Source organism: Dyella sp. C9 (genome assembly GCF_003332825.1).
Lineage (GTDB): Bacteria > Pseudomonadota > Gammaproteobacteria > Xanthomonadales > Rhodanobacteraceae > Dyella.
In genome coordinates, this window is sequence record NZ_QIRF01000013.1 from 1 (window position 1) to 115,343 (window position 115,343).

Genomic DNA, 115,343 nt, shown 5'->3' on the forward strand with positions numbered 1-115,343 from the left:
CAGCGTTGGAACATTTCGTTCCGAGTGAGCCGCTCATCTTACATCATCTTTCCAGTCCGTCAACACCTTCAGCGAAGAATTTTTGCTGTCGTTGTTGCCGTCCGGAGGGCGATGCCAGCGGCGGGAGGCGAATAATAGGGAGCCCCCCACCCTTTGACAAGCAATTTCTGAAATTTTTTTTCGTGTTTCGCGTAAGACGTTGTTCTCACGCGAAACTCTTTTTGTTTTTTGTTCGCGACAACGGTGCGTCGTCGCGAAAAGCTCAGCCTTGCTTCAACAACACGCGGGCGAAGTTGCGCTTGCCGACCTGCAGAACTGCCTCAAATCCAGCCGAAAACACCCGTTGCGCGTCTTCGACGACTTCGCCGTCGATGCGCACGGCGCGTTCCTTGAGTTTGCGATTGGCTTCGGAGTTGCTCGCGGTGATGCCCGCTGCGGTAAGCAATGCAGGCAAACGCAGACCTTCGGCAGGCACCGCGATTTCGGTGAGCGGCAACAGGCTGGTGTCTCCTTCGCCACGAACCACAGCATGCCAGCCCGCAATGGCCTGCTCCGCGGCGGCGGCATCGTGGAAGCGCGTGGCCAGTTCGCGCGCGAGCTTGAGCTTGGCGTCGCGCGGATTGAGTGCGCCGTCCGCCACTTCCTGCTTCATGCGAGCAATGTCCTCCAGCGAGGTCTCGAAACTGAGCAGCTCGAACCAGCGCCACATGAGGTCGTCGCCGATCTTCAGGGTCTTGGTGACGATGTCGATGGCCGGCTCATTGATGCCTATGTAGTTGCCCAGCGACTTGGACATCTTGTTGACGCCGTCCAGGCCCTCGAGCAGCGGCATGGTCAACACGATCTGCGGCGCCTGGCCGTGGTGCTCCTGCAGGGCACGGCCCATCAGCAGGTTGAACTTCTGGTCGGTGCCGCCCAGCTCAACGTCGCACTTGAGTGCGACGGAGTCGTAGCCCTGCACCAGCGGATAGAGGAATTCGTGGATGGCGATGGGCTGCTGGCCGGCGAAGCGCTTGGAGAAGTCGTCGCGCTCGAGCATGCGCGCCACGGTGTGCTGGGCGGCGAGCTTGATCATGTCGGCGGCGCTCATCTGACCGAACCACTCGGAATTGAAGCGCAGCTCGGTGCGCTCCTTGTCCAGCACCTTATAGACCTGCTCGGCATAGGTCTCGGCGTTGGCCAGCACGTCTTCGCGCGAGAGTGGCTTGCGCGTGACGTTCTTGCCGGTCGGGTCCCCGATCATGCCGGTGAAGTCGCCGATGAGGAAAATCACCTGGTGCCCCAGGTCCTGGAACTGGCGCATCTTGTTGAGCAGCACGGTGTGGCCCAGGTGCAGGTCCGGCGCGGTCGGGTCAAAACCGGCCTTGATGCGCAGCGGGCGGCCGAGCTTCAGGCGCTCGACCAGCTCTTCCTGCTTGATGATTTCGTCGGCGCCTCGCGCGATGGTGGCCAGCGCCTGATCGAGCTCGTTCATGTATTCCTCAAATTTTCGTTGTTTGCACCCCACCGGAAATCATAGCTTCCCGGGCGATTCCGTTAATTGTGTGTTAATCAAAAAGAACGCGCAACCCATTGATGGAAAAGGCGTTGACGCCCTTTGCACAGGGCCGCTATGGTACGCGGCAATTAGAAATTTGGTACCTGGGGAACACCGGGCATGGGTGAGAGAAACGAGACCGCGCGTTCAGCGCGCAAACTGGCCATGCGCCGCAGGGCGCAGCAGCGTCACTCTCACTTTTACGAACGTTGCGCCCATTGGTCCTTTGGTTGCCATGGTGACGCAGAACCGATCCGCTGGCACCGCGAACGCTGGATGCTGGCAGGCACCGCGCTTCTTATCACCGCCGTTTCCGGCTTCCTGATTCCCGCGTGGGCCAGCGCGATGCGCCCGGATACCACGTCCACCGCCCACGCCGTGCTGCCGCTGGCCTTGCCCAAGGCCGCGCCCGAAGCCACCCGCGCGCCGACCGTGGAAGACTGGCATATCGTGCAGGTGCAACCGGGCCAGACGCTGTCCGACCTGTTCCAGAGCCAGGGCCTGAGCCTCACCGATGTACAGCACGTGGTGGACCAGTCCGGTGACGCGAAGTCGCTGCACCATATCAGCCCGGGCCAGGAGTTCGACTTCCTGCTCGACAGCGACGGCAGCCTCAAGGGCATCCGCTTCGACAAGGACGAGGCGAACCGCACCACCATGCGCTTCGACGGTGACAAGGCCACGGTGACCGCCGAGGCGCGCGAGGTCGACCACCGCGAGCACGTCGCGCACGGCACCATCGACAGCTCGCTGTTCGCCGCCGGCGCCAAGGCGGGCATGAGCAACGCGATGGTGCTCAAGCTGGCCGAACTCTTCAAATACGACATCGACTTCGTGCAGGACCTGCGCGAGGGCGACAGCTTCACGGTCATCTACGACGACGTATACCGCGACGGCGCCTACCTCCACGAAGGCGACATCGTGGCGGCGGAGTTCGTGAACCAGGGCGAGCGCTACACCGCCTACCGCTTCAAGAAGGACGACGGCAGCTACGGCTGGTTCAGCGAGGACGGCCGCCCGATCCAGAAGTCGTTCCTGCGCATCCCGGTCGACTTCACCCGTATCTCCTCGCAGTTCAGCGCCGCGCGCATGCACCCGATCCTGGGCCTGATGCGTGCGCACAAGGGCGTGGACTACGCGGCGCCCACCGGCACGCCGATCCACGCCGCGGGCGATGGCGTGATCAAGTTCAAGGGCTGGATGAACGGCTACGGCAACTTCGTGGTCATCCAGCACAACGGCTCCATCAGCACGGCATATGGCCACATGTCGCGCTTTGGCGATGAGAAGGTAGGCCAGCGCGTGAGCCAGGGCTCGGTGATCGGCTATGTCGGCATGACCGGCCTCGCCACCGGCCCGCACCTGCATTACGAATTCCGTGTCAACGACGTGCAGCGCGATCCGCAGACGGTCACCCTGCCCAAGCCTGAGCCGCTGCCCGCGGCGCAGCTGGCCAAGTTCCGGAGCCAGGTGGTGCAGCCGCAGCTGGCCCGCCTCAAGACGCTGGACGCCAACATCAAGCTGGCCAAGGCCAGCGGTACCAAACGCAACGACGACTGATCACCTGTGAATGACGCCTCGGCGCTTTACCTCGGCCTGATTTCAGGCACCAGCGCCGACGGCATCGATGCCGCCCTGGTGCGCTTCGAGCATGACCGGCCACAGCTGGTCGACGCCCTTACCCACCCCTGGCCCGACGCCTTGCGCGCACGCATCCTCGCCGTGGCGCAGGATGAAGAGCGCCTGGACCTCGACGCCTACGGGCGCCTGGACGTGGCGATCGGGCAGTGCTTTGCCGACGCGGCGCAGGCCTTGCTCACGCGCAACGAGGGGCGACGCGCTTCCGTGCGGGCGATCGGCTCGCACGGCCAGACGCTGCGGCATCGCCCGACCGGCGAGCAACCCTTCACCCTGCAGGTGGGCGACCCTTCGGTGATCGCCGAGCGCTGCGGCATCGACGTGGTGGCCGATTTCCGCCGTGCCGACGTGGCCGCCGGCGGACAGGGCGCGCCGCTGTTGCCTGCCGTGCACGCCATGCTGCTGGGCCGACCGGGTCACACCCGGGTGGTGCTCAACCTGGGCGGCATCGCCAACATCACCGTGCTGGGTGCTGATGGCCGGGTGTTCGGCTTCGATACCGGCCCCGCCAATGGACTGATGGATGCGTGGCACCTGCGCCATCGCGGCAGCGCTTTCGACGCCGATGGCGCCTTTGCCGCCTCGGGCCAGGTGGATCCGGCCCTGCTGGAGGCCATGCTGGCCGATCCGTATTTCGCGCTGCCACCGCCCAAGAGCACGGGCCGCGAGCACTTCCACCTGGCCTGGCTGGAATCGCATCTGCGCATCGCATCGCTGGCGCCCTCCGATGTGCAGGCCACCCTGCTCGAACTGTCGGCGCGCAGCGTGGCCGAGGCCATCGTGCGCCATGCCGCGGACACCGTGGACGTGCTGGCCTGTGGCGGCGGCGTGCACAACGGCCTGCTGATGCGACGCCTCGGCGAGCTGCTGGCGCCGCGCGCGGTGATCAGCACCGCGAGCCAAGGCGTAGACCCGGATTACCTGGAAGCCTCGGCATTTGCCTGGCTGGCCCGCCAACGGCTGCTCGGGCTGCCGGGCAACCTGCCGGCGGTCACCGGTGCGCGCGGGCCGCGCGTACTCGGCGCGGTCTACCCCGCACCCTATCGCTGATCAGCTCTGGTCGTCGCCCAGTACGCGGGGGCGAACCTTGGCCAGATCGGACGACGGCGCGCGGGAAAGCGCCTGCACGGCTTCCTGGAAAGCGGCTTTTTCCTTGGCGTCCCACTGGCCACCCAGGGTGGTCAGGTCGCCCGGATCGAGCATGGTCTCGGCAAACAGGTTGGGCGAGGCCATGCCCAGCCCATGCCGCAGTGCATGCAGCACCACGTCATTGATCGACCACTGCCGCTCCTTGGCCAGCGCCTTGATGCGCTCGGCCATGAGACTGTCGATATGGCGTATGACGAGGTCCGGCACGGACGCTCCCTCCCACAATCATAAGCCCCCTGTAAGAACCATCTTGGCACAGCGCCGAGGCCGGAAGTATCGACCTCTTGGCTGATTCTCACGCAGGGCTCACCCTGCCGGGGTGCCTTGGTCCTCCGGGCGATCCCGGCCGAAACGCGGCCACAGCGCGGCGAACAGCAGCATCGCGGGGATCATCGAGACGACGGTGATGGCGAAGTAGCCGCCGTAGCCCATCACGGCGACCAGGCCACCGGCGAAGAAACCCAGCACCTTGCCCGGCATGTTCACCAGCGAGCTGAGCAGCGCGTATTGGGTGGCCGTGTGCTGGCGGTTCACCAGCAGGGAGAGGAAGGCCACGGTCGGCGGGCCCAGCAGGCCTTCGGCGAAGTTCTGGCCGGAGATCGCCAACGTCAGCAGGGCCAGATTCCCGTGGTTGCCGAGCAGCAGCAGGTACAGCAGGTTGCTGCAGCCTTCGAGCACGATGCACACGCCCAGGGTGCGCCACGCGCCCCAGCGCGCCACCGCCGCGCCGCCGACGAAGGCGCCCGCGATGCCGACCCAGACACCGTAGATCTTGGTGACCGCGCCGATCTCGGTCTTGCTGAAGCCCATGTCGCGCATGAACGGGTTGAAGATGGTGCCGATGGACTGTTCCGGCAGCTTGAACAGCAGGATGAACAGCAAAGTAAGCCCGGCGAGGGCCCAGCCGTAGCGGCGGAAGAAGTCGGTGAACGGGTCGATCACGCTCTCGCGCATCGCCATGCGCCAGCTCGGCGGCGTGGAGCGCACGATGTCGGGTTCTCGCATGACGAACGTGGTGACGATCGGCACCACCATCGCCACCGCCATCAGCAGGTAGATCCAGGTCCAGGCGACGTGATCGGCCAGGATCAACGCGACCGCGCCAGCCAGCAGCAGGCCCAGGCGATAACCGAGTGCGTAGGTCGCCACCAGCGCGCCCTGCGCGGAGGGCGGCGCGATCTCGATGCGGTAAGCGTCGATCGCGATGTCCTGGGTCGCGCCCATGAACGCGACCAGCAAGGTCGCGAACACGAAGGGCTGCAGCTGGCGTGGGGTGAGCAGCGCCATCAGCACCAGTCCGCAGATCACGCCGAATTGGGCGAACAACAGCCAGCCGCGACGCTGCCCCAGTCGCTTGAACAACGGCAGGCGCCAATGGTCGAGCAAGGGTGCCCACAGGAACTTCAGCGCGTAGCTCATGCCGGCGCTGGCGATCATGGTGACATCCTTCAGCGCGATGCCGTCCTCCTTCAGCCACAGCGAGAGCGTGACTGACACCAGCAGGAACGGCAGCCCGGAGGAAAACCCGAGCAGGCACATGGTCCACGCCGCCGGCTCGGTGAACGCACGCCAGACCGACGGCTTGCGCACTGCCGGTACGCCCGCCTCAGTCGGCATAGTCGACCGTGTACGGCGCGTGGTCGGAGAAGCGCTCGTCGCGGTAGACCGAACAACGCTTGAGGCGATCGCGCAGGCCCGGGGTCACGATCTGGTAGTCGATGCGCCAACCCACGTCGTTGGCCCGCGCGTTGCCGCGGTTGGACCACCACGTGTAGTCCTGGCCCTTGGGGTGCAGCGTGCGATAGCTGTCCACCCAGCCGTGCTTGTCGACCAGGTCGTTGAGCCAGGCGCGCTCCTCCGGCAGGCAACCGGAGTTCTTCTGGTTGGAGCGCCAGTTCTTGATGTCCAGCTCGCTGCGCACGATGTTCCAGTCACCGCACAGCACGTAGTCGCGGCCGCTCTTCATCCATTCGGCGAAGATCGGCGCGATCCAGTCCATCACCTTGAACTTGAACTGCTGGCGCTCTTCGCCGGAGGAACCCGAGGGCACGTACAGCGAAACCACGCTGAGCTTGCCGAAGCGGGCCTCGATGTAGCGGCCCTCGTTGTCGAACGCATCCCAGCCCAGGTCGGTCAGCACTTCGTCGGGCTCGCGCTTGGCGTAGATCGCCACGCCGCTGTAGCCCTTCTTGCTGCTGGCGTCCCGGTAAAAGCAGTGCGCGCCATCCGGGCGGAACATCGGATCGGTGAGCTGGTCCTCCTGCGCCTTGGTTTCCTGCAGGCAGACCACGTCGGCCTTCTGGTGACGCAGCCATTCGAACACGCCCTTGGTGGCGGCCGAACGGATACCGTTGGCGTTGAGGCTGATGATGCGCATGAGGAGCGTGCCCTGGCTTCCGATGGATGCGCCATCATAGCAACCATGGCTGAGACCCCCGATATCCGCGTTGCACCCGTAGAGGCGTCTTTCAGGGATGCCTTGCTGGCCTTGAGCGTGCACGACGAGCAGTACGCCTTCGTTGGCCGCATCGCCGTATCACTGGTGGATGCGGAAAGCTGCGCGGGCAGCGAACCCATGGCCATCCTCTGCGATGGCGAGCCGATGGGCTTCTATCGCATAGAGCGGCACGCCAACACCCTTGCCGAGGTCGAGTTCGCTCGCCCCACGCTGGGCCTGCGCTCGTTCTTCATCGACACGCGATGGCAAGGCCGTGGCCTGGGCACGCGTGCGCTGGAGGCCGCCATGCACGACATGGCGCATCGCTACCCATGGGCGAAGGACGTGGCGCTTACGGTGAACCTGCGCAATGCGCCGGGCCTCGCGCTCTATCGGCGCGCGGGCTTCCAGGAGACCGGGGGGCTGTACCATGGCGGGCGTTCCGGGCCACAGTACCTCATGCTGCGCGCCCTCCCCCGCTCGAATCCGACCTAGAGAAAGCAGCCGTGCACGACTACCAGCGCGATTTCATCGAACTCACCCTGCAGCGCGGCGTGCTGCGTTTTGGCGACTTCACGCTCAAGTCCGGGCGACAGAGCCCGTACTTCTTCAACATGGGCCGCATCGACTCCGGCGCCGCGCTGGCCCAGCTGGGCCGCGCCTATGCCGCCGCCGTGGTCAACTCCGGCATCGAGGTCGACATGCTGTTCGGCCCGGCCTACAAGGGCATTGCCCTTGCCGCGGCCACCGCCATCGCGCTCGCCGACCAGCATGGCCGCGATCTTCCGTGGGCCTATAACCGCAAGGAAGCCAAGGATCACGGCGAAGGCGGCGTGCTGGTGGGCGCACCGCTGAAGGGGCGCGTGTTGATCGTGGACGACGTGATGACTGCCGGCACCGCGGTGCGCGAGTCGCTCGCGCTGATCCGCGCACAGGGCGCCACCCCCGCCGGCGTGCTGATCGCGCTCGATCGCCAGGAGCGTGGCCAGGGCGACCTGTCTGCCGCGCAGGAAGTCACGGCGGAGTTCGGCATTCCAGTGATCGCGATCACCAGCCTGGGCGACGTGCTGTCCTATGCCGGCGAACGGCCCGAACTGGCCGCCGAGCACGCGCGGCTGCTCGCGTACCGCCAGCAATACGGCGTAAATACCTGATCCGGCAGCGTTAGCCAAACCCATCACAGTGCGTGCCGATGACCTCGTGGCGAGATCGCGGTTGTCATCGGCTCGACGGCTATACTCCGCCGACAAGGGGGAAGTCATGCGTAAAACAGTTTTCGTCATCGCGATGCTCGCGCTGACCGCCGGTGCACACGCGCAGGCACAGAAGGCCAGCAGCTACCGGTATCGATGGAAGGATGCCACCGGCCTGCCGCACTACAGCGACAGCCTGACCAGCGATGCACTGAAGTACGGCTACGACCTGGTCAACGACCGCGGCCTGGTGGTGCAGCACGTGGACCGCCAGCTCAGCCCGGAGGAGCGCGCTGCCGCGCAAAAGGTGGCCGACCAGCAGGCAGCGGAGGCGCACGCCGCACAGGAACGCGCGCGCAACGACGCGCAGATGTTGGCGGCCTACCCCACCGAGGATGCCTACAAGACCATCCAGCAGCAGAACCTCGACACCATCGACCAGCAGATCAACACCACCCGCATCAACCTGAAGAGCCAGGAAAAGGCGTTGACCGACCTGCTGACCCGCGCCGGTGACCTCGAGCGCGCCAAGCAGCCGGTACCCAAGCCGCTCAACGACAGCATCGCCAAGCAGCGCAACGTAGTGGCCCGCCAGCGCGACGTGCTGGACCACCAGCAGAGCGAACGCGACGCGGCCGTGCAGAAGAACGCCCAGGACCTGGCCCACTATCGCGAGCTGAAGGCTGCGCAAGCCAAACAACAGCCGGGCCAGTGAGGCCGTGGCCCCGGCTGCCGCCGGGGCCGGCCATGATCAGAACGGCAGCTTCAGCGAAGCATCCACCGCCAGCAGCTGCTGGCGGAACACTTGCTCGATGCGCTTGAGCGCGGTCTCGTTGTCCGCGTCGAAACGCAGCACCAGCGTCGGCGTGGTGTTGGACGCGCGCACCAGGCCCCATCCATCCGACCAGTCGGCACGCACGCCGTCGATGGTGGTGAGCGTGGCATCGCCGAAGCTGGCCTTCTCGCGGAACTTCTCCATGAAGCGGTAGTGCGCGCCCTCGGCCATCGCCACTTTCAGCTCGGGCGTGGAAACGCCCTTCGGGCAGGTGGCGAAGATTTCGTCGGGCGTACGCTCTTCCAGGTCGCCGGCCAGGATTTCCATCAGGCGCGCCGCGGCATAGATGCCATCGTCAAAGCCGTACCAGCGCTCCTGGAAGAAGAAGTGGCCGCTCATCTCACCGGCCAGTTCCGCACCGGTTTCGCGCATGCGCGCCTTGATCAGCGAATGGCCGGTGCGCCACATCTGCGGACTGCCGCCAGCGTCAAGGATGGTGCCCTTCAGGTGGCCGGTGCACTTCACGTCATAGATGATGGTGGCGCCCGGCTGGCGCGACAGCACGTCGCGGGCAAACAGCATCAGCACGCGATCGGGGTAAATGATCTCGCCGTCCCGCGTCACCACGCCGAGCCGGTCGCCATCGCCGTCGAAGGCCAGGCCAAGGTCGGCACCGGTCTGCTTCACGGCGAAGATCAGGTCTTCCAGGTTGTGCGGGTCCGACGGGTCGGGATGGTGGTTGGGGAACGTGCCATCCACCTCGCAATACAGCGGAATCACCTCGCAACCGATGCCCTCCAGCACCTGTGGCGCCACCTCGCCCGGGATGCCATTGCCGCAATCGACCACCACCTTGAGACGCCGCTCGGCCTGCACATCGGACGTGATGCGATCGATGTAGTCGGGCACCACGTCCAGATGACGCAAGTTGCCCTTGCCGTCGCGCTCCAGGCGACCCGAGACGATGCGCTGGTACAGGTCCTGGATGGCGCCTTCGGCCAGCGTCTCGCCCCCCACCACGATCTTGAAGCCGTTGTACTCCGGGGGATTGTGGCTGCCGGTGACCGACACGCCACAACCCGTGTTGAAGCGATAGGCCGCGTAATAGAGCACGGGAGTGGGCACGGCGCCGATGTCGATCACGTCGATGCCGGCCTCACGCAGGCCATCGGACAGCGCGCCCGCAAGCTCGGGACCGGACAGGCGGCCATCGCGGCCCACCACGATCTCGGGCAGGCCACGTTCACGCATCAGCGAACCGATCGCCTGGCCGAGCAGGCGGGCCACGTCCTTGGTCAACGAGCTGCCCACCACGCCGCGCACGTCGTAGGCACGGAACATGGAGGGATCGACGCTGACTGGCTTTGGCGCAGCTGGCGCGGGCGCCGCAGCCGGTGCGGCCAGGCGCGGCGGCGCAGTGGCCTTCGGCGTCGCCGGTGGCTCATCGAGCAGGTCGGAAAGCATCTCGCCGTCGTCCCTGGTGGCACGAGCGCTACGTGGATGCATGCGCAACCAGAACAGGTACAGGCCCGCACCGAGGGAGATCACCCCCAGCAGCGCCGCCAGCGGCCACACGCGGGGCAGCACGATGAAGGCTTCCGGCAAGGCCGCGCCCACGCTGAGCGTGGTGCCATCAATGGGCTGGCCGGCGCCGGCTTCGCTCACGGCCGAACGTGGACCGATCGCGAGCAGGCGAAGGTCACCACGGTCGTCCCCCTGGCGCAGTTCCAGGCGGCCGCCTTCGGGAGAGGCCGCCTCGAAGCTTTGTTCCACCGGCCCAAACGGCAAGGCGGTCCACACCCAGGCCAGCGGATGGGTCGCCGGCCCGACCGGCGTCACCACGCCCAACACGCGTCCGCCTGCGGCAGGTACGGTCTGTGCCAGTGGCTTGCCGTCGGCGGTCTGGGCCGCCAGCAGCTGCGCCGCCTTGCCGTAGCCGAAGCTGCGGTAGTTGGCGTGGATGACTTCGTCGAGACCGCCACTGTAGACGTCCACCGCCTGCGCGGATGGAATGCGTTGACGCAGCAACGCGGCCGCCTGTGCCGGATCGGCGGCGAACGTGGCTGGATCCAGCCCGGCCACCGCCTTGTCCACCGACTCACGCTGGGTGGCGATTTCGACGGCAAGCGTCTTGGCCACCTTGCGTTGTGCCGCGTGCACGCGTTCCACCACGCTGCCTTCGTCGGCGATCACCCAGCTCTGCCACAGGCAGAACAGGCCCACGAGCACCAGCAAGGTGCCCGCCGCCAGCGGCAACAGGCGCCGCCAGTCCATCGTTGCCATGGACGATCGTCCGCCCAAGCTGATCTTCGCCATGCCCTGTCCCCAAGCAGGTTGTCAGGCCACGCGCGGACACGGGCAAGCCGGTGCCCGTGCGGCGAGCCTAGTTGACCCCGGTCGAACCGAACCCGCCCTCGCCCCTCTGCGACGGCGCGAACTCCTGTACCACTTTCAGTCGCGCCTGCGCTACCGGCACCAGCAGCAGCTGGGCGATGCGATCGCCCACGCCAATGGTGTACGGCTGCGCGCCGCGGTTCCAGCACGAAATCATCAGCGGGCCCTGGTAGTCCGCGTCGATCACGCCGACCAGGTTGCCCATCACCAGGCCATGCTTATGGCCAAGGCCCGAACGCGGCACGATCAGTGCGCACCAGCCCGGGTCGCCAATATGGATGGCCATGCCGCTGGGCACCAGCGCGCTTTCGCCCGGCTGCAGGGTCAGCGGCGCCTCGATGGCAGCGCGCAGGTCCATGCCGGCGCTGCCGGCGGTAGCCGGCTGCGGCAGCTCGATGGTGTCTCCCAGGCGCGGGTCGAGGATCTTCAGTTCGACATCGATCATCCGCGCACCGCCCGATACCGCTCGGCGACCTGCGCGACCAGCTGATGGGCCAGCTCCGTCTTGGACGCGCGCGCGAGCTCGGCGGCGCCATCGGGCCAGTAAAGAGTAAGAGCGTTGTCGGCGGCCTCGAAACCGAGGCCACCACCCACCTGGTTGGCGGCAATCATGTCCAATCCCTTGCGCTTGAGTTTGTCTCGCGCATAACGCTCTACATCATGCGTTTCTGCGGCGAATCCGACCAAGAAGGGGCGCACGGTTTGCGCAGCCAGCGTGGCCAGGATGTCGGGGTTTTCTGCGAGGCGCAGCTCCAGCGGTGCGCCATCGTGTTTCTTGAGCTTGTGGTCGGCCACCTCGGAGGGGCGGTAGTCGCCCACCGCCGCCGCGGCGATATAGATGTCGGCCCCGGCGGTGGCGTCGACCACCGCGTCGCGCATCTGCGCCGCGCTGCGCACATCCACGCGGCGGCGGATGCCCGGCGGCGTGGGCAGGCTCACCGGACCGGCCACCAGCGTGACCTCGGCGCCGGCCTGCGCGGCCGCCTCGGCCACGGCGAAGCCCATGCGCCCCGAACTGCGGTTGCCGATGAAGCGCACCGGGTCGATGTCCTCGTAGGTCGGCCCGGCACTGATCACCACCTTCAGGCCGCGCAGCAACGGCTGGCCGAACGAGGCGACGATGGCCTCGCGCAGTTCCATGGGCTCGAGCATGCGGCCCGAACCGATGTCACCGCAGGCCTGGTCGCCCGAGGCCGGACCCAGCAAGTGCACGCCGCGCTGGCGCAGCGTGTCGATGTTGGCCTGCACCGCCGGGTGCGCCCACATCTGCTGGTTCATGGCCGGCGCCACGTAGACCGGCGCCGCGCTGGCCAGGCACACCGTGGTGAGCAGGTCGTTGGCAAAGCCATGGGCCAGGCGGGCGATCAGGTCGGCGCTGGCCGGGGCGATCAGGATGCGCTCGGCCCAACGGGCCAGCTCGATATGCCCCATGGCCGCTTCGGCTTCCGCATCCCACAGGCTCATGCGCACCGGCTGGCCGGACAGGGCCTGGAACGTGGTGGCGCTGACGAAATGGGTGGCGCCCTCGGTCATCACCACGCGCACCTCGGCACTGAGGTCGCGCAGGCGGCGGACCAGCTCGCAGGACTTGTAGGCGGCGATGCCGCCGGACACGCCCAGCAGGATGCGGCGTTGGGCAAGACTCATGGTGTGGGCCTGACAAACCGTTTGGCGGCGTAGCTTACCGGAATCGTCAGGTTGACTCGGTAAAGCGGGAAGGTCGCGCAAGCGGCTGACCCTCTCCCCAACCCCTCTCCCGAGGGGAGAGGGGTCATGGTCTTCACCGCGTCACGCCAGCACGCGGGGACGGAGGATGTCCTCCAGCCCGATGCGTCGCAACAGTTCCGCCCGCACGCGATCGGCCACGCCGTTGACGATCTCCGCGCCATCCTGCGAGGGATCGACATGCACGCGGAACGGACGCTTGCCGAACGGCGTATCGACGACGGTCACGATGGCGGCGGCGACGGCTTGAGGATCGGCATCGTCCGGTTCCAGGGCAGCCAGCCCCTTGAAGGCCACCTCGCCGAAGTCCGCCGTCGGGCCCTCGGCGTAGGCCTTTGCCACTGCCTCGTCGGCCGGCGCGCCGGCATGGGCAAAATGATTGGTGCCCTGGGTGAAGGCGCCGGGCACGATGATCGAGCTCTCGATGCCCCAGCGCGCCAGCTCGCCGGCATAGCTCACCGCCAGGGCATCCATGCCGGCCTTGGCCGCGAAATACGGCGACAGGTAGGGCGGCGTACCGCCACGCGTGCTGCTGGAAGACACCCACACCAGCAGTCCCCTGCCCTGCTTGCGCAGCTGCGGCAGCGCGGCGCGATTCACGCGCTGGGTGCTGAGCACGTTGACGTCGTAGAGCGCGGCGAACTGATCGGGGGTGAAGGCTTCGGCCGGTCCGTAGGACATGTGCCCCGCGTTGTGCACAACCACGTCGAGGTGGCCCTGCTCGGCGATGATCCGCGCGATGGCGGCGTCGACCGAGGCTTGCGACGCCACGTCCATCTCGATGGCGTGCAGCTCCACACCGTGGTCGTTGGCGTACTGCTGCATCTCGACGACGCGGGGCGCGTTGCGTCCAGCCGTTTCGCGCATGCCCGCGTAGACCGTGTGGCCCGCCTGGGCCAGCGCGTGCGCCGTCATCAGGCCGAAGCCGCTGGATGCACCAGTAATCACGATGATGTGTTTCATGGGGAATCTCCGGGAAAGGCGCGGCCGCCGAGGGCGGCGCGCGGGAACGGGAAAGGAACGGGGCGATTCAGACCATGCCGCCGTTGGCGCGCAGCACCTGGCCGTTCACCCAGCCACCGTCCGGACCGGCAAGGAATGACACGACGTTGGCGATGTCACCGGGTTGGCCGAGCCGTTCGAGCGGCGCCATCTTCGCCATGTGGTCGATCAGCTCGGGCGTCTTGCCCTTGAGGAACAGCTCGGTGGCGGTCGGGCCGGGCGCCACGGCATTGACCGTGATCGAACGGCCGCGCAGTTCCTTCGCCATGATGTGGGTCATCGCTTCCACGCCCGCCTTGGTGGCCGCGTAGATACCGTAGGTGGGCAGCAACGTGCCGACGATGCTGGTGGAGAAATTGATGATGCGGCCTCCGGAGCGCAGGCGGCGGCCCGCCTCGCGCAACGTATTGAAGGTGCCCTTGAGATTGATGGCGATGGTGCGGTCGAACAGCTCGTCGTCCGCATCGGCCAGTGGCGAGAGCTGCAGGATGCCGGCGTTGTTGACCAGCACGTCGACACCACCGAAAGCCGTTTCCGCCGCGTCGAACATGCGGCGCACCGCGGCCGGATCGGCCACATCGGCCTGGGCGGTCAGCGCGCGGCCGCCGGCCGCCTCGATCTTGCGCGCCAGCGCCTCGGCAGAGGCCGCATCACCGGCGTAGTTGATGACCACGGTAAAACCATCGCGGGCGAGACGTTCGGCTACGGCGGCACCGATGCCGCGGGACGCACCGGTGACCAGGGCAACGTTGGAAACTTGGGCAGACATGGGAGGCATCCTCAGGTTGAACCGGCCCATTGCCGGTGTGGCGAAAGGATGGTCTTTTGCTCCCGACGGATAATCTGCTGAAATCCGCCAACATCATTCGGATAACGGGAACAATGTCATGGACAAGTTCGATGCCATGCGCCTGTTTACCCGCATCGTGGAGCGGCGCAGCTTCACCCTGGCCGCCCAGGACCTGGAACTGCCCCGCTCCACCGTGACCGAAGTGGTGAAGCGGCTGGAGTCGCGACTGGGCGTGCGCCTGCTGGAGCGCACCACCCGCCAGGTCCGTCCCACCCTCGATGGCGAGGCCTACTACCAACGCTGCCTGGCCATCCTCGCCGAGGTCGAGGAGGCCGAGGCCGCGTTCTCCGGCGCCCGGCCCGGCGGCCTGTTGCGGGTGGACGTGCATGGCACGCTGGCGCGCCATTTCATGCTGCCTGGCCTGCCGGGGTTCCTCGAACGCTACCCTCGCATCCAGCTGCGCATCGGCGAAGGCGACCGCTTCGTCGATCTGGTCCGCGAGGGCGTCGACTGCGTGCTGCGGGTCGGCCGGCCCACCGACAGCAGCATGATCGGCCGCCAGATCGCGCTGCTGGAGGAAGGCACTTACGCCAGCCCCGGCTATCTGGAGCGCCACGGCTCGCCGGCCTCGCCAGATGCGCTGGAGGCCCATGCCATGGTCGGCTTCGTCTCGTCCGCATCCGGAGCGGTGATCCCGCTGGAATTCCAGATGGGCGGCACGCTCAGGCAGGTCACGCTGCCTCACGCGGTGAGCGTGGCGGGCGCCGAGATGTACGTCTCCCTCGCACGGCAAGGACTGGGGCTCATCCAGGTGCCGCGCTATCGGGTGCAGGACGACCTCGCCGGCGGTCGGCTGGTCGAAGTGCTGGTCGACCACCCTCCGTTGCCGTCGCCGGTGTACGTGCTCTACCCGCAGAACCGCCAGCTTTCGCCGCGCGTGCGGGTATTCATCGACTGGATCGCATCGGAATTCGCCACGCGACTTCCCGCCCAACCCTGAGCGGGTCGCCGCCCACCCGCCTCTAGCCTATGGGCCGACGGCATTTGCCGTAATCATCCGATGGGCAGCGACCCATCGCGCCGTCAGCCTGTGACGCATGAGCATTCGCGAATGGCCGGAACGGGAACGTCCCCGGGAAAAACTGCTGGCACGCGGCTGCGGCGCGCTGTCGGACGCCGAACTGATCGCCGTGCTGTTGGGTAGCGGCTTGCCGGGCAAGGACGCCATCGCCCTGGGCCGTGACTTGCTCGCCACCGGCGGCCGCCTGGGTACGTTGCTGGGCGACCCCCACGGCGCCGCACTACGCCTGCGCGGCATCGGACCGGCCAAGCGCGCCCGCCTGATGGCCGCCTTGGAACTCGCCCGCCGCTCCCTCGCTGAACAACTGGCGGATCGCCCCTTGCTGGGCAACCCGCGCGACAGCGGCGATTACCTCAGCGCCCAGCTGCGCCACCTGCCCTACGAGGTCTTTGGTTGCCTGTTCCTGGACAACCGCCACCGCGTGCTGGCCTTCGAGGAGCTGTTCCGCGGCACCATCGACGGCGCCAGCGTTCATCCACGCGAAGTGGTGCGGGCCTGTCTCCGGCATAACGCTTCCGCTGTCATCCTCGCCCACAACCACCCCTCGGGCGTGGCCGAGCCCAGCCAGGCCGACCGCGCCATTACCCGCGAACTGCGCGAGGCGCTGCAACTGGGGGGGGTAAGGGTGCTGGACCACCTGGTGATCGGCTGCGGCGCGCCGGTGTCGATGGCGGCACTGGGCATGCTGGGAAGGCGACGGACCCCGAAAAAAACAACGGCGCGGGGGGAGATCCGCGCCGTTTGGCCGTTTTTGTGGGGAGAGAGGAGATGGACGGCGGTCTCCCCGCCTCCGTCGGCGGGGAGGTGCCGGGGAGACGGGGCGCAGTGTGGCGGTGCCGCATGACAGGGGCATGACGTGGCGAGGTCATTACCGATAGGAATCGCCCCGCCGCGCCGATCCACGACTTATGCACATTCGGCCTGAGACGCCACTTTCCGTCGACTTGCTGCCCACACCCTCAAGTATGATTTTCAATGCATTGATTTACATTGATATTTTTCATGACACAACGATTTCCGCCGGGAAAACCATACGACAGCCGCCAGGGACCTCGTTATTCCCCACAGACTTATCCACAGACTTCTCCCCCGCAGCGCAGCAGCGTCGCCAAGCCGCGCCGCATCCGGCTTGCACGGCCCCGGTCTGATAGGATTGCGGGTTCCATCGTCGCCCGACCAACGCCGTGAAAGAACAGCTGCGTGAACTGCTGCTGCAGGCCATTCGTACCCTGCAGAACGACTCCATCCTGCCTGCCGACCTCGAAGTGCCGAACTTCGTGATCGAGCGCGCCCGCAACCGCGACCACGGCGACTTCGCCGCCAACACGGCCATGCTGCTGGCCAAGCCGGCCCGCGCCAAGCCGCGCGAACTGGCCGAGAAGCTGGTGGCTGCGCTGCCCGCCAATACGCTGGTGGGCAAGGTGGACATCGCCGGTCCCGGCTTCATCAACTTCTTCCTGGCGCCGGGCGCGTACCACGACGAAGTGCGCCGCATCATGGCCGAGGGCGATGCCTACGGTCGCGGCACCAGCGGCAAGGGCGTGACCGCCGGTGTGGAATTCGTCTCGGCCAACCCGACCGGCCCGCTGCACGTGGGCCACGGCCGCAACGCAGTGCTGGGCGACTGCCTGGCGCGCCTGCTCGACGCCGCCGGCTGGAAGATCAAGCGCGAGTTCTATTACAACGACGCCGGCGTGCAGATCCACAACCTGGCCATCTCGGTGCAGGCGCGCGCACGCGGCCTGGGCCCGGCGGACGCCGGCTGGCCGGAAGACGGCTACCGCGGCGACTACATCGCCGACGTGGCCCAGTCCTACCTCAATGGCGACAGCGTCGAGGTGGAAGGCCACGTGGTGACCGGCGCCAAGGACCCGGACGACCTGGACGCGATCCGCCACTTCGCCGTGGCCTACCTGCGCCGCGAGCAGGACCTGGACCTGAAGGCTTTCGGCGTCGGCTTCGACACCTATTTCCTGGAATCCTCGCTGTACACCGACGGCAAGGTGGAAGAGACCGTGCGCGAGCTGGTTGCCCACGGCCACACCTATGAAGAAGGCGGCGCACTGTGGCTGCGCACCACCGACTTCGGTGACGACAAGGACCGCGTGATGCGCAAGTCCGACGGCAGCTACACCTACTTCGTGCCGGACGTGGCCTACCACCTGTCCAAGTGGCAGCGCGGCTACGTGAACGCGGTGACCGTGCTCGGCTCGGACCACCACGGCTCGCTGGCCCGCGTGAAGGCCGGCCTGCAGGCGCTGGATACCGGCATCCCGAAGGGCTGGCCGAACTACGTGCTGTACCAGATGGTGACGGTGATGCGCGGCGGCGAGGAAGTGAAGCTGTCCAAGCGCGCCGGTAGCTATCTCACCCTGCGTGACCTGATCGAGGAAGCCGGCCGCGACGCGACCCGCTACTTCCTGATCGCCCGCAAGGCCGATTCGCAGCTGGTATTCGACATCGACCTGGCGCGCTCGCAGAGCAACGACAACCCGGTCTACTACATCCAGTACGCCCATGCCCGCGTGTGCAGCGTGCTGCGGCAGGCCGGCGAGAAAGGGTTCACCTTTGATCTGCACAATGGACTGGCGCAGCTGGCGCGCCTGGACAACGAACACGAGCAGATCCTGTTGACCGAGCTGTCCAAGTATCCCGAGCTGGTCGAGACCGCCGCAGCGAACCTGGAGCCGCACCTGGTCGCCACCTGGCTGCGCGAGCTGGCGAACGCCTTCCATACCTACTACAACTCGCATCAGTTCCTGGTAGACGATGCGAACCTGCGCGACGCCCGCCTGGCCTTGATCGTGGCGACGCGCCAGGTCCTGAAGAACGGTCTTGATTTGCTGGGCCTCAGCGCCCCGGAGAGCATGTAAATGGCAGCACGCAAGGGCAAGGGCCGGCAGGCCGTCCGCAACAACAGCGGTGGCATGCCGGGTTGGGGCTGGGCCGTCATCGGCATCCTGATCGGCGCCGTGCTGATGTTCGCCGCGCGCAGCCACCTGCCGATGGCCCCGCGCCCCAACGACGGCCCGCAGCCCAATGCGCAGGCCACCGCCCAGCGCGGCAGCGATGCCGGTGCCGCAGGCAACGAGTCGACCTCGGCCACCGACAGCAGCGCCGCGGCGCCGAAGAAGCCGCAGTACGACTTCTACTCGGTGCTGTCGGAAAAGGAAGTACGCATCCCCGATGCGGTGATCAGCGCGCAGGCCAAGGCCGAGCAGCAGCAGAAGCAGCAGGCGGCCCAGCAGGCCGCGCAGGCTGCAGCGCAGCAGCAGGCCCAGGTGGCGGCGCAGAAGCCGGCACCGGGCCCCGCCGCGGTGAGCGAGGCGATCACGCCTGCCCCCGAGTCGGCGGTGCATGCGCAGGCTCCGGCGACCCCGGCGGCCGCCAGCCCTGCCGGTGGCGGCTACCTGCTGCAGGTCGGTGCGTTCCCCAGCCCGGCCGATGCCGAAACGCTCAAGGCCAAGCTCGCCATGCAGGGTTTCGTGGCCAATGTGGCGCCGGTCAGCGTGAACGGCCAGACCTATAACCGCGTGCGCCTGGGTCCGTTCCACTCGGCCACCGAACTGGAATCGGCCAAGCAGCGCCTGGCGTCGGCGGGCATCAACGCGATTGCGCTGAAGGAAGGCAAGTAAGCCTGGCCGTACGGGTCGCAAAAAGGCCGCGCCATGCGCGGCCTTTTTTATGTCTCGCGAACGAACGCCCGATCCCCGCCGGAGCGCACCCCTGAATCGAGTTCAGGGCAGGCTCTGTGCGCGAAAACCCTGCGAAGCACAACGCCAAGGGGCGAAGGACGAGCAGCGAGGGCGTTGACTCCTTAACCCTTGCGCTTGAGACGGATCAGGCCCGAGATGTCGTCGTCGCCATAGCCCTGGCTCATCAGCTCGGCGTAGTCGGCCAGCGAGCGCTCGATGACGTTGCGGCTGGTGCCGGCACCTTCGGCAATGCGGCGCACGATGCCCAGGTCCTTGTGCAGCAAGCCCAGCTTGAAGCCCACGCTGAACTCGTTGCGCAGCATGGTCGCGCCACGCTTTTCCAGGAACCAGTTGCCGGCCGCGCCCGCGCCGAGCGTGGGAATCAGGCGTTCCGGGTCCAGCCCCAGTGCCTCGGCCAGCGCGAGGCCTTCGCACACGCCCTGCGCGATACCGGCGACCAGGATCTGATTCACCGCCTTGGTGGCCTGCCCTGCGCCGACATCACCCAGGTGCGTGATGCGCAGTGCATAGGCTTCCAGCACTGGACGCGCACGCTCGAGCACGGCGGCGTCGCCACCCACCATGACCGACAGCTTCCCGTTCTTCGCACCTTCGACGCCGCCCGACACCGGCGCGTCGAGGAAGCTGGCGCCCGCTGCCGCCAGCCTCGCCGCCGCCTGCTTGGCGGTATCCGGCGCGACGGTGGAGTGATCGATCACGATGGTACCGGCCTTGAGGTGCGGCACCAGCGCGTCGACCACGCCCAGCACGTCGGCATCGGCGGTGACGCACAAGGCGATCACATCGCACTGCGCGGCGATCTCGGCCAACGAAGGCGCGGACACGCCCAGTTCCTTCGCCACCGCGTCGGCATTGGCCTGGGTGCGGCTGGACACGGCGTGGAGCAGGCCGTGGGCTTTCAGATGGCCGGCCATCGGCGTGCCCATGGCGCCGAGTCCGATGAATGCTGCCTTGAGGCTCATGGTGTTTCCTGGTGGGTCAATCTTCGCAGTGTACGTCGTGGGTCACGAACGGGTGCTCCGCATCGGGCTTGGTGAACCACTGTGGCTCACGCAGCGTGCAGCGCATGTCGTCCATGCCGCTTTCCCAGTGCTGGTGCATGCTGTCGAGGCTGAACTCGTAGTCCTTGTAGTGCCCTTCGTACGGCTTGTTGCGGTAGATCAGGTGGAACAGGTTGACCAGCGCGCCGCTGGCGTAGATCTCCGCCTGGCGATAGGCCTTGCGGCTGCGTTGGTCTTCCGGCACCAGCGCCATCAGGTCGTGCAGCACGCGCTGCTGGCGCTGGCGCATGGCCATGTACTCGGTGATCAGGCGCGTGCGGCTGGAATACTGGATGTCCTTGGCACGCGAGGTGACCTCGGCCAGGTCACGCGGCACCTCGCCACGCGCGCTCCACAGGTCGACCTGGAAGACCAGGGCGTCACGGCTGCTGCTTTCGTACAGCACCTTGTACAGCGGCGTGTTGGAAACCATGCCGCCGTCCCAGTAGAACTCGCCGTCGATCTCGGTGGCGGGAAACCCGGGCGGCAGCGAGCCCGACGCCATGAAGTGCTCCACCCGCAGTTCGCCCTCGGTGTTGTCGAAGTAGGCGAAGTTGCCGGTGCGGATGTTCACCGCGCCCACCGATACGCGCATCGCGGTCTTGTGGTTGATGCGGTCGAAATCCACCAGCCGCTCCAGCGTCTGCCGCAACGGCGAGGTGTCGTACCAGCTGGCCGTGGTCGGCGACGCGCGCCACGGCCACAACGGAAACGGACGCGGCACGAAGAATCCGGGCTGGCCCTCGACCAGGGCACGCAGGGCGGCCCAGCCGCTCATGCCGTTCTGCCACGGCAGTTCCCACGCACCGGGGTCGAGCGGCACCGCTGGCCACATCGGCAACAGTGGGGGGCGGCAGATGGTTTGCCAGAATTCGCGCAGCCGCTCCACCCGATGCTTGGGTGGATTGCCGGCAATGATCGCGGCGTTGAGCGCGCCGATGGAGATGCCGGCCACCCAGTTGGGCCGGATGCCGACACCATCCAGTGCCTCGTACACGCCGGCCTGGTAAGCGCCCAACGCACCGCCGCCCTGGAGCACCAGGGCCACGGTACGGTAGTCGCGCTTCACCGCCGCAGCCAGCGTGTCGGCGGTGGGAAGATCGTGTGCGACCGCCATGACGCTTACTGCATGTACCAGCCGTGGCTGACCACGATCGACTGGCCGGTGAGCGCCGCCGACGGGAAGGCGGCGAGGTACAAGGCGGTCTGCGCGATATCCTCCACGGTGGTGAACACGCCGTCGACGGTGTCCTTGAGCATGACGTTCTTGATCACGTCGGCCTCGCTGATGCCCAGCTCCTTGGCCTGCTCGGGAATCTGCTTTTCCACCAGCGGCGTGCGCACGAAGCCCGGGCAGATCACGTGCGAACGCACGTTGTGGGCCGCACCTTCCTTCGCCAGCGTGCGTGCCAGGCCCAGCAGGCCGTGCTTGGCGGTGACATAGGCGGACTTGAGCTTGGACGCCTCGTGCGAGTGCACCGAACCCATGTAGATCACGATGCCGCCGCGGTCGCCCTTGTACATGTGCTTGAGCGCGGCCTTGGTGGTGAGGAAGCCGCCATCGAGATGGATGGCCAGCATCTTCTTCCAGTCGGCGAAGGCAAACTGCTCGATCGGGTTGATGATCTGCACGCCGGCATTGGAAATGAGGATGTCCAGGTGACCGAACTCGGCGACCACCTTGTCGGTGCCGGCGTTCACCGCATCTTCGTTGGTGACGTCCATGGCGATGCCGATGGCCTTGCCGCCCGCCGCGTTGATCTCGGCGGCCGTGGCGTCCGCCGCCTGCTGGTTGATGTCGGCAATGGCCACCGCCGCGCCGTTCTTCGCATACAACTCGGCAATCGCCTTGCCCAGGCCGCTGGCCGCGCCAGTGATGAGTGCCACCTTGCCGTCGAGACTTGCCATAACCACTCCTGTCGATGGGGAACGGGGAAAGCAGAAACGGAATCAGGTTGTGGACTGTGTTGCCTGTCCGTCCAGACGAAACAGACTGGCACAGCCATGTGGCGCGCATCCATGCGACGAATGGACAGCTTGAACGGCGCCCTTCCCTGCTCGTCATTCCTGCGAAGGCAGGAGTGCTTTACAACAGCGAAGCTGGTCATCCAGTGACTTCATGCGCCTGAAAGTCGCTGGATCCCTGCCTTCGCAGGGATGACGGATAGGAAGCGCCTCGCGTCCGAATCGCTCAGTGCGCACCCTCGGACAGATAGGTATAGCCAGTCAAACCTTCGTTCAACGTGACGAACAACTGCTCGGCCGCCTCGCCCTGCAAGCCCGCCGCGGCAATACGCTCGCGGTAGCTGCGACGCAGTGCCTCGAGGTCGTAACCGACGTAGTCGAGCATCAGGTCGGTGGTGTCGCCACGGCGCTTGTGCGCGAAAACATACGAATCGCCATCGACGCGCACGTTCACCGCATCGGTATCACCGAACAGGTTGTGGATGTCGCCCAGCGTTTCCTGGTACGCACCCACCATGAAGATGCCCAGACGATAGCTCTCGTCGTCCTTCAGCGCGTGCAGCGGCAGGCTCACGTCCACACCTTCGGCGTCGACGTAGTCGTCGATGCGTCCGTCCGAATCGCAGGTGAGGTCGACGATCACGCCGCGGCGGGTGGGTTCCTCGTCCAGGCGCGCGATCGGCGCGATCGGGAAGATCTGGTCGATCGCCCAGATGTCCGGCACCGACTCGAACACCGAGAAGTTGACGAAGTACTTGTCCACCAGCTTCTCGTCCAGCTCGTCCAAGGCCTGGCGATGCGAGCGCTCGGCGGGAAGCAGGCGGGTGCGCACCGCGTTGGCAATGGCGTAGTACATGTCGTCCAGGCGCGCGCGGTCCTCCAGGCTGAGCTGGCCCAGCGCGTACAGCGTCTGGCCTTCGGCGAGGTGGTGCTGGGCCTCGTGGAACAGCTCCAGCGCCGGACGCTGGTCGAGTTCGTCCCAGGTTTCGCGCAGGCGACGCAGCACGGCCGGCTCGTGTTCGTGGGCCGACGGGATGTTGCCCTCGGGCACCGGTTCCACCTCGGTAACGTTCACCACCATCACCGCGTGGTGCGCGGTCATCGCGCGGCCGGCCTCGGTGATGATGTGCGGCGCCGGCAGGTTGGCTTCGGCCACCGCTTCGGCCAGCGACTGCACGATGGTGGCCGCGTACTGTTCGATCGAATAGTTGATGGAGTTGTGGCTGCGCGAGCGCGAGCCTTCGTAGTCCACGCCCAGGCCACCGCCGACGTCGACGATGTCCAGCGGCACGCCCATGCGCTTGAGTTCCACGAAGTAACGCGTGGCCTCGCGCATGCCGTTGGCGATGTCGCGCACGTTGGAGATCTGCGAGCCCATGTGGAAGTGCTGCAGCTTCAGCGTGTGCTTGAGGCCGGCCTGCTCCAGGCGTTCCACCAGGGTCAGCACCTGGCTGGGCGAGAGGCCGAACTTGCCCTTGTCGCCGCCGGTGTTCTGCCACTTGCCCGCGCCGATGGAAGCCAGGCGCACGCGCACGCCAAGCAACGGCTCGACATGGAGCGCCTTGGCCTCGGTGAACACGTGGTCCAGCTCCGAGAGCTTCTCGATCACGATATGCACGCGCAGGCCGAGCTTGAGGCCGATCAGCGCCAGGCGGATGTACTCGCGGTCCTTGTAGCCGTTGCAGATCACGATGCTGCCCGGCCGCGCCATGGCCAGCACCGCCATCAGCTCGGGCTTGGAGCCGGCTTCGAGGCCGAAACCATGCTCGCCCGCGGCCACCAGCTCGCCGGCCACGCCGCGCTGCTGGTTGACCTTGATCGGATAGACGGCCGTATAGCCGCCTGCGTAGCTCCACTCGCCGATGGCCTTGGCGAAGGCGTCCTGCAGGCGCTTCAAACGATCGGCGAGGATGTCCGGAAAGCGCACCAGCAACGGCAGGCGCAGGCCTTCGGCGCGGGCGCGATCGACGATGACCGGCAGCGACAGGGCCGGGCCGTTGGCGCCCTTGGGGCGCATCACCATATGGCCGGCGTCGTTGACGTCGACGTAGCCGTCGCTCCAATGCGGAACGGCGTAGGTATGGCGGGCAGCGTCGATGTTCCAGTGCTTCGACATGGAGGGCTCCTTTTAAAGCGGGCGTGTTACACCCTGTACATGTCGTCGCAGCGGCGAGCCTTGACGAAAGCAAAGTCAGCCGGCCGGAAGCCTCGCACGCCGCGGGGCCGGGCTGACTCGGGCGGCCCGCAAGCGGCTTGGCGCGGCGGTCCGGACGGCTATTGTAACGGCCTCTTGTGACAATGTGCCCACGGCGGGGCCGCCCTGGACGGGACGGCGGCGCCGGTTCGGCTACAATTCGCGCTCTTTGCACCCATCTATATCGTCAGGAACGTCCCCATGTCGCAGCATCCCAGCTGGTTCACCGAAGCCCACCAGGCCTCCGGCTCCTCCATCGGTTATCGCGTCGAGAAGCTGCTGCACGCCGAGAAAACGCCGTTCCAGACCATCGAGATCTACCAGACCACCGATTGGGGCAACCTGATGGTGATCGACGGCTGCGTGATGCTGACCAGCCGCGACAACTTCCTGTACCACGAGATGATGACCCACCCGGCGCTGTTCACCCATGCGCGCGCCAAGCGCGTGGTGATCATCGGCGGCGGCGACTGTGGCACGCTGCGTGAAGTGCTCAAGCACGAGGAAGTGGAGCACGCCGTGCAGGTGGAGATCGACGAGCGCGTCACCCGCCTGGCCGAGCAGTACTTCCCCGAGCTGTGCGACTCCAACAACGACCCGCGCGCCGAGCTGCTGTTCATCGACGGCATCAAGTACATGGCCGAGGCCGAGCCGGAATCGCTGGACCTGATCATCGTCGACTCGACCGACCCGGTCGGCCCGGCCGAAGGCCTGTTCAACGCCGCCTTCTACGCCAGCTGCTACAAGGCCCTGCGCCACGGCGGCATCCTGGTGCAGCAGTCGGAGTCGCCGATTGCCCACCTGGAACTGATCAAGTCCATGCGCTCGGCCATGCGCACCGCCGGCTTCAGCGCGGTGAAGACCCTGCCGTTCCCGCAGCCGTGCTACCCCACCGGCTGGTGGAGCTGCACCATGGTGCGCAAGGGCGGCGACCTGACCGGTTTCCGCGAACGCGGCGCGCTGAGCAAGAACTTCCCCACCCGCTACTACAACGCCGACATCCACAAGGCGGCGCTGGCCCAGCCGGAATTCATGCGCGAAGCGCTGGGCGAGTAAGCGCTGGGTCGGGAGGCGGGTAACGGGGGCGCAAGGCCCCCGGCTCGCCGACAGGCCAAGAGGGGTTGGTCCCGGCGCCTGCGAGCGCCGCGGCCAGCCCCGTTTCGTTGGAGCCTGGGGCTGGCGCCGGGGCACTGGTGTTGGCGCCCCCCACATTCCATCCCCCACCCCCGGTTTCAGAACAACGTCTGGCGGGCCTTCGGCAGCAGCACCAGCACCAGCGTGGCGAACGGGCCAAAGAACACCGACAACAGGAACCACAACAGGCCGCTGCGGTTCTTGCCCTGGGCCAGCCCGGCGTTGATCAGCGCCAGTGTTCCCCAGCCCACGAACCAGGGCGCCGCGCGTCCGTCGGCCAACATCGAAATCTCATTCACTAGCGTTCTCCTGTGCTGCGCAGGATGTCGAGCCATCCCGGGGCGTCGCGAAGCGGCCATGCTAGCAAGCCAGGACGCGTTGTCCCGCTCGCCGCTTCCCGCGGATCAGGCGAGCTTAATGCGAGAGCAGTATGCTGACCGCTTCGTTTTTCACAAGGAATGACCCATGCGTGGACGGCACTTGCTGACGCTCGGATTGGTTCTTGCCGCACTTACCGCTCCGGTGGTTGCCGCCAACAAGCCCCCCGCCGCTCCCGTGGACAAGCAGGCCGCCGCCCGCCGGCAGGCCTTGCTGGCCTACCAGAAGGACCTGGTCAGCGTGATCGCCCCGCAGGCCGAGCCGATCCCCTTGCTGGGTGGCGCCCTGCTGGCCCGTCCGCTCAACAACCTGCCTGATTTCAATAGTTTCCATAGCCTGATCCACCGGGCCGCGGCAGCTCCCGGGGCCGGGCCGGAGGTGAGCTGGATCCAGCTCACCGACTGTGACGCCAAGGCGAGCGCCTGCCCGAACACCGACGCCATGAACCGGCTGCTGACCCAGGCCCCTGACAATGCCGCGGTATGGCTGCTCAAGCTCGGCCAGGACGACCGTGACGGCAAGGCCGACGCCATGCGCGAGGACCTGGCCAAGGCCGCCGGCGCCAAGATCTATGACGACTACACCGGCGCCAGCCTGAAGGCGCTGGCCACCACCGTGATCATGCTGCCGCCGCCACCCGCCACGGTGAACCCGCTGTCGGCCAACGGTGGCGCCGGCGTGCAGCTGATGATGGTGTTCGGCCTGGCCGAGACCCAGCCGCAACCGGCGCTGCAGGCCACCGCGCGCCTGTGCGAGGAAGGTGCCGGCGACGCCGCGCTGAAGGCCGACTGCCTCAAGTTGGGCAAGGTGCTGGAGTGGAGCTCCAGCCCGCTGTCGCGCTCGCTGGGCCTGCACCTGCGCGAAGTACTGGCCGACGACCCGGCCCAGCAGGAGGACGCCCGCCGCGCCCGCCGCAATCTGGTGTGGCAGGTGCAGAACTTCTCGGAGCTGTCGCAGCGTGCCCAGGGCGATGCCTCGCTGGCGCAGCACCTGCTGGTGCTGGCCCGCTCCGGCGGCACCCAGATGAGCCTGATGCTCACTGCGCTGCACGACTACCAGATCAGCGTCGACGCGCCAGACGACTGGCAGCCCGCCAAGGCCGGCTGAGCCGGCCGCTTGCCCCCCGGCCCCGGCCATCGTGTAGGCTGAGGCCCGGCTTGGACACTGGGGCGGCATCATGCTGACGGTACTGGTAGCAAGCAGCAAAGGCGGTTGTGGCAAGAGCACGCTGGTGACCCAGCTGGCTTCGCACTGGGCCCAGGATGGCAAGCACACGGCCATCGTCGATGCCGACCGCCAGCAGTCCGGCTACCGCTGGGCCAGCCGCCGCCCCGACACCGTACCCGGCGTGCTCGCCATTGAGGGCGGACGCAAATCCCTGGAAAAACTCCCCGAAGACACCCAGCGCGTACTGGTCGACACCCCGGCCGGTTCGCAGGAGCGCGACCTCGAGCCTTATCTGGAGAAGGCCGACGTGCTGCTGGTGCCGGTGCTGCCGTCAACCTTCGACCTCGATGCCACGTTCGACTTCCTGGACCACCTCAAGCAGATCGGGCGCATCAAGCGCGGCAAGCTTCCGGTGGGCCTGGTCGGCAACCGCCTCAAGCCCTGGACCAACGCCAGCCAGGACGCGATGGCGCAGCTGGCCGAGGGCGCGCCCTTTCCGCTGGTGGCACAACTGCGTGACAGCCAGGCCTATGTGCTGCTGACCGCACTCGGCAAGGGCATTTTTGACTACGCTTCGGAGAACGTCCGGAGCCACCAGGAGGACTGGAAGCACCTCCTGCGCTGGATCAAGCGCCAGCACTGAGCGCCCATTTCACGGCCTCAGCACGACCTTGGAGTTGGAGTAGAGCCATGCACGAACTCATCCTGTTGCGTCATGCGGAGGCCCAGCCGGCCACGTCGGGTAGCCACGACCAGAAGCGGCGCCTTAGCGGGCGCGGCGAGCAGGAGGCGAAGGCCGCCGGCAAATGGCTGGTTTCGCACGGCGTGAAGCCCGACCGGGTGCTGTGTTCCCCGTCCGAGCGCACGCGCAGCACCGCCGAGCTGGCGCTGGCCGCATTCAAGCACGCGCCCAGCCTGGAGTTTTCCGACGACATCTACGAAGCCACGCCGGGCGAGCTGCTGGCCCTGCTCGACCAGCATGGCGATGCCGGTACGGTCATGTTGGTCGGCCACAATCCAGGCATCGAACGACTGGTGGCGCTGCTGGTGGAAGGACGCTCGGACGAATTTCGCGGCATGCCGCCGGCCGGACTGGCCGTGCTGCACCTGGCCGGTGCCCTGGAGCCGGGCAACGCACGATTGGATGCCTTCTGGTCCCCATGATCTGGCAGATCGCCAGCTGCGTGGGTCTCCTGCTGCTGGCCATCCTGCCTGCGCGCGCCGCCGATTACCGCATTGACCCGGCGCGCTCGCATGCCGACTTCGGCGTGCGCCTGTTGTGGCTCAGCCAGATCGCCGGACGCTTCCAGGAAATCGACGGCGACGTCACCCTGAGCGCCCTGCACGATACTGCCGTGGTGGATGCGCATATCACCGTGGATAGCGTGCACATGGACTCGGACCGCATCCGCCGCTGGGTGCTGGCACCGGAGTTCTTCGACGTCTCGCACTATCCTTCGATCCACTTCGTGTCCGCACCCATCGCGCTGGCGATGCTGGAAAAGGGCGGCAGCCTGGATGGCACGCTGACCCTGCGGGGCATCACGCGGCCGGCGCATTTCCAACTGTTGCCGTCGCACTGCCCGCTGGAATCGCCGCAGCAATGCGTGATCGCCGTGCACGGCACCATCCAGCGCAGCGACTTCGGCATGAGCGGGCACCGGGCCGCCGTGTCCGACAAGGTGGAACTGGGCATGCTGATCAGCCTCGATTACGCCAAGCGCTGAGGCCACCCCGTATCATCGGCGGATGCGCCAGCGCGGGATCGCCCTTCTCCTTCTGCTCGTTGCGATCCTGGTCTCGTCGGGATGCAGCGTGTCGCCTTCACGCGTCCGGCGCGCCGACGCGGTGGTGGCCGCCGGTGCTTCGCACGAGCTGAGCTGCGCGCGCAGCGACCACTGCGCGATCGACTCGCCGCTGCTCGATGCGGCCAACCAGGCCATGGCCGATTCCACTGAGCAGGATCCGGTGCACGTGGTCACCCTGCTCAACGACAGCGAAGCGGCGATGGTGGCGCGCATCAACCTCATCCGCGCCGCGCAGCACAGCATCGACGTGCAGACCTACATCTGGGACCAGGACGACACCGGCCAGCTGGTACTGAGCGAACTGCTGAAGGCGGCACGACGCGGCGTGAAGGTGCGCATCCTCGCCGACCAGCTGTTCTCGTTCGGCGACCCGGTGCTGCTGGAGCGCCTGGCCACCGCGCACGAGAACCTCGAGGTACGCCTGTACAACCCCACCTTCCACGAGGCGCAGACTTCGGTGGTGGAGTTCAGCGCCAGCATCGTGTGCTGCTTCATGAAGTTCAACCAGCGCATGCACAACAAGCTGCTGCTGGTGGACGACACCATCGGCATCACCGGCGGCCGCAACTACCAGGACCGCTACTTCGACTGGGACAACGATTTCGACTACGTGGACCGCGACGTGATGGTCGGCGGTCCGGCGGCGCACGCCATGGCGTCCAGCTTCGAGACGTTCTGGAACCACAAGCGCTCGGTGCCGCTGACCCACCTGCGCGACGTCAATCGTCACCTGCTCGACGCCGACGTGCCGACGCCGCTGCCGGCACCGCACTACGCGCATCCGCAGCGCGTGGCCCGCGTGCTGGAGGAAGCCGAGGACAGCGACTGGCTGGACGACGCCCTGGTCAGCGAGACGCTGCGCACGGGCAAGGTCGATTTCTTCAGCGACCTGCCCGCCAAGACCGAGCAGCCTCAGGAACGCGACGCACGCGAGTTCACCGCCCACGTGATGCGCATGGTCGGCGCCGCCCAGCACGAGGTGGTGCTGCAGACGCCCTACCTGGTGCTCAGCAAGCGTGCCCAGTCCATCTTCGAGCGCCTGCACCAGGGCCAGACACCGCCGCGCATCATCGTTTCGACCAACTCGCTGGCCTCCACCGACGCGTTCGCGGTGTATGCGCTGTCGTACAAGCACCGCAAGCGCTACCTCAAGGACTACGGCTTCGAGATCTACGAGCTCAAGCCCCGCGCGGCCGACCCGGCCGAAGACAATGCCGAGGCGGCGCTCGACGAGGGACCGGTGCCGCCCAGCGCGGACGGCCACGAGGCGCGGCGACGCATCGGCACCGAGCGCGGGCTGCTGGGCAGCCGTGGCGAGGCCCGGCGCAACCGCCCGGCGCCGCTGACCACCCCAGGCCGGCGTTTTGGCCTGCATGCCAAGTCCATCGTGGTGGACGATGACTTCGCCATGGTCGGCTCGCACAACTTCGACCCACGCTCCGACCACTACAACACCGAGGCCGGCGTGATCGTCTACGATGCCCGCTTCGCCAACGAGCTGCGCGAAAGCATCCTGCGCGATACCCTGCCGGAGAACGCCTGGGTGGTGGCGCCCCGTCAGCAAAGCAGCCTGAGCCTGGCGATCGGCGACTTCTCGGCCAGCCTGCCGATCTTCGACCTGTGGCCCTACCGCTACGCCACCAGCTACGACCTCAAGGCCGGCTGTACCCCGATGCGCCCCAGCGATCCGGCGTTCTTCAGCTGCTACACGCCGGTAGGCGACTTCCCCGAAGTGGCGGTCTCGTCCAAGCTGATCTACACCCGCCTGATCACCGCCTTCGGCGCCGGCGTAAAAGGCATTCTGTAAGAGCGCACCCTGTGCGCGATCACACCGCCACCACCTCGCAGCGGGGCCGTCGCGCACAGGGTGCGCTCCTACGGAAAGGACGAGGGAAGCTCAGGGCGGACCGGCCACCGGCGCGGTGTCCGCCTCGAAGCGCATCAGCAGCTCGCCGGTCAACCCGGCGGGATGATCCGCCGGCACGGCGAAGCGCCAGTGCTGCACGGTGCGCAGGGCGCGCTGGTCCAGCGCCTCGTGGCCGCTGCCCTCGGCCACCTCGGCGCGGGTGACCCCACCGTTGCCATCGATCGCCAGGCGCAGGCGCACCTGCCCATCGACCAGGGGCTCGCGCTTCCACAGCGAGGCCGCCAGCGGTGGCATCTCCAGCGGGGTGAGCATGGGCAGACCCTGGGCGACAGCGCCAGGCTGTGCCGGCGGACCGGCACGTACGGCCGCCATCGGCTCATGGGACGGCCGGGGACGGCGCCGCAAGACGGCACGGATGCGATCCACATGGGCCGACGCCTGGCCGGCTGGGGGGCCGGCCCAGTGGCCGGTGAGGCCGCTCAGCCAGGCGGTACCGGCCACACCCACCGCCAGCGCCAACAGGCTCAAGCCGGTGGTGGTACGCAGGCGAAGCATGGGACTCGGGCGCGACGCGCAGGCGCCGCTTAGCGTTCCAGGATGGCGGTGACGCCCATGCCGCCCGCGGTGCAGATCGATATCAGGCCGCGGCCCGAGCCCTTCTCTTCGAGCAGCTTGGCCAGCGTGGCGACAACGCGCGCGCCGGTGGCCGCAAACGGGTGGCCGGCCGCGAGGCTGGAGCCATGCACGTTGAGCTTGGCCGGATCGATACTGCCCAGCGGCTGGTCCAGCCCCAGGCGGTGCTTGCAATAGTCCGCGCTTTCCCACGCCCGCAGGGTGCACAACACCTGGGCGGCGAACGCCTCGTGGATCTCGTAGAAATCGAAATCCTGCAGGCTCAGGCCATGGCGCGCCAGCATGCGTGGCACGGCCACGGTCGGGGCCATCAGCAGGCCCTCACCGTGCACGAAGTCCACCGCGGCCACTTCGGCGTCGCGGAACCAGGCTTGCACCTTGAGGCCGCGCTGGGCAGCCCATTCCTCGGTGCCGAGCAGCACTGCGGCGGCGCCATCGGACAGACCGGTGGAATTGCCGGCAGTCAGCGTGCCGTGGCCGGAAGTCTTGTCGAAGGCGGGCTTCAGCGAGCCGAGCTTCTCCATGGTGCTGTCCGGGCGCAGGAAGCCGTCGCGCTTGAGGCCACGGAACGGCACCACCAGGCCCTCGAAGAAGCCAGCTTCATAGGCAGCCGCCAGCTTGTGGTGGCTGTCCAGTGCGAGCTGGTCCTGGGCCTGGCGGCTGATATGCCACTCCTTGGCCATCTTTTCGCAGTGCTCGCCCATCGACATGCCGGTACGCGGCTCGGCCACGCCCGGGAAGGCCGGCTTGAGTTCCCGCAGCGAAAAGCCCTGGGTAGCAGCGCGCAGCTTGTCCTGCCAGGTCTTGGCGCGGTTGAGCGCCAGCAGGCGCTTGCGCAGACGCTCGCCCAGCACGATCGGCACGTCGCTGGTGGTGTCCGAGCCGCCGGCGATGCCTGCCTCGATCTGCCCGGTGGCGATCTTGTTGGCGATGATGATGGCGTTGTCCAGCGAGGTGCCGCAGGCACGTGCCGTGGTGATGGCCGGGGTGGTGGCGGCCAGCCCCGAGGACAGCACCGCTTCACGGGCCAGGTTCCACTCGGAGGAGTGCTTGATCACCGCCCCCATCGCCACTTCGCCCAGTTCCACCCCATGCAGCCCGAAACGCTCGACCAGCGCCCCCAGCACCTTCACCGACATGCCGAAATTGCCGACATCGGCGTAGGCGGTGTTGTTGCGGCAGAACGGGATGCGAACGCCGCCGATCACACCGACGCGCTTGAGCGTGTTTTCCATGGCTGGAACAGTCCGAAAAAGCCGAGTCGACAAGGCTAACCGGCGCCGACACGCCGCGGAAGCCCAAAAAGTCGCGAATGCTAGAATTCGGTTCTTTACCGTTCGGGTTTGTCATCCGTGGAAGCTCAAACACTCGTCGCACTGCCGGTGGTGCTGGCTCTTGAACTGTCGCCCGGGGACGCACCTTCCCATCGCACGCTGAGCCGCGATGAAGCGGCTGAACTGGCCTCGCTGGTGGCCGAAGACTTGCAGGCCCTGGTCCCGCAGGTGGGTGAGGCCCGCCTGGCCGTCGCCGGCGCGCTGTTCGACGCAGTGGAATTGCTGCGCCCTGGTTTTCCGGTGTGGGCCACGCTGGACGAATTGGCCCGCCGGGTGCCGCGCGGTCATCTGGACAATGTGGTGGCCTTCGGCACGCATGAGGGTCGCATGCCGGCCCAGCCGCTGGAGCCGGAGCCCGCATTCGCCGATGGCCCGATGCGGCTGTTGCCGATGTCGCTGCTGGCCCCGCAGGAGCTGGCCGAGGCGCTCTCCGAAAAGCTCGAGGTCGAGCTGGTCGGCCGCGGCGAAGCCGGTGCCCGCACCGCCGACTGGCTGATGCGCCACCTGGGGGTGCGGCTCGAGCACGCCCGCTACCTGAGCCGCAACGACCTGCTGGCACTGACCTGCGTGCAATATGAGCACGTCAACCTGGCCCCGCTGTGGACCCTGCTGGAAGCCGCGCTGCTGACGCCTTACCGCGAGGAACCCACCATGAGCGCCCGTGGCCTGGCCCTGCGCTACCACGAGGGCAAGGTGGAGGCGCAGTCGCCCACCGGCTGGCTGCGCAGCCACGCCGGCGACCCCGCCGAGCGGGCCCATGACCTGGCCGGCATCGTGTTCGAGCTGCGCCAGTACGCCGCCCTGCTCGATGCCCATCACCTGCCGCTGGTACTGCAGGGCGGCGAGCCCACGCCCGGCTACCTGGTGGAAACGCTGGCCGCGACCGAGCCGGGTTACGACGCGCCGGCCCTGTTCGCCCATGAAGCCGCGGGCCTGGGCGTGGTGGCGGTCACCGTGGCCCAGCGTGGCGAGGGCGGTCGCGCCCGCATGCTGGCGCATGGCTACCCGCTGCACCCGCGCGCACTGGGATCGCTGGTGGCGGCCCTGTCGGACCGCTTCGGCATCAGCCCGGACCTGCATGCGCTGGGGCGCATCCAGCTGGGCGCTGATGGCCTGCTGGGGGCTCCGTCCGAAGCCTTGCACTGAGCTGTAGGCCCACGCCCTGAGCTGGCGTGGGCCCAGCGATGCAAAGTACACACGTCTTGGCGCATGATGCCGCGATGGGCGCGGGGAAGCGTCAACGGCGACAGCATAGATGCGGCAAACTGATCGCGAGTTCGTTCCGCCCGGCGGCGAATCCCATTGGCCCGCCCATGTGCTGCATGGGGCGCCGGCGCTGATCACCTACATCGATCGCCAGCGCCGCTTCCGCTTCGTCAACGCCACCCACCAGAGCTGGCTGGGGATGGACCCCGGCCAGATGCTCGGGCGCACCGTCGAAGAGGTCATCGACAAGGCCAGCATCGAGGTGGCCGGCGCCTGCCTGCAGCAGGCCCTCGACGGCACGCCCGCCGAGTTCGAAGGCGAGCTGTTCGATGGCCCCAGCCGCGCCTATGTGCACGGCAACTTTCAGCCCGACCTCGATGACGATGGCCACGTGCGCGGGGTATTCACGGTGTTCGTGGACATTTCAGCGCGCCATGCGCTGGAAACCCAGCTGCGGGAGAGCGAGCAACGCTTCTTTGGGGCCTTCCAGCACGCGCCGATCGGCATGGCGCTGGTGACCCCGGGCGGCTACATGCTGCGCGTCAACGATGCGCTGTGCGACATGCTGGGCTACAGCGAACAGGAGCTGCTTACGCTGTCCCTGCTCGATCTCACCCATCCCGACGACCTGGCGGTATCGCGCGAGCTGTCCAGTTCGCTGCGACACGGCGATCGCGATACCTACCAGTTGGAGAAGCGCTACGTCCATCGCGACGGGCACAGCGTATACGTGCTGCTCAGCGTGTCCGTGGTGCGCAACAGCGATGGCGAGCCCTACCACGCAGTGGCGCAGATCCAGGACATCAGCCAGCGCAAGGCCTATGAGGAGGCCCTGTTCCGCGAGCGCGAACTGGCCGAGGTGACGCTGCGCTCGATCGGCGACGCGGTGATCACCACCGACCTGATGCACCAGGTCACCTCGCTGAACCCGATCGCCGAGGCGATGACCGGCTGGACACACGCCGAAGCGGTGGGCAAGCCGATGAGCGAGGTGTTCCGGCTGATCGACGCGAACACCCGCGAGCCGCTGCACAGTCCGCTGCTGGACGCCATCACCCGCGACGCCATCGTGGAGCTGAAGGGCGACGCCGTGCTGCTGCACCGCAATGGCTTCGAAACGCCCATCGAGGATTCGGCCGCCTCCATCCACGACCACGCCGGCAGCGTGATCGGCGGCGTGCTCGTGTTCCATGACGTCAGCGAAACGCGTGCGCTGGCGCTGAAGATGGCGCACCTGGCCCAGCACGACACGCTGACCGGACTGCCCAACCGCAGCCTGCTGCAGGCGCGCCTGGAGCAGGTGCTGGCCTCGGCCGCGCGTCGCCACACCCAGGCTGCGTTGCTGCACATCGACCTGGACAACTTCAAGCAGATCAACGATTCACTGGGTCACGTGGCCGGCGATGCCCTGCTGCGCACCTTTGCCGACCACCTGCGCGCCAGCCTGCGCAACGAGGACACGGTCAGCCGCGTGGGCGGCGACGAGTTCGTGGTGCTGCTGTCGCACGTCGACGGGCGCACCGGCGCCAGCCAGCTGTGCGAGAAACTCACACGCCTGTGGCAGGCCTCCACCGCCAGCAAGGTGGGCGAGAGCACCATCAGCTTCAGCACGGGCATCAGCGTGTACCCCGACGACGCGCAGGACGCCGAAGCGATGCTGCGCAACTCGGACATCGCCATGTACGAGGTGAAGATGCATGGCCGCAACGGCTATCGCTTCTATACGCCGTCGATGAGCGAGCGGCCGGCTGCGCGCCTGCGCATCGAGCAGGACCTGCGTCGCGCATTGCGCCGTGGCGACCTCAGCCTGCATTACCAACCCAAGGTGGACGCCAACAGCCTGGCCATCGTCGGGGCCGAGGCGCTGCTGCGCTGGCAGGTCGATGGGCAGGACGTCTACCTGCCCGACCAGTTCATCCCCATCGCCGAGGAATGCGGCCTGATCGTGCCGCTGGGCGAGTGGGTGCTGCGCGAGGCCTGTCGCCAGGCGGGCAACTGGTATCGCGATGGCCACCCGATCGTGGTGGCGATCAACGTGGCGGCCCCGCAGTTCCAGCACCCTGGCTTTCAAACCACGCTGAAGGCCGCGCTGGACGAAGCGCAGCTGCCACCTTCGCTGATCGAGCTGGAACTCACCGAGCGCATGGTGATGTCGGCCGGCGACCAGAGCCGTGCGCTGATGCAGCGGATCAAGGACCTCGGCGTTAGCCTGGCGCTGGACGACTTCGGCACCGGCTACTGCAGCCTTTCGTACCTCAAGTACTTCCCCATCGACGCGCTGAAGATCGACCGTACCTTCGTGCGCGACATCGCCACCGACGCCGACAATGCGGCCATCACCGACGCCATCATCGCAATGGCGCACAGCCTGGACATGAGCGTGGTGGCCGAAGGCGTGGAGACCACCTCGCAGGCCGAGCACCTGCGCGAAGCCGGCTGCTCGCTGCTGCAGGGCTTCCTGTTCGGCACCGCGCTGCCGCCGGACGAACTGGAGAAGCACCTGTTGCCGGCCCCGGCGGTGGCCCTGCAGGGCCAGGCGGGCGACGACGGTTTGCCCTAGCCCCGGGGCCGCCTCACGATCGCGGGAACTCCGCTTCGTACATGTAGTACGCGCAACGCGCCATGCCGAGGTTGGCGTAGGTGCCCTGCGCACGCTCGTTTTCGGTTTCCACGTACAGGCGCAACCCCACGGCGTCCGCTGCCTGCGCGCGCTGCCTCACGTTTTCGTACAGGCGGCGGAACACGCCGGCGCGACGGGCCGCCTCCACCACGTACACGCTCTGGATCCACCAGAAGTCCCCGGCACGCCAGTCGCTCCACTCGTAGGTCACCAGCAGGCAGCCGGACGGCACGCCGTCGAGTTCCGCCACCAGGTAAAAGCCGCGGCGCGGTTCGTCGAATACCACGCTGACGCCGCGCTCCAGTCGCGTGCCGTCCAGCGCCTTGTGCTCGGTTTCCCAAGCCATGGCCTGGTTCCACTGCGCGATATCGGCAATGTCGGCGCGTGTCGCGGCACGAATCGTAATGGTCATGATGAAGCCTCAGGATTTGCCGGGACGGCGCGTACGCGAAGCGCCAAGCTTGCGGGTGAGCGTGTTGCGGCCCACGCCCAGCGCCGCGGCGGCATGCTGGCGATGTCCATCATGCGCAGCCAGCGCGGCCTGCAGCAGGGTCTGGTCCAGTGCTTCGCGGGCACGGGTGTGGATGTCGAGTTCGCCATCGGCGATTGCCTGGCTGGCCCACTCGCGCAGGGCGTCGGTCCAGCCGCCCGCATTCGATGCCATCGCCTGGCTGCCCAGGTCGGCTGGCAGGATCTCGGCGCCTGGCGCGATCACCGCCAGGCGACGACAAAGGTTTTCCAGCTCGCGCACGTTGCCGGGGAAATCGCGCTGCGCCAGCACCTTCAGCGCAGCCTTCGAATAGCGCTTGGGCGGCAGCTTCAGTTCCTGCGCCGCGCTGGCTAGGAAGTGTTGCGCCAGCAGCGGGATATCGCTGCGGCGCTGTCGCAGCGGCGGCAGCTCGATGCGCACCACGTCCAGACGATGCTTGAGGTCGGCACGGAACTGCCCGGCGGCGACGCGGGTATCCAGATCCTGGTGCGTGGCGGCGATGATGCGCACATTGCCACGGATCAGTTGCCGCCCGCCCACGCGGTAGAACTCGCCACCGGCCAGCACGCGCAGCAGCCGCGTCTGCAGCGCCAGCGGCATGTCACCGATCTCGTCGAGGAACAACGTACCGCCCTCGGCCTGCTCGAAACGGCCCGCGTGCCGACGGGTCGCCCCCGTGAACGCACCCGCCTCGTGGCCGAACAACTCGCTTTCCAGCAGTTCGCTGGGGATGGCCGCCGTGTTGAGCGCGACGAACGGCTTGTCGCGCCGTGCGCTCTCCTCGTGCAGCGCGCGCGCCACCAGCTCCTTGCCGGTACCGGTTTCGCCGGTGATGAGCACATTGAGGTCGCTGGCCGCGACGCGGCCGATCAGGCGGAACACTTCGCGCATCGCCGCGCTCTCGCCCAGCAATGCGTGCGTGGGCGCCGGCGAAACCGGAGTGACGGCATCGAGCGGCACATCGGCCAGCGCACGCTGCACCGCGGCCACCGCCTGGTCGAGATCGAACGGCTTGGCCAGGTAATCCACCGCGCCCGCGCGATACGCCGCTGCCGTGGTCGCCACGTCGGTATAGGCGCTCATCACGATCACCGGCCCCACGCCCTGGGCATGCAGTGCCTGCAGCAGCGCCAGGCCGCCCTCGCCCGGCATGCGCACGTCGGTGAGCAACAGCGACGGGCGCGCATCGCGCAAGGCCGCACGCACCTCCTCGCCATCGCCGAATTCGCGCACGGTGAGGCCGGCGTCGCGCAGGGCCTCGGCCAGCACGAAGCGCACGCCGCGATCGTCATCGGCAATCCAGATCTCGGGACGCGGCTCAGTCATGGTGATGCCCCATCGGCAAATAGAGGGAGAAAACCGTTTCGCCCGCACGGCTGGCGTAGCGCAGCTCGCCGCCATGCTCGCGCGCGATCTCGCGCGCCAGCGCCAGGCCCAGCCCGCTGCCGTCGGCGCGGCCGGACACCAGCGGTTCGAACAGGGTGTCGCGCAGGGTCGCCGGCACGCCCGGACCGTCGTCGATCACGTCCACGCGCAGCGCCATGCGCACCACGCGCTCGCCGAGGCGCACCGCGGGCTCGGCGCGCGTGCGGAAGGTCAGCGTGTGCGCACCGGCCTCCAGGGCATTGCGCGCCAGGTTGAGCAGCAGTTGCAGCAGGCGATCGGCGTCACCACGGATGTCGGGCAGACTCGGGTCGTAGTCGTGGCGGATGGTCGGTGGCACCGGTTCGGCGTGCAGCAGTTCACCCAACCGCTCGAGCTGCTCGTGCACGTTCACCGGCCCCAGCCGCGCCGCCGCACCATCGTGGCGCAGCAGCCGGTTGGCCAGTGCAGTGAGGCGATCCACTTCCGCGATCATCAGCGCTGTCAGTGCGCGCAGCTGGCCGTCTTCCACGCGTCGCTGCAATAGTTGCGCCGCACCGCGCAGACCGGCCAGCGGGTTCTTCACCTCGTGCGCAAAACCGCGCAGGGTCGCGGACAACGGGGTCTCGGCACTGGCCGGCGGCGCCAGCGCGTGCACCTCGACCAGCAGATCGCCGCTTTCCAATGGCTGCAGCGAAACGTCCATGCGACCGGCATCGCCACGGCTGGATGGCACCTCGATGCCGCGCAGCTGCAACGAGTTCGGCTCATGCAGGGCCCGCTCGGCCAGGGTCATCCATTCCGGTCGATGCAGCAACACTGCGAGCGACTGCCCCACCGCCGTGCGGGGCCCGATCGCCAGCAACTCCGCCAACGCCGGATTCACCCAGCGCAGGCGCAACTGCGCATCCGCCAGCGCCACCCCGGTGGCCAGCGGCTCGGCCCAGCTACGGTCTGCCGTTTCGCTCATTGCACCATAATGGACAGTGCGCTGCTTTGGTGCAATGGGTCGAGTTCAATCCATGGTGCCGAGGGGTGGCGCATGTCGGCGCCTACCTGGGAAATGACGGCAAGGATCGGGTGGGCGCGCAGATCGTTCCGGCCCTCGCGCCTGGACGACTGCAAGCTCATTCCCGTTCCATGATGAAGAGCGGCTGGAAGCATCCGAGGATGAGCCGCCGGGGATCGAACGGCGGTTCGTTGGGGGACTCCAGGCTTCCGTCCGCGTGCATCTTCGCCTCGGCGGCGTAGAAGCTGGCCTTGTCTGGCCAGATCTGCCAGGTGAAGACGATCTTCTCTCCCTCCTTCGCCGCGACCGCGCGGCGAAAGTCGGTCAGCTTGCCGTCGGGCACGTAGTCTTCCCAGCACTCGACGATCTCGAGGCATCCATGGTTCTTGAAGATCCTCGCGCCGTTCTCCGCCCACTCACGATAGGCGTCCATCTTGTCCCCGGGCACGGGGATGACCAGGCCTGCGACGTACATGGGAAAACTCCTCGGGCGATACAGGCGATGTGGCCAGCCTATGCCTGGGCCGGCGCATCGCCCCTGAATGCAGCGGGCTTTCCATCGAGCACTTGCACGCGCGAGGCATGGGTCGGGCGATCGTCGTCGTGATGCAGGATCAGTCCCGCTATAGTCGCTGCACCCCGGCCGCGGCTCGATGGATGCCTGACGCTGGAGACCTCCTCCCGGTAGCGCGCATGGCCACAGTCAGCCCCGCATGGATACGCATGGCCAGCGCGAAGGCGTCGGCGCTCCTGCAGCCACTGGTCGAGGCCATCGCCACCATGGCGGCCGCACTCGCCACGCTCGCCTGCACGTTGCCGCTGGCACCCGGCCCGGGGCCGGCCGTGCTCGCGGTGGTGCTCAGCCTGTCGTTGTCGCGCAGCCAGCTTGATCGCGACCTGCGCGGGCGCCTGGAAGCCGCCGTCGTGCTGCCGGTGGTGGCCTTCGTCGCGCTGGGTGTGGGCATGCTGCTCCGCCACGCGCCGTGGATCGGTGCCGCCGTGTTCGTGACCGGCATGTTCGCGTCGATCTGGCTGCGCCGCTTCGGGCCCATGGCGCGCCGGGCCGGCAGCCTGATCGCCCTGCCCTTCGTGACGCTACTGACCGTGCCGCACATCCATGCCGAGCCGACTGGCCGGTTGCCTGCGGTCGTCGTGCCGTTGCTGGTCGCCCTGCTCGCGCTGCTGTGGGTCAGTGTGTTTCACCTGCTGGCGCGCCGGCTGGGCCTGCAGCCGCCGGTGCAAGCACCCGCTCAGCAACCCTTGGCCACTCCCACGGAGAGCACGCTCAGGCCCGTGGCCAGTACCCGCATGGCCATCCAGATGGGCGTGGCATTGGCGTTGGCCTTCGTGGTTGGCTACCTCGGCTTCGGGCAGCGCTGGAGCTGGATCGTACTTACCGCGTTCATCGTCAACAGTGGCAATCGCGGGCGGCTCGACGTGGCCTTCAAGAGCGGCCTGCGCGTACTGGGCTCGGCGGGTGGCACGGTACTGGCGATGTCGCTGAGCCTGCATGCCGGAGGCGATCCGACCGCCCACGCCCTGTTGATCCTCGGCGCGTTGTTCTTCGGCGTGTGGCTGCGCCCCTTCGGCTACGCCTGGTGGGCGCTGTTTGTCACGCTCGCCCTGGCATTGCTGCAAGGCTTTTCCGATTCGGCGCCGCCCGCGGCCATGTTGTGGCTGCGCCTGGAGGAAATCGCCATCGGTGCGGTGATCGGCCTGGCCGCCGCATGGTTCGTGCTGCCGGTGCGTTCCGGCGACGTGCTGTGCCGCCGCCTGGCCGACGCACTCGCTGCCTTGTCCGAAGCACTGGACCCTGCCGTCGAGGATCGCAATCCGGCCCGGTTCGCTGCCGCGATGGCGCAACTGGAACAGATGGTGACGCCGTTCCGGGCCAGCCGTCTGCTTACCGCCCGCTTCCGCACCCTGCAACCGGCCGACTGGGCCGATGCCTTGCTGGCCTGTCGTACTCCCGCCATTGCACTGATCGCCGGGCGGAAAACGCCCGGGCACGTACGCCAGGCCGTGGGCAGCGCCCGCAAGGCACTGCGCGAACCCGAGGCGCTGCTGCCCGCATTACAGCGACTGTGTAAGAGCCTGGGTGTCTGACCCACCACTCGCGAAACCGCGTTCCGGAGCACGGTTCCTTGCAGCGGCGCGGGCTGTCTATGCTTGGCCGCCTCGCCCGGGGCATCATGCCGCCTCGGTATCTTTACCTCCGCCAAGGCCCCTGCATGCACGCTGCGTCACCCCGGCACCTTCGCCGTCCATGGTCGATTGTCCTGCCGCTGACGCTGGGTCTGCTCGCAGCCATGCTGGTCACCGGTGGAGCGATGCTCTGGCCCACGAACGTATGCTGGCTGCAGCACGCCGACCTGGCGCAAAGCTACCTGGGTTGGGCGTTCTACCGCCACGATCCATGGACCCTCCCTTTTGGCGCCACGCCTTCGTATGGCCTGGAGATCCATTCGTCGGTCTACTACTCCGACTCGATTCCGCTGTTGGCCATGCTGCTGAAGCCGGTGGCGGCATGGCTGCCCGAGCCTTTCCAGTACTTTGGTCCGTGGGTGCTGGCCTGCTTCATCCTGCAGGCGTACTTCGCCTGGAACTTGTTGTCCCTCAGCACGGACAGCGTAGCGGCCCGCATACTCGGATGTCTGTTTTTCGTAGCGGCACCACCGATGCTGATGCGCCTGGGTGGTCACATGGCCTTGGTCGCGCACTGGGCGATTCTGGCCGCGCTATACCTCTATCTGCGTCCGTCGAGCAAGCACCAGCGAGGATGGTGGACCGTGTTGGTCGCCGCTTCGATGGTGATCCATGCCTATGTATTCCTGATGGTGGCTGCGATCTGGGTGGCCGATGTGCTGCGGCGACTATGGCTGGCGCGCCATGGGGAGAACACGTCGATGCCCTGGCGTGAGCTGGCGCGTGAAGTGCTGCAAGTGATGCTGGCGACGGCCGTGGTGGCGTGGCTCGCAGGCTTCTTCATGATCTCCAGTCGCGGCATGCAGGCCGAGGGCTTCGGCTACTACAAGATGAACCTGCTGGCACCGTTCAACGGCGGTGGCTGGTCGCGCTTTGGTCTGGCCTTCGCACAAGCTGATGGTGAGTACGAGGGCTTCAACTATTTCGGCGTGGGCGGGCTGTTGCTGCTGCTGGCCGGGTTGATCGCCGGGCTGAAGCAGGCTGCGGCCAGGCAGCGACGCCTGTGGTGGCCACTGGTGGCAGTTGCAGTGGGACTCACGCTGTTCGCGATCACGCCCTCGGTGGGACTGGGCATGCACGAATGGCAACTGCCGCTCCCATCCTGGCTGCACGATCGACTGGCCCATTCCTCCATCCAGGCCACAGGTCGTCTGTTCTGGGTGAGCTATTACATGCTGCTGGTCGCAGCCATCGGGGCACTGGCGCGCACCCTGTCCACGCGCTGGTTGGTCCCGCTGCTGGGCGTTGCCGTCCTGCTGCAGGCCATCGATCTCGCGCCAGGACTGCGCAACTTGCACCAGTTGCTGCTCACGCGCGCCACGGTCGACCAGGCCACGCAGCTGCAGGGCCCGTTCTGGGATGATGCCGGCCAGCGCTACACGCGCCTGCGTCTCGTGCCCACGCGGCTGCTGGCACCCGGCTGGGAGGTGTTGGCGCGCTACGCGCTCGAACATCACATGGGCACCGATGCGATTCAGGTGGCACGCGCCGATTGGAAAGTGTTCAACCGCGTCCGTGCTCATCAGTTGCAGCTGCTGGACAATGGCACGCCGGAACCACAAACGCTCTATGTCCTCGATCCGTCTATCGCCGAACGCGTGGCCCGTGCGGCACATCCGCAAGATGCGGTGTTCTTGCTCGATGGCTGGCGAGTACTGGCACCTGGATGGAACCAACCACTGCCACCCGGCGCCGTCAACCTCAAGCCCACGCCCTGAGCGCGCCGCTCAACGGAAGTTGAAGTACTCGTAGCGCAGGCTTGATGCCGGCAAGCCCTGTTCGCGCATCTGTGCACGAATCACGTGCAGCAGGCCCGGCGGACCGCAAAAGGCGACCTTTACCGCGGCGACACCGACGTTGCGCGCGATGGCATCGAAGCGCTGCCGGAAGCGGTCGCTGACCGGGCCATCTGGCACCGCGACAAAGGCCGCCCCCCGCTCTTCGGCCATCGCCTGCAGCACGGCCACCTCCGGAAACTCGCGTCCGGGCGTGTAGAAATAAAACAGGGTCACGCGATCGAAGTGGCCGACGCGATCGTCCTTGAGCCAGGCGATAAATGGCGAGATTCCGACGCCACCGCCGATCCACACCTCGTGCCCGGCCTGCGCATCGCGCACGAAGCGGCCATGCGGTGCCAGGATGTCCGCCACCATGCCGACGCGGATGTCGGCCACCAGCCTGCCGGTGAAATCACCGAGCGCACGTATCACGAAATCCACGCGCCCGTTCGGGCCATTGCCGCTGGCGATGGTGAAAGGATGCGGTTCGCGCAGGCCATCGGCCTTCATGCGCAGAAAGCCGAACTGGCCGGGTTCGAAGCTAAGCGGGCGCCCTACCGGTTCCAGTTCCAGATGGATGGCCGCCTTGCCCGGCGTCACTGCGACCACGCGGTACTCGGCCTGTCCGGTGACGAAGCGGTAGAGCAGCAGTTTGTAGGTTGCCGCCAATACGCCCGCCGACGCCGTCAAGGCAAGCCAGAGGCCAGAGGGACTGCCCAGCGCGATCGGCGATTTGATGCTCAGCCAATGCAGCACCACCACCATGAACAGTGGCCCTGAGAGCTTGTGCCACCAGCGCCACACGCGATAGGGAATATTGCGATTGAGCGCCAGCAGCACGATGAACATCAGGCCGACAAAGCAAACCTGGCGAACGAAATGCGTGAGGTCGCGTGGCAGCGGGAGGATGGCCGTGTTGTCGACACCCTGCACGCCGGCATGGAACACCAGATGAAACGAGCCCAGGCCGAGCGCCCAGATGCCCAGCCACTTGTGCGCCTGGTACACGCGATCGAGCCCACCGAACAACGACTCCACCACGCCAAGCCGCGCGCTCAACACGGCAGCAAGACCCATCATCGACAGGGCCGCCACGCCTGCCGCCAGGCTGATTGCCCCGGTGGTCGGCCACGCGCGCACCGGCAACGGCCATGCGACCAGCGCGACGCTGATCATGATGGGTAGCCCAACGACCTGCCAGTTCCTGATCATCCTGTCTGTCCCGCGCCAAGGTCCGGTCACCATCCAGCGAGGGACCAGGGAACTCATTGATGTGTGCCGGCACAACCATACATGCCCGACAAACGCGCGCAGGCGCCGTGGCGTGTACCGCTGCTCACGCATGCATATCGATAGTCCGCCGTGCGGCCCCGGGCCGGGCATTCCGCGTTGAAGACGGTTCCCTCACCAGTTCCAGCGGAAGCCCACCTTGCCATCCCAGGCATGGAAACCCTGGCTGTTGAAGCCCTTCTGGTAACCGACGTTGGCATAGAACGAGGTGTTCTTGTCCAGCTGCCAGGTCATGCCACCGTTCAACTGCCACCACGAGCCCTTGATGCTGCCGTCGAAGGGTACGAAGCCATCTTCGGACGAGAACGAGGTGGTCGGCTGGCCCTGGAATTCCTTCCACAGGTTGAAGCGCAGCCAACCCGTGAACAGACGGCGTATGCCGTCGGAGGTGGGATCGAGCGTCCAGGTATTGGCCCAGCGCAGGCCCACGCGCCCCACCAGCGAGGTGATGTCATTGAACTGCACCGTGGCTGCCGCATCGCTGGCCTGGCCGTTGTTGAAGCGCTGGTAGATCACCTGTGCCTGCGGTTCCCACACCTGCGAGTCGTCGTGGAACGGGTAGCCGCCCTCCACCGATCCGGCCCAGCCAAAACCCGAGCGATGCAGCTCCAGGCCTTCATTGGACATCGCGCTCTGCTTGGACCAGGTGCCCTGCCACACGGCGTCGAGGTATTGGCCTTCGGACCAGAAGTGCGTCCAGTACAAGCCAAGCGACTGCCCCTTCACTTCGTCGCGGCCGGCATCGCTGCCGTCCCAGTCGTCGACATCGCTGCGGATGCGTCCGGTGCCCAGGTAGAAACCGGCGTGGTCGCGCTGCTGGTTCTCGTGCTCCTCGGCGAACACGTCCATGCCAGCCTGGAACGCCATGATGTTGTAGTCGTATTGCGGGCTGCCGTTGTAGATGCCCTGCGAGGCGCCGCGCACGTTGCCATCCTCGCCGATCACGCGCACCCACAGCGCGTTGAGGTAGTTGTCGTCGCGCAGGTCGCTGCGGTCACGCAACTGTTCCTCGTCGCCCACGCGCTCGTGCAGGTTGTCCAGCGTGGCCCAGCCGTAGCGCAAGGCCAGCGCAGGCAGTGCGGTGTAGAGCGAAACCTCGGGGCGATAGTTGGGAACGCCTTCCGGCGCGGTTGGCGACTCCGGCTCCGCCGGGCCCGGTACAGGAGGGGGCGTAGGCGGATCGGCGGGGTCCGGAGCCGGAGGTTCAGGCGCGGGAGGCGCAGGCGGTGACGGTGGTGACGGCGGTGCGGGGCAATCGGGGTGTGAACTCACCGTGCCGCAGTCCCGGGTGGAGCGCAGGAACCAGTACTGTTCCGTGCCTTCCGAGATACCGCCGCGCGCCAGGGTGTACTCGTAGGGTCCGGCCACGACCGGTCCGGCAAGGCTGAACGCATCCGCATTCGTCGTGCCACCCGCGGTGACTTCCACCACCGGGATGCCGTTGCCCGAGGTCAGCGCGCCAGGACCACCGGTGTTGGTGACCGCAATGAAGCTGTGGCCGGTGGCCGTTCCGCCATTGATGATCAGCCGATCGGTCGGCGAACTGTCGTCGGCCAGATAGGTATGGATGCCCAGCGTGCCACCCGCGCCGACGTACGAGCCCACGTACAGCTGCTTGTAGGCATCCGGAGCGGTGAACTGCACCAGGCCGGCATTGGTGAGGGTCTGGTACACCAACGAGTCTTCTGGAATCGTCCAGCTGCTGGTGGCATCCACGTTGACATTGGTGACGTAGTACGCCTCGCCCGTCCAGCTCGAATGATTGGCCAGCGAAATGTCGGCGAGATTGGTGGTGCCGGCCTCGGCCAGCCCGCTGAGCGTGCTGTCGTCGGCATTGAGGTGCACATAGGTCGACTGCGAGCCACTCGACAGGCCCGCGTACAGCAGCCCAGTCGTTCCCTGCACCAGGCTGCCTTGCGATGCATTGAGTTGCAGCGGACCGTAACCCAGCACGGCCCAGAAGTCGGACGACACCTGCGTATTGCTGAGCGTAATCACGTTTTGCTGGCTTGCCGAAACATTGCTCGACGAGATCGCGCGCGTGCTGGCGCCGGTAGCAACCACGTCGGTATCGGAAAGACTGATGAACGGCACGGTGGTACGCGTGCCGTAGTTGAGCAGGCGCACCGCCGTGCCGTTGCTTGCAGTGATGGTCGTGGGTGAGCTGCCGCCGAACGTGCTGATCTGGCCACCATCCGTGGCGTAGAGCCCGAACGATCCACTACCAGTGTTGTTGATGGTCGCGCCAGTCAGGTTGATCACCGCCGGTGCGTAGTTGCTGCTGCCGCTGGTCGTGGTGGACGACCAGGCATAGGCGCCGGCGCTGTTGGCGGCACTGGCGGTCACCTGGATGCCGCTTGCCGTGAGCACGCCGCCATCGGAGCGCAGGCCGGCATTGTTGGTGCCTGCGGTCACCTGGTAGGTGGGTCCCACGGTGCCGCCCGAGCTACTGGCCAGGGTGCCGCCGTTGTTGAGCGTGTAGAACGACCAGGTCGGCGTGGCGCCGATAGTGATCGTCCCGCCACTCAGCGTGGCACTGGAACCGTTGCGTACCATCACGCCGACACCAGCGTTGGAACCGGCCACGGTCAGATTGTTCAAGGTCACGCTGCCGCCGTTGATGACGAGCACGCCGATGCCGCTGTTCTGCGCGCCGCTGGCGCCGGCATTGAAGTTGAAGGTGAGGCCGGCACCGAGGGCGGTCGTTGGCACCTGGCTATTGTCGACGACCATGCCGGTACCACCGACGCCACTGCCGGGGTTGAAGTTGAAGGTCTGGTTGGCGGGCAAGGACACCACGCCGCCACCGTACATGTAGACGCCGATCGCGCCGGGCGAATTCAGGTTGACGGTCACGGGCGAGGTGACGGTAAGCGTACTGGGCGTCGCCGCCGCGGCGGATGTATTTGCCGCGCCAAACGCCAGCGCATTGAGCGCGGTTCCGCTGCTGGTGATGGATCCGCCCGCGAGCGTGATGGTGCCGCCGTCCTGCGCGACTGCACCGCGCCCCGAGCCTCCGCTCAGGTTGATCGCCACGTTGTTGGCATTGATGGTCGCGGCCAGGCCGTTGGCGGCCAACGCCGCACCCACACCAGTGACGTTGAGGTTGGCACCCTGGCTGATGGTAGTGGTGGCAGCGGCGCGCTCGAGCGTGGCATAGGCAAAGATCGCGTAGCCGCCGCCCGAGGTCACGGTGAGGCCGGGCGACAGCACGTCGACGGTGCCCTCCCGGTCGTAGATGCCGGTGCCGGTGGTGGTGGTGACCGCGATGGCGCCGGTCGATGGATCGAAGATCAGTTCGCCACCGCCATTGACGCTGGTGGCAGTGGTGCTGGTGGTGGTGATGGTCGTGTTGCCAACCACGGTCGCCGGCGAATTAGCCGCGCCGACGGATTGGCCCGTGGTGATGTTGCCGGGTCCAATCTGGGTCGCCTGCGCGCGCACCATGCCGGGTGACAGCAAGGCCAGCAGCAAACCGGCGGAGCCCAGTGCCCATTCGCGCGTCGAGGGCAGGCGTTGGGCAATGGCCCGTGCCAATGAACGGTGACGATGGTCGATCGCCACGCTTCGGGCGGCCGAGCCGCGAGAAACCGCATGACGCTTGTCCAAGGCTGTGCTCCCTTGCCGATGCGCAGGGCGCGCACGGCGAGCCGGAATGGATTGCAAAACGCGGGAGCAGACATGATCGGAGCGCGTCCCTTTCCGGACAACCGAAGAACTACTTAGAGCGCGCCATGTTGAACGGGCAAAGTGGCTTTGCCGCGAGGCGAAACATTCGTATGGACGGCCACGCTGCGCGACGGCGGTCAACGAATCGTGAATGTCCTCACGATCCGTTGACCGCTGATGGGTGAAACACGGCGGGCCGGATACTTTCCGACATCACGCCGAGGTCGCCGCGATGGCATTCGTGCCCACGCAGCGCGGCTACCTGTCGCATATTGCAGTCGACGCACAAAACAACGGGCGCCGAAGCGCCCGTTGTCCCTCCCACCCACAGCGTTTACGCGATCAGAGCGCGTAGTACATCTGGAATTCCAGCGGGTGCGTGCTGGCGCGGTAACGCGTCACTTCCTGCATCTTCAGCTCGATGTATGCATCGATGAAGTCGTCGGTGAACACGCCACCGGCCTTGAGGAAGTCGCGATCCTTGTCGAGCGCGTTGAGCGCTTCGTCCAGGCTCGAGCACACCTGCGGGATGTTCTTCTCTTCTTCCGGCGGCAGGTCGTAGAGATCCTTGTCGCTCGGCGCACCCGGGTCGATCTTGTTGATGATGCCGTCGAGGCCGGCCATCATCAGCGCGGTGAACACCAGGTAGCCGGAGTTCATCGGATCGGGGAAGCGCACTTCGATGCGGCGACCCTTCGGGCTGGACACGTACGGGATGCGACAGCTGGCCGAGCGGTTGCGGGCCGAGTAGGCCAGCATCACCGGCGCTTCGAAGCCCGGCACCAGGCGCTTGTAGCTGTTGGTGGTGGAGTTGGCGAACGCGTTGATGGCCTTGGCGTGCTTGAAGATGCCGCCGATGTACCACAGCGCGGTCTGCGACAGGCCGCCGTACAGGTCGCCCGCGAACAGATTGTTGCCGTCCTTCGCCAGCGACTGGTGCACATGCATGCCGCTGCCGTTGTCGCCGACGATCGGCTTGGGCATGAAGGTCACGGTCTTGCCGTTCTGGTGGGCGACGTTCTTGATGACGTACTTCATGGTCATCAGTTCATCGGCCTTCTTCACCAGCGTGTTGAACTTCACGCCGATCTCGCACTGGCCCGCGTTGGCCACTTCGTGGTGATGCACTTCCACCACCTGGCCCAGCGATTCGAGCACCTTGCACATGTCGGCGCGCAGGTCGCCCAGCGAGTCGACCGGGCTGACCGGGAAGTAGCCGCCCTTCACGCCCGGACGGTGGCCGGTGTTGTTGTCTTCGTACTTGTAGCGCGAGCTCCACGCGGCTTCTTCGGAGCCGATTTCGTAGAACACGCGGCCCATGTCGTTCTGCCAGCGCACCGAGTCGAAGATGAAGAATTCCGGCTCCGGACCGAAGAAGGCGGTGTCGGCAATGCCGGTGGACTTCAGGAAGGCTTCGCCGCGCTTGGCGATGGAGCGCGGGTCACGGCCATAGGCCTGCATGGTGGACGGCTCGAGCACGTCGCAGTGCAGGATCATCTGGGTGTGCGCGCTGAAGGGATCGATGTACGCGGTGTCCGGATCCGGCAGCAGGATCATGTCGGACTCGTTGATGCCCTTCCAGCCGGCGATCGACGAACCGTCGAACATCTTGCCGTCCTCGAAGGTGCCCTCGTCGATGGCGTGGGCCGGGAACGTCACGTGGTGGTGCTTGCCGAGCATGTCGGCGAAGCGGAAGTCGACGAACTCGACCTCGTGTTCCTGGATCAGATCGAGCACTTTCTGGACGGCGGACGACATGGACAACCTCGACGGGCTAAAGGTGAGAAAACGAAGGCGATTCAGCAAGGCGCGTGCCAAGCAGACAGTTCTTTCTACATCAATGAGTTAAGCTATCACGACCGATCGTGATCCCTGTGTATTGCACGATGATGAAACACGTATAAGCACCATATTGGTGCAAATATCCTGAACTCGTCAGGCCTGCATACGCAGCGCAGGGCACGCCTGCAGGATGTCGCCATGATGAGCGTAGCGAGTCATCCGGCGCCTTTCCCAGATGCCCTCAGCCGGCATCCGCAGGGACGAGCACCGCGGGCCACCTGCACCGCCCCAAAAACGCCACTCCAGTCGCTTAAGCTATGCCGCTTTGCGCCGGCATGGAACCGGTGCCGGCCAACTTCCTGGAGTTTCCGTGAGCGACCTGATCAACGTCATCCTGCTCGGCATCATCGAGGGCATCACCGAGTTCCTGCCCATCTCCAGCACGGGCCACCTGCTGATCGCCGAAAAGTTCGGCCTCGGCGAACGCTCGGACCTGTTCAACGTGGGCATCCAGGCCGGCGCCATCCTCGCGGTGACCTTCATTTACTGGAGCCGCATCTGGCAGCTGTTCACCCAGTGGCGCGACCCGGCCAACCGCGATTACCTGGCCAAGCTGACGGTGGCGTTCCTGATCACCGCAGTGCTTGGCTTCATTGCGGTGAAGCTCGGCTTCAAGCTGCCCGAGGCGGTGACGCCGGTGGCGTGGGCGCTGGTGATCGGCGGCATCTGGATGCTTGCCGCCGAGCGCCTCGCCGCACGCCAGCCCGATCGCACCGAGGTGACCTGGCGCGTGGCCATCCTGGTCGGCGTGGCGCAAATGGTGGCGGGCATCTTCCCCGGCACCTCGCGCTCGGCCGCGACCATCTTCACCGCCATGCTGGCGGGCACCAGCAACCGCGCGGCGGCCACCGAATTCGCCTTCCTGGTGGGCATCCCCACCATGTACGCAGCCAGCGGCTACGAGCTGCTGAAGGTGGCCAAGGAAGGCGGCCTGCACGAAGACTGGACCGCCCTGATCGTGGGCTTCATCGTGTCGGGCGTCGTGGGTTTCGTCGCGGTGAAGTGGCTGCTGGGCTATATCCGCAGCCACCGCTTTACGCCGTTCGCGATCTACCGCATCGCGCTGGGCCTCGCCCTGCTGGTGTTCATGCCCGCCGGCGCCTGATCGATAAAACACCTGTAGGAGCGCACCCTGTGCGCGACCGGCGCCGCGGGACCACTCCATGGGGAATGCCAGCCCGATCGCGCTCAGGGTGCGCTCCTACAACAGTAGGGTCAGGCTCAGGCGCGTAGGCGCGCCGGCTCCGCCAGCGCCGGCTTCTTGTGCTTGCCCGGTTCGCTGGTCTGCTCGAACACCTCGCGCACCCATTCGATGAAGGCCTGCACGCGCGCGGACAGGTGCTTCTTCTGCGGGTAGACGATCCATACCGGCTTGCCGGTGGAAATGGTGTCCGTCATCACCAGCTCGAGCTTGCCGAACTCCAGCATGCAGGCGGCGATCACGTGCGGCGCCTGGGTGATGCCCAGCCCGGACACCACCGCCTGGATCACCGATTCGGCGTCGTTGATCAGGATGTGCGCCTCGATGTCGATGCCGACCTGGCCGCTCGGGGTGTCGAACTGCCACTGGCGTGGCCGGCCATTGGGCTGCACGTAGTTGATGCAGCGATGATTCTTAAGGTCTTCAATGCTCTGCGGTGAGCCGTAGCGGGCCAGATAGTCCGGCGAGGCAATGATCACATTGCGCAGGTAGCCGATCTTGCGTGCGATCAGGCTGGAATCCTCCAGCGGCCCCACGCGCACCGCGCAGTCGATGCCCTCCTCGTTGAGGTCGTAGGGGTAGTCGCACATGGCCAGCTCCAGCCGGATATCCGGATAGCGCTGCTCGAATTCGGCCAGGCGGGGAATGATCACGGTGCGCCCCACCGAGGCAGGCACGCCGATGCGCAGCTTGCCGGAAGGCTTGCGCGCGGCATAGCCGAGGGCCTCGGTGGCCTCGGCGAGATCTGCAAGGATCTCCTTGCAACGTGCATGGAAAGACGCCCCATCATCGGTCAAACGCAATGAACGCGTCGACCGGTAGAGCAGCCGGGCACCCAGCTGTTCCTCCAGTCGGGACACGGCGCGACTGACACCGGAGGGAGTCATGCCCAGTTGGGCAGCCGCCGCGGCAAAGCTCTTGGCCTCGACCACGCGGACGAACGCGGAGATTGCGGCAAAGTCTTCCATAGGCTGGTTTTCTACCCCATTCGTGACTGACAGTCACTATTGCATTGCACAAGAAGGTATTTATTGAACCGTATCGTACACCTAATCTCTCGCCCCTGCCCGGAGGTCTCCCGACCTCACGGGCCCATTCTGGGAGGCCGAGATGAAGAAACGATGGATCCTTACCCTGCTCACCCTGGCCGTGGTGGGGGGAAGCTGGGCCCTGCTGGGCCATAGCGGTGACACCCACGCACAGGCCGGCCCGCCACCGGCACCCGCCGTCACCGTAGCCCAGGTGCTGGTGCGCCCGGTGGACGATGCCGACGAATTCACCGGACGCCTGCAGGCGGTCGACACCATCCAGCTGCGCCCGCGCGTCAGCGGATATGTGGACTCGATCCACTTCAAGGAAGGGGCGATCGTGCGCAAGGGCGACCTGCTCTTCCGTATCGACCCGCGCCCGTACCAGGCCGAAGTGGACCGGCTGAGCGCCAACCTCAGCCAGGCCAGGTCCGAGGAAGTGCTGGCCCAGGCCAACGCCGAACGCGCGCAGCGGCTGCTGGAGCAGCATGCCGTGGCCAAGGAAGAGGCCGATCGCCAGGTCACCGCCGCGCAAAGTGCCAAGGCGCAGGTGGCGTCCACCACCGCCGCACTGGACGCCGCCCGGCTCAACCTCGGCTTCACCGAGATCCGTGCGCCGATCGATGGCCGCGTGAGCAACGCCCTGGTGACACCGGGCAATCTGGTCACCAGCAACGACGTGCTGACCAGCGTGGTGAGCATCGACCCGATCTACGCCTACTTCGACGTGGACGAGCACAGCTACCTGAAGTTCGACCGCCTGCGTCGCGAGCACGGCGGCTCGCCGGAGATCGCCATGGCGCTGGCCGACGAGCAGGGTTTCCCGCACGCCGGTCGCGTGGACTTTGTCGACAACCAGCTGCGCGCCGGCAGCGGCACGATTCGCCTGCGCGCGGTGTTCGACAACGCCGACGCACGCTACACGCCGGGCCTGTACGTACGCATCCAGCTGCGCAGCGACAGCCATACGCCGCGTGCCCTGGTGGATGACCGTGCGGTGGCCACCGACCTCGGCAACAAGTTCGTCTATGTGCTGGGCAAGGACAACAAGGTGGAATACCGCCGCGTGGTCACCGGCCCGCTGCTGGACGGCCTGCGCGTGGTCACCGAAGGCCTGGATGCGAAGGACGTGGTGGTAGTCAGCGGCATCCAGCATGTGCGCCCGGGCGTGGAAGTGAACCCGACCAAGGTGGCGATGCAGACGCGCAGCCTCGAGCCGAACAAGCAGCTCGCCCTTGTGGGCGGCGCTTCGGGCAAGAACGCCGCGCAGGAGCAGTAACTGCTTTTGCTCGTCGTCCCTGCGAAGGCAGGGACCCAGTGACTCTCCTCTGCCGCGTGAAAGGCGCTGGATCCCTGCCCTCGCAGGGATGACGGGTCAGGAGAACGGCCAGCAAGTCATGAACGCCCTCTTCCTTTGGGAAGAGGGCCAGGGAGGCTCTGTCCCCGCATCGCGCGTAGAGGCTCCCGAAGTCCCCGCCCCAGGCGGGAATGGTGCCCAAGAGCAACCAGGACGAACGCAATGAAACTCGCCCAATATTTCGTGGACAGGCCGATCCTGGCCGGTGTCCTCTCCGTACTGATCCTGATCGCGGGCAGCATCGCGCTGTTCAAGCTGCCGATCAGCGAATACCCCGAAGTGGTGCCGCCCACCGTGGTGGTGCGCGCCAGCTATCCCGGCGCCAACCCCAAGGTGATCGCCGAAACCGTCGCCACGCCGCTGGAAGAACAGATCAACGGCGTGGAAGGCATGCTGTACACCAGCTCGCAGTCCACCAGCGACGGTGCGATGACGCTCACCGTCACCTTCGCGCTGGGCACGGACCTCGACAACGCGCAGGTGCAGGTGCAGAACCGCGTGTCGCAGGCGCTGCCGCGCTTGCCCGAGGAAGTGCAGCGCCTGGGTGTCACCACCCAGAAGAGCTCGCCCGACCTCACCATGGTGGTGCACCTGATCTCGCCGGATAAGCGCTACGACATGCTCTACCTGTCGAACTACGCGCGCCTGCACATCAAGGACCAGCTGGCCCGCCTCGACGGCGTCGGCGACGTGCAGATCTTCGGCGCCGGCGAATACAGCATGCGCGTGTGGCTGGACCCCAATCGCCTCGCCTCGCGCCAGCTCACCACCGGCGACGTGGTGCACGCGATCCAGGAACAGAACGTGGCCGTCGCGGCCGGTGCGCTGAATGCGCCGCCGGGACCGAACACCGCTGCCTTCCAGCTCAACATCAACACGCAGGGCCGCCTGATCACCGAGGAGGACTTCCTCAACATCATCGTGCGCAAGGACGCCGACGGCGCCGTCACCCACCTGCGCGATGTCGCCCGCGTGGAACTGGGTTCCAACAACTACGCGCTGCGCAGCCTGCTCAACAACCAGCCGGCGGTGGCGCTGCCGATCTTCCAGCGCCCGGGTTCCAACGCCATCCAGATCTCCGACGAAGTCCGCGCGCTGATGGCGGACCTGAAGAAGGATTTCCCGCAGGGCGTGGACTACCAGATCGTCTATGACCCCACCATCTTCGTGCGCGGCTCGATCGAGGCGGTGGTGCATACGCTGTTCGAGGCGATCGCCCTGGTGGTGCTGGTGGTGATCCTGTTCCTGCAGACCTGGCGTGCCTCGATCATTCCGCTGGTGGCCGTGCCGGTGTCGCTGATCGGCACCTTCGCGGTGATGTTGCTGGCGGGCTTCTCGCTCAACGCGCTGTCGCTGTTCGGCCTGGTGCTGGCCATCGGCATCGTGGTCGACGACGCCATCGTGGTGGTGGAAAACGTCGAGCGCCATATCGAGCATGGCCTCTCGCCCAAGGAAGCCACGCGCAAGGCGATGAACGAGGTGACCGGGCCGATCGTGGCCACGGCGCTGGTGCTGTGCGCGGTGTTCGTGCCGGCCGCCTTCATCAGTGGCCTCACTGGCCAGTTCTATCGCCAGTTCGCGCTGACCATCGCCATCTCCACGGTGATCTCGGCGTTCAACTCGCTGACCCTGAGCCCGGCGCTCTCGGCCCTGCTGCTGCAGGAACATGGCGCGCCGAAGGACAAGCTCAGCATCGCCATCGAGCGTGGCTTCGGCTGGCTGTTCCGTCCGTTCAACCGCCTGTTCGTGCGCAGCGCCAATCGTTACGTCGGCGGCGTGCAGCGCATCCTGCGCCAGGGCTCCATCGCGCTGATCATTTACGGCGGACTGGTGCTGCTGGGCATGTTCGGTTTCGTGCACGTACCCACCGGCTTCGTGCCGGCGCAGGACAAGCAGTACCTGGTGTCGTTCGCCCAGCTGCCCGATGCGGCCTCGCTGGACCGTTCGGAAGACGTGATCCGTCGCATGAGCGATATCGCGCTCAAGCAGCCGGGCGTGGAAAGCGCCGTGGCCTTCCCCGGCCTGTCCATCAACGGCTTCACCAACAGCACCAACTCCGGCATCGTGTTCGTGACGCTCAAGCCGTTCGAGGAGCGTCGTGATGCCTCGCTTTCGGCCGCGGCCATCACCGCAGCACTGAACCAGAAGTATGCGGCGATCCAGGACGCCTATATCGCGGTGTTCCCGCCGCCGCCCGTGATGGGCCTGGGCACCATCGGCGGCTTCCGCATGCAGATCGAGGACCGTTCCGACGCCGGCTTCGAGGAGTTGTACAAGCAGACGCAGAACCTGATCGGCGCCAGCATGAAGGTGCCCGAGCTGGCCGGGCTGTTCTCCAGCTACCAGGTGAGCGTGCCGCAGGTGGATGCGGACGTGGATCGCGAGAAGGCCAAGGCCGAAGGCATCGACCTGTCCGACGTCTACCAGACCATGACGGCCTACCTCGGCTCGCTCTACGTCAACGACTTCAACCGCTTCGGCCGTACCTACCAGGTGAACGTGTCCGCCGAGCCCGGCTTCCGCCATGAGCCCGAGGACATCCTGCAACTGAAGACGCGCAGCGCCACCGGCGAGATGGTGCCGCTGGGTTCCTTCCTCACCGTGCGCCAGGGCGTGGGCCCGGATCGCGTGCAGCACTACAACGGCTACCCGACCGCCGAGATCAACGGTGGCCCGGCGCCGGGCTTCAGCAGCGGCCAGGCACAGGCAGCGATCGAGAAGCTCGCGCGCGACAACCTGCCCAACGGCATGTCGTTCGAATGGACCGAGCTGACCTACCAGCAGATCCTCGCCGGCAATACCGCGGTGCTGGTGTTCCCCTTGTGCGTGCTGCTGGTGTTCCTGGTGCTGGCTTCGCTGTACGAAAGCCTGCTGCTGCCGCTGGCGGTGATCCTGATCGTGCCGATGGTGCTGCTGTCCGCCATCACCGGCGTGTGGGTGTCCGGTGGCGACAACAACATCTTCACCCAGATCGGCCTGATCGTTCTCGTCGGCCTGGCCTGCAAGAACGCCATCCTGATCGTGGAGTTCGCCCGCGAGGCGCAGATCATCGAGGGCATGGACCGCGTGCAGGCCGTGCTGGAAGCGGCCCGCCTGCGACTGCGCCCGATCCTGATGACCTCGTTCGCTTTCATCATGGGCGTGGTGCCGCTGGTGACCTCGCACGGCGCGGGTGCGGAGATGCGCCATGCGATGGGCGTGGCGGTATTCGCCGGCATGCTGGGCGTCACCTTCTTCGGCCTGATCTTCACGCCGCTGTTCTACGTGCTGGTGCGCGGCTGGGGCGAACGCATGAGCGAACGCCGCCGCGCCCGCAAGGCCGCGCGCCTCGCGCAGGCCGGCAACCTCCTTGAGGAGCATTGATATGTCTTTCTTGAAGATCCTCGCCACCGCACTTCGCCCTCTCCCCGCCGGGGAGAGGGCCGGGGTGAGGGGCCACGCCAGCAATCGCTCCACCTCGAAGCTCGCCCTTTTGAACGTGCTCGCAAGCACCCGCCCCTCACCCCAACCCTCTCCCCTGAGGGGAGTGGGAGCCAGGAAGCTCAGCGCGCTGGCCGCCGCGATCATGCTCTCCGGCTGCGTCAGCGTCGGTCCCGATTACCACGCGCCGCAGGACAAGCCGGTGGCCGTGCAGGGCGTCAACGCCGAGCAGGAAACCACCCAGAGTTTCCAGGCCAACTGGTGGAAGCAGTTCAACGACCCCACGCTGGATGCACTGATCCAGCGTGCCGCCGCCAACAGCCCGGACCTGAAGATCGCCTACGCCCGCCTGCGCGAATCGCGCGCCTTGCTGGGCGTGGCCAAGTCGCAGCAGATTCCTGACGTGGAAACGGTGGCGAACTACTCGCGTTCCCGCGAACAGCAACCTGGCTTCACCGACCAGCGCACCACCATCACCAGCTACCAGGCCGGCTTCGACGCCAGCTGGGAGATCGACCTGTTCGGCGGCATCCGTCGTTCGGTGGAGGCCGCCCGCGCGGATGCGGGCGCCAGCGAAGCCTCGCTGCAGGACGCACAGGTGACGCTGTTCGCCGAGGTCGCGCGCTACTACTTCGACCTGCGCGGCGTGCAGCTGCGCATCGACGTGGCCAATCGCGACATCGAGAACCAGCGCGAATCGCTGCGCCTGATCCATGCCCGCGCCGACATCGGCACCGGTTCGGAACAGGATGTGGCCAGCGCCACCGCGCGACTGAAGTTCGTCGAAGCCCAGCTGCCCACGCTGCAGACGCTGGCCCAGAACGACACCGCCCGCGTCGCCGTGCTGTTGGGCGAACGACCGGGCGAGCTGGACATCGACCTGTCGCCGCAGGGCTTCAAGCCGATCGACGTGGCACTCGCCATCGGCAACGCCGGTGACGTGCTGCAACGCCGTCCCGACGTGCGGGTGGCCGAGCGCGAACTCGCCGCCGCCAATGCGCGCATCGGCGTGGCCAAGGCCGACTACTACCCGCACATCTCGCTGGGCGGCTTCATCGGCTTTCTCGCCGGACGCAGCAACGACTTCGGCGGCGCGCAATCGCGGGCCTGGTCGATCGCGCCGTCGATCACCTGGTCGGGCCTCAACGTGCAACGCGTGCGTTCCAACGTGAAGGCCAGCGAGGCCCGTGCCGATGCCGCGCTGGCCAACTACCAGCGCAGCGTGTTGCAGGCGGTGGAGGACGTGGACAACGCCATCGTCGGCTACAACCTGCAGCGCGACCGCGTGCTCAAGCTGCAGGACCAGGTGACCAACAGCCGCCGCGCCGCCGACCTCGCACGCATCCGCTACAACGAGGGCGCCGCCGACTTCCTGCAGCTGCTCGATGCCGAACGCACCCAGCTGGAAGCGGAGGATTCGCTGGCCGATGCGCAGGCATCGATCAACCTGCGCGCGGTGGCGGTGTACAAGGCGCTCGGCGGCGGCTGGCAGGCCTGCGCCAGCGAGCGTTGCGACCAGCTGGCCGCAGCCCCATGAACGCGGTGGCGACGTTTCCGGGGAGGCCGCCACGCCGCCGCACCACGGCGCCCGAACCGGAACTGTCGCAGCGCGTGGCGCTGGTCAGCGGCGCCAATCGCGGACTGGGCCTTGAGATCACGCGTCAGCTCGCCAACCTGGGTGTGACGGTACTGCTGGGCGCACGCAGGCCAGGCGCCGGCGAGAAGGCCGCACGGCTGTTGCGGCGCGACGGCGGCACGGTCATCGCCGTGCCGCTGGATGTCACCTCCGGCGACGAGGTGCAGGCACTGGCCCGGCGCATCGAGCAGGAGTACGGGCGCCTGGACATCCTGGTCAACAACGCCGGCGCCTATTTCGACATCGACGACCAGGCCTCGTCGGTCAGCATCGATATCGTGCGCCAGGCACTGGAAACCAATCTGCTCGGCGCCTGGCAATTGAGCGAAGCGATGCTGCCGCTGATGCAGCGCCACGGCTATGGGCGCATCGTCAATGTCTCCAGCGGTTGCGGCGCGATGGACAGCGAAGGCGCCAGTTGCCCCGCCTACCGTGTCTCCAAGGCCGCGCTCAACAGCCACACCCGCATGCTGGCGATGGAACTGCAGGGCAGCGGCATCCTGGTCAACGCGGTATGCCCGGGCTGGGTCGCCACCGACATGGGCGGCCACGGCGGGCGCCCGATCGCCGAGGGCGCCGCCGGCATCGTCTGGGCCGCCACGCTGCCCTCGCGACCCGGCGTTACAGGGGGCTTTTTCCGCGATCGGCAGCGCATCGACTGGTGAGCCCATGCGTCCCCGCGGTGAGGCTCAGGCCATCGCCGGGTCGCTGATGCTGGGTCGGCCGGTCTCGATGCGGCCAGCCATGCGTTGTTCGAAACCAGGCCCCCGGACGGTGAAGTCGTACCAGTGACCCTGCTCCCGCGAAGGCCACAGCTGGCGGAACTCCGTGGCAGCTGTGATCACCCGCTTCCACGGGCCACCGTCGATGTAGGCGTTGGCGATGATTTCCACCGGAAGCTCGCCTTCGCCAGGCTGGCGTACAGCCAAACCGATCGCGCTGTCGTCGTCATGCAACAGTTCAACCTCCACCTCCCCGCGCTCGGCGAGGTGGCCTCTGAATTCGCGGTAGAAGCCCGCCGGACCGTGGACCTCCAGGTGATAGCGACCCATGTCTTCACCCGTAGGCTTCCAGTGATCGTCCTCCAGCCAGGCGCCCGCCTCCACTGTGTAGCGACGCGGCAACTGCGCGGGATGGCGGCGATCGTAGACATGCAACACCGCTCCTTGCTTGCCCGTGTTCTCGAAGGCCAATACAACGGCGCCGTCACGCTGGGCGAGCCGCACATCCAATGCATACGGCAACGCGCGTGATAGTCGCACGCCCGGTTCCTGGGACAACGGCTGCGGCTCGGCAGGTGGGGCTGCCTTGGGCATCGTCTTGGCATGCAGCTCGATCAGTGCGTAGTCGCTCATGTCGGGCAATGCATCCCACGGCGTGTTGTTGGGATCGGCAAAGTCGAAGGCGGAGGTGAGATCGCCGCTGATCGAACGATGCCAGTCGCTTATTGCCGGAATCTCGATACCGAAGCGCTTCTCCAGAAACATGCCTACGGAGGTGTGATCGAAGACCTGCGAGTTGACCCAGCCCCCTCGGCTCCACGGTGAGACGACGTACATCGGTACCCTGGGGCCAAGTCCCCACGGGCGAATATTGCCTGCCGCGTGGTCTTGCGGGTGAAGATGCTTGTCGGTGTCCGCCACGAAATACATGCCGGCGACATCCATGGTCGATTTTCCGGCCAAGCTCCCGTCCGGGTAGACCGACGGCACCGCAGGCGGCGGTACATGGTCAAAGAAGCCATCGTTCTCGTCGAAACACAGGAAGAACACGGTCTTGCTCCACACCTCCGCATTCGCAGTCAGCGCAGCCAGCACCTGCTCGACGAAGTTGCCGCCCTGCGCCGCGCTGGACGGCGCCCCGGGATGTTCCGACTTCAACGGTGTGGGCAACACCCAGGATACCGAGGGCAAACGATCGGCCAGCACGTCGTCCCTGAGATCGTTGACCGAATAGGGCCGCATGCCTTTTTCATAGTATGGCGACCCCGGCTTGGCCTGGCGGAAGCTGGGCGAAGCCAGGGCACCGTGCATCAGGCCGTTCCAGTTCTCGTTGGGATCCTGGTAGATCTTCCAGCTGACGCCGGCCGACTCGAGCAACTCCGGAATGGTCGGCCACAGGAATGGGTCGCCCTGGTACTGATAGCCTGGCGAGGGCAACGTGCCGGAGATGGCCGTACGCAGGTTGAGTACCTCGGCCGATCGCTCGTCGGTGTTGATGCCTCGATTGCGCAGCAACGGGTCGTGGTTGGAGCCGGACCAGAATACGATGCGGTTGGGCCCTGTCGATGCATGCAGCGAACAATGGTAGGCATCGCACAGCGTGAATGCATCGGCGAGCGCGTACTGGAACGGTGCTTCCTGTCGCGTGTAGTAGCCCATCGAGGCGTCGGTCTTGTAGCGCGTCCATTCGCTCATGCGCCCTTGATCCCAGGCGGCCTGGGCGTCGGGGAACGTATGCGGCATCGAGGCCACCAGGGCGGCATTCATTGTAGTGGCGTCCAAATGAAACGGCTGGATCTCCTTCTGCCCGTTCGACTGGTGCCAGACCGGCTTGCCGGTCACCGTGGGTATCGGAAAGCGATCCTTGAAACCACGCACGCCACGCAGGCTGCCAAAGTAGTGGTCGAACGAACGGTTCTCCTGCATGAGAATCACCACATGCTGCACATCGTCGATCGTGCCGGTGCGCACGTGGGCGCCGATGGCCAGCGCCTTGCGAATGCTGGGAGGCATCGCCGCAAAACCGGCGGTAACGACCGCCATGCCACCCATCATCCTGATGAAGTCACGCCGCTTCATGTGCTTTCCGTCGTCGTAGTCGATCCAGCAACACCACGATCATCGCGCGGTCAATTAACCGTCTTGTGACAACCGGGATTGCGCCTGTAGGACTTACGACGTTTCAGCAACGAAAAGTGGAAGACACCGGCTATCGCATGTCCGCTCTTTGGACATCCATGCGGCTTAACGGGCGCTTGCTTGCTCGAGGCTTACGACTCAGAGACGGGCGCATCGGATGTCATGCGCCAGGTGTATCGGTCGGCGTGCGCGTGTGCTGCAGCATGCCGTCCAGCGGGCATTACACGATCGGCTTTCGGTAAACCACGAAGCCGGAAGCTTCGGCGAGGCTGTCATACAGGCGCATGGCCACGGTATTGCTGTGATGCGTCTGCCAGTAGACGCGTGGTGAGCCTGCCTGCCCTGCACGTTCGTACACGGCCTCGATCAGCGTCCGCCCAACGCCCATGCCGCGCGCCGCCTCCACCGTGAACAGGTCCTGCAGGTAGCAGTTGTTGCCTATGCTGATGGTGCTGCGGTGGAACAGGTAATGGGCAAGCCCAAGCAGTCTGCCGTCGCGTTCCGCTACCAGCGCATGCATCGGTTCTTCGGCGTCCAGGAAGCGTTCCCAGGCAACCCGCGTCACCTGGTCGGGCAGAGCGGTCGCGCCAGTGCGGCCGTAGAACGCGTTGTAGCCGTCCCACAGCAGCTTCCACTCGTCGAAGTCCGAAGCGCGTACGCCTCTGACTTCCAGGGCTCTCATCAGCGCTGCACCATCAACGCAAACCAGCGCCAGCCGCGCACGCGCTCGGCCACCAGCTTGGCGCTGGTGAGCATCGGCACCGCCAGCAGCGCTCCGGGAATGCCCCACAGCCAGCCCCAGATCAGCAGCCACAACAGGATCGCGATCGGACTCAGGCGCATGCGATGCCCCTGGATCAGCGGCGTCACCACATTGCCCTCGAACGCGGTGATGCCTGCGAAGGTGAGTGCGGGCAGCAGGGCCGAACCCACGTCGTTGAAGTTGAGCAGCCCAACGAAGGCCAGCACCGTGGTCGTACTGATGGCTCCGACGTACGGAATGAAGTTCGCCAGCATCGCCACGGTGCCCCACAGCAACGGATCGGGCATGTGGTACAGCCACAGCATGCCGGCGGTGACTGCGCCAAGACCGAAGTTGATGAGCGTCGCCGTCAGGATGTAGCGCGATACCTCGTACTGGATGCCACGCACGATGGAGACCGCGTGTCGTCGATGGCCGAACGTGGGCGAAGCCTGCACCAGGCGCCGCAACATCAGGTCGCCATATACCAGGAAGAAGAACACCAGCAGCACAACGGTCAGCACCCCGGCCAACACCTTGGGCGTGGTCGCCACCACGTCCCATGCCGTGATCGAGATCGACGGCGGCGTGCCCTGCTGCACGCGCGCCTGCCCGGTAAGGCTTTGTGTCGCGCGATTGGCCGCCTCCAGCGGCTGCATGATGGAGCGCAGCTTCGGCCCGAAACTCCGGATCGCCGTGGGCGCCTCGTGGAACCAACCCAGGGCCGGCTGCGTCAGCATGCCGATGCCGGTGCTGATGGCGGCAATCAACGCGATCATCAACACGCTGGCACCAAGCCAGCGTGGAATGCCCAGATGCGATCCGCGCGCCACGATCGGGTTGAGCGCCAGCCCGATGAACGAGGCGAGCACCAGCGGTATGAGCAACTGCTTGGTGATGGTCACCGTGTACAGCAGCGCCAGCGCCAGGAAGATATTGAGCACGATGCGGATGCTGCGCAGGTTGCGGCGCGCACTCTGCGTTCGTTGCACGCGCATCAACTGAGGCCGTGGCTCACGCGGCGGCACCATCGCCTCGACGGGCACCTCCACCTGCGCCACGACGCCTTCGACGCCGGGCGGCTGCGACGATTCGGGTCCACTCATGAGAAATCGAAATTGTCTTGCGCAAAATCCGCCAGCAACCTGGCGGCCTGGCCCACCACTTCGGCCGCGGCACCACTGAACAGGGTGCCAAGCCCCGGCACGCGCAACGGATGCACGTTGAGCTGGCCAAGCACGAAACCTGCGCCGGCAGCCATGCCCACCGTAGTGAGCGGATAACGCTGCCCACGCGACAGCAAGGCCTGCGCCGGCACGGTCAGTTCGTGACGGGCCGTTTCGGCTCGGCTCCGGGCCGCATGGACGGCATGCAGCTGCTTGATCAGGCTCATGGCACGTCCTCCGGGCCGCGCTCGCCCTGCGGATCGGGGCGATGCAGGGCCTCGCGCATCATCGCACTCCATTCGCTCCGCGTCGCGGGCAACGTCATCCAGTGCATGCAGCGCCGGAACAGCAGGATGGCCGCGCCCAGAAAGGCCAGCTCCACCACCGCCAAGGACACCAGTGCCCAGGTCCAGGAATCGAACCACTGCGCCAGCAACCAGCCGATCAGCCCGAGCAGGGTAAGCCCCAGGCCCACGCCAGCCACCGTGGCGACCAGGCCGGCAACCAGTAGCCAATGCACCGCGCTGCGCGCCAGGCCCAACTCCGCGGCGAGCAGGCGCAACTGGGCCCCGAAAAGCTTTCGAAAGGCGCGACCGAGCCGGCCGAGATCATCCAGCAACCCGGGCGGCGGTGGCGGTACCGGCGTCTCCTCGGGTGCCGCGGGCGCGTCATCGCGTCCGGTCTGGTCCATCCGCTGTCCTCGTCACCTGGGTATCAGCGGCGGAGTATGCGGCCAAGCAGCCAGCCGGCGCCAAGGGCGATGGCCACGGACTGCACCGGCTTCTCGCGGACATAGTCACGCGCGCGATCGAGCCACTCATCGGCGCGGTCGATGGCCTGGTCATAAGCCTCGCGACCGCGTTCGCGGTATTCATCCGCCTTGGCGCTGGCCCGCGTGGCGGCATCGGCGGCCTTGTCCGTGGCGTGATGTAGCTTTTCCTCGACATGGTCGGCTGCGCGGTCGACCGCTTCCTTGGTGCTGCTCACGGCACTGGAGGTGGCCTGCTTGATCCGCTCGGCGCGTTCCTCGATCCGGTCGGCGGCATTGCTTCCCTCAGGCGCCTGGACTTGCTTGTTCATGACGTTCTCCGATGAGGCGGGTTATGCACTGTAACCAAACTTGCCAGCCGGGCGCGCGCCGGGGCATCAGGCCCCGGCACGCCGCCGCTCAGCTTGCGCGGCGGAAGAAGGCGATGACGGCAAGGATCAGGAAGATGATGAAGAGAATCTTCGCGATGCCGGCCGCAGTGCCGGCAATACCGGTGAAGCCGAACAGTGCCGCAATGATGGCGATGACCAGAAAGACCAGGGCGTAGTGGAGCATGGTGCGTTCCTCATGACGGGGCAGCGCATCGCCCCGCGATCATTCACCCACAGCCCATGCCTTGCGGGCGTGAAGATTCGCTGACGACGAACGCGCGTTGTACCCCGTTCACCCTGCGCCCATGCTGCATTCAGCCCACTGCTGGATTGAGGCTGTACGTACCCATCAATTCAGCCTCGGCCAGCACATGGCCGTCCATCGCCGCCCGCAGCTCCGACACCGTGAAGCCGTCAGCCAGCTTGAGGCTGTCCACGTCCAGCGCGTACAGCCGGAAGTGGTAGTGGTGCACGATGGAATCGTTCCACGGCGGACACGGACCGTCGTAACCCAGGTACTCGCCCTTCATGTCCGCGTCGCCCGCGAACCAGCCGGTGTAGTCATTGATGCCTTGGACGCTGCCAGGCGGGCCATACGGCGCGCGCTTGCCGCGCGGAACGATGCCATCGCTGCAGGCGCCTTCGGCCAGTTCGCCGCACTCCACGGGAATGTTGGCCATCAACCAATGCACGAACTCCACGCGCGGAAGGTCCGCCGGCACGGTGCGGCCTTCCTTGTTCACGTCGTCGGGCTTGCTGGGCACGTCGAAGTCCAAGCAGGTCAGCACGAACGAGCGTGTAGCGCGCGGTGCATCCTTCCATGCCAGGTGCGGGCTCAGGTTGTCCGACAGCGCGAACGGTGCCGCCTGCTTGCCGAAGGCGAAGCGCGGTGGAATCGGCTGGGCATGTTCGAAGTTGTCGCTGCGCAGTTGCAAGGTCGTTCTCCTGGAGGGGCGCGGATTCAAAAGGGGAGTGGGTCAGGGCCTGGCGTAGGTGACGCGATAAACGGCACCGGCAAGATCGTCGCTGACCAGCAGGCTGCCGTCGGGCAGCGGCTGCACGTCGGCCGGGCGACCCCACGCCTGCTCGTCCTGCTGGAAGCCGTCGAGCAGCGGCTCGTACGAAAGCACCTTATCGCCCTGCAGGCGCACCGTCATCACCCGATAACCGGATTTCTTGGTGCGGTTCCACGAACCATGTTCGGCAATGATGATCGCGCCCTTGTACGCGGCAGGAAACTGGCTGCCCTCGTAGAAGCGCATGCCCAGCGAGGCCACGTGCGCGCCCAGCTTGAGCACGGGCGGCGTGTAGTCCTTGCAACTCTTGCCCTTGCCGAACTCCGGATCGAGCGTGTCGCCCTGGTGGCAGTACGGATACCCGAAGTGCTCGCCGATGCGGCTGAGCCGGTTCAACTCGTCGCTGGGCATGTCGTCGCCCATCAGGTCGCGGCCATTGTCGGTGAACCACAGCTGCCGGCTGCCCGGCTGCCAGTCGAAGCCCACCGTGTTGCGCACGCCGTAGGCGACGTCTTCCAGACCGCTGCCGTCGGCATTCATGCGCGTGATCTTGGCGTACGCGTTGCCCTTGTCGCAGATGTTGCACGGCGCGCCGATCGGCACATAGAGCTTGCCGTCCGGCCCGAAGGCGATGAACTTCCAGCCATGATGCGTATCGGTGGGGAATTTGTCGTAGACCACCTGCGGCTGCGGCGGATCGTCGAGATGGTTCTCGATATCACGCAACACGAGGATCTTGCTCACCGCCGAGATGTAAAGGTCGCCATTGCGGAACGCGACGCCCACCGGCAGCTGCAGGCCACTGGCGATCACCCGCACCTTGTCGGCGTGGCCGTCACCCTTGCTGTCGGTCAGCGCATACACCTTGCCCGCGCTGTTGGAGCCGACGAACACGGTGCCCTTGGCGCCAAGCGTGATCTCGCGGGCGTTGGGTACCTGGTCCGAATACACCGCCACGTGGAAACCCGGCGGCAAGGTGAGCTTGTCCAGCTGGGGTGCGGCCGTGGCCGCGGGTATCCCCAGCAGCAGTGAAAGCACGACGATCAGCTTGCGCATGGACGACGGCTCCGGGAGAAGAAGGCGAAAGCGTAGCGCCAGCGCCGGCCGCTGGGAAATGCCCGAGGCGGCACGGGTGGCGCATCGCCGTCGTCGATGTTGCCTCAAGCCACGGGCAGCGAATATTCCAGCACGTAGGCATGCTCGCCGTTGGCGATGATGATTTCCAGGCGACCGGCAATCCCGGTGAGTTGTTCCGTACCCGAGTCCGGCACGATGGTCACCGAAAGCTGCGGTGCACCACGATGCATGGTGCCGCTATGTTGCAGTGCAAAGCTGCCATGGCGTCCATGCACGCTGCCGCTGACGCGTTCCAGCGCGACATAGGCGGCCGAACCTTCGACCGCCGTGCCCACCGCCAGCATCTGGCCCTTGCCGACGCCCTGCAGATCGCCGTGGAAGTGCTTTTCGATCGCCATGCGTCCCACGGCGGGATCGCCCACGCCGTCCTGCGGCGGCTGCGGCGTGACTTTCACCTCGAAGCTTCCCCGCGCCTGGTTCGACATGTCCGCTGCCTCCGTGGTGGATCGGGCCGCCAGGGCGCCGTCGCGGCGAATCCTGCGCACGGCATCCGCTCCTGTCAAACCGCGCTGCGCCTCAACGGCAGTGAATCATTCCACCGCCACGGCATTGAAGCGCGCAGCGATGTAGTCGTCGGTGAAGCTGGTCATGTCCCAGCCACGGATGAAGCCGCAATGGCCGCCGTACGCCGCGATGTCCAGCTCCACGTTCGCCGGCAGTTCCAGCTGCTCGAAGGCATCGACCGGAATCACCGGATCATCGCGCGCAGTGAGGATGGTCACCGGCACATGCAGGCCCTCGAGCGCGCGGCCCGCCACCGAATAGCCGTCCAGATAGGCCTCCAGCGAACCGAAGTCGGTATGCCGTGCCACCAGCGACGCGGTGAGCCCCCGGAGGTTCTGCTTCAGCTCCGACAGCTCGAAGTACTCACGATGCGGAAACGCCGCCTGCTTGGCCTGCAGCGAGCGTCGCCACTTGTGCATGAAGTACGCCTGGTAGAACCAGGGTGCCGCCTCCTCCAGCGAGAACAGCCCCTCGCCGGGATCGATGATGGGGCAGACGGCCAGCGCATAGCTGAGTGGCAGCCCGGCGGCCGGTCCGCGCAGGGCGGCCCGGAGTGCGAAATTGCCGCCCAGCGAGAAGCCGGCCAGCGCCATGGGACGGCCCGGATAACGCGTGGCGATGTCGCCCAGCGCATGTACCACCTCGTCGATGCGGCACGAGTGGAACAGCGCCTCGTTGAGCTGATGGCTGTCGCCATGGTCCCGGAAGTTCAGCCGGAACACGTCCCAGCCATCGGCGAGCAGGCGGCTGCCGGTCTGCAGCACGTAGGTGGAGTCGACACTGCCTTCCCAGCCATGGAACAGCACGGCCAGACCCCGTGAGCGCGGCTGCGTGCGCTGCGCGGTGTAGGCACCGGTGAGGCGTACGCCGTCGCCGCCATCCACCATCACCGGTTCGGCGCCCTGCAGCACCGTTTGTGCGGCCTGCGGCAACAGGAACCGGCGCACGCCGCTGGACGACAGCATGGTCTGCACGTGGCCGCTGCGCAGCGGCCACGGCGGCAGGAAGTCCTTCCCCTTCGGCAGGTTCATGGGCGGGCTTCGTGACCCGGCTGGTCTTCCAGCGCCTGCGCGATGCGCTCGCGCGACAGTTCGGCCATGCGGCGGCGCGCATCGGGCGTCGAGGGCACCGGCTCGAGGAAATGCACTTCCGCATCCAGCGGGGCATCGCCCAGCAGGCGCAGGAAGTTCTGCATGAAATTCTCGTGCTCGCGGAAGCCCGCGTCGATCACGCGCCGGCCATCGCGGGCAAAGCGAAGCGCCACCGGCTGCACCGGGACTTCCGCATCCAGGGCCGCCTGGAAGATGCGCGCATGGAACACGCGCAGCACGCCGTTGTGGCCGGTGCCGCCCTCGGGAAACACCGCCACCGAGCGTCCGACGCGCAGCCTGTCCACCATCACCTGCATCACCGCCGCCAGCGAATGATTGTTGCCGCGACGGTGGAAGATGGTGCCGCCCGATGAGGCCAGCCAGCCCACCAGCGGCCAGCTGGCGATCTCGGCCTTGGCCACGAAGCACGCGGCGCGCTGGCTATGCAGCAGCTCGATGTCCAGCCAGGAGGTGTGGTTGGCTACGAACAGCACCGGGTCGGACAGCGGCTTGCCCACGCGTACCGAGCGAAGGCCGAAGATCCGCAGCAGCGCGGTGGACCACCAACGGATGGTGCGGTGCGGAAACGGCTCACGCCCGTTCTTCATCACCGCGTCGCGGCCCCAGCTGAGGATGAAGGTGCACAGCAGGATGCCCAGCACCACGTGCAGCAGCAGCAGCGGCACGCGCCAGGCGTAGCGCAGGGGTCGCAAGAAGTCGCGTCGGGCCGGGGCGGAAACGGTGTGGGTGTTCATCAGTCGGGTTAGTTTAGCGTTAGCGGGGCCCCTGCGTCCCCGTGCCACAGGGCTCAGCGTTCCAACTGAGCCAGGGGTAAAGCCGCCGAGCGCTTGACTGTACGCAGGACGAAACTGGAATTGACGTCAGCCACCCCTGCCGCATTCAGCAACCGGTCGAGCAGGAAACGCGAAAAGTCCTGCAAGTCAGCCACATAGACATGCAGCAGGTAGTCCATGTCGCCCGTCAGGGCGTAACAGGCGACTACCTCGGGCCAGTCATTGACCAAGCCCACGAAGCGCTCCACTGCCGCGCTCTCATGCTTGGTGAGCTGCACGCGGACGAAGGCCTCCAGACCCAGCCCCACCGCCTGGGGATCGACCCGGGCGGTGTAGCCGGTGAGCACGCCTTCCGCTTCCAGCCGCTGCAGGCGGCGCAGGCAGGCCGAGGGAGACAGGCTGACCCTCTCGGCCAGCTCGGCGTTGGTGATGCGCCCTTCGCTCTGCAGCACGGCCAGCATGCGCAGGTCGGTTCGGTCGAGGCTCGTCATGGCACGCAAAACTCACATTACTAGATACCTACGCAAGATTATTGCGTACTTGCGCGTGAACGAAGCAACAAAACAACCATCATGCGTGGCCTCGGCCCTATGCTGGACCATCCCGGAAATACCACGGCCCAGCGCCAGGAGCCCGCCATGGACAACACCACACCCCGCCGCGTCGAACATCAGCAGACCGACCGTGGCTATGTGCCGGTGTATGCCACCGGCGTCGTCGAGCAGCCCTGGTCCGGCTATACCCGTACCGACCATGAGGTGTGGGACACCTTGTACAAGCGCCAGCGCGAACTGCTGCCCGGTCGGGCGTGCCAGGAATTCCTCGACGGCGTCGCCCGCTTTGGCCTGGGCGATGGCGGCATCCCCAAGTTCGCCGACCTGAACAAGGTGCTCGGCCAGGCCACCGGCTGGGAGCTGGTGGCGGTGGAGGGCCTATTGCCTGATGAGGTGTTCTTCGACCACCTCGCGCATCGCCGTTTTCCGGTCAGCTGGTGGATCCGCAAGCCCGACCAGCTGGACTACCTGAGCGAACCGGACCTGTTCCACGACCTCTTCGGCCATGTGCCGCTGCTGCTCAATCCGGTGTTCGCCGACTACATGCAGGCCTACGGCAAGGGCGGCATGAAGGCCTTCGCGATCGGCCCCGAAGCGCTGATGAATCTCACCCGCCTGTACTGGTACACGGTGGAGTTCGGCCTGATCAACACGGCCGAGGGCATGCGCATCTATGGCGCGGGCATCGTGAGCTCCAAGGGCGAGTCGATCTACTCGCTCGACTCGGCATCGCCGAATCGCATCGGCTTTGGCCTGGACCGCGTGATGAGCACGCGCTACCGCATCGACACCTACCAGCAGACCTACTTCGTGATCGACAGCTTCGAGCAGCTGTTCGAAGCGACCCGGCCGGACTTCACGCCGATCTATGCGCGCCTGCGCGAACAGCCGCCGCACGCGGCCGGCGACGTGCTCGACGGCGACCGCGTGTTCACCCGCGGCAACCGTGAAGGCTGGGCGACCAACGCGGATACCTGAATCCCGTCGCATCCACGGGATGGATCAAGGCCCGCCCCGTGCGGGCCTTCTTTTTGGCGTCACGCCCTGCGTCCGTATGCCCTAGAGCTGGTTGATCCACATCAAAGGGGCACAACGAAATTCTCACGAACATGGCCTCACCCCTCGAAAAAACCTACAGGGATGAATCCCATGAAAGTCCTGCTTCCCCTCGTGATCGCCGCCGCCTTCGGTTCGCTTGCCGCCCCCGCGGCCCACGCCGACACCAACGACAACTGGGTGGTACGCTTCGGCGTGCATGCGGTCGACCCCAAGAGCAACAACGGCACGCTCGCCGGCGCCCGCGCCAGTATCGACACCAGCGTGCGCCCGACCGGCAGCATCGAATACCTGATCACGCCCAACATCGGCGTGGACCTGCTGGCCGCCTGGCCATTCCAGCATGACGTGAAGCTCTCGGGTTTGGGCAAGGTCGCGCAGACCAAGCAGCTGCCGCCCACGCTCGGCATCAACTACCACTTCCTGCCCGACGCCAAGGTGTCGCCGTTCCTGGGCATCGGTCTCAACTACACCAACTTCTTCGATACCAAGAGCGCCGGCGCGCTCAGCGGCGCCAGCGTCAGCATCGCCAACAGCTGGGGCGTGGCCGCCCACGCGGGTATCGACGTCAAGCTCAGCCCCAAGTGGATCTTCACCGCCGACCTGCGCTGGGTCGATATCGAGAGTGACGTGAAGGTCAACGGCACCAAGGTGGGCACGGCGAAGATCGACCCGCTGGTGTACGGCGTGAGCCTGGGCTATCGCTTCTGAGTTTCAGGGTTACCGGCAGGGACGCTGGGCGGGCCTCCCGCAATGGGAGGCCCGTTCTCTTTGGGGCGCGCTCAGCCTCGCTTCCATTCGTCGACCGTAAGCACCTGGGCAATGCATTTGCCGTCCCAGCGGTACATCAGGTGTTGCGCCTGCGTGCAGGGGCCCACGCGGTCGGGATAGAACACCGCCACGCATTCGCCACCGCGATGGCGCACGCTGTCGTATACAAGCCCGTCCGAGCCGTCGGCCCTTAGTCGTCGTGCCAGGGCGATGCCCGCTGCGTAGTTGTCCGGATCGTGTTCGGCCTTCCAGCCGCCGCGCAGGTCGTGCAGCCGGGCCTGGATGCTGGTGCGATAGCAACGCATCTCGATGTCGCAGGGCGGCTCCGCCGTGGCGGCGAGAAAGCGTTCGCGGTGATAGACGGTTTCCTCCACCGCGGTGGCCACGCTGTGCCCGGCGTAGAACACGCCCCAGCTACCGTCGGAGAAACGGCTGCCTTCGGGGTTGAGATGGGTGAATGCCGCCATCACCGGCGTGGTGCCCGGCCCGCTCACCCGGCGCTCGGGCGGCACCAGTTGCAGTTCGCCGATCTCGTTGCGCAGCCGCGGGTTGGTCATCGCCTCGATGCGATACAGCGCCTCCAGGTCACCCGGTTCGGCAATGCGGTCGAACACACCTACCGGCGGAAAACGGCTGGGCACGATGCGATAGGCATGGCTCCAGCGGATGCGTTTGAGCGGTGGAAAGTCGGCCATGACGGTGCAACTCACGCGGTCTGCCAGAGGCGGGAAGTATGGCGGGCGGCCGTATCGCGGGCTGCGACCTGGACCGCAGGGTGATGGGGGCCGCCTGGCTGGCGCTCAGCCCCAGCCGCGCTGCGCGTCGAGGTACTGGCGCACCACGTAGAGGTCGGCCACGTTGCCCGACAGCATGCGCTGCAGCGCCGACTGGCCACCGAACAACGACGCCTGGTTGGCGCGGTGGACCCAGCCATCGGCCTGCTGCGGGTCGGGGAACAGGATCTGCAGGTCCTTGAAGATGCCCAGCAGGTAGCTGATGCGCTCGAGCGTGTCGCGGCCCAGCGTGCCGGACTGCAGGCGCTTCCACTTGTAGAAGGTCGATTCCGGGGGATCGCCCAGCAGGCGTCGCTGGTCGGCGATGCGCAGGTTCCAGCGCTCGGCCAGGTTGAAGAAGGCGCGCAGGGCCGGACCGCCGAGGTCGGCGCCGGGAATGCTTTCAGGCTGGAGATGAGCGGCCATGGCTTGACTCTCCCAGTGAAGTTGGAATTGATTTTACTGTATGGGTGAATTTTTCGCCAGTTGCACGGGGCGGCATCCGCCATCCGGCCAATGCCCGGCACGGGTGGCAGGGGCGGATACTCGCGGCCTCTCCCGCGGAGTGGCCGTCATGCGCACCTGCCTGATCGCCCTGCTGTGCCCCCTCGCCCTGTGCGCCACCGGCGCGCGCGCCGAGGTGAAGGAAGCCGGTGCCGACCACCTGCTGCTGCAGGACCACCTGGACGTCCGTACCCCGCCCGACCAGCTCTACGCGACGGTGGTGGACATCGGCCACTGGTGGAATGGCGCGCACACCTACTCCGGCGACGCCACCCACCTCAGCCTGCAACCCGAGGCGGGGGGCTGCTTCTGCGAACGCTGGGGCGGGTACAGCGTGGCGCACGGACGGGTCATCTGGGCCGCGCCTGGCCATGTGTTGCGGCTGGAAGCGCCGCTGGGACCGTTGCAGTCCATGGCAGTGGAGGCGGTGATGACCTTCACGTTCAAGCCGTCGGCCCAGGGCACGGCCCTGGAATTCGAGTATCGGGTGAACGGATCGAGCGCGAGCGGCCTGGACAAGCTGGCCGCCGGCGTGGACGCGGTGCTGAGCGAGCAGTTGCAGCGACTGCAGCGCTATGCGGAAACCGGCACCGCGCCGCCCGCCAGGCCCTGAACGGTTGCGGCGTCAGCCGCAACCTCCCAACTGGACCCAGCGCAGCCCGAAACGCCCCGGGTGCAAGCGCACGCAGACCGTATCGCCCGGCTCGACCGCCTCGTAGTAGGCACGCGGCACGGCGATGCGATTCTTGTCGATGGCCGCGCTCCAGCGCGCCAGGTGGACGTAGTAGGTGGTGGACTTGCCGCGGCTGACGTCCTTGCCGGTGACCGTGGCCGGGATCACCTGTGGCCGCGCCGCGTCCAACATCATGTCGGTGATGGCCAGCAGGCCAGCACCGTAGGCCAGCATGAAGGGCAGCATCAGCATCGGCAGCACCCAGCGCCGCCCCCGTACTGCCTCGGTACGAGGCGCCCATACCACAGCCAGCCATAACGGCAGGCTGGCGAGTGCGCCCCACAGGAACAGCGTTCCGACATCGACCATATCCACGTCCAGCAGGGCGCGGAGGGCCAGTGCCAGCGGTGGCGTGACGAGCAAGCCCGCCACATTGGGCCGCACATCACCCTGCTTGCCGTCGAGCTTGAACAGGCCGGGTTTCAGCCAGACCAGGACGGCGGCCACCCAGGGCAGCAGCGCTGCGCAGGCAATGGCCAACCCGTAAGGCTGCGGGATGATCATGACCCACATAAGGACCAGCAACGGCGCGAAGGCGATAGCCTTGCCGAGCTGCTGGGCCTTCTGCAGCCGGGCGAGCCGCTCCTGCGGGTTGCTGCCAAGCGTCGGGTCGTTCGCGACCTCGGCGAGGGTCTCCTCGCGTGCGACCTGGTCCAGGTCGGGCAGCGCGTTGAACCAGGCCTGGAAGCGGTCGTCCAGGCCGAACGAGGTAGCGTCGATCATCAGCGGACTGCCGTCGATCGGCACGACCTGCTTGTAGTTCGCGTTGCGCGCCTGGACCACGCGTCGCCCGCGGATCTGCGCACGCGTCAGGCGCCTATCCACGAACGGCTTGCACACGGCGATGGCGTCACGCTCCAGCGTGAGGCTGGCGCCCAGCGCGTAGTTCACGCAGTACACCGCCAGCGCCAGCGGTATCAGTACGAACGTTCCCAGCAACAGCACGCCACTTGCCTCCAGCGAGCGCTGCGACGCGGTGAATGCGATCACCACGCCCGCGCCCGCGAAGAACAAGGCTAATGCCACCATGGCGATGCGCCATCCCGTGGTCACCTTGTAGACCACGGGATAGCGGATGTCCCGCTGCCAGTCCAACCCCAATACGCCTGCCGTATCCGTCATGTCCCCCGACTCCCCTGTCGAAACGATGGATGGTGCTGGCGCGGGAGCTTACGGGGCTTTGACGTTCTTGTCCTTGGCGCAGTCGCAGCCGAAGTCCGGTTCCGGCCCCCCCTCGGCGATGAAGCGGTCGATGCGCTGCTCCAGCACCGGCAGCGGCACCGAGCCGATCTGCAGCACGGTGTCGTGGAAGTGGCGGATGTCGAACTTCGGCCCCAGCGCCTGCTCGGCCTTCTGGCGCAGTTCCAGGATCTTCAGGTAGCCCAGCTCGTAGGACAGCGCCTGGCCCGGCCAGCTGATGTAGCGGTCCACCTCGTTGGCGATCTCGCGATCGGACAGCGCGGTGTTCTGGGTCATGAAGTCGATCGCCTGCTGGCGGGTCCAGCCCAGGTGATGGATGCCGGTGTCGACCACCAGGCGACAGGCGCGCCACATCTGGTAGGTGAGATAGCCGAAGCGCTCGTAGGGCGTCTTGTAGATGCCCATCTCGTTGCCGAGGTATTCCGAATACAGGCCCCAGCCCTCGCCATAGGCGGAGATGTAGCCCTCGCGGCGGAATGCCGGCTGGCCATGCTGCTCGGCGGCCAGTGCCAGCTGCAGCGAGTGACCGGGCATCGACTCATGCAGGGTCAGCGCCGGCATGTTGTACAGCGGGCGCGACGGCAGGTCGTAGGTGTTGACCAGGTAGGTGCCCGCGCCGCCGCGGCCGGAGGTGTAGTACGGCGCGATATCGGCCGGCACCGGCACGATGGCGAAGCGCTGGCGCGGCAGGCGGCCGAACTCCTTGCCCAGCTGCGCGTCGACCTGCTTGGCCACCCAGGCAGTGCGCATCAGCAGCTCGTCGGGCGTCTTGGCGTAGAACTGCGGATCGGTGCGCAGGAAATGCAGGAAGTCGGCGAAGCTGCCCTTGAAGCCCGTCTCCTGCATGGTCTTGACCATCTCGGCATGGATCTTGGCCACCTGCTCCACGCCCACCTTGTGGATGGTGTCGGGGTCCAGATCCAGCGTGGTGTACTCGATGATCTGCTGGCGATACCAGGCCTTGCCGTCGGGCATGGCTTCAGCCGCCAGCGTGGTGCGCGCCTTGGGCAGGTATTCGTTGCGGAAGAAGGTGAGTAGGCTGCCGTAGGCCGGGATCACCTTGTTGGCGATCACCTGCCTGGCGTCCTCGCGCAGCTTGGCGGCGTCGGCCGCGCTGATGCTGGAGGGCAGCTTTTCGAACGGTTCGTAGAAGCTGGCCTTGGTGGGATCCTTCAGCTCCGCCACCGCCGCGATGGAGACATCACGCCCGTTGAGCACCTCGCGCGGCACGGTGAAGCCGCGTGCCAGGCCGTCGCGCATGTTGTCGATCTGCTGCTGGAAATACGCCGGCACCTGGCCCAGATGCTCGAGGTAGCGGCGATAGTCCTGCTCGGTGCGCAGGTTGTCGGTGTCCAGCACGTAGCTGAGGTCGCTCCAGAACGCCGAGTCGCTGTTGAAGGGCATCTGCCACTGCTTGAACTGCTGCGCGGCGAGCAGGTTCTGGATCTGCGCGCGGTACACCGCGTAGTTGACCTGATCCTCGGGCGCGAGCTGCTTCACGTCGATGCCGTTGAGGCTGGTCAGGGTCTTCTGCCAGTAGTCCAGGCGCTTTTGCTGGTTGGCCGCATCGACGTTGTCCAGGCGCGAGCCGTTCGGCTGCGCCTCGCCCGAGCTGGAGATGCCGGACTGGCCGTTGCGCCAGGCCCATTCCTGATCGTAGATCTGCTTGAAGCGGGCATCCGCGTTCTGCTCGGCCCAGGCCGGCGCGGTCAATGCGAGGGCGGCCACGGCCAGCCAGGTCATGCGAGGTGCTTTGTTCACTACGGGGTTTCCTTGGATGAAGACGAAGTGGCCGATGCCGCCGACACGGCATCCTCCACGCTCCAGTCATCCAGCGCCTGTGGCGGAAGCTGGGGCAGCGCCATGCGTGACAGGGCGTCGCGCGCGGCATCCTTCAATCGTGCCACGCGCAGGGCGATCCCACGAGCGTCCAGCCAGGCGACGAAATCGCCGATGGACTCCAGGGCGGTGCCATCGAGGTCGGGCGACTCCTCCAGGCTCAGCACCACGGCGCGCAGGCCGGGCGTGGCCTCCACCCGGTCGCGCGCCTGCGCCAGCATGGGCTCGGCGTTGACGAAGAACAGCGGCTCCTCCGGCCGCACGATCAGCAGGCCGGGCAGCTGGCACGCCTCGGGATGCTGCTCGATGTCGACGAAGTCGTGACCCTGCGCCAGCCGTCCCAGCACGCTCAGTCGCGGCGAAGCGAGCTGGCGCAACAGCATCACCAGGCTGAAGGCGATGGCGAACAGCAGGCCGTTGAGGATGCCCAGCGACAGCACGGCGAGCACGGCAGCCAGCGCCACCAGCCGGTCGCGATGCCAGCGCAGGTAGGGCGCGAAGCTGCCCAGCCGCAAGGATTTGCTCACCGCGTGGATCACGATGGCGGCCAGCACCGGCTGCGGGATGCGCTCGATCCAGCGCAGCGCCAGCAGCACCAGCACGAGCACGCACACGGCCGCGATCAGGCCGGCCAGGCGCGACTGCGCACCGGCCGCCTCGTTGGCCGACGTGCCGGAATAGCCGGCGCCCACCGGCATGCCATGCAGCACACCCGAGATCACATTGGCCACGCCGAGCACGAGCAGGTCGCGGTTGGGCTCGACCTGATCGCCGTGCTTCAGCGCGAAGCCACGGATCGAGCTGTACGACTCGGCGAACAGGATCAGCAGCAGCGCCGCGGCCAGTTCCACGCTGGGCAGCCACTGGTCGCTGCGTGGCCAGGTCGGCCAGCCCAGCGCGGCACCCAGCTGGATCTCCCCGGTGAGCGCCACCCCGCGCTCCGCCAGCCAGCCCGACGCGGCCACGCCCAGTGCGATCACCAACAGGCTGCCTGGCAACCGGCGGAACCGTTCGCAGGCAAACAACAGGGCCAGCGCCACCAGTCCAGCCAACACGGCGGCCGTTTTCATCTGCGGTACCCGCGTGGCGAGCTGGCCGATCAGCACGGGAACAAAGTCCCCATGCACGTCGGCCACGCCGCACAGATGCGGCAACTGTTTGAGCGCGATCACGAAGGCCAGGCCGAAGGTGTAGCCCCGCAGCACCGGGCGCGCGATCAGGTGGGACAGTCCGCCCAGCCGCGCCGCACCCGCCACCAAGAAACACAGGCCGGCCAGCAGCACCAGGGTGACCCCCACCGCCACGCGGGCGGCACTGTCGTTGCCCGCCAGCGCCAGCGTGCCGGCGGCCAGCACGGCGGCCGACGAGGAGGTGGCCGAGACGATGGCGTAGCGGCTGCGGCCCAGCAGGCCATAGGTGGCCAGGCCCACGAACAGCGCGATCACGCCGGCCTGCGGCGGCAAGCCGGCAATGCCCGAATAGGCCACCGCTTCGGGTATCAGCAGGCCGGCGATGGAAAGCCCGGCCACCAGGTCGAGGCGCCAGGTGGAAGTGACGGCGGGAGTCACGGTGGTGGACATCGGTCGCTCCGGCGCGAGACGGCTGCGCCGAGGTTAGCCGATTGCAACGCCAGCAGGTCTCTCGTGCGGCGACGGCGCCCTGCTCTCTGCAGGAGCGCACCCCTGAATCGAGTTCAGGGCAGGCTCTGAGCGCGAAAACCCCATGAAGCGAAACGCCAAGGGGCGAGGGACGAGTAGCGAGGGCGCAAGCCACCACGTCCATCGCAGGCTGCAGGCTTGCCCCGGGTGGCCGGACTTGGCGCCCCCACGACCCATCCGTCGTCCCTGCTTCGATCCGGTCGCGCACAGGGTGGCTCCTACAGGGAAGTGACGTTTAGCCTTCCATGCCTTCGTAGTAGCCGCGCATGGCCTGCAGGTAGGCCTCGAGGTTGCGGCCGTCCATGCTGCCGAAGCGCTCGCCGGTCACGGTGAGCGCGGCGATGCGGTCGGGGCGGAAATTTCGGAAGCCCACGCGCAGGCGGCACCAGGTGCCCAGCGTCCAGGCGCCGCCCCAGAAGGCCAGGCACAGCGGTTCGACTTCGCGCGTGCTGGCGCGCCCGGCCTCGTCGTTGTATTCCAGCCGCAGCACCTGGTTGTCGGTGATGGCGGCGTTGAGGCGATCGATCAGCGCCGCGAACTCCGTCTTGGACTGGTCACGCCAGATCGGCGCATAGATGCGCGTACGCCCTGCCCGTTCGCGCAGGTCGGGCGGCAGCACGGCCTCGATCTTCAGCAGCGCCGCCTGCGCGCTTTCGGCCAGCTTCTGCCCGGCGAACGCGCGCACGAAGCGTGTGCCCACCACCAGCGACTCGAGTTCGTCGGCACTGAACATCAGCGGCGGTATGTCCGATCCCTTGCGCAGCAGGTAGCCGACGCCGGCCTCGCCTTCGATCGGCACGCCGGAGAGCTGAAGGTCCGCCACGTCGCGATAGACCGTGCGCAGGGAGACCCCAAGCGTGCCCGCGAGCTGGCGCGCCTGCAGCGCGGTGCGGCGACCACGCAGGGCATGGATGATGAGGAAGAGCCGGTCGGCGCGACGCATCGGTACATCATGGCCGAGCGCCGCAGCGGCAGCCAGCGCCGGGAGTCACGGTTGGAGCAAGACCTGCCGGCCGGCATGGCGGTGCTCACGCCGCCTGCGCGGCCGCCAGTTCGGCATCCAGCGCCGCCGCACGCTGCAGCGCGGGTCGCGAGTTGATGCGCTCGACATAGGCGGTGATCACCGGCAATTCCGGCACCAGCTTGAACATTGTGGTCCAACGCAGCGCGGTGCCCCACAGCACGTCCAGCGCGCTGAAGCGCTCGCCCAGCAGGTACGGGCCATGTTCCAGCTGCGCCACCAGCGTGCCGAGCATGGTGTCCCAGTCGCCGTAGGGACTGGTGGAGGGCTTGGCCGGTTCGCGTTGCATGGAGCGGTCCACCAGGGCGGGCTCGAAGCACGAGCCATAGAACACCATCCAGCGCAAGTAAGGGCCACGCAGCGGATCGTCCACCGACGGTGCCAGCCCCTTGGCCGCATACAGGTCGGCCAGGTAGATGAAGACCGCTGGCTGTTCGGTCACCAGTTCGCCGCGATGCCAGATGGCCGGCACCTTGCCCATGGGATTGACCGCCAGGTAGGGCGCCTGGCGCTGCTCGTTGTGCCTGAAGTTGAGCACCTGCAGGTCGTACTCCACGCCCAGCTCTTCCAGCAAGGCGCGGGTACCGGCGGAGCGGCTGTTGGGTGCGTGGTAGAAGGTGACGCGGCTATCGGCGGTCATGGCGGCTCTCCCGAGGCAGGTGGCGATGGCCGGCGTGGCCATCGCCCGGCATTACAGGTAGGCGGTGACGGCCGGGGTGCGGCGCCACTGGTTGTCGCGGCCGTCGGCGTAGCCGACCGGCGCGGCGGCCCACTCCTCATCACTGACATCGTCCAGGCAGGCCACGTTCACCGACACGTAGGCGCCCCCGATGGCCTCGACGAAACCGCGATGGAAGGCATGCACGCCGCAATGGCGGCAGAACAGGTTGTGGGCGCTATGGGTGGCGAACTGGTAATCGGTGAGCGCGTCCTCGCCGCACAGCAGGCGGAACTGCTCGGGACGCGCCATGACGCCCCAGAAACGCAGCTTGCGGCAGATCGAGCAGTTGCAGCGTCCGGTTCCGGCAGCCAGGTCCAGCTCGGCTTCGTAGCGAACGGCGCCGCAGTGGCAGCTGCCATGGTAGGTGCGGGTCATGCGGTTGCTCCTCGCAAGGATTTGGTCGTCGCGCGTGCGGGTTGTGCGGGCACTTCGGTGCTGATGCGCTTGCCGCCCTGCGGCTCGGCCGGCGCGGCGGGTAGCCGGTACTGGCCGTCCATCAACAGGCCGCGCAGGTACAGCGGCCGGTAGGCCATCAGGATCTTGCCGAACGGGAAAGGCATGGTCGGTCTCCTTCAGGCCGCGGCGGCGGTGGCTTCGGTGGCACACCACGGCGGCGGTACGGCGTGCTTGAACAGCCGGAACCAGTGCTCGCGATCGGCTGGGCCGTAGAGATCGAGCGTGCGGATCACCTCACGGGCGAATTCCACGCTGCCCAGCTGGCTGGCGGTGATCACCCCCTCGTCACTGACCGCCAGCACCTGCGGGTCGTACTGGTCGGCACCGCGGTACTCCGGCACGAAGCTGCCGATGTGGCCGGGCCAGTTGCCGGTATGCCGGCGATGCTCCAGCAAACCCGCCCGCGCCAGCGCCAGCACGGCGCTGTCCACCGCGGCCACCGGTGCGCCGGCGGCATGCACGCGCCATGCGGCGTCCACCGCCTCCTCGCCGTAGCCGTGCTCCCACAGGTGGCCGCCGGGCAGGATCAGCAGCGCGGCACGCGCCAGATCGAGCTGATCCAGGGTCAGTTCGGGCAGCACCCGCAGGCCGCCCATGGAAAGTACCGGCTGCAGCGAGAAGCCCACCGTCTGCAACCGCCACTCGCCCGGCCGCCGGATCTCGCACAGGGCTTGCGCCGCGTGCCAGTCGGCAAAACCGTCGAACACCAGGAAATACACCGTGTCGCGCATGAGAATCCCTCCTTTTGACGGAGGCCAGTGTGGTCACCCCCTGCTGCCAACGTGTTGTCAGCAGGGCCGACGCCCCCTGCAGGAGCGCAGCCTGTGCGCGACCGGATCGAAGCAGGGACGAGGGGCGGGGAACTGGTTTCGCCGGAAAAGGGTTCTGCGGCGCGGAGATGAATGCACTGGTCACACTTTGAGCTGACAAGCGCGCGGGCCGGCCGGACAATAGGCGTCCCTTTGCTTGTGGGTTCGCCATGAAGTCCATCTCGCTGATCCAGTTCCTGATCGAGGAACGCCGCGCCGGCCGCGTCAATGCCGAGCTTTCCCTGCTGATCGAGGTCGTCGCCCGCGCCTGCAAGCGCATCGCGGTGGCCACCAACAAGGGTGCGCTGGGCGGCGTGCTGGGCGAGGCTGGCACCGGCAACATCCAGGGTGAGGCACAGAAGAAGCTCGACGTGATCTCCAACGAGATCCTGCTGGAGGCCAATGCCTGGGGTGGCCAGCTCGCCGCCTGCGCGTCGGAGGAAATGGAAGATCCGCAGCCCATCCCCGACATGTACCCCAAGGGCAACCACCTGCTGCTGTTCGATCCGCTGGACGGCAGCTCCAACATCGACGTGAACATCTCCGTCGGCACGATCTTCTCGGTGCTGCGCTGCCCCGATGGCATCACCGAGCCCAAGGCCGAGCACTTCCTGCAGGCCGGCACCACCCAGCTGGCCGCCGGTTACGTGGTGTACGGCCCGGCCACCGTGCTGGTGCTGACCTTCGGCCACGGCACGCACGAGTTCACGCTGGACCGTGAAGTGGGCAGCTTCATGCTCAGCCGCCGCGATATCCGTATCCCGGAAGAGACCGCCGAGTTCGCCATCAACATGTCCAACCAGCGCCACTGGGAAGCGCCGATGCAGCGCTACATCGGCGAGCTGCTGGCGGGCAAGGACGGTCCGCGCGGCAAGGACTTCAACATGCGCTGGGTCGCCTCGATGGTGGCCGACGTGCACCGCATCATCACCCGCGGCGGCGTGTTCTTCTATCCGCTGGACGCCAAGATCAAGTCCAAGGGCGGCAAGCTGCGCCTGATGTACGAAGCCAACCCGATGGCCTACATCATCGAGCAGGCCGGCGGCGCCGCCACCACCGGCCGCGAACGCATCATGGGCCTGCAGCCGACCGGCCTGCACCAGCGCGTACCGGTGTTCCTCGGCTCGAAGAAGGAAGTGGAAGTGGCCACGCACTACCACGTCGAGGCGGACAAGGCGGTCTGATCGGCCCTGCGCCGGGCATCGCACCAGCCTTTCCGTAACCAAGCACGCGCCGGGGCGATGTGGTCGGGGCCGTGGCAAGCCCCCCGATTTTCAGCAAGAAAATGCGTCAGCTTCGAAGTCTTTTTCGAAGCTGCCGTTTTATTTGCCCTCGCCTCGCCAACCAAGCAAGATCACTGCCCGGTGGCTTGCTGCAGCGCGAGGATCCGCGACGCGCCATGGCTGCCTTCACTCGGTTGGGAAATGGATATGGCCAACGCTACGCGCTATGAAATCACCTTCGAAGAGATGGCCATCGCGCTTGTGAGGCATCTCAACATCAACGAAGGACTGTGGACGATAGGCTCCAGCTTCCAGTTCACCGCCAAGAACCTTGCCACGAACAACAAGCAGCTTCGCCCCGGATTTCTCGGCGTGATCAACCAGATGAATCTGGTGCGCGTCACCGAGGCTGTTCCCGGCCTCACGGTGGATGCCGCGATCGTCAATCCGCCCATCGCAGGCACCATGGCAAAAGGCCGAAAGGCAAACTGATCGGCGCCCGCACTGCCGTGTTGGTGATTGGCCGGGTCCATCAAGCATGTCAGGGGATGCAAGGTGAACGAGAGTACGGCATCGCGACGAGTTGCGAATGCGGCCACGCCCCGTCGTGACAGCGCACCCGGGACGCTGTCGGTGGCGGCCAAGGCGCTGCTTCCCACCATCATCCTGGGCATGCTCATCGCGGGCGGTTACACCCTGTCCAACGGCTGGGCAAAGTCGGGCGACGATGTCTCGCCTGAGCAGGCGCAGACGCGCCTGGAGGTTTTCCATTCGCTCGACTCCCTGATCGGCTCGAAGGTTGCCGACAGCGATGTGGATCGGGCGCTGCAGGATATGCAACTCGATCCTGCCGCACTTCAGTCGCTACGCGCAGACCTGAGCAGGCCCGCTTCGCCCGGGATGCCCACGGCGGCGGCCACACCGGCGCAAGCGGATGCCACGGCTCCCGCTGTCCAGCCTGAAGCGCAGGCCAAAGCGGCGCCTCAGCGGGTGCAGCTGGTGTGGGTCCGGCTATGGGATACCGACGCGGAGGATGGCGACGTGGTACGCATCGACAGCGGTGGCTATTCGCGTACCGTGCGATTGACCAAGCACGGCGATACCTTTGCCGTTCCCGTCGCTGCCGATGGGGTGATCCGTGTCACCGGCGTCAAGGACGGCGACGGCGGCGGCATTACCGTCGGCCTCGCCTCGGGCATGTCGCAAGCCGTATTTCCCATCATGAGCGAAGGCCAAGTACTGGGCCTGCGCGTGAGGTTGGACTGATGCGCTGGCTTGGGTCATTGGCCACCCGCCTGATGCCGGTGGCGTTCCTGTTGATCGCTGCCATCGCTGTCGCTCAATTCTGGCTTCAGCACACGCCGAGCAGCAGCGCACTGGACGGCATGGTGCACCAAGTCACCGGCTTTCTTCATGGCCATGCATGGTGGTCGCTCGGTATCGCGATGCCACTTTGGCTGCTGTTTTTCATGGGCTATTTCCGCGAGCGCCAGAGCTTGGCCTTTCCGGAGGCCGGCGCAGGGGGTCATTTCATGGACATTCTCGATCGTCTGACCAATCGTTCCGCGCTGGAAGCACGCCTCGCCGAACAGCCGGACGCGGTTTTCATCGATGCCGAGCAGCTGGCGCTCACGCTCAAGAGCAAGGTCATCGGGCAGGACGCGGTATGCGACGACATGGCTGCGCAGATCCGTCGCCGGCTGGCGCTCAAGCAGCGCGGCAAACCGGTGGGCGTGTTCCTGCTGGCTGGCCCGCCGGGTACCGGCAAGACCTACCTGGCGAAGTGCCTGAGCACCTGCCTGCAACGCAAGCTGCTGCATTTCGATATGACCCAGTTCGCCAGCGGCGGCCACGGCGCCACCCAGCTGTTCGGCTCATCCAAGGGCTATGTTGGCTCGGACAACTACGGCAAGCTCACCGCCGGCTTGCGCGATGCCCCCGAGGCCGTCGTGCTACTCGATGAGATCGAGAAGGCCCATGCCGATGTGCAGAAGAACTTCCTGACGGCGTGGAATGATGGCTTCATCACCGAGGCATCGGACGGCAAGCAGATCTCCACCACGCAGGCCATTTTCATCCTCACGACGAACGCGGCCACCGATGGACTTCAGTCGCTGATCGAACAGCATCGCAACGACGCCGACGAACTTCGCCGCACATCCACCAATGCACTGCGTGAATCGGGGTTCGCCCCCGAGATCATCAACCGCCTCGATCGCATCTTCATCTTCCGGCCACTCTCCGGCCTGGATGTGGCCCGCGTCACCGCGCTGGAAATCGAGGCCATGATCAAGGGCTATGGCCTGGACGTGGCGCTTGGCGGCATCGATCCGGAGCTGTTGTTCGACATGATGCGGCGCCAGGGCAAGCTGGGCACCGGCGCCTCGGCGCGAGACATCGTGCGCCTCGCGGAGGAATCGATCGCCGATACCTTGATCGAGGCCAAGCAGAAGGGCCACACCAAGGTTTCACTGGTTGCCATCGACGGCCGGGTGGTGGCGAGGCCCGCCACGTGAGTGTCCGCACCACCGAATCTCCCCTGCGTACCCTTCGCCGGCTGTGGAAGCGCGCACCGGCGTGGCGCCTGACCGGCCTGGCGGCGGCGCTGCTGACCGCGCTGTGCCTGCTGTTTCCACCAGACCGTGCAGTGGGCCACCACGGAGCAGCGGCTGCGGTGTCTCCCGCAGCCCGCTACACACCACAGCCCGCGGCCGCCCCCTCCGCGATGCAGGCGACGGCGCCAGCCGCTACCGCGGTCACGGCACCAGCCACGGCGCCACCGGTGCAGACGGCCATATTGTCGCTGGCCACACCCGATAGCCATGGTGCATCTGCGGACGAACTCGACAACGCCGTGGCGGGCCGTCGCATCAGCGGCTCGCTTCGCGTCGATGGTTTCGATGTGCCGTTGCCGCCCGGCGACTGGCTGCAATTGGCCAATGCGCGCTTCAAGCAGAGCACCGCGGATGGCGAAATGCTGATGTTGGGACGGGTAAAGAACCGCCGCCTGGTGGGCTATGTGCGCATCACGGCGGGGCGCAGCACGTCCGCTCCCGGCGCCGGGTTCCGCGCCACGCCCGGCTGTGACCACAAGAACGAGAACACCAACGTCCTGGTCAATGAAGCCTCGGAACCCTTCGGGCACCAGGCCTGCTGGCTATTGGACCACTCCTTCCTGGCCCCACTGCAGGCATGGGCCGACCGCTCCAACAAGTTGCCGCCGCTGGAGCGCGCCGCGGCCGGTGATCTTGCCGCCAAGGGCGTGAGTTATCCCCAGGAAATGATCTCGCTTCGCTTTACGCGCGCAGAAACCTGGGGCCTGCTGGAAGTGCGCTACGTGTTCAGCCCCGAGGAGGATCACATCACCTCGAGCAACGTTGCCTCCTACACGGACAGCGACTGGCAGCCCGGGACGATCGGCCGTTACCCGGAGAAAGTCGCCTACGTGGCCAAGCTCAAGCAATGGGGTGACGACTTCTGGCCGCGCTTCAAGCTGGCTTTCGACGCCGGGCAACGGATGCCTTCCCGCTGAGGCACCGCTGTCAGCCTGCGTGCAGGATCCCGCCACCGTTTGGCCTCACAGCTGACCGGCAACCAACCATCGCCTTGCCCTGACAGCATCGCGCACCCTGGCGGTCGTACACTCGCTCGCCAGCCAGGGGCCACCGGGATTTACCGGTGTGGCCCCTTCCCTTCGAGCCGCGTTATCCATCGCCATGACGTCCACCCGCCGCTTCCGCCCGCTCCTGCCCCTGCTCGCCAGCCTGGTGCTGTGCGCCTGTTTTGGCGGCACCAAGCCCACGCCACCGCCCGCACCGCTGATGCCGCCGCCGGTGGCGAAGCTGCGCATTGGCCTGGCGCTGGGCGGTGGCGCGGCCAAGGGCTTCGCGCATATCGGCGTGATCAAGATGCTGGAGGCCAACGGCATCCATCCGGACGTGGTGGCCGGCACCAGTGCGGGCAGCGTGGTCGGCGCGTTGTATGCCAGCGGCATGGATGCGTTCCAGTTGCAGGAGACGGCCTTCTCGCTCGACCAGAGCAGCCTGCGCGACGTGCACCTGTTCTCCGGTGGCGTGGTGCAGGGGCAGAAGCTGCAGGATTACGTGACCCACCTGGTGAAGAACCGGGCGCTGGACAAGCTTCCCGTGCCGTTCGCCGCCGTGGCCACGCAGCTGGAGACCGGGCAGCGCACGGTGTTCGTGCGCGGCAACACGGGGCAGGCGGTGCGTGCGTCCAGCAGCATTCCCGGCGTGTTCGAACCGGTGGAGATCAACGGCAAGCATTACATCGACGGCGGCGTGGTGAGCCCGGTGCCGGTCGACGCGGCGCGCCAGCTGGGCGCCGACGTGGTGATTGCTGTGGATATCTCCAGCAAGGCCGACGGCAGCAACCCGCAGGGCATGCTCAACATCGTTGGGCAGTCGATCAGCATCATGGGCCAGAAGCTGGGCGAACAGGAACTTGCTCGCGCGGACATCGTGATCCGCCCCAAGGTAAACCAGATCGGCGCGGCCGACTTCGAGCAGAAGAACCAGGCCATCATGGAAGGCGAGCGCGCCGCGCTGGCGGCCATGCCGGCAATCAAGGCGAAGATCGCCGCCGTCCAGGTGACCCGCCAGCTGCAAGCCAGCTCCGCCGTCGCCACGCCTGCAACGCGTTGAGCGTTCTGGCGGGACGTGCCGGCGCCTGCTAGCGTTGGGTTTTCCACGCAACCGGTACGTTTCGTCATGCTCCAACCCACTCGCCAGCTGTTGCCCTTGCTGATGGGCGCAGCCCTCGCTCCCGCCGCCATGGCGGCCACGGCGCCGGTCGACCCGCGCATCGAGCAGTTGCTCACCGAGCTGGGCAAGGTGCGCCAGGTCGACGCCGTGCAGGTGTCGCCGGATGGCTTGCAGCTGGCCTGGGTGGTGCGTACCAACGGCCGCGACGGCATCGAAGTGGCGAAGATCGACGGCAGCGACGCCCACGCCATCGGCAGCAACCCGCCGGGCAGCTGCAACCAGAGCGACATCGCCTGGGCCCCGGACTCGCGCCACCTGGCATTCCTCTCCGACTGCGCCAGCGGCGGCAAGCAGAAGGACCTGCTTGTGGCGGACGTGCAGCAGGCCAAGGCCGTGCCTTCGCATGTGGCCAGCTTGCCCGGCATCGCCGATGCACTGAGCTGGTCGCCGGACGGCAAGCAGCTGGGCTTCCTGTATGTGCCCAACGGCACCCGGCGCTCGAGTGCGCTGTATGCCGCCAAGCCCGCGGCAGGCGAGATCGGCGTGGACGGCCTGGAAGTGCAGCGCGTCGCCGCCGTCGATGCGCAGGGCGGCGCGGTGCGCCTGCTCACCACAGCCGATACCAACGCCTACGAATTCAGCTGGTCGCCGGATGGCCGCCGCATCGCCTACGTTGGCGCGCCACCGCCGGGCGACAACAACTGGTGGGTGGCCAAGCTCTACGTACAGGATGCGCAGGCCAATGCGCGCGCCAGCATGGTGCTCGACCCGGCGGCCACCAGCGGTTCACTGCACGGCCTGCAGATCGCGCTGCCGCGCTTCTCGCCCGACGGTCAGCGCATCGCCTTCATCGGCGGCCTGATGAGCGACCAGGGCGCGACCGGTGGCGACATCTACACGGTGCCGGCCGGCGGCGGCGAACCGACCAATCTTACCCCGGGCACCCGCGTCACTCCGGCCTGGCTGGCCTGGACCGGTGCACAGCAGCTGCTGGTGGCACAGGTCAGCAATGGCCAGAGCCAGGTGGCCGAGTATGCGATCGCCGCGGACAAGGCCACGCCGACGCGCACGCTGTTCACTCTGCCCGCCAGCATCGGCGACGGCAGCGCGGAGATGGCGCTGTCGCTGTCCGCCGACCATCGCCAGGTGGCTTTCGTGCAGAGCTCCTACACCGCCGCACCAGAGGTCCATGCCGGCATGCTGGGCGAAAGCGCGCCGGGTGCGGTCACGCGCTTCAACGTCGCGCTCAAGCCGGGCTGGGGCCAGGCCGAATCGGTGGAGTGGGACAACGAAGGCCGCCACGTGCAGGGCTGGCTGCTGTATCCGGCCAACTACGACGCCCACAAGCGCTACCCGATGATCGTCACCGTGCATGGCGGCCCGTCCAGTGCGGTGATTCCGCGCTGGCCGGGCGTCGGCTTCGGCGGCGCGCCGTTCTCGGCGCTGGGCTACTTCGTGTTCATGCCCAACCCGCGCGGCAGCTTCGGCCAGGGCGAAGCCTACGTGCAGGCCAACCGCAAGGACTTCGGCCACGGCGACCTGCGCGACATCCTCGCCGGCATCGACACCATCGAGAAGAAGCTGCCGGTGGACGACCAGCGCCTGGGCCTGACCGGCTGGAGCTACGGTGGCTTCATGAGCATGTTCATCCCGACCCAGACCCAGCGCTTCCGCGCGGTGGTGGCGGGTGCGGGCATCGCCAACTGGCAGAGCTACTACGGCCAGAACCTGATCGACCAGTGGATGATCCCGTTCTTCGGCGCCTCGGTGTATGACGACCCGCAGGCCTATGCCAAGAGCTCCGCGATCAACTACATCAAGCAGTCGAAGGCGCCCACGCTGGTGGTGGTCGGCGACCGCGATGCCGAATGCCCCGCACCGCAGTCGTTCGAGTACTGGCATGCGCTGCGCGCGCAAGGCGTGCCGACGTCGCTGGTGGTGTATCCGAACGAAGGCCATCACTTCGTCGACCCCGAACACCAGCGCGACGTACTGCAGCGCGCGCTGCTGTGGTTCGAGAAGTACCTGCCGGCCTCGCGCTGAATCCACGCAGTTATCCACAGGCCGCCGGTGTCCGCACCGGCGGCCTTTTTGTTGCCCCTGCCTCAAGGACTATTGACGGCGGCCCAAGTGTATTGTTGTATTAATACACATGGATGCCTCGATCTTCGCCATACAACCCACCTCCGCCGAGCCGATCTATCGGCAGATCGTTGAGCAGCTGCGCCGGCTGATCGCCAGCGGTCAGCTGTCGCCCGGCGAGCTGCTGCCGTCGGTGCGCGAGGTGGCCGGCTTCCACGCGGTGAACCCAATGACCGTGTCGCGTGCCTACGGCATGGCCGAGTCGGAGGGATTGCTGGAACGCCTGCGCGGCAAGGGCATGACCGTGGCGCCGCAGGGCCGCGGCAGCTCCACGACGGCACAACGCATGGCCCTGCTGGAACCGCAGCTGGCCGACGTGGCGCGCCAGGCAGGTGAACTGGAATTGCCGGTGGAGCTGGTGTTGCGCCGCCTCGGCAAATTGATGGGCGAGCGCTGAGGCCATCGTCCCGCTCACCGTACCAACCACTGTAGTCCGTTCGTCCGATTGAAGGAGTAGTCGATGAATGCCGTGCTTCAAGCCTCCGCCGTGACCCCGGAGGCGCCCGTGCAGGTACGCGGGCTCACTCACCGCTACGACGGCCAGACCGTGCTGTCCGGTGTCGACCTGGCCCTGGAGCCTGGCAGCGTGCTGGGGCTGATCGGCCGCAACGGTGCGGGCAAGTCCACCCTGATCCGCGCCGTGCTCGGCCTGCTGCAGCCCAGCTCGGGCGACTGCCGCGTATTCGGCGAGCCGGCGCTGGCGCTCTCCGATCAAAGCAAGACACGGCTCGCCTATGTGCCCCAGCAGCCGGAGGCGCTGGCCTGGCTCACCTCGCAGCAGATGCTCGAGTATGTGGGCCGCTTCTACCCTCGATGGAATGCCGCCTTTGCGCGCGACATGCTGCGCGACTGGGACATCGCCCCCAGGAAAGTGCTCGGCAAGCTCTCGCCGGGCGAGCGCCAGCGCGTGGACCTGATTCGCGCCCTCGCCTCGCAACCGGAACTGCTGGTGCTGGATGAACCAGCCGCCGCGCTCGATCCGGTGGCACGCCGCGACCTGTTGCGCGAGATCGCGCTGCGTGCGGGAGAAGCCGGCACCACGGTGCTGTTTTCCACGCATATCGTGTCCGACCTTGAACGCGTGGCCTCGGAGATCGCCTTCCTGCACGAGGGCAAGGTGCTGCTGCATTGTGGCGTGGATGAAACCAAGGAACGCTTCGCGCGCCTGTGGTTGCCCGCGTCGATGTCCGCGGCCGCACCCAAGCAGTCGCTCGGGCACCACCGCCATGCGGACGGCAGCCTCAGCCTGGTGATCGAACGCGATGCACAAGGGCGCTGGCCCGAAGCCAGCGCGTTGCACGGTGCGCGTGTCGATGCACTGGGACTGGAAGACCTCTTCGTGGAGATCGCCGGATGAACTTCCGCGCCCTGTTGCTGGCTCCCTTGCGGTGCTCGCACGCCGCGATGCGCTGGGTCACCCTGGCGGTGTTGGCGCTATGCATCGGCGGCGGCATCGTTTTCGCCATCTTCACGTCGAAGCCGAACTGGCTTTGGGGTGTCATGGCGCTGTACGGCGCCGGCATCGGTTACGTGTGGGCGTTCTATCTGTCCAGCCTGGTGTTGCTGGCCATCGATGCCCGGCGGCTGTGCCTGCCGGGCGTGCAGCGGACGGTGGAAGCTGCGGTGTTGTTCTATGCCGCGCTGAGCGTACTGCCGGCCGCCGCGCTGTGCGGCCTGTTCGGCGGCGACATGCTGGCGACCGCCTTGCTGCTCAGCCTGATCCTGCTGGGAGGCTTGAGCTTTGCCCTGCTGCCACGCTATTTCGCCATGGTGATCGGCCTGTTGCCGGCCCTGCACAGTAGCTTTGCCGAGACGCTGCCCATTCCCGGTCCCACCGATCCGCGCTTTCTTGCCTGGGCGCCGTACGCGGTTGCCGCGCTCGCCCTGCTCAGCGTGCTGCGCTGGCGGCGGTTGCTCCACAGCGAAAGCACCAGCACCACCGGCCTGAGCGACGCCATGGTGCTGCAATACCGGCGCAGTGGCTGGGGCAATGGCTGGGGCAGTGCCGGCATCGACAGCACCCAGCAGGTGCGCCAGCGTCCGGACTGGATGCAGCCGCAGGTGGACCTTCGCCATGCGGGCCCCGAACGGCCGGCCACCGCGCTGCGCATTGCACTGGGCAACAGCTACCTGCCCAAGACCCTGATGGGCCATGTGCGCACGCTGGCGCCGACGCTGCTGATGTTGCTGGTACCCGCAGCCGTGATCGCCTTGGTCTTCAACCGTTCTCACCTGACGTCCAGCGGCATGCTGTGGTCGCTCGCCGCGGTGTCGCTGGGCTGGGGTTGCCTGTACGGCAGCATGGGCGTGGCGATCGGCATCGTGATGCCGCTCACCCAACGCTGGCGCAAGGCCAACACCGAGCTGCCTCTGCTCGCTTTGCTGCCAGGCCTTGGCAACCAGGCGCAGGCAAAACGCCAGCTGTTGCGCACCAGCCTGCTGCGCCCGCTGCTGCTGCAGGCAGTGTTGTGCACGTTGCTGCTGGCCGCTGCCATCTACATGCACGTCGGCGCGTCGGCGCTGCTGTTGATCGTGATGAGCGGACTGGGCAGCGCCCTGTGCCTGGTGGCCTGCCTGTTGTGCGTCATCGGTGGCCGTCCCCTGTCGGGCTGGGCACTGGCCGGAGTGATGACCGCGCTCGGTGTGCTGATCGGCGGCGCCTCCTACATACCCGGCAGCATGATCAGCCGACAACCGTGGACGCCGCCGGCGTTGTACACAGCCGTCCTGCTTGGGCTGTGGGTTGCGCTCGCCGCCTTGCTGGCGTGGCTGCTGCGGCGCGGCTGGCAAGGGTGGCGCCGGCGACCGCATGCCTTCATTCCCAATGCCTGAAGAAAAGCCTGCTCCCCGACGGAGCAGGCCTGCTCAGAACAACTGGCCTTGCGGTGACGGCTTGCGCGGGGGCACGAACCGGGTCGTATCCAGCCACAGCTCGCGCGCGCGGCCAAAACCGTGCTTGCGGCAGGCCACGTCGAAGCGCCGGCGAATCAACTCGGCGAACACGCCCTGCCCCCGCATGCGCGTGGAGAAGTCGCTGTCGTAGTCGCGACCGCCGTTCATCTGTTGCACCAGGCTCATCACGTGCGCCGCGCGCTGCGGCGCGTGCAGCGCCAGCCATTCGCGGAACAGCGCCTTCAGCTCGTACGGCAGGCGCAGCGTGGTGTAACCAGCGCAACGCGCACCGGCATCGGCAGCCTGTTCCAGCACGGCTTCCAGGTCGCGATCGTTGAGTGCGGGAATGATCGGCGCTACCAGCACGCCGACCGGCACGCCCGCCTCGGCCAGCGTGCGGATGGCCTTGATGCGACGGTGCGGCGCGCTCGCACGCGGCTCGAGCTTGGCCGCCAGGTGGTTGTCCAGCGAATTCACCGAGACGAACACCTGCACCAGCCCTTCGCGTGCCATCGGCGCGAGGATGTCCAGGTCGCGCTCCACCATCGCGTTCTTGGTGACGATGGTGCACGGGTGCCGGCACTCGGCCAGTACCTCGAGCGCGGCGCGGGTGAGCTTCCAGCGCCGTTCGATTGGCTGGTAGGGGTCGGTGTTGCTACCGATGTTGATCGGGCTCACCACGTAAGCGGGCCGCGCCAGCTCGTGCCGCAGCACTTCGGCAAGATTGCTCTTGGCGCGCAGCCTGGTTTCGAAATCCAGGCCAGGCGACAGGTTGAGATAGCTGTGCGAGGGACGCGCGAAGCAATAGATGCAGCCATGCTCGCAGCCGCGGTAGGGGTTGAGCGCCTGGTTGAAATGGATGTCCGGCGAGTCGTTGCGGGTGATGACGCTGCGCGCCCTCTCCTCGGTCACCTCGGTGCGGGGCCGTGGCGTCGACTCGTCCAGCAGCAGGCTTTGCCAGCCGTCATCCTCCGCCTGATGACGGATCGACTCGAAACGCCCTTCGGGATTGGAAGCGGCGCCGCGACCCTTGAGGGCCTGCGGTGGAAGGAGGGATTCGGACATGCCGCCAGTGTGCGCGCGCCATGTCTCAGTGCGCGCGACACCGGCTCACGGTGCCAGCTGCTGGCGCAGCGCCGCGCTCATGGTGGCCAGCGGGTACTGGCCCAGCTGCCGATCCAGCTCGACGAATACCGGCGCGGAAATGGTCCAGCCCAGCGGAATCGGATAGTTGCCGGGGCACAACCGGAAATGCCACAGCACGTCGCCCTGCTCCGGATGGGCGTCGTCGGGGTGCAAGGCATGCAGCAACTGCACGCGGGCGTACTCGCCACGCGCGCTGCGCGTGTCCAGCAATGCCTCGAACGGCGCTGAGGCCTCACCACGCACGCTGTCACGAACCGGCCCGGGCACCGGGGGACAGACCGCGGTGTACAACGGCATGGGATGCGCCCGGTCGTGGCGGTCGATGAAGTCGCCCATCTGCGGATCGTTGCTGATGTGGATGACGATGAAGCGCAGGGCGAGCCCGCGTTGCACCGCACGCTGGCGCAGCAGGCGCATCAGCTCGAGCAAGGTGGTGGTGCCAGAGTTCTCGAAGTAGCCGCCATCCACCAGCTGCAGGCGACCGGGCACCGGCGGGTTCGTGGCATGCGTTTCCAGCGTGCCGGCCGGGCTTACATAGGTGAAGCGTGCGCTGTTGAGCACCACCTCGCTGAGCGGCACGCGCGGATCAAGCCAGCTCGACCCGTCGAAGCCCGCGGTCCACGCCTGGCGCTGCGGGGTGGCGATGGGCTGGAACGGATGCTGGATGAAACGCTTGCCTTCGGCCACCGACGTGCTGTTGAGGAATAGTGCGGGCAACGCGGGCGCCTGCGCACCGCCGTTGGCGTACAGCGCAGCGAACGGCTGCTCGAATGCCTGCGTGCCCTGCTTGCGCGCGGCCGCCTCCCAGGCGCGGGTGAGTGCGCGCGACCGGTCATCGAGCCAGGCGCCCGGCAACCAGCGCTGGGTGAAGTCGACAAAGAACGCGTTGGCCAGTGTGGGCGCCAGGAAGTCGTGGCCCAGCATGGCTTGTGCGCGTTGTTCCAGTGTGTCGGCATCCGGCTGCGCCAGCAGGCTCACATAGGTGGCCAGGCCCAGGCTACCACCGGAGACGCCGCTGGCGCCGAACAGATAGCGCGCAAACAGCGGCTCGCCATTCGGCGCCACGCCCTTGCCCACCGTTTCGGTAAAGCGGCTCAGCACCAGCGCGGTCCATGCGGCACCACGAATACCGCCGCCCTCGGCCGAGACCAGGATCACCGGACAAGGCCGGCGCGCGGCGCAGCGATCGTCCAGCCATGCGTCCATGTAGGCGTCAAAACTGGGACGCGTATCCGGAGGTTGCAGCGCCGGATGTTGGTGCGTGCTCATCCCGGGATACTGGCGCACCTTGTGGTTGTCGTTCAGATGCAGCCAGTGCAGCGTCGCGCTGAGCAATAGCAGCATGGACAGCAAGGGCACGCCTCGGCGGTCGCCGATCATGCACAGCAGGCCGCCGCTGTAGCAGAGAAACGCTTCGGCGATCAGCAGTATCGCCAGCGGACCGATGCCATCGAGCGCCTCGGGACGCAGCGCGATGAGTACCGTGGCGAGGATATTGAGCAGGACCACCACCACATACAGCAGCACGGTGGTGCGCCCCATGTCGCGCACGCGCCACACGCGCTTTTCCGCGGAGGGCTGGCTCGCCAGCGTGACCAGCCGCGGCATGCGCCGCACGAGCGTGCCCCACAGGCGGCGGCGCGTGATGAAGAAAAGTATCAGCACCAGCGATTCGCCCAGCAGCCCCAGCGCCCGCCAGCTTCGCCGCACACAGTGATCAGTGATGCCACAGGGGCCATGCGGCAGCTTCAGCAGCGCCAGCACGTAGCCCAGGCTCACCAGCAGCGGCACCGACGCGCCGAGGATGCGCGGCAGCCAGTCGCGCAGGCCGGCAGCCCGGGCATCCTGCAGCGACGGCCAGCGCGGATAGCGCAGGCGATACGCGTTGCGCGCCGCGTGCCAAATGGCCAGGCCGGCGAGTGCACTGCTCAGCAGCAAGGCGATGTAGCGCGCCTCGCTGGGATCGGTCCACAAGGCGATCATGAACAGCTCGGCGGCCTGGTCGACGCCGAAGGTAACCACCACTACCACCGCCAGCACCAGCAGCGACACGCGCACGGGCTTGAGGTGGTCGAGCACCAGCGCGGTCCATCCCAGCGCACGGCGCCAGCGCCGCCGAAGTCGCACTCGTGATGCCGTCCTTTTGCGTACGCCGTTCGGCATGCCGTCCCCGAGGTTCGCCAGTGCGGGCCTATCTTAGTGCCCAGCGCCCCCCGGGTTGGAGTACCGGAAACGACGAAGCGCGACGGTGACCCGCCGCGCTTCGCCGATGACGACCTCGAATGGATCAGTAGCGGATATCCACGTCCTTGGTCTCGCGCAGGAACAACAGGCCGATGAAGAACGTGGCGACGGCCACGATGATCGGGTACCACAGGCCGTAGTAGATATCGCCCTTCCACGCCACCAGCATGAAACCGATGGTGGGTACGAAGCCACCGAACCAGCCGTTGCCGATGTGGTACGGCAGGCTCATCGAGGTGTAGCGGATGCGCGTGGGGAACATTTCCACCAGCCACGCCGCGATGGGGCCGTAGACCATGGTCACGTACAGCACCAGGATGGCGAGCAGGATCACCAGCATGAGGTTGTTCTGTTGCGCCGGATCGGCTTTCTCCGGATAACCGGCCGTCTTCAGCGCCGCTGCCAGCTGCGTGCCGAACGCCTTGCTCTGGTCGGCGAAGGCCTTGCCGTCCAGCGAGCCGCCCTCGAACGAGCTGATGGTCTGGTCGCCGATCTTCACCTCGGCAATGGCGCCACGCTCGGCGGTGATGTTGGAGTACGGGATGCCCTTCTTCGCCAGCGCGCTCTTGGCCACGTCGCAGGAACTGGTGAACTTGCTCTTGCCGACCGGATCGAACTGGAAGCTGCAGGCCTGCGGATCGGCCACCACCTTCACCGGCGACGTGGCGGCAGCCTGCTCGATGGCCGGATTGCCGTAGTGGGTTAGGCCCTTGAAGATCGGAAAGTAGGTCAGCGCCGCCAGCAGGCAGCCGGCCAGCACGATGCTCTTGCGGCCGATGCGATCGGACAGCCAGCCAAACAGCACGAAGAACGGCGTGCCGATCGCCAGCGCCGCGGCGATCAGCAGGTTGGCGGTGGTGGCGTCGATCTTCAGGCTCTGGGTGAGGAAGTACAGCGCGTAGAACTGGCCGGTGTACCACACCACGGCCTGGCCGGCCGTGGCGCCGAGCAGCGCGAGAATCACCAGCTTGAGGTTCTTCCATTGGCCGAAGGCTTCGGTGAGCGGCGCCTTGGAGTGCTTGCCCTCGGCCTTCATCTGCTGGAACACCGGCGATTCATGCAGCTGCATGCGGATGTACACCGACACGATGAGCAACAACGAGGAGATCAGGAACGGAATGCGCCAGCCCCAGGCATCGAAGGTTTCGGTGCCCAGGCCCAGACGAGTCCCCAGGATCACCAGCAGCGACAGGAACAGGCCGAAGGTCGCGGTGATCTGGATGAAGCTGGTGTACAGGCCGCGTTTGCCCTGCGGCGCATGTTCGGCCACGTAGGTGGCCGCGCCACCGTATTCGCCACCGAGTGCCAGGCCCTGCAGCAGGCGCAGTGCGATCAGCAGGGTAGGTGCTGCCACGCCCAGGGTTTCGTAGCCGGGCAGCACGCCGACCAGGAAGGTCGACAGGCCCATGATGATGATGGTGATGAGGAAGGTGTACTTGCGTCCGATCATGTCGCCGAGGCGGCCGAACACGATGGCGCCGAACGGACGTACGGCGAAGCCGGCCGCAAACGCGAGCAAAGCGAAGATGAACTGGCTGGTCTCGTTGAGTCCGGTGAAGAAGTGCTTGCCGATCAGCGCGGCGAGCGAGCCATACAGATAGAAGTCATACCACTCGAATACCGTGCCCAGGCTGGAAGCCAGGATCACTCGTCGGTGGCCGGTGTCGAGCGATCCGCGCGTGTCGACTGCGGTCGTAGCCATGATGTTGCCCTCAAGGTGGAACTGCCGGTCGGGAAGATGGATCAGGTTTTCAGGGTGCAAGCCACTGGAGCGGCCATGCCGCCCTGTGCCTCTCTCTCCGCTGGCAGGACGGGGTGATCCCTTGGCCCCGTCCTTCGATCAGGCAGCCACGCCTCCCGCACGGCCGCCCGATAGCGTCAGAAGTGATACAGGCCGCTCAGGCTGACCTGGTTGCCGTTGGTGTATTGAGGGTTGCCGGCCGAACCAAGCTGCCAGCGCACCTTGTCGTACATCCATTCGATGCCGAGCTCGTAGTTGCCCGAGGCGTACTGCAGGCTGAGCGCCGACTGGTTGTCGCGCAGCAAGGCGGTACCGGCAGTCGCACTGGTGGTAGTCCAGCGGATCACCTGGTCGCCGTTGGGGCGCACCATCGAGAAGAAGCCGTTGACGCTCCACTTCGGCGTGAAGTTGTAGGACGCCTGCACATAGCCGCCCGATTCGTTGATATTGCCGAACTGCGACATGGCGCCGAAGATCTCGCCCAGCGCCCGGCCGGAGTAGATCAGGCCCTTGAAGGTCCACGGTCCGGGTTTCCATTGCGCGCCCACCTCGTAGCCGAAGCTGTTGAGCGTGTCGCGCAGCGGCGTGGGGTTGATGTCGCCCACGCCCTTGAGGTCGATGGTGGAGTAATGCGCCACCAGGTAGGCCAGCCAGTCGCTGCCCTGCACGTGCAGGCGAGCCTCCACCTGCGGCCGGAAGTCTGCAGCGCCTGCGTTGAGGTAATTGACGTTGGAGGTGCCGGCTTCGTTCTGCGGACCGTTCCAGCTACCCTCGAACACGCCCAGGTCCAGGCGCCACTTCACGCCATCGGAACCGTGGTTGAGATCCTGCATCCACGCCACGCCCGGATAACGCCAGCCTACGAAGCCCACGCCATAGCCCAGCGGGAAGGCGATGTGGGTCAACGAGGTGGCTACGTTCTCCAGCGGGAACATGAAGTCCCACTGCTGGCCGATGCGGATGGTGCTGCCGTAGTCGGGATTGGTGATGTCCATATAGGCCTGGCGCAGGCGCGGAATCGGCTGCTGCTGCGAATAGGCGCCGGTGCCGTTGTTGCCGCCGAAGAAGTCCATCTCGATACGGCCACCGCCGCCCCAGTCGTCGGTGAGCTTGGCGCCGCTGAAATCGAGCCAGAAGCGCGTGTTGCGTACATCCACGCCGCTGAGCGTGCCGTTGTAGCCCTGCGCGATGTTGGCCGGCGTCTGTGGTGCCGGCACCAGTGCGTTCTGGCCGTTGCCGTAGTTGGAGAAGGTACGGTCCTGGCCGAAGGCACTGGCGCTGATGAAGCCATGCAAGGCCACCGTGAGCCCGGAAGCCGTGGTGAACTGCGGCTTGGGTACCGAATCGGCCTTGGTCTGCGCGGCCTGCGCCGTGGTATTGGCCTGCTCCGCAGTGACCTGTGCGGTCTGCGCGGTCTGCGTGGCCTGGGTGGTGGCGGCCTTCTGTTCCTGGATCATGGCCTTCAGTTCGGCCAGCTCCTGCTCGAGCTGGTTCACGCGTTGCTCGAGCTGCTGTTCGCGGGTGCTCGATTTGCTGCTCTGCGTGCTGCTCGGGGTGCTGCTTTGGGCATGGGCTGCCAACGGCAGGCCCAGTGCGCAGGCGATGCTGAGTACCAGCAGCCGGCTGTGTCGCACGGTCTTCGGACGTGTCATGGCGTGCCTCCCCAGGTCGATGACGAATCGAGCATGTCCATGCTGCAACGCGAGCGCCTATTCCCCATTGGTCTAACCTCGACCAAAGTCGAAAGAAGGCCGAAACGTACCGATCACCGGCCAACCGCTACACTCGGGCGCTACCGCCGGCAAACCTGCCGCCGCGGCATTCACCACGCATGAGGAGGCCGGTGCCCCGGCCGCAGGAGCCCCACGATGACCAAGCTCTACCCCGTCAAGCCCGAGTTCGCTGCCAAGGCCCGCATCCGCAAGGACGACTACGAGCGGCTCTACGCCGAATCGGTGCAGGACCCGGAGGGCTTCTGGGGCAAGGTCGGCCAGCGCCTCGACTGGAGCAAGGCCCCCACGCGCATCAAGAACGTCTCCTACGACCCCAACAACCTGCATATCCGCTGGTACGAGGACGGCGAGCTGAACGTGTCGGCCAACTGCCTGGATCGCCATCTGGCCACCCGTGGCGACAAGACGGCCATCATCTTCGAGGGCGACGATCCCGGCGACTCGCGCCACATCTCCTATAAGGAGTTGCACACCGAGGTGTGCAAGTTCGCCAACACGCTCAAGCACCTGGGCGTGCAGAAGGGCGATCGCGTGGCCATCTCCCTACCGATGATCCCCGAGGCCGCGGTGGCCATGCTGGCCTGCGCCCGCATCGGCGCGGTGCACTCGGTGGTGTTCGGCGGCTTCTCGCCCGACTCGCTGGCCGGCCGCATCGCCGACTCCACCTGCAAGGTGGTGGTGACCGCCGACGAAGGCGTGCGCGGCGGCAAGAAGATCCCGCTGAAGGCGAACGTGGATGCCGCGCTGGAACGCCCCGGCACCAACAGCGTGGAGACGGTGATCGTGGTGCGCCGCACCGGCAGCGCGGTGCCGATGCAGTCGCCGCGCGACCGCTACTACCACACCCTGATGGACGGCCAATCGGCCGACTGCCCGCCCATCGCGGTGGAGGCCGAGCACCCGCTGTTCATCCTCTACACCTCCGGTTCCACCGGCAAGCCCAAGGGCGTGCTGCACACCTCGGGCGGCTACCTGGTCTACGCCAGCTACACGCATGAGCTGGTGTTCGACCTGCGTGAAGACGATGTGTACTGGTGCACCGCCGACGTGGGCTGGGTCACCGGCCACAGCTACGTGGTGTATGGCCCGCTGGCCAATGGCGCCACCACCGTGATGTTCGACGGCGTGCCCAACTACCCGAACACCAGCCGCTTCTGGAACGTGGTGGACAAGCACAAGGTCACCTTGTTCTACACCGCGCCCACCGCCATCCGCGCGCTGATGCGCGAAGGCGAGGAGCCGGTGAAGAAGGCCTCGCGCGCCAGCCTGCGCCTGCTTGGTTCGGTGGGCGAGCCGATCAATCCGGAAGCCTGGGAGTGGTACTACCGCGTGGTCGGCGACGAGCGTTGCCCGGTCGTGGACACCTGGTGGCAGACCGAGACCGGCGGCATCCTGATCACTCCGCTGCCCGGCGCCACCGACGAGAAGCCCGGTTCGGCGACCAAGCCGTTCTTCGGCATCATCCCGGCCGTGGTCGACGCCTCGGGCAACGTGCTGCAGGGCGCCACCGAAGGCAACCTGGTGATCGCCGATTCGTGGCCGGGCCAGATGCGCACGGTGTATGGCGACCACCAGCGTTTCATCGACACCTACTTCACCGCCTACCCGGGCAACTACTTTACCGGCGATGGCGTGCGCCGCGACGAGGACGGCTACTACTGGATCACCGGCCGCGTCGACGACGTGATCAACGTCAGCGGCCACCGCATCGGTACCGCCGAAGTGGAAAGCGCGCTGGTGGCGCACCCCAAGGTGGCCGAGGCCGCCGTGGTTGGCGCACCGCACGACATCAAGGGCCAGGGCATCTATGCCTTCGTCACCCTGATCGCCGGCGAGACTGGTAGCGACGAACTGCGCAAGGAGCTGGTCGCCTGGGTGCGCAAGGAGATCGGACCAATCGCCACGCCGGACTTCCTGCAGTGGGCGCCGGGCCTGCCCAAGACGCGCTCGGGCAAGATCATGCGCCGCATCCTGCGCAAGATCGGCGAGAACCAGCCCGACCAGTTGGGCGACATCTCCACCCTGGCCGATCCGGGCGTGGTGAAGAACCTGGTGGACGAACGACTGATCAAGTAACCCAGCCACCTGCTGTAGTAGCGCACGCTGTGCGCGACGGCGCCAACGGAGCACTGTCGCGCACAGCGTGCGCTACTACCGGGAAACCGAACGACCATGCCCGACGTACTGATTGCCGATGACCACCCGCTGTTCCGCGACGCACTGCAGCGTGCGGTGCTCGCGGCCATTCCCAACGCAAGCGTGCATTGCGCCGACAGCGTCTACAGCCTGCTCGGCCTGATCGAGCAGTATCCCGACGCCGAGCTGCTGCTGCTGGACCTGCACATGCCTGGCGCGCGCGGCTACTCCGCGCTGGCGCATATCCGCGGCCAGTTTCCCGGCCTGCCGACCATCGTGGTCTCGGGGCACGAGGATGTATCGGTGGCACGCCGCGCGCTGGCACACGGCGCCTCGGCCTATATCCCCAAGTCCACCTCCGGCGAAGACATCATCACCGCCATCCGCAAGGTGCTCGATGGCGACGTGTGGCTGCCGCACCAGCTGGTCGGTGGGGGCGTGGAATTGAAGCCGGACGAGGCCGCGGTGGCCGATCGCATCGCCACGCTCACGCCCCAGCAGTTCCGCGTGCTCACCATGATCGCCGAGGGTTTGCTCAACAAGCAGATCGCCTACGACCTGGGCGTGTCCGAGGCGACGGTGAAGGCGCACATGACCGCCATCATGCGCAAGCTCGGCGTGAACAACCGCACCCAGGTGGCGCTGGCCGCCAGCCATCTGGCGATCGACCAGGACGCGATGCCGTCGATGCCGAACGACGAGGACGATTAAGCCGCGACGCTCTTCACTGCGGTGAAGGGCGACGACCGTTCCGCCCCTACGGATCACGCCGGCGTCTGTCGCCGCACCAGCGCGCTCAGCAGCGCACGCAAGGCAGCCGGGCGCACCGGCTTGTGCAGTACCGGATAGCCGAGTGCACGCGCACGCTGCTTGAGCTCGCTGCTGCCGTCGGCGGTGATCATCGCCACCGGCGGCAGGTCACCGATCGCTGCGCCGAGTTGGTCCAGGGCCTGCAGGCCATCAAGATCGTCGGTGAGGTGATAGTCGGCCAGGATCAGGTCCACGCCGCCGCGCCGCAACTCCTGTTCGGCCTGCACCACATCGAGTGCCGTGCGGCACTCCACGCCCCAGCGCTGCAGCAAGGCGCGCATGCCATCGAGGATGGCCGGGTCGTTGTCCAGGCACAGCACGGTCAGCGGCAACTGTTCACCCGATACCGGGTGCACCGGCGTGCGCCGGCGTGGCACGGTGCCTTCGACGCGCGGCACGCGGATCGCAAAGCGACTGCCCTTGCCTTCACGCGATACCAGTTCGAGTTGGTGGTGCAGGATTCCCGCGATGCGCTCGCAGATGGAAAGGCCCAGCCCGAGCCCCTTCTCGCCCCAGGGCGAGGGACGATCAAGCCGCTGGAACTCGCCGAAGATGCGCGCGCGCTGTTCCGGTGCAATGCCCGGCCCGGTATCCCAGACCTCGATGCGCACCTCGTCGCCCATGCGTCGCGCGCCCAGCAGGATCGCCCCCGTGTGCGTATAGCGCAGCGCATTGGAGATGAGGTTCTGCAGCACGCGACGCAGCAGCTGCGGATCGCTGCGCACGGCCAGCCGGGTGGGTACCACCCGCAACTGCAGCCCACGCCGCTCGGCCAGCACGGCGAATTGCGCCTTGAGTGAATCGAACAGGTCGGCCAGCGCAAAGTTGTTGACGTCGGCACGATAGCTGCCGGCGTCCAGGCGCGAAGTGTCGAGCAGCGCGTCGATCAGGTCTTCGGCCGCACGGAACGAAGCTTCGATGCGCTCGGCCAACTGGCTCGCCTCGGCGTCGAGTCCCGGATGCTGGCGCAAGGCAGAAGTAAACAGGCGCGCCGCGTTGAGCGGCTGCAGCAAATCGTGGCTGGCCGCGGCGAGGAAGCGCGTCTTGGAGGCATTGGCCATCTCCGCGTCGCGGCGTGCGTTGGCGGTGGCGCTCAATGCATCGCTGAGCTCGGCCGTGCGCTGTTCCACACGCTGTTCCAGCGTTTCGTTCGCATCGATCAGGGCCTGCTCGGCGTGCTTGTAGGCGGTCACGTCGGTGTAGGTGGTGACATAGCCGCCTCCCGGCAGCGGGCGTCCACGCATCTCGATCACCGTGCCATCCGGGCGAACGCGCTGGAACAGATGCGGCGAGCCGGCATGCATGTGCGCGATGCGCTTGCCCACATGGGCTTCCACTTCACCCGGCCCGCATTCGCCATGGTCGGCGTTCCAACGGATCAGGTCGGCCACCGGCACGCCGACGTAGACCATGCCATCGGGATAATCGAACAGTTCCAGGTAACGCCGGTTCCACGCCACCAGGCGCATCTGCGCGTCGACCACGCTGATGCCCTGCGAGACATTCTCCAGCGTGGTGGAAAGCAGCTCGCGGTTGAAGCGCAGTTCCTGCGAGGCCTCGTCCATCAGCGCCATCGCCTCGGCGATGTCCAGGCCCGAGCCCGAGAGTGCGCCCATCAGGATGCGCCGTGCGCTCGCCGCACCCACCGCCGAAGCGAGCAGGCGTTCGGTGTACTGGATGAGGGCGCGATCCGCGGCCTCGCCCGGCTGCAAGGGTTTGCCGCGGCGTTCGGCGTAGTCGTCGAAGGCGCGCTGGCTGGTGCGCTCGCCCACGATGCGTTCGGCGATGGTGCGCAGGTCACCGACGGCGACACGGCCGCGCCAGTCACCTGCGCCACGGCTGTCGATCGCATACGGGTCGATGAACATCGCGGCGTGCAGGCGCTCCTCCAGCGTGGGGCGGAAGCGCAGCGAGACGAAGATCAGGCAGGCCACGTTGACCAGCAGCGACCAGAACGTGCCGTGCATGATCGGGTCCCAGCCGCTCAGGTGGAACAGGGCCTGTGGATGCAGCCAGCCCCATCCCATCGGACCGGTATCGAGCCAGTGCGCCGAGCGGTCCATCGCCGGCAGCAACAACGTGTACGCCCACACCACGAAACCCGCGGCCAGGCCCACTGCAACGCCCTTGCGACTGGCACTGCGCCAGTACAGTGCCGCGACGATGCCCGGGGCGAACTGCGCCACCGCGGCGAACGCCAGCAGGCCGGTGGCGGCGAGATTGGTGGTGTCGGCCACCACGCGGTAATACACGTAGGCCATGGTGGCCAGCGCGATGATCGCGACGCGACGCACCAGCAACACCAGTTGCGACAGGTCCGCGCGCTGTTCCAGTTTCAGGCGACGGATGCGCAGCAGCATCGGCATGATCAGGTCGTTGCTGATCATGGTGGAGAGCGCAACCGAGGCGACGATCACCATGCCGGTGGCCGCGGAGAAACCACCGAAGAAGGCAAGCAGGGCCATGCCGCGGTCGCCGTACGCCATCGGCAAGGTGAGCACCCAGGCATCCTTGTTGCCGAGCTGCACGCTGGGCAGGTGCAGGCCCGCCGCCACGATGGGCAGCACGGCCATGCTGACGATCACCATGTACGCGGGAAACAGCCAGCGCGCGCGATGCAGGTCCCGCGGGTCCTCACATTCGACCACGCCGATCTGGAACTGCCGCGGCAGGCAGAACATCGCGCAGAACGCGAGCAGCGTCTGCGCCATGAAACCCGGCGAAACGCCCTGCGAAAGCTGCTGCAGCGGGAGCTGCGCGGTGGCCGCCAGGCCGGGGCCGCGGTGCAGGGCGTAGACAGCCAGCACGATGAAGACCAGCAGCTTGATCAGCGACTCCACCGCGATCGCCAGCATCATGCCGTGATGGTGTTCGGTGGCATCGATGGTGCGCGTGCCGAACAGGATCGCGAAGGTCGCCAGCAGGATCGCGCACCAAAGCGCGCTGTCGCCGAACTGCGCTGCACCCGGCGTGCCGAAGCCACCAAGCACGGCGTAGGACATGGCCACCGCCTTGAACTGCAGTGCCAGGTAAGGAACGATCGCGATCACCGCGATGATCGCCACCAGCGCGCCCAGCCCGTGCGACTTGCCGAAGCGCGCACCGATGAAGTCGGCGATCGAGGTGATGTTGCGCTGTCGCGCCACCAGCACCAGCCGGCGCAACAAGCCGAAGAAGAATACGTAGAGCAGGATCGGGCCGAGGTAGATCGGCAGGTAACCGAGCCCGTCGCGCGCGGCGGACCCCACCGCGCCGTAGAACGTCCACGACGAGCAGTACACCGCAAGTGCCAGGCTGTAGACCAGCGGTCGCAGGCGCGGCTGGCGCGGATACAACGGACGGCGATCGCCCGCGTAGGCCACCACGAACAGCAGGCCCACGTAGAGCAACGAAACCAGCAGCAGCAGCCATCCGGCGATCAAGCGCGGTACTCCGTGATGAGGGCGTCCCTGCGATAGTCTGCAGCCAGGCGGCGCGCGCGGATGGCGGGCGTCCGCCGTGCTTGTAAGTAGCGCCACACACCCGTCACCATGCGCGGATGATGACGAACGACGGCCAGACGCCAGCGAAAGTAGCAGAGCGGCTGGGTGATGACGAGATTCACGTCTGGCGCCTGGCCTACGACCACCACCGTGGCCGTGCGCCGCTGCTGGCCATGCTGGCCACCTATCTCGGCATACCGGTCGACGCCGTGCGGCTGGAGCTGGCTCCCCATGGCCGCCCGTTGCTGGCGCCTGAGCATGATGAAGCGTTTTCGTTCAACTGGTCGCATAGCGGGGATCAGGCATTGATCGCGATTGCCCGGGGCATCGTGCCAGGCATCGATCTGGAGCGGCTGCGCGAACATCCCCGCGCGCTGGAAATCGCCCGCCGTTATTTTAGCCCGGATGAAGCGGCTGTGTTGGAGGGCCTGGAGCCCGCGCGGCGTGATCGGGCCTTCCTCGAGATCTGGACCGCCAAGGAGGCCGTGCTCAAGGCCGTCGGCCGCGGTATTGCGTTTGGGCTCGACCGCCTCAGCATCGGCGGTTCCCCTGAACTGCCCACGCTAGGCCGCCTCGAAGGACACGCGGCCGACCAGTGGCAGCTGCAGCGGCTGATGCTCGATCCCGCGCACATCGGTGCGCTGGCATGGCACGGCGAGCCGCGCCACGTCCGGCTGTGGACACTTGCCGAGCCCACGTGATCGGCGCACTGTTTGCAACCCGCCGCCTTCCAGGCGTCGTGTTCCGGCCTTGCCAGCGAGTACCGCCACTCCCATGACCCTGCTTAGCGTCAATCTCAACAAGATCGCCGTGCTGCGCAATTCGCGCGGTGGCAGCGAGCCGGACATCGTCCATGCCGCCCATACCTGCATCGACGCTGGTTGCGGGGGCATCACCGTGCATCCGCGCCCCGACCAGCGCCACGTGCGTCCCGACGACGTGCGCGCACTGGCCGCCGTGCTGCGCGGACGAGTCGAATACAACATCGAAGGCAATCCGTTCGCGCCTGCCCGCGGCACCTACCCGGGACTGATCGCACTGGCCCGCGAAGTACGCCCGACCCAGGTGACCCTGGTGCCCGACGGCGATGGCCAGATCACCTCCGACCACGGCTTCGACCTCGAGCGCGACATCGACATCCTGCGCCCGCTGGTGGCCGAACTGCGCGAGATCGGTTGCCGCGTGAGCCTGTTCGTCGACAGCGGCGCCACTGGCTTCGAGGCAGCGGCCGCGATCGGCGTGCAGCGCATCGAGATCTATACCGGTCCTTATGCGCATGCGTTTGCCGAGGGCCATGTGCAGGAGGAACTCGAACGCTGTGCCGACACGGCCCGCCGCGCGCAACATGCCGGGCTGGCCGTCAACGCCGGACATGACCTCAGCCAGGTCAACCTGGGCACGTTCAAGGCTGCGATCCCTGGCCTGGCCGAAGTGTCGATCGGCCACGCGCTCATCGGCGAGGCACTGTACGAAGGCCTCGCCACCACCGTGCGCAACTACCTGCAGATCCTGCGCTGAGAGGGTTCGGTCCGGCGGACCGTTGAATTGCGCACAGGGTGCGCTCCTGCAAGCCGAACGCCACCCTGTAGGAGCGCACCCTGTGCGCGATCAATCCAGCCGCTGCATCTGGACGTCCAAACATCCGCGCCAGGCGTCCCGAGCACCCAAAAAAGAACCCCCGCACTGGGCGGGGGCTCAAAGGGTAGTGTTACTGCGGTTTACAGCTGAATCACTGACCTTCGGTAAAGCCGATCTTGGTCAGGCCGTAGCTCTTCGCATCGGCCAGCACACGGGCGACGTGCTCGTAAGCCACGCTGTCGTCCGCATTGATCTGCACTTCCGGCTGCTTGGCCGGATCGCCCAGACCACCAATCACCGCCAGCTGAGCCTTGAGGCCCAGCTCATCGACCGGGGTATCGTTCCAGTACAGCGCACCGGACTGGTCGATCTTCAGTCGAACGGGTTCCGGCGGATTTTCCGGCTGGACCACGTTCGGGTTCGGCTGCGGCAGGTCGATCTTCACTTTATGGGTAAGCATCGGGGCCGTGATCATGAAGATGATCAGCAGCACCAGCATCACGTCGACCAGCGGCGTGACGTTGATGTCGGCCATTGGCCCCTTACCACTTCCAGAACTAAATGCCATGACTCTTACTCCTTGCCGGTCGTAATGAAACCGACATGGACCATGCCTTGTTCCTTGGCGTCGGCCAGGATCTTCTTCACGACCTTGTATTCCGTGGTCTTGTCCGCACGGATCTGCAGTTCCGGCTGCGGGGCCTTGGCCGCCGCAACCGCAAACTGTGCCTTCAGCTCTGCCTCGGTGACTTCGATGTCATTGAGGTACAGGGTGCCATCCGGCTTCACGGCCAAGTCCATCGGCTCCACCGGCTCCGTATCCGAAACCTTCGGATTGGCAGTCGGCAGATCAACCGTGATTCGATGGGACATCAGCGGCGCGGTGATCATGAAGATGATCAGCAGCACCAGCATCACGTCGACCAGCGGCGTGACGTTGATCTCCGACATCGGACCGCCGGCATTGCCTCCGGTGCTCATTGCCATGGGTCAGATCCTCACTTGCCTTCGACGCGCGCGCCGGTGGCGAAGAAGTCGTGCAGGTCGTGCGCGAACTCGTCGAACTGAGCGTAGGTCAGGCGGTTGGAGCGGTTGAAGAAGTTGTAGGCGAGCACGGCCGGGATAGCGGTGAACAGACCGAAGGCGGTCATGATCAGAGCTTCACCCACCGGACCGGCCACGGCTTCCATCGAAGCGTTGCCCGACGCGGAGATCTTGATCAGCGCGTGGTAGATGCCCCACACGGTACCAAGCAGACCGATGAACGGAGCCGACGAACCGACCGTGGCGAGCAGGGTCAGGCCGCCTTCCAGACGCAAGCTCTCGCGAGCCACGGCCTGGCGCAGGGCGCGATCGATGAACTCGGAGCGGCTCAGCGACTCGGCGAGGCGACCACCGCCGGCCGAAGCCTGCTGGTGGTGAGCGACGGCCGAAGCGGCGTCGAGGGCGATCTTCGAGAACGGTTCGCCCTTGGGCTGGGCTTCCAGCTCACGGATGGCGTCCTGGGTCGAACCATTCGACCAGAAGCCGTTGATGACCTTGTCGGCGCGACCGCGAACCATCGAGTTGCGGATCGCGTTGGCGACGATGAAGTACCAGGAGGAGAAAGACATCACCACCAGCACCACGAACACGATCCAGCCAAGGAAATCGAAGTTGTGGATGAGGTGGTCGAAGCCCATGGACTTCATGGCTTCGGCGTTGGTGGTACCGCCCGCGGGGGCCGGAGAAGTTTGCAGGAACATAACGCTACCCTTGGAAAGTCAGGCGTGAACTGATTGACCGTAACCTAAGTTACAGCTGGTTTAGATTGAAATTGACCGGTACGCGGACGAAAGCTTCCACCTTCTGTCCATTCTTGATCTGCGGATTGAAGCGCCACTTGCGTGCCGTTTCAATCGCGGCCTGATCCAGCTCGCGATAACCGCTGGACGACTCCACCTTGATGTCCTTCGGCGTACCGTCCACAGCAACCAGAATCATCAGCGTGACCGTGCCCTCGTGACGCTGGCGGATAGCCTGCGGCGGATACTTGGGCTGAATACGGCTGTTGTAGCTGACGTCCTGACCCGCTGCGATGTCGGCCGGCGGAGCCGGGGGAGCAGGCGGAGCCGGCGGCGCAGCGGCGACCGCATTGGTGTTCGCCTCTTCCACGGCCGGCGGCGGCGGCGGTGGCTCGATGAAGTTCACCTGGACAGTGCGTTCTTTCTCTTTCTGCACCTGCTTCGGCGGTGCCATAGGCGCCACCAGCAACAGGAACGCGAACGCATGCAGCGCGATGGCAACAGCCAGCGCCCAGGTACGCCTCCAATTGAACGGCCCTTGGCCGGTTGCTTCGTTACTTGAGGCCATCTGTCACTATCTGGAGCTAATCAATCGGTGAGACGTGGTCACGGATTCCACTGGCAATATCGATCCAAAAGGGGATGACATTTGCCACTGGACGAGAGCACGGAAAGGTTTCAACGGTACAACAGCACATGGCATTTGTATAGCTCCCGCGAGGCATCCGAATAGACGTCTATCCGGCTCACGGTTGTTACACCTCTGCCTTACTTGCTCGCTCCCTGCGCCTTCAGCCAAGCCTTTGCTTTAGCAGAGGTTTCGGGGTCCTGTGCGGCCTTCTCCATGGCTGCGATCGTGCCCGGCTTGTCCTTCAGGCCACGACACGCTTCGGCCAGCAACATATAGGCGGTGCCCTTGTGCTGCACGCCCTTGTCGATGCCCTGTTGGATGAGGCCCTTGGCCTCGGTGTACTTGTTGTCCTGCAGCAGGAGCTGGCCCGCGCGGACTGCCGCCTCACCGTCCTGGGCCAACGGGATGGCCTTCTTGTAGGCGGCAACGGCGGTGCTCGAGTCGTCTGCCATGTAGGCAGCGTCGCCGAGCAGCTTGTAGTTGTCGTAGCTGGAGGCAACCACGCCCTTGTTCATGCCCTCGTTGAGCACGGCCACGGCCTTGGCCGCCGACGGCTTGGCGTCGCCGGTGTTCTGACCGGTGATCAGGTAGAGCTTGGCGAGGTTGACGTAGTCCTTCTCGTTCTTGAACTGACCGTCGGCATGGGACTTCTCCATCAGCGTGATCGCTTCCGGATACTTCTGCGCCTGCATCAGCACGGCCACGGCGTTGGACAGCGCGTTGGGATCGTTCGGGTTGGCGGCGAGCTGCTGCTGGGCCACCTGCGCAGCCTGGTCACTCTGGCCGGATTCCGAGTAGCTGGCCATCAGGATCTGGTTCCAGCTGTCGTTCGGCTTGTCGGTCATCGACTGCGCCTTCTTGATGGCGGCAATCGCTTCCGGGTACTTGCCAAGGCGGTAGTACGCGTTGCCTTCCAGCGCGTACGACTCGGGGGTTTCCTTGCGGCCTTCGGCGCGCCACTTCTCGATGGTGTCGATGGACGGCTGGTACTGCTCGTCGGCCAGGTAGAACTGGGCCAGCATGTACTCGAGCTGGAAGAAGGTGTCGTTCGGCATCACGCCGTCGTCGATGGCGCGCTTGAGCAGGTCGATGGCGCTCTTCAGGTCGCCATCCTGGTAATGCACCGTCGCCAGGCCCTGCAGGGCCAGCGCCTGGGCGTACTTGCTCTTGCTGCCATCAGCGATCGGCTGGAGGATCTGGATCGCCTTTTCCTTGTCCTGATTGTTCACCGCATCAAGGCCTTCGTTGATGGCCTTCTGGTCCTTCTCGCTGGTCAGGTCCAGCTTCGGCTCCTTGCGGGTAGCGTTCGGGTACAGCGCTTCCTTCTTGTCCTTGGAAGAGCTGTCGCTCGCAATGACCGGGGTGCTCACCACGGCCAGGGCCAGCGCCGTACCAGCGAGCATCTTGATCAGGGGAACACGCTTCATGGCAGTCCTCAGGGGTTAGGGTTTTCACGCGCCGACGACGCGGGGGATCGCTGAGCGTAACCTGACTAGGCGGCAGATAACAAGTCGCAGCGCCACAACAAAGATTGTTAAGAATCAATCAGTTGAACCATACGCAAGCGACTGGACATGATTTTCAAGCAGCAGGGTCATGTGTATCGTGACTTTCTGCCCTGGAAAACAGGCTTTCCTGCGCGGCGTATGCGCGAGCTAACACGTTAATACGTTAGCACTTTCACATCAAAAGAAACGGCGTGACGGCCACCACAGGGCAGCCGTCGACGCCGTCACAAGGTCCACCCCGAAAGATCAGATATCGAGGTTGGCGACCTTCAAGGCATTGGCCTCGATGAAATCGCGACGCGGTTCCACCGCCTCGCCCATCAGCATGGAGAACATCTGGTCGGCGGCGAAGGCGTCCTCGATGCCTACCTGCAGCATGCGACGGGTTTCCGGGTTCACCGTGGTCTCCCACAGCTGCTCCGGATTCATTTCGCCCAGGCCCTTGAAGCGCTGGATCATGCGGCCCTTCTTGCCCTCTTCCAGCAGCCAGTGGCGAGCCTCGGCGAAGTTCTGCACGCCGCGCGAGCCGTTGCCGCGGCGAACCACGGCGTCGGCCTGCACCAGACCGGCGAGCTGCTGGCTCACCTGCAGGATCGGGCGGAACTCGTTGCTGCTGAAGAACGGCTGGGGCAACAGCCAGGTGTGGCTGAGGCCGTGCTGCTCCTTGACCACCTCGATCGCCGCAGGCTGCTCGTCCAGTGCCGGACGCAGGGCCAGGCGATAGCGCGGCTTGCCCAGGCCGCTGGCCGCCAGGCGCGATTCCACACCGGCCAGCCAGCCCTGCATCGCCGTTGCGTCATTCCACAGCGCGGGCTCGAGCGGGGCATGCTCCAGCATGGCGGTGAGCACGGTGGCATCGAAGCGATGGCCCAGGCGCTCGATCTGGTCCAGCGCGGTCTGGTAGTCGCGCAGCAGCTTCTCCAGCGCCTCGCCGCTGATGCCGGGGACGTCGGCGGCATACTGCAGCTCGGCGCCATCGACGGCACTGGACACCAGGTAGGCGTTGAGCGCCGCGTCGTCCTTCAGGTACATCTCGTTCTTGCCCTGCTTGATCTTGTACAGCGGCGGCAGGCCAATGTAGACGTGGCCACGCTCGATCAGCTCGGGCATCTGGCGGTAGAAGAACGTAAGCAGCAGGGTGCGGATGTGCGAGCCGTCCACGTCCGCGTCGGTCATGATGACGATGCGGTGGTAGCGCAGCTTGTCCGGGTTGTATTCCTCCTTGCCGATGCCGGTGCCAAGCGCGGTGATCAGCGTGCCGACTTCGGCGGAGGACAGCATCTTGTCGAAGCGGGCCTTCTCCACGTTGAGGATCTTGCCCTTCAGCGGGAGCACGGCCTGGGTCTTGCGGTTGCGGCCCTGCTTGGCCGAGCCGCCCGCGGAGTCACCCTCGACCAGGAACAGTTCGCACAGCGCCGGATCCTTCTCCTGGCAGTCGGCCAGCTTGCCCGGCAGGCCGGCGATGTCCAGGGCGCCCTTGCGGCGGGTCATCTCGCGGGCCTTGCGGGCGGCCTCGCGGGCACGCGCGGCATCCACCACCTTGGAGGCAATGGCCTTGGCCTCGTTGGGGTGTTCCAGCAGGAACTCGCCCAGCTTCTCGTTGACGGCCTGCTCCACCGCAGTCTTCACCTCGGAGGACACCAGCTTGTCCTTGGTCTGCGAGGAGAACTTCGGGTCGGGCACCTTCACCGACAGCACGGCGATCAGGCCTTCGCGCATGTCATCGCCCGACAGCGCCACCTTGGCGTTCTTGGCCAGGCCTTCCTTCTCGATGTAGCCCTGCAGCGAGCGCGTCAGCGCCGCGCGGAAGCCGGTGAGATGGGTGCCGCCGTCGCGCTGGGGGATGTTGTTGGTGAAGCAGAACATCGTCTCCTGGTAGGAGTCGGTCCACTGCATCGCCAGTTCCACCGAAATGCCGTCCTGCATGGCGCTGAGGCTGATCACGTTGGGGTGCAACGCGGTCTTCAGCTGGGCCAGGTGCTGCACGAAGGACTTGATGCCGCCCTCGTAGGCGAAGCGGTCGCTACGCCCTTCCCCGCGCTCGTCCTTCAGGTCGATGGTGACGCCGGAGTTGAGGAAGGCCAGCTCGCGCAGGCGCTTGGCCAGGATGTCGTAGTGGAATTCGGTGTTGGAGAAGGTGTCGGTGCTGGGCAGGAAGCGCACGGTGGTGCCGCGCTTGGATGACGGCCCCACTTCCTTGACCGGGTACTGCGGTTCGCCCAGCGCGTATTCCTGCTGGTACTCCTTGCCCTCGCGGCAAATGGTCAGCCACAGGTGCGAGCTGAGCGCATTCACCACCGACACGCCCACGCCATGCAGGCCGCCGGACACCTTGTAGGAGTTCGCGTCGAACTTGCCGCCGGCGTGCAGCACGGTCATCACCACTTCCGCGGTGGAGCGGCCCTCTTCCGGGTGCATGTCCACCGGGATGCCGCGGCCGTTGTCGCTGACGCTGACCGAACCATCCTCGAGGATGGTGACGGTGACATGGTCGCAATAGCCGGCCAGGGCTTCGTCGATGGAGTTGTCGACGACTTCGAACACCATGTGGTGAAGGCCAGTGCCGTCATCGGTATCGCCGATGTACATGCCCGGGCGCTTGCGCACCGCTTCCAGGCCTTTCAGAACTTTGATGTTGCTCGAATCGTAGGATGCGTTCATTCGTCGACCGTTTCCTGGGCGCCTTTTCCCGTCCGGATCGGCGCCATACAAGGCCGGACGGGGGACAATCGGTTGATTATAGCAGGGGGTTGAGACGGCCTTGTTCCACGTGGAACACGCGCGTAGGACCGCCCTCCAAGGCCTCGGGCACCTCGGTGCCGGTCACCAGCACCTGGGCCCCCACGGCCCTCAGCTGGCTCACCACGGCCGCCTGGTGGGGCCTGTCCAGTTCGGAAGCCAGATCATCCAGACAGACCACGGGCCACTCACCCCGTCGCTGGGCATACAAGGACGCCTGGGCCAGCACACAGGCCAAGGCGGTCAACTTCTCCTGCCCCCGCGAAAGGTGTTCGCGCAACGGCGCGTGTTCGAAGGCAATCGACCAATCGGCCCGGTGGGATCCCTGCGTGGTGTGGCCGCGCGCCAGGTCCCGGCCGCGCTGGCTGGCCAGGACGTCGGCCAGTTCGACACCTTCGGCCCAGCCGCGGCGATAGCGGAGTTCCACGGCGCCCAGCTCAGGCAGGAGTGCCTCCATGCACGACAATAAATGGGGGCGAAGCGCGGCCAAATAAACCTCGCGCAGCCCGTCGATCTGGGTGGCGGTGGTCGCCAGTTCGGCTTCCCAGGGTGCAAACAGGGCGTCGGAAACCAGCGAGGCTGCCCGCAACAAGGTGTTTCGCTGTTTCAGGGCTCGTTGGTAGCGCCGCCAGGCCAACATGAAGTCATGTTCCACGTGGAACACGCCCCAATCCAGATAGCGCCGGCGCTCCTCTGCCCCGCCGGCGATCAGTGCATGCGAGCCAGGCTCGAAACAGACCACGGCGCATTCGCCGACCAGTTCGCTGAGCGATGCCGTCGATCCGTCGACTCGAGCCTCCCAGCGTGCGCCCTGCCGCCCCAACCCGATCCGCCGTGACTGGCCGTCCGCATGCCGCAGCTCAGCGAACACCGACAAGGCGTCGGCACCGCGCTGGAGCAACGCATCCTTGGCCCCGCTACGAAACGAGCGGGCATGCGACAACAGAAAGGCGGCTTCCAGCAAGCTGGTCTTGCCCGCTCCATTGGGGCCGGCAAACACGGTTACGCCAGGATCGAGTTCCACCTCGACGTCGGCCAGGCAGCGCAGGCCACGAATACGCAGATGCTGCAGCCACATGTCAGCGGGCTCCTGACGCAAGAACGCCGGGGCGTCTTGCGACAACCCCGGCGTTCCTGTGCTGCTTGCCCAAACGCGGCAAACGATGGTTCGACATCAGAGACGCAGCGGCATGATCACGTGGCGAGCCTGGTCACTA

100 protein-coding genes and 1 pseudogene (1 of these 101 running past the window's edge) are annotated in these 115,343 nt (G+C 66.4%); 41 read left to right on the forward strand and 60 right to left on the reverse strand.

All coding sequences use genetic code 11. The annotated features are described in order from the left end of the window. Positions 1-262: 262 nt before the first annotated feature. Positions 263-1,474: a tyrosine--tRNA ligase gene (gene tyrS / locus DVU99_RS14210; RefSeq protein WP_114240890.1), complete on the reverse strand. Its 1,212-nt coding sequence runs from the start codon at positions 1,472-1,474 to the stop codon at positions 263-265. Positions 1,475-1,657: 183 nt separating this feature from the next. On the opposite strand from tyrS, the gene DVU99_RS14215 reads away from it, so the two are divergent. Continuing rightward, complete coding sequence (locus tag DVU99_RS14215; protein WP_114240891.1) at positions 1,658-3,097, forward strand: OapA family protein; 1,440 nt, start codon at positions 1,658-1,660, stop codon at positions 3,095-3,097. Positions 3,098-3,103: 6 nt separating this feature from the next. Further along, entirely contained in the window at positions 3,104-4,225 is a 1,122-nt protein-coding gene (locus DVU99_RS14220; RefSeq protein WP_114240892.1) for an anhydro-N-acetylmuramic acid kinase, read from the forward strand. Here the strand turns inward: DVU99_RS14220 and DVU99_RS14225 are convergent, their stop codons facing one another. From DVU99_RS14225 to DVU99_RS14235, 3 genes are all read right to left on the reverse strand, one after another. After that, the gene (locus tag DVU99_RS14225; protein ID WP_232823614.1) at positions 4,226-4,531 is read right to left on the reverse strand and encodes a hypothetical protein; all 306 of its coding nucleotides are present in this window, start codon (positions 4,529-4,531) and stop codon (positions 4,226-4,228) included. Positions 4,532-4,630: 99 nt separating this feature from the next. Further along, positions 4,631-5,863 carry an MFS transporter gene (locus DVU99_RS14230; RefSeq protein ID WP_114240991.1) on the reverse strand — a complete coding sequence of 411 codons (1,233 nt, stop codon included), beginning with the start codon at positions 5,861-5,863 and terminating at the stop codon, positions 4,631-4,633. Between the two features lie 67 nt (positions 5,864-5,930). Then, positions 5,931-6,701: an exodeoxyribonuclease III gene (locus tag DVU99_RS14235; protein ID WP_114240894.1), complete on the reverse strand. Its 771-nt coding sequence runs from the start codon at positions 6,699-6,701 to the stop codon at positions 5,931-5,933. A 45-nt stretch (positions 6,702-6,746) separates the two neighbouring features. Here DVU99_RS14235 and DVU99_RS14240 point away from each other — a divergent pair, with 45 nt between their 5' ends. The 3 genes from DVU99_RS14240 (at position 6,747) to DVU99_RS14250 (ending at position 8,669) form a co-directional block, all read left to right on the forward strand. Further along, positions 6,747-7,256, forward strand: coding sequence for a GNAT family N-acetyltransferase (locus tag DVU99_RS14240; RefSeq protein WP_114240895.1), 510 nt, complete (start codon positions 6,747-6,749; stop codon positions 7,254-7,256). Between the two features lie 11 nt (positions 7,257-7,267). After that, positions 7,268-7,915, forward strand: coding sequence for an orotate phosphoribosyltransferase (gene pyrE / locus DVU99_RS14245; protein ID WP_114240896.1), 648 nt, complete (start codon positions 7,268-7,270; stop codon positions 7,913-7,915). Between the two features lie 106 nt (positions 7,916-8,021). Continuing rightward, complete coding sequence (locus DVU99_RS14250; RefSeq protein ID WP_114240897.1) at positions 8,022-8,669, forward strand: DUF4124 domain-containing protein; 648 nt, start codon at positions 8,022-8,024, stop codon at positions 8,667-8,669. A gap of 36 nt (positions 8,670-8,705) precedes the next feature. Here DVU99_RS14250 and DVU99_RS14255 read toward each other — a convergent pair whose 3' ends face one another. From DVU99_RS14255 to DVU99_RS14275, 5 genes are all read right to left on the reverse strand, one after another. Further along, positions 8,706-11,012, reverse strand: a complete 2,307-nt coding sequence (locus DVU99_RS14255; protein WP_232823615.1) for a phosphomannomutase/phosphoglucomutase — start codon at positions 11,010-11,012, stop codon at positions 8,706-8,708. A 100-nt stretch (positions 11,013-11,112) separates the two neighbouring features. After that, a complete protein-coding gene (gene dut, locus DVU99_RS14260; protein ID WP_114240899.1) occupies positions 11,113-11,568 on the reverse strand; it encodes a dUTP diphosphatase in 456 nt (151 codons plus the stop codon). Beyond that, positions 11,565-12,770, reverse strand: coding sequence for a bifunctional phosphopantothenoylcysteine decarboxylase/phosphopantothenate--cysteine ligase CoaBC (gene coaBC / locus DVU99_RS14265; protein WP_114240900.1), 1,206 nt, complete (start codon positions 12,768-12,770; stop codon positions 11,565-11,567). The genes dut and coaBC overlap by 4 nt, the downstream gene beginning before the upstream one ends. A 141-nt stretch (positions 12,771-12,911) precedes the next feature. Continuing rightward, positions 12,912-13,811 carry an SDR family oxidoreductase gene (locus DVU99_RS14270; protein WP_114240901.1) on the reverse strand — a complete coding sequence of 300 codons (900 nt, stop codon included), beginning with the start codon at positions 13,809-13,811 and terminating at the stop codon, positions 12,912-12,914. A 67-nt stretch (positions 13,812-13,878) separates the two neighbouring features. Then, the gene (locus DVU99_RS14275; RefSeq protein ID WP_114240902.1) at positions 13,879-14,619 is read right to left on the reverse strand and encodes an SDR family oxidoreductase; all 741 of its coding nucleotides are present in this window, start codon (positions 14,617-14,619) and stop codon (positions 13,879-13,881) included. Positions 14,620-14,737: 118 nt separating this feature from the next. Here DVU99_RS14275 and DVU99_RS14280 point away from each other — a divergent pair, with 118 nt between their 5' ends. The 4 genes and pseudogenes from DVU99_RS14280 (at position 14,738) to DVU99_RS14295 (ending at position 19,356) form a co-directional block, all read left to right on the forward strand. Next, entirely contained in the window at positions 14,738-15,640 is a 903-nt protein-coding gene (locus DVU99_RS14280) for a LysR family transcriptional regulator (RefSeq protein ID WP_114240903.1), read from the forward strand. A gap of 97 nt (positions 15,641-15,737) precedes the next feature. Next, positions 15,738-16,403: pseudogene (gene radC, locus DVU99_RS14285) on the forward strand (DNA repair protein RadC); the annotation flags it as partial. 502 nt (positions 16,404-16,905) lie between these two features. After that, positions 16,906-18,594 (forward strand): arginine--tRNA ligase, encoded by a 1,689-nt coding sequence (gene argS / locus DVU99_RS14290; protein WP_114240905.1) that lies wholly within the window; start codon positions 16,906-16,908, stop codon positions 18,592-18,594. Further along, positions 18,595-19,356 carry an SPOR domain-containing protein gene (locus tag DVU99_RS14295; protein ID WP_114240906.1) on the forward strand — a complete coding sequence of 254 codons (762 nt, stop codon included), beginning with the start codon at positions 18,595-18,597 and terminating at the stop codon, positions 19,354-19,356. A 182-nt stretch (positions 19,357-19,538) separates the two neighbouring features. Here the strand turns inward: DVU99_RS14295 and DVU99_RS14300 are convergent, their stop codons facing one another. The 4 genes from DVU99_RS14300 to speA all read right to left on the reverse strand — a co-directional run bounded on the left by DVU99_RS14300 (position 19,539) and on the right by speA (position 24,558). Beyond that, complete coding sequence (locus tag DVU99_RS14300; RefSeq protein ID WP_114240907.1) at positions 19,539-20,399, reverse strand: NAD(P)-dependent oxidoreductase; 861 nt, start codon at positions 20,397-20,399, stop codon at positions 19,539-19,541. Between the two features lie 16 nt (positions 20,400-20,415). After that, complete coding sequence (locus tag DVU99_RS14305; RefSeq protein WP_114240908.1) at positions 20,416-21,594, reverse strand: patatin-like phospholipase family protein; 1,179 nt, start codon at positions 21,592-21,594, stop codon at positions 20,416-20,418. Positions 21,595-21,599: 5 nt separating this feature from the next. After that, positions 21,600-22,385, reverse strand: coding sequence for a 3-hydroxybutyrate dehydrogenase (locus tag DVU99_RS14310; RefSeq protein ID WP_114240909.1), 786 nt, complete (start codon positions 22,383-22,385; stop codon positions 21,600-21,602). A gap of 283 nt (positions 22,386-22,668) precedes the next feature. Continuing rightward, complete coding sequence (gene speA / locus DVU99_RS14315) at positions 22,669-24,558, reverse strand: biosynthetic arginine decarboxylase (protein ID WP_114240910.1); 1,890 nt, start codon at positions 24,556-24,558, stop codon at positions 22,669-22,671. A gap of 279 nt (positions 24,559-24,837) precedes the next feature. On the opposite strand from speA, the gene speE reads away from it, so the two are divergent. Continuing rightward, positions 24,838-25,692 (forward strand): polyamine aminopropyltransferase, encoded by an 855-nt coding sequence (speE, locus tag DVU99_RS14320; RefSeq protein WP_114240911.1) that lies wholly within the window; start codon positions 24,838-24,840, stop codon positions 25,690-25,692. 176 nt (positions 25,693-25,868) lie between these two features. Here speE and DVU99_RS14325 read toward each other — a convergent pair whose 3' ends face one another. Further along, complete coding sequence (locus DVU99_RS14325; protein WP_198670340.1) at positions 25,869-26,069, reverse strand: antitermination protein NusB; 201 nt, start codon at positions 26,067-26,069, stop codon at positions 25,869-25,871. A gap of 166 nt (positions 26,070-26,235) precedes the next feature. On the opposite strand from DVU99_RS14325, the gene DVU99_RS14330 reads away from it, so the two are divergent. The 5 genes from DVU99_RS14330 (at position 26,236) to DVU99_RS14350 (ending at position 30,930) form a co-directional block, all read left to right on the forward strand. Then, positions 26,236-27,255, forward strand: a complete 1,020-nt coding sequence (locus tag DVU99_RS14330) for a hypothetical protein (protein ID WP_114240913.1) — start codon at positions 26,236-26,238, stop codon at positions 27,253-27,255. A gap of 70 nt (positions 27,256-27,325) precedes the next feature. After that, positions 27,326-27,958: a ParA family protein gene (locus DVU99_RS14335; protein WP_114240914.1), complete on the forward strand. Its 633-nt coding sequence runs from the start codon at positions 27,326-27,328 to the stop codon at positions 27,956-27,958. A 47-nt stretch (positions 27,959-28,005) separates the two neighbouring features. Next, entirely contained in the window at positions 28,006-28,479 is a 474-nt protein-coding gene (locus tag DVU99_RS14340; protein WP_114240915.1) for a histidine phosphatase family protein, read from the forward strand. Then, complete coding sequence (locus DVU99_RS14345) at positions 28,476-29,042, forward strand: YceI family protein (protein ID WP_114240916.1); 567 nt, start codon at positions 28,476-28,478, stop codon at positions 29,040-29,042. The genes DVU99_RS14340 and DVU99_RS14345 overlap by 4 nt, the downstream gene beginning before the upstream one ends. A 22-nt stretch (positions 29,043-29,064) precedes the next feature. Then, positions 29,065-30,930 carry a phosphatidylserine/phosphatidylglycerophosphate/cardiolipin synthase family protein gene (locus DVU99_RS14350; RefSeq protein ID WP_114240917.1) on the forward strand — a complete coding sequence of 622 codons (1,866 nt, stop codon included), beginning with the start codon at positions 29,065-29,067 and terminating at the stop codon, positions 30,928-30,930. A 90-nt stretch (positions 30,931-31,020) separates the two neighbouring features. Here DVU99_RS14350 and DVU99_RS14355 read toward each other — a convergent pair whose 3' ends face one another. Continuing rightward, positions 31,021-31,545: an energy transducer TonB gene (locus DVU99_RS14355; RefSeq protein WP_114240918.1), complete on the reverse strand. Its 525-nt coding sequence runs from the start codon at positions 31,543-31,545 to the stop codon at positions 31,021-31,023. Positions 31,546-31,574: 29 nt separating this feature from the next. Next, entirely contained in the window at positions 31,575-32,858 is a 1,284-nt protein-coding gene (locus tag DVU99_RS14360) for an acetyl-CoA C-acetyltransferase (protein ID WP_114240919.1), read from the reverse strand. 117 nt (positions 32,859-32,975) lie between these two features. Here DVU99_RS14360 and DVU99_RS14365 point away from each other — a divergent pair, with 117 nt between their 5' ends. Together DVU99_RS14365 and DVU99_RS14370 are read left to right on the forward strand one after the other, a co-directional pair. Next, positions 32,976-34,103 (forward strand): hypothetical protein, encoded by a 1,128-nt coding sequence (locus DVU99_RS14365; RefSeq protein ID WP_114240920.1) that lies wholly within the window; start codon positions 32,976-32,978, stop codon positions 34,101-34,103. 109 nt (positions 34,104-34,212) lie between these two features. Continuing rightward, positions 34,213-36,723 carry a GGDEF and EAL domain-containing protein gene (locus DVU99_RS14370; RefSeq protein WP_114240921.1) on the forward strand — a complete coding sequence of 837 codons (2,511 nt, stop codon included), beginning with the start codon at positions 34,213-34,215 and terminating at the stop codon, positions 36,721-36,723. A 13-nt stretch (positions 36,724-36,736) separates the two neighbouring features. On the opposite strand, the gene DVU99_RS14375 is transcribed toward DVU99_RS14370, so the two are convergent. The 4 genes from DVU99_RS14375 to DVU99_RS14390 form a co-directional block, all read right to left on the reverse strand. Continuing rightward, positions 36,737-37,195 carry a GNAT family N-acetyltransferase gene (locus DVU99_RS14375; RefSeq protein WP_114240922.1) on the reverse strand — a complete coding sequence of 153 codons (459 nt, stop codon included), beginning with the start codon at positions 37,193-37,195 and terminating at the stop codon, positions 36,737-36,739. 9 nt (positions 37,196-37,204) lie between these two features. Further along, entirely contained in the window at positions 37,205-38,599 is a 1,395-nt protein-coding gene (gene ntrC, locus DVU99_RS14380) for a nitrogen regulation protein NR(I) (RefSeq protein WP_114240923.1), read from the reverse strand. Next, positions 38,592-39,605: a nitrogen regulation protein NR(II) gene (locus DVU99_RS14385; RefSeq protein ID WP_114240924.1), complete on the reverse strand. Its 1,014-nt coding sequence runs from the start codon at positions 39,603-39,605 to the stop codon at positions 38,592-38,594. The genes ntrC and DVU99_RS14385 overlap by 8 nt, the downstream gene beginning before the upstream one ends. A 157-nt stretch (positions 39,606-39,762) precedes the next feature. Then, a complete protein-coding gene (locus tag DVU99_RS14390; RefSeq protein WP_114240925.1) occupies positions 39,763-40,119 on the reverse strand; it encodes a DUF1428 domain-containing protein in 357 nt (118 codons plus the stop codon). Between the two features lie 218 nt (positions 40,120-40,337). Here DVU99_RS14390 and DVU99_RS14395 point away from each other — a divergent pair, with 218 nt between their 5' ends. Both DVU99_RS14395 and DVU99_RS14400 read left to right on the forward strand, forming a co-directional pair. Then, positions 40,338-41,750: an FUSC family protein gene (locus tag DVU99_RS14395; protein ID WP_157971447.1), complete on the forward strand. Its 1,413-nt coding sequence runs from the start codon at positions 40,338-40,340 to the stop codon at positions 41,748-41,750. Positions 41,751-41,875: 125 nt separating this feature from the next. Further along, on the forward strand, positions 41,876-43,567 hold the full coding sequence (locus tag DVU99_RS14400; protein ID WP_157971448.1) for a DUF6311 domain-containing protein: 1,692 nt from the start codon (positions 41,876-41,878) through the stop codon (positions 43,565-43,567). Positions 43,568-43,576: 9 nt separating this feature from the next. On the opposite strand, the gene DVU99_RS14405 is transcribed toward DVU99_RS14400, so the two are convergent. The 3 genes from DVU99_RS14405 to glnA form a co-directional block, all read right to left on the reverse strand. Next, positions 43,577-44,839 (reverse strand): ferric reductase-like transmembrane domain-containing protein, encoded by a 1,263-nt coding sequence (locus DVU99_RS14405; RefSeq protein WP_198670341.1) that lies wholly within the window; start codon positions 44,837-44,839, stop codon positions 43,577-43,579. 192 nt (positions 44,840-45,031) lie between these two features. Next, positions 45,032-48,526, reverse strand: coding sequence for an autotransporter outer membrane beta-barrel domain-containing protein (locus tag DVU99_RS14410; RefSeq protein WP_157971449.1), 3,495 nt, complete (start codon positions 48,524-48,526; stop codon positions 45,032-45,034). 402 nt (positions 48,527-48,928) lie between these two features. Further along, positions 48,929-50,344, reverse strand: coding sequence for a type I glutamate--ammonia ligase (glnA, locus tag DVU99_RS14415; protein ID WP_114240929.1), 1,416 nt, complete (start codon positions 50,342-50,344; stop codon positions 48,929-48,931). A 394-nt stretch (positions 50,345-50,738) separates the two neighbouring features. Between glnA and DVU99_RS14420 the strand changes: the two genes are divergently transcribed. After that, complete coding sequence (locus DVU99_RS14420) at positions 50,739-51,533, forward strand: undecaprenyl-diphosphate phosphatase (protein ID WP_114240930.1); 795 nt, start codon at positions 50,739-50,741, stop codon at positions 51,531-51,533. Positions 51,534-51,649: 116 nt separating this feature from the next. On the opposite strand, the gene DVU99_RS14425 is transcribed toward DVU99_RS14420, so the two are convergent. Further along, positions 51,650-52,597 (reverse strand): LysR family transcriptional regulator, encoded by a 948-nt coding sequence (locus DVU99_RS14425; RefSeq protein WP_114240931.1) that lies wholly within the window; start codon positions 52,595-52,597, stop codon positions 51,650-51,652. Positions 52,598-52,739: 142 nt separating this feature from the next. Here DVU99_RS14425 and DVU99_RS14430 point away from each other — a divergent pair, with 142 nt between their 5' ends. The 4 genes from DVU99_RS14430 (at position 52,740) to DVU99_RS14445 (ending at position 59,735) form a co-directional block, all read left to right on the forward strand. Then, on the forward strand, positions 52,740-53,936 hold the full coding sequence (locus DVU99_RS14430; protein WP_114240932.1) for an efflux RND transporter periplasmic adaptor subunit: 1,197 nt from the start codon (positions 52,740-52,742) through the stop codon (positions 53,934-53,936). A 240-nt stretch (positions 53,937-54,176) separates the two neighbouring features. After that, a complete protein-coding gene (locus DVU99_RS14435; RefSeq protein WP_114240933.1) occupies positions 54,177-57,377 on the forward strand; it encodes an efflux RND transporter permease subunit in 3,201 nt (1,066 codons plus the stop codon). Between the two features lie 202 nt (positions 57,378-57,579). Continuing rightward, positions 57,580-58,971: an efflux transporter outer membrane subunit gene (locus tag DVU99_RS14440; protein WP_198670345.1), complete on the forward strand. Its 1,392-nt coding sequence runs from the start codon at positions 57,580-57,582 to the stop codon at positions 58,969-58,971. Next, on the forward strand, positions 58,968-59,735 hold the full coding sequence (locus DVU99_RS14445; protein WP_114240935.1) for an SDR family oxidoreductase: 768 nt from the start codon (positions 58,968-58,970) through the stop codon (positions 59,733-59,735). Before DVU99_RS14440 ends, DVU99_RS14445 begins: the two co-directional genes overlap by 4 nt. A gap of 24 nt (positions 59,736-59,759) precedes the next feature. Here the strand turns inward: DVU99_RS14445 and DVU99_RS14450 are convergent, their stop codons facing one another. From DVU99_RS14450 to DVU99_RS14510, 13 genes are all read right to left on the reverse strand, one after another. After that, positions 59,760-61,871, reverse strand: coding sequence for a phosphocholine-specific phospholipase C (locus DVU99_RS14450; RefSeq protein WP_114240936.1), 2,112 nt, complete (start codon positions 61,869-61,871; stop codon positions 59,760-59,762). A gap of 280 nt (positions 61,872-62,151) precedes the next feature. After that, a complete protein-coding gene (locus DVU99_RS14455; protein ID WP_114240937.1) occupies positions 62,152-62,613 on the reverse strand; it encodes a GNAT family N-acetyltransferase in 462 nt (153 codons plus the stop codon). Then, a complete protein-coding gene (locus DVU99_RS14460; protein ID WP_232823619.1) occupies positions 62,613-63,671 on the reverse strand; it encodes an AI-2E family transporter in 1,059 nt (352 codons plus the stop codon). Before DVU99_RS14460 ends, DVU99_RS14455 begins: the two co-directional genes overlap by 1 nt. A 104-nt stretch (positions 63,672-63,775) precedes the next feature. Then, complete coding sequence (locus tag DVU99_RS14465; RefSeq protein ID WP_114240939.1) at positions 63,776-64,066, reverse strand: hypothetical protein; 291 nt, start codon at positions 64,064-64,066, stop codon at positions 63,776-63,778. Further along, on the reverse strand, positions 64,063-64,530 hold the full coding sequence (locus tag DVU99_RS14470; protein WP_114240940.1) for an ABC transporter ATP-binding protein: 468 nt from the start codon (positions 64,528-64,530) through the stop codon (positions 64,063-64,065). The genes DVU99_RS14465 and DVU99_RS14470 overlap by 4 nt, the downstream gene beginning before the upstream one ends. 23 nt (positions 64,531-64,553) lie before the next feature. Then, positions 64,554-64,919 (reverse strand): YqjD family protein, encoded by a 366-nt coding sequence (locus DVU99_RS14475; protein WP_114240941.1) that lies wholly within the window; start codon positions 64,917-64,919, stop codon positions 64,554-64,556. 88 nt (positions 64,920-65,007) lie between these two features. After that, the gene (locus tag DVU99_RS14480; RefSeq protein WP_114240942.1) at positions 65,008-65,163 is read right to left on the reverse strand and encodes a DUF1328 domain-containing protein; all 156 of its coding nucleotides are present in this window, start codon (positions 65,161-65,163) and stop codon (positions 65,008-65,010) included. Between the two features lie 130 nt (positions 65,164-65,293). After that, positions 65,294-65,914, reverse strand: a complete 621-nt coding sequence (locus tag DVU99_RS14485) for a YbhB/YbcL family Raf kinase inhibitor-like protein (RefSeq protein WP_114240943.1) — start codon at positions 65,912-65,914, stop codon at positions 65,294-65,296. Between the two features lie 42 nt (positions 65,915-65,956). After that, entirely contained in the window at positions 65,957-67,051 is a 1,095-nt protein-coding gene (locus tag DVU99_RS14490) for a sorbosone dehydrogenase family protein (RefSeq protein WP_114240944.1), read from the reverse strand. Positions 67,052-67,155: 104 nt separating this feature from the next. After that, positions 67,156-67,617: a DUF3224 domain-containing protein gene (locus DVU99_RS14495; RefSeq protein WP_343126331.1), complete on the reverse strand. Its 462-nt coding sequence runs from the start codon at positions 67,615-67,617 to the stop codon at positions 67,156-67,158. A 45-nt stretch (positions 67,618-67,662) separates the two neighbouring features. Continuing rightward, on the reverse strand, positions 67,663-68,667 hold the full coding sequence (locus DVU99_RS14500) for a YheT family hydrolase (protein ID WP_114240945.1): 1,005 nt from the start codon (positions 68,665-68,667) through the stop codon (positions 67,663-67,665). Next, positions 68,664-69,482, reverse strand: a complete 819-nt coding sequence (locus DVU99_RS14505) for a 1-acyl-sn-glycerol-3-phosphate acyltransferase (protein WP_114240946.1) — start codon at positions 69,480-69,482, stop codon at positions 68,664-68,666. Before DVU99_RS14505 ends, DVU99_RS14500 begins: the two co-directional genes overlap by 4 nt. 53 nt (positions 69,483-69,535) lie before the next feature. Then, a complete protein-coding gene (locus DVU99_RS14510) occupies positions 69,536-70,012 on the reverse strand; it encodes an Lrp/AsnC family transcriptional regulator (protein ID WP_114240947.1) in 477 nt (158 codons plus the stop codon). Positions 70,013-70,159: 147 nt separating this feature from the next. Here DVU99_RS14510 and phhA point away from each other — a divergent pair, with 147 nt between their 5' ends. Next, a complete protein-coding gene (phhA, locus tag DVU99_RS14515) occupies positions 70,160-71,053 on the forward strand; it encodes a phenylalanine 4-monooxygenase (protein ID WP_232823616.1) in 894 nt (297 codons plus the stop codon). A gap of 171 nt (positions 71,054-71,224) precedes the next feature. Beyond that, positions 71,225-71,842: an OmpW family protein gene (locus DVU99_RS14520; RefSeq protein WP_114240949.1), complete on the forward strand. Its 618-nt coding sequence runs from the start codon at positions 71,225-71,227 to the stop codon at positions 71,840-71,842. 71 nt (positions 71,843-71,913) lie between these two features. On the opposite strand, the gene DVU99_RS14525 is transcribed toward DVU99_RS14520, so the two are convergent. Beyond that, on the reverse strand, positions 71,914-72,597 hold the full coding sequence (locus DVU99_RS14525; protein ID WP_114240950.1) for an RES family NAD+ phosphorylase: 684 nt from the start codon (positions 72,595-72,597) through the stop codon (positions 71,914-71,916). A 105-nt stretch (positions 72,598-72,702) separates the two neighbouring features. Continuing rightward, positions 72,703-73,101 carry an MbcA/ParS/Xre antitoxin family protein gene (locus DVU99_RS14530; RefSeq protein ID WP_114240951.1) on the reverse strand — a complete coding sequence of 133 codons (399 nt, stop codon included), beginning with the start codon at positions 73,099-73,101 and terminating at the stop codon, positions 72,703-72,705. Positions 73,102-73,249: 148 nt separating this feature from the next. Here DVU99_RS14530 and DVU99_RS14535 point away from each other — a divergent pair, with 148 nt between their 5' ends. Then, a complete protein-coding gene (locus tag DVU99_RS14535; protein ID WP_157971450.1) occupies positions 73,250-73,792 on the forward strand; it encodes an SRPBCC family protein in 543 nt (180 codons plus the stop codon). A gap of 12 nt (positions 73,793-73,804) precedes the next feature. Here DVU99_RS14535 and DVU99_RS14540 read toward each other — a convergent pair whose 3' ends face one another. The 8 genes from DVU99_RS14540 to DVU99_RS14575 form a co-directional block, all read right to left on the reverse strand. Then, the gene (locus DVU99_RS14540; protein WP_157971451.1) at positions 73,805-75,034 is read right to left on the reverse strand and encodes a hypothetical protein; all 1,230 of its coding nucleotides are present in this window, start codon (positions 75,032-75,034) and stop codon (positions 73,805-73,807) included. Between the two features lie 48 nt (positions 75,035-75,082). Next, on the reverse strand, positions 75,083-76,873 hold the full coding sequence (locus DVU99_RS14545; protein WP_232823617.1) for a DUF885 family protein: 1,791 nt from the start codon (positions 76,871-76,873) through the stop codon (positions 75,083-75,085). Next, positions 76,873-78,531, reverse strand: coding sequence for a SulP family inorganic anion transporter (locus DVU99_RS14550; RefSeq protein WP_114240955.1), 1,659 nt, complete (start codon positions 78,529-78,531; stop codon positions 76,873-76,875). The genes DVU99_RS14545 and DVU99_RS14550 overlap by 1 nt, the downstream gene beginning before the upstream one ends. A 313-nt stretch (positions 78,532-78,844) precedes the next feature. Next, positions 78,845-79,552: a YafY family protein gene (locus DVU99_RS14555; RefSeq protein WP_114240956.1), complete on the reverse strand. Its 708-nt coding sequence runs from the start codon at positions 79,550-79,552 to the stop codon at positions 78,845-78,847. Positions 79,553-79,637: 85 nt separating this feature from the next. After that, on the reverse strand, positions 79,638-80,270 hold the full coding sequence (locus DVU99_RS14560) for a glutathione S-transferase family protein (protein WP_114240994.1): 633 nt from the start codon (positions 80,268-80,270) through the stop codon (positions 79,638-79,640). Between the two features lie 51 nt (positions 80,271-80,321). After that, positions 80,322-80,726, reverse strand: coding sequence for a GFA family protein (locus DVU99_RS14565; protein ID WP_114240957.1), 405 nt, complete (start codon positions 80,724-80,726; stop codon positions 80,322-80,324). Then, positions 80,723-80,911, reverse strand: a complete 189-nt coding sequence (locus DVU99_RS14570) for a hypothetical protein (RefSeq protein ID WP_114240958.1) — start codon at positions 80,909-80,911, stop codon at positions 80,723-80,725. The genes DVU99_RS14565 and DVU99_RS14570 overlap by 4 nt, the downstream gene beginning before the upstream one ends. 12 nt (positions 80,912-80,923) lie before the next feature. Then, on the reverse strand, positions 80,924-81,538 hold the full coding sequence (locus tag DVU99_RS14575; RefSeq protein ID WP_114240959.1) for a DJ-1/PfpI family protein: 615 nt from the start codon (positions 81,536-81,538) through the stop codon (positions 80,924-80,926). A 248-nt stretch (positions 81,539-81,786) separates the two neighbouring features. Between DVU99_RS14575 and DVU99_RS14580 the strand changes: the two genes are divergently transcribed. From DVU99_RS14580 to DVU99_RS14625, 10 genes are all read left to right on the forward strand, one after another. Continuing rightward, entirely contained in the window at positions 81,787-82,800 is a 1,014-nt protein-coding gene (locus DVU99_RS14580) for a class 1 fructose-bisphosphatase (RefSeq protein WP_114240960.1), read from the forward strand. A 246-nt stretch (positions 82,801-83,046) separates the two neighbouring features. Beyond that, positions 83,047-83,331, forward strand: a complete 285-nt coding sequence (locus DVU99_RS14585; RefSeq protein ID WP_114240961.1) for a hypothetical protein — start codon at positions 83,047-83,049, stop codon at positions 83,329-83,331. 141 nt (positions 83,332-83,472) lie between these two features. Further along, positions 83,473-84,105, forward strand: coding sequence for a hypothetical protein (locus tag DVU99_RS14590; RefSeq protein WP_114240962.1), 633 nt, complete (start codon positions 83,473-83,475; stop codon positions 84,103-84,105). Then, entirely contained in the window at positions 84,105-85,355 is a 1,251-nt protein-coding gene (locus tag DVU99_RS14595) for an AAA family ATPase (RefSeq protein ID WP_198670342.1), read from the forward strand. Before DVU99_RS14590 ends, DVU99_RS14595 begins: the two co-directional genes overlap by 1 nt. Next, positions 85,352-86,371 (forward strand): hypothetical protein, encoded by a 1,020-nt coding sequence (locus DVU99_RS14600; protein WP_157971452.1) that lies wholly within the window; start codon positions 85,352-85,354, stop codon positions 86,369-86,371. The genes DVU99_RS14595 and DVU99_RS14600 overlap by 4 nt, the downstream gene beginning before the upstream one ends. A 184-nt stretch (positions 86,372-86,555) precedes the next feature. Continuing rightward, the gene (locus DVU99_RS14605; protein WP_114240964.1) at positions 86,556-87,500 is read left to right on the forward strand and encodes a patatin-like phospholipase family protein; all 945 of its coding nucleotides are present in this window, start codon (positions 86,556-86,558) and stop codon (positions 87,498-87,500) included. Positions 87,501-87,566: 66 nt separating this feature from the next. Continuing rightward, entirely contained in the window at positions 87,567-89,603 is a 2,037-nt protein-coding gene (locus DVU99_RS14610) for a S9 family peptidase (RefSeq protein ID WP_114240965.1), read from the forward strand. Between the two features lie 109 nt (positions 89,604-89,712). Further along, the gene (locus DVU99_RS14615) at positions 89,713-90,099 is read left to right on the forward strand and encodes a GntR family transcriptional regulator (protein WP_114240966.1); all 387 of its coding nucleotides are present in this window, start codon (positions 89,713-89,715) and stop codon (positions 90,097-90,099) included. Between the two features lie 63 nt (positions 90,100-90,162). Further along, positions 90,163-91,059: an ABC transporter ATP-binding protein gene (locus DVU99_RS14620; RefSeq protein ID WP_114240967.1), complete on the forward strand. Its 897-nt coding sequence runs from the start codon at positions 90,163-90,165 to the stop codon at positions 91,057-91,059. After that, positions 91,056-92,534, forward strand: coding sequence for a hypothetical protein (locus DVU99_RS14625; RefSeq protein ID WP_114240968.1), 1,479 nt, complete (start codon positions 91,056-91,058; stop codon positions 92,532-92,534). The genes DVU99_RS14620 and DVU99_RS14625 overlap by 4 nt, the downstream gene beginning before the upstream one ends. A 33-nt stretch (positions 92,535-92,567) precedes the next feature. Here DVU99_RS14625 and DVU99_RS14630 read toward each other — a convergent pair whose 3' ends face one another. The 4 genes from DVU99_RS14630 to DVU99_RS14645 all read right to left on the reverse strand — a co-directional run bounded on the left by DVU99_RS14630 (position 92,568) and on the right by DVU99_RS14645 (position 99,377). Next, positions 92,568-93,659, reverse strand: a complete 1,092-nt coding sequence (locus DVU99_RS14630) for a PA0069 family radical SAM protein (RefSeq protein ID WP_114240969.1) — start codon at positions 93,657-93,659, stop codon at positions 92,568-92,570. A gap of 45 nt (positions 93,660-93,704) precedes the next feature. Continuing rightward, positions 93,705-95,867, reverse strand: coding sequence for a hypothetical protein (locus DVU99_RS14635; RefSeq protein WP_114240970.1), 2,163 nt, complete (start codon positions 95,865-95,867; stop codon positions 93,705-93,707). A 160-nt stretch (positions 95,868-96,027) separates the two neighbouring features. After that, a complete protein-coding gene (locus DVU99_RS14640) occupies positions 96,028-97,686 on the reverse strand; it encodes an MFS transporter (RefSeq protein ID WP_114240971.1) in 1,659 nt (552 codons plus the stop codon). Positions 97,687-97,862: 176 nt separating this feature from the next. Continuing rightward, positions 97,863-99,377, reverse strand: coding sequence for a hypothetical protein (locus tag DVU99_RS14645; RefSeq protein ID WP_114240972.1), 1,515 nt, complete (start codon positions 99,375-99,377; stop codon positions 97,863-97,865). Positions 99,378-99,593: 216 nt separating this feature from the next. On the opposite strand from DVU99_RS14645, the gene acs reads away from it, so the two are divergent. Both acs and DVU99_RS14655 read left to right on the forward strand, forming a co-directional pair. Then, the gene (gene acs, locus DVU99_RS14650; protein ID WP_114240973.1) at positions 99,594-101,534 is read left to right on the forward strand and encodes an acetate--CoA ligase; all 1,941 of its coding nucleotides are present in this window, start codon (positions 99,594-99,596) and stop codon (positions 101,532-101,534) included. Positions 101,535-101,630: 96 nt separating this feature from the next. Continuing rightward, on the forward strand, positions 101,631-102,305 hold the full coding sequence (locus DVU99_RS14655; RefSeq protein WP_114240974.1) for a response regulator transcription factor: 675 nt from the start codon (positions 101,631-101,633) through the stop codon (positions 102,303-102,305). 53 nt (positions 102,306-102,358) lie between these two features. On the opposite strand, the gene DVU99_RS14660 is transcribed toward DVU99_RS14655, so the two are convergent. Beyond that, a complete protein-coding gene (locus DVU99_RS14660) occupies positions 102,359-105,826 on the reverse strand; it encodes a PAS domain-containing hybrid sensor histidine kinase/response regulator (protein ID WP_198670343.1) in 3,468 nt (1,155 codons plus the stop codon). 116 nt (positions 105,827-105,942) lie between these two features. Between DVU99_RS14660 and DVU99_RS14665 the strand changes: the two genes are divergently transcribed. After that, positions 105,943-106,587, forward strand: coding sequence for a 4'-phosphopantetheinyl transferase superfamily protein (locus DVU99_RS14665; protein WP_114240975.1), 645 nt, complete (start codon positions 105,943-105,945; stop codon positions 106,585-106,587). Between the two features lie 73 nt (positions 106,588-106,660). Continuing rightward, positions 106,661-107,404: a pyridoxine 5'-phosphate synthase gene (locus tag DVU99_RS14670; protein ID WP_114240976.1), complete on the forward strand. Its 744-nt coding sequence runs from the start codon at positions 106,661-106,663 to the stop codon at positions 107,402-107,404. A 211-nt stretch (positions 107,405-107,615) separates the two neighbouring features. Here the strand turns inward: DVU99_RS14670 and DVU99_RS14675 are convergent, their stop codons facing one another. The 8 genes from DVU99_RS14675 to dnaN form a co-directional block, all read right to left on the reverse strand. Then, positions 107,616-108,032, reverse strand: coding sequence for a biopolymer transporter ExbD (locus DVU99_RS14675; RefSeq protein WP_114240977.1), 417 nt, complete (start codon positions 108,030-108,032; stop codon positions 107,616-107,618). Positions 108,033-108,037: 5 nt separating this feature from the next. Next, positions 108,038-108,451, reverse strand: a complete 414-nt coding sequence (locus DVU99_RS14680) for a biopolymer transporter ExbD (RefSeq protein ID WP_114240978.1) — start codon at positions 108,449-108,451, stop codon at positions 108,038-108,040. Positions 108,452-108,462: 11 nt separating this feature from the next. After that, entirely contained in the window at positions 108,463-109,209 is a 747-nt protein-coding gene (locus DVU99_RS14685; protein WP_074549498.1) for a MotA/TolQ/ExbB proton channel family protein, read from the reverse strand. A gap of 49 nt (positions 109,210-109,258) precedes the next feature. Then, entirely contained in the window at positions 109,259-109,702 is a 444-nt protein-coding gene (locus DVU99_RS14690) for an energy transducer TonB (RefSeq protein ID WP_232823618.1), read from the reverse strand. Between the two features lie 314 nt (positions 109,703-110,016). Then, positions 110,017-111,306 carry a tetratricopeptide repeat protein gene (locus DVU99_RS14695; RefSeq protein ID WP_198670344.1) on the reverse strand — a complete coding sequence of 430 codons (1,290 nt, stop codon included), beginning with the start codon at positions 111,304-111,306 and terminating at the stop codon, positions 110,017-110,019. A 327-nt stretch (positions 111,307-111,633) separates the two neighbouring features. Further along, the gene (gene gyrB, locus DVU99_RS14700) at positions 111,634-114,048 is read right to left on the reverse strand and encodes a DNA topoisomerase (ATP-hydrolyzing) subunit B (RefSeq protein WP_114240980.1); all 2,415 of its coding nucleotides are present in this window, start codon (positions 114,046-114,048) and stop codon (positions 111,634-111,636) included. Between the two features lie 76 nt (positions 114,049-114,124). Further along, positions 114,125-115,204: a DNA replication/repair protein RecF gene (gene recF, locus DVU99_RS14705; RefSeq protein WP_114240981.1), complete on the reverse strand. Its 1,080-nt coding sequence runs from the start codon at positions 115,202-115,204 to the stop codon at positions 114,125-114,127. 96 nt (positions 115,205-115,300) lie between these two features. Next, positions 115,301-115,343: the 3' portion of a DNA polymerase III subunit beta gene (gene dnaN / locus DVU99_RS14710; protein ID WP_114240982.1), read on the reverse strand. Its footprint extends 1,058 nt past the window's final position; 43 of the gene's 1,101 nt are visible here — the last part of the coding sequence; its start codon lies off the right edge, out of view; it ends in the stop codon at positions 115,301-115,303.

Coding starts and splice junctions, on each gene's coding strand:
- tyrS (WP_114240890.1), bottom strand. CDS start 1,474: ATGAACGAGCTCGATCAGGCGCTGGCCACCATCGCGCGAGGCGCCGAC.
- DVU99_RS14215 (WP_114240891.1), top strand. CDS start 1,658: ATGGGTGAGAGAAACGAGACCGCGCGTTCAGCGCGCAAACTGGCCATG.
- DVU99_RS14230 (WP_114240991.1), bottom strand. CDS start 5,863: ATGTGCCTGCTCGGGTTTTCCTCCGGGCTGCCGTTCCTGCTGGTGTCA.
- DVU99_RS14235 (WP_114240894.1), bottom strand. CDS start 6,701: ATGCGCATCATCAGCCTCAACGCCAACGGTATCCGTTCGGCCGCCACC.
- DVU99_RS14240 (WP_114240895.1), top strand. CDS start 6,747: ATGGCTGAGACCCCCGATATCCGCGTTGCACCCGTAGAGGCGTCTTTC.
- DVU99_RS14250 (WP_114240897.1), top strand. CDS start 8,022: ATGCGTAAAACAGTTTTCGTCATCGCGATGCTCGCGCTGACCGCCGGT.
- DVU99_RS14255 (WP_232823615.1), bottom strand. CDS start 11,012: ATGGCAACGATGGACTGGCGGCGCCTGTTGCCGCTGGCGGCGGGCACC.
- dut (WP_114240899.1), bottom strand. CDS start 11,568: ATGATCGATGTCGAACTGAAGATCCTCGACCCGCGCCTGGGAGACACC.
- coaBC (WP_114240900.1), bottom strand. CDS start 12,770: ATGAGTCTTGCCCAACGCCGCATCCTGCTGGGCGTGTCCGGCGGCATC.
- DVU99_RS14270 (WP_114240901.1), bottom strand. CDS start 13,811: ATGAAACACATCATCGTGATTACTGGTGCATCCAGCGGCTTCGGCCTG.
- DVU99_RS14275 (WP_114240902.1), bottom strand. CDS start 14,619: ATGTCTGCCCAAGTTTCCAACGTTGCCCTGGTCACCGGTGCGTCCCGC.
- DVU99_RS14280 (WP_114240903.1), top strand. CDS start 14,738: ATGGACAAGTTCGATGCCATGCGCCTGTTTACCCGCATCGTGGAGCGG.
- DVU99_RS14295 (WP_114240906.1), top strand. CDS start 18,595: ATGGCAGCACGCAAGGGCAAGGGCCGGCAGGCCGTCCGCAACAACAGC.
- DVU99_RS14300 (WP_114240907.1), bottom strand. CDS start 20,399: ATGAGCCTCAAGGCAGCATTCATCGGACTCGGCGCCATGGGCACGCCG.
- DVU99_RS14305 (WP_114240908.1), bottom strand. CDS start 21,594: ATGGCGGTCGCACACGATCTTCCCACCGCCGACACGCTGGCTGCGGCG.
- DVU99_RS14310 (WP_114240909.1), bottom strand. CDS start 22,385: ATGGCAAGTCTCGACGGCAAGGTGGCACTCATCACTGGCGCGGCCAGC.
- speA (WP_114240910.1), bottom strand. CDS start 24,558: ATGTCGAAGCACTGGAACATCGACGCTGCCCGCCATACCTACGCCGTT.
- speE (WP_114240911.1), top strand. CDS start 24,838: ATGTCGCAGCATCCCAGCTGGTTCACCGAAGCCCACCAGGCCTCCGGC.
- DVU99_RS14330 (WP_114240913.1), top strand. CDS start 26,236: ATGCGTGGACGGCACTTGCTGACGCTCGGATTGGTTCTTGCCGCACTT.
- DVU99_RS14335 (WP_114240914.1), top strand. CDS start 27,326: ATGCTGACGGTACTGGTAGCAAGCAGCAAAGGCGGTTGTGGCAAGAGC.
- DVU99_RS14340 (WP_114240915.1), top strand. CDS start 28,006: ATGCACGAACTCATCCTGTTGCGTCATGCGGAGGCCCAGCCGGCCACG.
- DVU99_RS14345 (WP_114240916.1), top strand. CDS start 28,476: ATGATCTGGCAGATCGCCAGCTGCGTGGGTCTCCTGCTGCTGGCCATC.
- DVU99_RS14350 (WP_114240917.1), top strand. CDS start 29,065: ATGCGCCAGCGCGGGATCGCCCTTCTCCTTCTGCTCGTTGCGATCCTG.
- DVU99_RS14355 (WP_114240918.1), bottom strand. CDS start 31,545: ATGCTTCGCCTGCGTACCACCACCGGCTTGAGCCTGTTGGCGCTGGCG.
- DVU99_RS14360 (WP_114240919.1), bottom strand. CDS start 32,858: ATGGAAAACACGCTCAAGCGCGTCGGTGTGATCGGCGGCGTTCGCATC.
- DVU99_RS14370 (WP_114240921.1), top strand. CDS start 34,213: ATGCGGCAAACTGATCGCGAGTTCGTTCCGCCCGGCGGCGAATCCCAT.
- DVU99_RS14375 (WP_114240922.1), bottom strand. CDS start 37,195: ATGACCATTACGATTCGTGCCGCGACACGCGCCGACATTGCCGATATC.
- ntrC (WP_114240923.1), bottom strand. CDS start 38,599: ATGACTGAGCCGCGTCCCGAGATCTGGATTGCCGATGACGATCGCGGC.
- DVU99_RS14385 (WP_114240924.1), bottom strand. CDS start 39,605: ATGAGCGAAACGGCAGACCGTAGCTGGGCCGAGCCGCTGGCCACCGGG.
- DVU99_RS14390 (WP_114240925.1), bottom strand. CDS start 40,119: ATGTACGTCGCAGGCCTGGTCATCCCCGTGCCCGGGGACAAGATGGAC.
- DVU99_RS14395 (WP_157971447.1), top strand. CDS start 40,338: ATGGCCACAGTCAGCCCCGCATGGATACGCATGGCCAGCGCGAAGGCG.
- DVU99_RS14400 (WP_157971448.1), top strand. CDS start 41,876: ATGCACGCTGCGTCACCCCGGCACCTTCGCCGTCCATGGTCGATTGTC.
- DVU99_RS14405 (WP_198670341.1), bottom strand. CDS start 44,839: ATGATCAGGAACTGGCAGGTCGTTGGGCTACCCATCATGATCAGCGTC.
- glnA (WP_114240929.1), bottom strand. CDS start 50,344: ATGTCGTCCGCCGTCCAGAAAGTGCTCGATCTGATCCAGGAACACGAG.
- DVU99_RS14425 (WP_114240931.1), bottom strand. CDS start 52,597: ATGGAAGACTTTGCCGCAATCTCCGCGTTCGTCCGCGTGGTCGAGGCC.
- DVU99_RS14430 (WP_114240932.1), top strand. CDS start 52,740: ATGAAGAAACGATGGATCCTTACCCTGCTCACCCTGGCCGTGGTGGGG.
- DVU99_RS14435 (WP_114240933.1), top strand. CDS start 54,177: ATGAAACTCGCCCAATATTTCGTGGACAGGCCGATCCTGGCCGGTGTC.
- DVU99_RS14440 (WP_198670345.1), top strand. CDS start 57,580: ATGCTCTCCGGCTGCGTCAGCGTCGGTCCCGATTACCACGCGCCGCAG.
- DVU99_RS14445 (WP_114240935.1), top strand. CDS start 58,968: ATGAACGCGGTGGCGACGTTTCCGGGGAGGCCGCCACGCCGCCGCACC.
- DVU99_RS14450 (WP_114240936.1), bottom strand. CDS start 61,871: ATGAAGCGGCGTGACTTCATCAGGATGATGGGTGGCATGGCGGTCGTT.
- DVU99_RS14455 (WP_114240937.1), bottom strand. CDS start 62,613: ATGAGAGCCCTGGAAGTCAGAGGCGTACGCGCTTCGGACTTCGACGAG.
- DVU99_RS14460 (WP_232823619.1), bottom strand. CDS start 63,671: ATGCGCGTGCAACGAACGCAGAGTGCGCGCCGCAACCTGCGCAGCATC.
- DVU99_RS14465 (WP_114240939.1), bottom strand. CDS start 64,066: ATGAGCCTGATCAAGCAGCTGCATGCCGTCCATGCGGCCCGGAGCCGA.
- DVU99_RS14470 (WP_114240940.1), bottom strand. CDS start 64,530: ATGGACCAGACCGGACGCGATGACGCGCCCGCGGCACCCGAGGAGACG.
- DVU99_RS14475 (WP_114240941.1), bottom strand. CDS start 64,919: ATGAACAAGCAAGTCCAGGCGCCTGAGGGAAGCAATGCCGCCGACCGG.
- DVU99_RS14480 (WP_114240942.1), bottom strand. CDS start 65,163: ATGCTCCACTACGCCCTGGTCTTTCTGGTCATCGCCATCATTGCGGCA.
- DVU99_RS14490 (WP_114240944.1), bottom strand. CDS start 67,051: ATGCGCAAGCTGATCGTCGTGCTTTCACTGCTGCTGGGGATACCCGCG.
- DVU99_RS14500 (WP_114240945.1), bottom strand. CDS start 68,667: ATGAACCTGCCGAAGGGGAAGGACTTCCTGCCGCCGTGGCCGCTGCGC.
- DVU99_RS14505 (WP_114240946.1), bottom strand. CDS start 69,482: ATGAACACCCACACCGTTTCCGCCCCGGCCCGACGCGACTTCTTGCGA.
- DVU99_RS14510 (WP_114240947.1), bottom strand. CDS start 70,012: ATGACGAGCCTCGACCGAACCGACCTGCGCATGCTGGCCGTGCTGCAG.
- phhA (WP_232823616.1), top strand. CDS start 70,160: ATGGACAACACCACACCCCGCCGCGTCGAACATCAGCAGACCGACCGT.
- DVU99_RS14520 (WP_114240949.1), top strand. CDS start 71,225: ATGAAAGTCCTGCTTCCCCTCGTGATCGCCGCCGCCTTCGGTTCGCTT.
- DVU99_RS14525 (WP_114240950.1), bottom strand. CDS start 72,597: ATGGCCGACTTTCCACCGCTCAAACGCATCCGCTGGAGCCATGCCTAT.
- DVU99_RS14530 (WP_114240951.1), bottom strand. CDS start 73,101: ATGGCCGCTCATCTCCAGCCTGAAAGCATTCCCGGCGCCGACCTCGGC.
- DVU99_RS14535 (WP_157971450.1), top strand. CDS start 73,250: ATGCGCACCTGCCTGATCGCCCTGCTGTGCCCCCTCGCCCTGTGCGCC.
- DVU99_RS14540 (WP_157971451.1), bottom strand. CDS start 75,034: ATGACGGATACGGCAGGCGTATTGGGGTTGGACTGGCAGCGGGACATC.
- DVU99_RS14550 (WP_114240955.1), bottom strand. CDS start 78,531: ATGTCCACCACCGTGACTCCCGCCGTCACTTCCACCTGGCGCCTCGAC.
- DVU99_RS14555 (WP_114240956.1), bottom strand. CDS start 79,552: ATGCGTCGCGCCGACCGGCTCTTCCTCATCATCCATGCCCTGCGTGGT.
- DVU99_RS14560 (WP_114240994.1), bottom strand. CDS start 80,270: ATGACCGCCGATAGCCGCGTCACCTTCTACCACGCACCCAACAGCCGC.
- DVU99_RS14565 (WP_114240957.1), bottom strand. CDS start 80,726: ATGACCCGCACCTACCATGGCAGCTGCCACTGCGGCGCCGTTCGCTAC.
- DVU99_RS14570 (WP_114240958.1), bottom strand. CDS start 80,911: ATGCCTTTCCCGTTCGGCAAGATCCTGATGGCCTACCGGCCGCTGTAC.
- DVU99_RS14575 (WP_114240959.1), bottom strand. CDS start 81,538: ATGCGCGACACGGTGTATTTCCTGGTGTTCGACGGTTTTGCCGACTGG.
- DVU99_RS14580 (WP_114240960.1), top strand. CDS start 81,787: ATGAAGTCCATCTCGCTGATCCAGTTCCTGATCGAGGAACGCCGCGCC.
- DVU99_RS14585 (WP_114240961.1), top strand. CDS start 83,047: ATGGCCAACGCTACGCGCTATGAAATCACCTTCGAAGAGATGGCCATC.
- DVU99_RS14595 (WP_198670342.1), top strand. CDS start 84,105: ATGCGCTGGCTTGGGTCATTGGCCACCCGCCTGATGCCGGTGGCGTTC.
- DVU99_RS14605 (WP_114240964.1), top strand. CDS start 86,556: ATGACGTCCACCCGCCGCTTCCGCCCGCTCCTGCCCCTGCTCGCCAGC.
- DVU99_RS14610 (WP_114240965.1), top strand. CDS start 87,567: ATGCTCCAACCCACTCGCCAGCTGTTGCCCTTGCTGATGGGCGCAGCC.
- DVU99_RS14615 (WP_114240966.1), top strand. CDS start 89,713: ATGGATGCCTCGATCTTCGCCATACAACCCACCTCCGCCGAGCCGATC.
- DVU99_RS14620 (WP_114240967.1), top strand. CDS start 90,163: ATGAATGCCGTGCTTCAAGCCTCCGCCGTGACCCCGGAGGCGCCCGTG.
- DVU99_RS14625 (WP_114240968.1), top strand. CDS start 91,056: ATGAACTTCCGCGCCCTGTTGCTGGCTCCCTTGCGGTGCTCGCACGCC.
- DVU99_RS14630 (WP_114240969.1), bottom strand. CDS start 93,659: ATGTCCGAATCCCTCCTTCCACCGCAGGCCCTCAAGGGTCGCGGCGCC.
- DVU99_RS14640 (WP_114240971.1), bottom strand. CDS start 97,686: ATGGCTACGACCGCAGTCGACACGCGCGGATCGCTCGACACCGGCCAC.
- DVU99_RS14645 (WP_114240972.1), bottom strand. CDS start 99,377: ATGACACGTCCGAAGACCGTGCGACACAGCCGGCTGCTGGTACTCAGC.
- acs (WP_114240973.1), top strand. CDS start 99,594: ATGACCAAGCTCTACCCCGTCAAGCCCGAGTTCGCTGCCAAGGCCCGC.
- DVU99_RS14655 (WP_114240974.1), top strand. CDS start 101,631: ATGCCCGACGTACTGATTGCCGATGACCACCCGCTGTTCCGCGACGCA.
- DVU99_RS14665 (WP_114240975.1), top strand. CDS start 105,943: ATGATGACGAACGACGGCCAGACGCCAGCGAAAGTAGCAGAGCGGCTG.
- DVU99_RS14670 (WP_114240976.1), top strand. CDS start 106,661: ATGACCCTGCTTAGCGTCAATCTCAACAAGATCGCCGTGCTGCGCAAT.
- DVU99_RS14675 (WP_114240977.1), bottom strand. CDS start 108,032: ATGGCATTTAGTTCTGGAAGTGGTAAGGGGCCAATGGCCGACATCAAC.
- DVU99_RS14680 (WP_114240978.1), bottom strand. CDS start 108,451: ATGGCAATGAGCACCGGAGGCAATGCCGGCGGTCCGATGTCGGAGATC.
- DVU99_RS14685 (WP_074549498.1), bottom strand. CDS start 109,209: ATGTTCCTGCAAACTTCTCCGGCCCCCGCGGGCGGTACCACCAACGCC.
- DVU99_RS14690 (WP_232823618.1), bottom strand. CDS start 109,702: ATGGCACCGCCGAAGCAGGTGCAGAAAGAGAAAGAACGCACTGTCCAG.
- DVU99_RS14695 (WP_198670344.1), bottom strand. CDS start 111,306: ATGAAGCGTGTTCCCCTGATCAAGATGCTCGCTGGTACGGCGCTGGCC.
- gyrB (WP_114240980.1), bottom strand. CDS start 114,048: ATGAACGCATCCTACGATTCGAGCAACATCAAAGTTCTGAAAGGCCTG.
- recF (WP_114240981.1), bottom strand. CDS start 115,204: ATGTGGCTGCAGCATCTGCGTATTCGTGGCCTGCGCTGCCTGGCCGAC.